Annotated in this window: 111 protein-coding genes and 3 tRNA genes (2 of these 114 running past the window's edge); 73 read left to right on the forward strand and 41 right to left on the reverse strand. The window is 65.9% G+C overall.

Annotation, left to right across the window (positions count from 1 at the left end; all coding sequences use genetic code 11):
* The 3 genes in view from C0V78_RS10440 to C0V78_RS10450 are tightly spaced (each overlapping or abutting the next) and all read left to right on the forward strand, a layout consistent with a single transcriptional unit that may run on beyond the window.
* Positions 1–872 carry the 3' portion of a cysteine desulfurase gene (locus C0V78_RS10440; protein WP_101797657.1) on the forward strand. Its footprint begins 337 nt before the window's first position, so 872 of the gene's 1,209 nt are visible here — the last part of the coding sequence; its start codon lies off the left edge, out of view; it ends in the stop codon at positions 870–872.
* Positions 869–1,345, forward strand: a complete 477-nt coding sequence (locus C0V78_RS10445) for an SUF system Fe-S cluster assembly protein (protein WP_101797658.1) — start codon at positions 869–871, stop codon at positions 1,343–1,345. The genes C0V78_RS10440 and C0V78_RS10445 overlap by 4 nt, the downstream gene beginning before the upstream one ends.
* Complete coding sequence (locus tag C0V78_RS10450; RefSeq protein ID WP_101797659.1) at positions 1,342–1,701, forward strand: iron-sulfur cluster assembly accessory protein; 360 nt, start codon at positions 1,342–1,344, stop codon at positions 1,699–1,701. The genes C0V78_RS10445 and C0V78_RS10450 overlap by 4 nt, the downstream gene beginning before the upstream one ends.
* A 66-nt stretch (positions 1,702–1,767) precedes the next feature.
* Here C0V78_RS10450 and C0V78_RS10455 read toward each other — a convergent pair whose 3' ends face one another.
* Complete coding sequence (locus tag C0V78_RS10455) at positions 1,768–2,709, reverse strand: hypothetical protein (protein WP_101797660.1); 942 nt, start codon at positions 2,707–2,709, stop codon at positions 1,768–1,770.
* Between the two features lie 49 nt (positions 2,710–2,758).
* Positions 2,759–3,172, reverse strand: a complete 414-nt coding sequence (locus tag C0V78_RS10460) for a hypothetical protein (protein ID WP_101797661.1) — start codon at positions 3,170–3,172, stop codon at positions 2,759–2,761.
* 116 nt (positions 3,173–3,288) lie between these two features.
* Here C0V78_RS10460 and C0V78_RS10465 point away from each other — a divergent pair, with 116 nt between their 5' ends.
* On the forward strand, positions 3,289–4,284 hold the full coding sequence (locus C0V78_RS10465) for an adenosine kinase (RefSeq protein WP_101797662.1): 996 nt from the start codon (positions 3,289–3,291) through the stop codon (positions 4,282–4,284).
* Between the two features lie 13 nt (positions 4,285–4,297).
* On the opposite strand, the gene purD is transcribed toward C0V78_RS10465, so the two are convergent.
* A complete protein-coding gene (gene purD / locus C0V78_RS10470) occupies positions 4,298–5,569 on the reverse strand; it encodes a phosphoribosylamine--glycine ligase (protein WP_101797663.1) in 1,272 nt (423 codons plus the stop codon).
* On the opposite strand from purD, the gene xseA reads away from it, so the two are divergent.
* From xseA to C0V78_RS10495, 5 genes are all read left to right on the forward strand, one after another.
* Complete coding sequence (gene xseA, locus C0V78_RS10475) at positions 5,568–7,043, forward strand: exodeoxyribonuclease VII large subunit (RefSeq protein WP_101797664.1); 1,476 nt, start codon at positions 5,568–5,570, stop codon at positions 7,041–7,043. The genes purD and xseA overlap by 2 nt on opposite strands.
* Before the next feature lie 27 nt (positions 7,044–7,070).
* Positions 7,071–7,274 (forward strand): DUF2093 domain-containing protein, encoded by a 204-nt coding sequence (locus C0V78_RS10480; protein WP_101797665.1) that lies wholly within the window; start codon positions 7,071–7,073, stop codon positions 7,272–7,274.
* Position 7,275: 1 nt separating this feature from the next.
* Positions 7,276–8,175 carry a M23 family metallopeptidase gene (locus C0V78_RS10485; protein ID WP_101797666.1) on the forward strand — a complete coding sequence of 300 codons (900 nt, stop codon included), beginning with the start codon at positions 7,276–7,278 and terminating at the stop codon, positions 8,173–8,175.
* A gap of 388 nt (positions 8,176–8,563) precedes the next feature.
* Complete coding sequence (locus tag C0V78_RS10490) at positions 8,564–11,815, forward strand: TonB-dependent receptor domain-containing protein (RefSeq protein WP_254049889.1); 3,252 nt, start codon at positions 8,564–8,566, stop codon at positions 11,813–11,815.
* A gap of 96 nt (positions 11,816–11,911) precedes the next feature.
* On the forward strand, positions 11,912–13,495 hold the full coding sequence (locus C0V78_RS10495; protein ID WP_101797668.1) for a sulfotransferase: 1,584 nt from the start codon (positions 11,912–11,914) through the stop codon (positions 13,493–13,495).
* Here the strand turns inward: C0V78_RS10495 and C0V78_RS10500 are convergent.
* Positions 13,486–14,499, reverse strand: a complete 1,014-nt coding sequence (locus C0V78_RS10500) for a hypothetical protein (RefSeq protein WP_101797669.1) — start codon at positions 14,497–14,499, stop codon at positions 13,486–13,488. The two genes, C0V78_RS10495 and C0V78_RS10500, sit on opposite strands and share 10 nt — an antisense overlap.
* Before the next feature lie 91 nt (positions 14,500–14,590).
* Between C0V78_RS10500 and C0V78_RS10505 the strand changes: the two genes are divergently transcribed.
* From C0V78_RS10505 to C0V78_RS10515, 3 genes are all read left to right on the forward strand, one after another.
* Positions 14,591–15,772, forward strand: coding sequence for an aspartyl/asparaginyl beta-hydroxylase domain-containing protein (locus C0V78_RS10505; protein WP_101797670.1), 1,182 nt, complete (start codon positions 14,591–14,593; stop codon positions 15,770–15,772).
* A 61-nt stretch (positions 15,773–15,833) separates the two neighbouring features.
* Positions 15,834–16,136 (forward strand): hypothetical protein, encoded by a 303-nt coding sequence (locus C0V78_RS10510; RefSeq protein WP_101797671.1) that lies wholly within the window; start codon positions 15,834–15,836, stop codon positions 16,134–16,136.
* 17 nt (positions 16,137–16,153) lie between these two features.
* A complete protein-coding gene (locus tag C0V78_RS10515) occupies positions 16,154–16,462 on the forward strand; it encodes a hypothetical protein (RefSeq protein ID WP_101797672.1) in 309 nt (102 codons plus the stop codon).
* A gap of 15 nt (positions 16,463–16,477) precedes the next feature.
* Here C0V78_RS10515 and C0V78_RS10520 read toward each other — a convergent pair whose 3' ends face one another.
* Complete coding sequence (locus tag C0V78_RS10520; RefSeq protein ID WP_101797673.1) at positions 16,478–17,011, reverse strand: hypothetical protein; 534 nt, start codon at positions 17,009–17,011, stop codon at positions 16,478–16,480.
* 143 nt (positions 17,012–17,154) lie between these two features.
* Positions 17,155–17,439, reverse strand: coding sequence for a 50S ribosomal protein L28 (rpmB, locus tag C0V78_RS10525; RefSeq protein ID WP_101797674.1), 285 nt, complete (start codon positions 17,437–17,439; stop codon positions 17,155–17,157).
* A gap of 99 nt (positions 17,440–17,538) precedes the next feature.
* On the opposite strand from rpmB, the gene C0V78_RS10530 reads away from it, so the two are divergent.
* On the forward strand, positions 17,539–17,994 hold the full coding sequence (locus C0V78_RS10530) for a nucleoside deaminase (protein WP_101797675.1): 456 nt from the start codon (positions 17,539–17,541) through the stop codon (positions 17,992–17,994).
* A gap of 13 nt (positions 17,995–18,007) precedes the next feature.
* Here the strand turns inward: C0V78_RS10530 and C0V78_RS10535 are convergent, their stop codons facing one another.
* From C0V78_RS10535 to C0V78_RS10565, 7 genes are all read right to left on the reverse strand, one after another.
* Positions 18,008–18,706 (reverse strand): ribonuclease T, encoded by a 699-nt coding sequence (locus tag C0V78_RS10535; protein WP_254049890.1) that lies wholly within the window; start codon positions 18,704–18,706, stop codon positions 18,008–18,010.
* Positions 18,693–19,157: a hypothetical protein gene (locus C0V78_RS10540; protein ID WP_101797677.1), complete on the reverse strand. Its 465-nt coding sequence runs from the start codon at positions 19,155–19,157 to the stop codon at positions 18,693–18,695. Before C0V78_RS10540 ends, C0V78_RS10535 begins: the two co-directional genes overlap by 14 nt.
* A gap of 9 nt (positions 19,158–19,166) precedes the next feature.
* The gene (locus C0V78_RS10545; RefSeq protein ID WP_144039878.1) at positions 19,167–19,574 is read right to left on the reverse strand and encodes a hypothetical protein; all 408 of its coding nucleotides are present in this window, start codon (positions 19,572–19,574) and stop codon (positions 19,167–19,169) included.
* A 59-nt stretch (positions 19,575–19,633) separates the two neighbouring features.
* Entirely contained in the window at positions 19,634–20,497 is an 864-nt protein-coding gene (nadC, locus tag C0V78_RS10550; protein WP_173843380.1) for a carboxylating nicotinate-nucleotide diphosphorylase, read from the reverse strand.
* A gap of 8 nt (positions 20,498–20,505) precedes the next feature.
* The gene (locus C0V78_RS10555) at positions 20,506–21,315 is read right to left on the reverse strand and encodes a LytTR family DNA-binding domain-containing protein (protein ID WP_101797679.1); all 810 of its coding nucleotides are present in this window, start codon (positions 21,313–21,315) and stop codon (positions 20,506–20,508) included.
* 53 nt (positions 21,316–21,368) lie between these two features.
* A complete protein-coding gene (locus tag C0V78_RS10560; RefSeq protein WP_101797680.1) occupies positions 21,369–22,535 on the reverse strand; it encodes a sensor histidine kinase in 1,167 nt (388 codons plus the stop codon).
* Between the two features lie 65 nt (positions 22,536–22,600).
* Positions 22,601–23,362, reverse strand: coding sequence for a class II aldolase/adducin family protein (locus C0V78_RS10565; RefSeq protein ID WP_101797681.1), 762 nt, complete (start codon positions 23,360–23,362; stop codon positions 22,601–22,603).
* A 156-nt stretch (positions 23,363–23,518) separates the two neighbouring features.
* On the opposite strand from C0V78_RS10565, the gene C0V78_RS10570 reads away from it, so the two are divergent.
* A tRNA-Gly gene (locus C0V78_RS10570) sits at positions 23,519–23,592 on the forward strand.
* A gap of 81 nt (positions 23,593–23,673) precedes the next feature.
* Here C0V78_RS10570 and C0V78_RS10575 read toward each other — a convergent pair.
* Positions 23,674–23,747, reverse strand: a tRNA-Cys gene (locus C0V78_RS10575).
* Positions 23,748–23,818: 71 nt separating this feature from the next.
* On the reverse strand, positions 23,819–25,204 hold the full coding sequence (locus C0V78_RS10580; RefSeq protein WP_101797682.1) for an RNB domain-containing ribonuclease: 1,386 nt from the start codon (positions 25,202–25,204) through the stop codon (positions 23,819–23,821).
* A 130-nt stretch (positions 25,205–25,334) separates the two neighbouring features.
* Between C0V78_RS10580 and C0V78_RS10585 the strand changes: the two genes are divergently transcribed.
* Positions 25,335–26,519: an aromatic ring-hydroxylating dioxygenase subunit alpha gene (locus C0V78_RS10585; RefSeq protein ID WP_101797683.1), complete on the forward strand. Its 1,185-nt coding sequence runs from the start codon at positions 25,335–25,337 to the stop codon at positions 26,517–26,519.
* Here the strand turns inward: C0V78_RS10585 and C0V78_RS10590 are convergent.
* The 3 genes from C0V78_RS10590 to C0V78_RS10600 form a co-directional block, all read right to left on the reverse strand.
* Positions 26,516–27,322, reverse strand: coding sequence for a crotonase/enoyl-CoA hydratase family protein (locus C0V78_RS10590; protein ID WP_101797684.1), 807 nt, complete (start codon positions 27,320–27,322; stop codon positions 26,516–26,518). The genes C0V78_RS10585 and C0V78_RS10590 overlap by 4 nt on opposite strands.
* Positions 27,312–28,025: a winged helix-turn-helix domain-containing protein gene (locus C0V78_RS10595; RefSeq protein WP_144039879.1), complete on the reverse strand. Its 714-nt coding sequence runs from the start codon at positions 28,023–28,025 to the stop codon at positions 27,312–27,314. Before C0V78_RS10595 ends, C0V78_RS10590 begins: the two co-directional genes overlap by 11 nt.
* Positions 28,026–28,161: 136 nt before the next feature.
* Positions 28,162–29,361 (reverse strand): LL-diaminopimelate aminotransferase, encoded by a 1,200-nt coding sequence (locus tag C0V78_RS10600; protein ID WP_101797686.1) that lies wholly within the window; start codon positions 29,359–29,361, stop codon positions 28,162–28,164.
* Between the two features lie 125 nt (positions 29,362–29,486).
* On the opposite strand from C0V78_RS10600, the gene C0V78_RS10605 reads away from it, so the two are divergent.
* From C0V78_RS10605 to lptG, 5 genes are all read left to right on the forward strand, one after another.
* Positions 29,487–31,394, forward strand: a complete 1,908-nt coding sequence (locus C0V78_RS10605; protein WP_101798316.1) for an alpha/beta hydrolase — start codon at positions 29,487–29,489, stop codon at positions 31,392–31,394.
* Between the two features lie 122 nt (positions 31,395–31,516).
* A complete protein-coding gene (locus C0V78_RS10610; RefSeq protein WP_101797687.1) occupies positions 31,517–32,173 on the forward strand; it encodes a phasin family protein in 657 nt (218 codons plus the stop codon).
* A 175-nt stretch (positions 32,174–32,348) separates the two neighbouring features.
* The gene (gene clpS / locus C0V78_RS10615; RefSeq protein WP_144039914.1) at positions 32,349–32,699 is read left to right on the forward strand and encodes an ATP-dependent Clp protease adapter ClpS; all 351 of its coding nucleotides are present in this window, start codon (positions 32,349–32,351) and stop codon (positions 32,697–32,699) included.
* Between the two features lie 83 nt (positions 32,700–32,782).
* Positions 32,783–34,024: an LptF/LptG family permease gene (locus C0V78_RS10620; protein ID WP_256385670.1), complete on the forward strand. Its 1,242-nt coding sequence runs from the start codon at positions 32,783–32,785 to the stop codon at positions 34,022–34,024.
* Positions 34,014–35,111 carry an LPS export ABC transporter permease LptG gene (gene lptG / locus C0V78_RS10625; protein WP_101797689.1) on the forward strand — a complete coding sequence of 366 codons (1,098 nt, stop codon included), beginning with the start codon at positions 34,014–34,016 and terminating at the stop codon, positions 35,109–35,111. The genes C0V78_RS10620 and lptG overlap by 11 nt, the downstream gene beginning before the upstream one ends.
* Positions 35,112–35,115: 4 nt before the next feature.
* Here lptG and C0V78_RS10630 read toward each other — a convergent pair whose 3' ends face one another.
* Positions 35,116–36,168, reverse strand: coding sequence for a fatty acid desaturase (locus C0V78_RS10630; RefSeq protein WP_101798318.1), 1,053 nt, complete (start codon positions 36,166–36,168; stop codon positions 35,116–35,118).
* Between the two features lie 140 nt (positions 36,169–36,308).
* Here C0V78_RS10630 and C0V78_RS10635 point away from each other — a divergent pair, with 140 nt between their 5' ends.
* The gene (locus C0V78_RS10635; protein WP_101797690.1) at positions 36,309–37,490 is read left to right on the forward strand and encodes an N-acetyltransferase; all 1,182 of its coding nucleotides are present in this window, start codon (positions 36,309–36,311) and stop codon (positions 37,488–37,490) included.
* A gap of 224 nt (positions 37,491–37,714) precedes the next feature.
* Here the strand turns inward: C0V78_RS10635 and C0V78_RS10640 are convergent, their stop codons facing one another.
* Positions 37,715–38,971: a dicarboxylate/amino acid:cation symporter gene (locus C0V78_RS10640; protein ID WP_101797691.1), complete on the reverse strand. Its 1,257-nt coding sequence runs from the start codon at positions 38,969–38,971 to the stop codon at positions 37,715–37,717.
* A gap of 93 nt (positions 38,972–39,064) precedes the next feature.
* Here C0V78_RS10640 and glmM point away from each other — a divergent pair, with 93 nt between their 5' ends.
* The 3 genes from glmM to thiD are packed head-to-tail and all read left to right on the forward strand — an operon-like array spanning position 39,065 to position 41,375.
* The gene (gene glmM, locus C0V78_RS10645) at positions 39,065–40,405 is read left to right on the forward strand and encodes a phosphoglucosamine mutase (RefSeq protein WP_101797692.1); all 1,341 of its coding nucleotides are present in this window, start codon (positions 39,065–39,067) and stop codon (positions 40,403–40,405) included.
* The gene (locus C0V78_RS10650) at positions 40,405–40,629 is read left to right on the forward strand and encodes a DUF1272 domain-containing protein (RefSeq protein ID WP_101797693.1); all 225 of its coding nucleotides are present in this window, start codon (positions 40,405–40,407) and stop codon (positions 40,627–40,629) included. The genes glmM and C0V78_RS10650 overlap by 1 nt, the downstream gene beginning before the upstream one ends.
* The gene (gene thiD, locus C0V78_RS10655) at positions 40,626–41,375 is read left to right on the forward strand and encodes a bifunctional hydroxymethylpyrimidine kinase/phosphomethylpyrimidine kinase (protein ID WP_101797694.1); all 750 of its coding nucleotides are present in this window, start codon (positions 40,626–40,628) and stop codon (positions 41,373–41,375) included. Before C0V78_RS10650 ends, thiD begins: the two co-directional genes overlap by 4 nt.
* A gap of 13 nt (positions 41,376–41,388) precedes the next feature.
* On the opposite strand, the gene C0V78_RS10660 is transcribed toward thiD, so the two are convergent.
* The 3 genes from C0V78_RS10660 to C0V78_RS10665 form a co-directional block, all read right to left on the reverse strand.
* On the reverse strand, positions 41,389–42,258 hold the full coding sequence (locus C0V78_RS10660; RefSeq protein WP_101797695.1) for a TIGR00730 family Rossman fold protein: 870 nt from the start codon (positions 42,256–42,258) through the stop codon (positions 41,389–41,391).
* A gap of 47 nt (positions 42,259–42,305) precedes the next feature.
* The gene (locus C0V78_RS14945; RefSeq protein WP_158241535.1) at positions 42,306–42,470 is read right to left on the reverse strand and encodes a hypothetical protein; all 165 of its coding nucleotides are present in this window, start codon (positions 42,468–42,470) and stop codon (positions 42,306–42,308) included.
* Positions 42,471–42,516: 46 nt separating this feature from the next.
* Positions 42,517–42,590: transfer RNA gene (locus C0V78_RS10665), tRNA-Gln, on the reverse strand.
* A gap of 142 nt (positions 42,591–42,732) precedes the next feature.
* Between C0V78_RS10665 and C0V78_RS10670 the strand changes: the two genes are divergently transcribed.
* Both C0V78_RS10670 and C0V78_RS10675 read left to right on the forward strand, forming a co-directional pair.
* On the forward strand, positions 42,733–43,929 hold the full coding sequence (locus C0V78_RS10670; protein WP_101797696.1) for a Ppx/GppA phosphatase family protein: 1,197 nt from the start codon (positions 42,733–42,735) through the stop codon (positions 43,927–43,929).
* Positions 43,926–44,597 (forward strand): RlmE family RNA methyltransferase, encoded by a 672-nt coding sequence (locus tag C0V78_RS10675; protein ID WP_101797697.1) that lies wholly within the window; start codon positions 43,926–43,928, stop codon positions 44,595–44,597. The genes C0V78_RS10670 and C0V78_RS10675 overlap by 4 nt, the downstream gene beginning before the upstream one ends.
* 351 nt (positions 44,598–44,948) lie before the next feature.
* Here C0V78_RS10675 and C0V78_RS10680 read toward each other — a convergent pair whose 3' ends face one another.
* Positions 44,949–45,578 carry a cytochrome c family protein gene (locus C0V78_RS10680; RefSeq protein ID WP_101797698.1) on the reverse strand — a complete coding sequence of 210 codons (630 nt, stop codon included), beginning with the start codon at positions 45,576–45,578 and terminating at the stop codon, positions 44,949–44,951.
* Positions 45,579–45,689: 111 nt separating this feature from the next.
* Between C0V78_RS10680 and C0V78_RS10685 the strand changes: the two genes are divergently transcribed.
* The 15 genes from C0V78_RS10685 to C0V78_RS10755 all read left to right on the forward strand — a co-directional run bounded on the left by C0V78_RS10685 (position 45,690) and on the right by C0V78_RS10755 (position 58,455).
* Positions 45,690–46,598, forward strand: coding sequence for a prephenate dehydratase (locus C0V78_RS10685; protein ID WP_101797699.1), 909 nt, complete (start codon positions 45,690–45,692; stop codon positions 46,596–46,598).
* 47 nt (positions 46,599–46,645) lie between these two features.
* Positions 46,646–47,308, forward strand: a complete 663-nt coding sequence (locus C0V78_RS10690) for a hypothetical protein (RefSeq protein WP_254049891.1) — start codon at positions 46,646–46,648, stop codon at positions 47,306–47,308.
* Positions 47,305–48,609, forward strand: coding sequence for a hypothetical protein (locus C0V78_RS10695; protein ID WP_101797701.1), 1,305 nt, complete (start codon positions 47,305–47,307; stop codon positions 48,607–48,609). The genes C0V78_RS10690 and C0V78_RS10695 overlap by 4 nt, the downstream gene beginning before the upstream one ends.
* Before the next feature lie 14 nt (positions 48,610–48,623).
* Positions 48,624–49,580 carry a MoxR family ATPase gene (locus C0V78_RS10700; RefSeq protein WP_173843432.1) on the forward strand — a complete coding sequence of 319 codons (957 nt, stop codon included), beginning with the start codon at positions 48,624–48,626 and terminating at the stop codon, positions 49,578–49,580.
* A gap of 53 nt (positions 49,581–49,633) precedes the next feature.
* Positions 49,634–50,923 carry a DUF58 domain-containing protein gene (locus C0V78_RS10705; protein ID WP_101798319.1) on the forward strand — a complete coding sequence of 430 codons (1,290 nt, stop codon included), beginning with the start codon at positions 49,634–49,636 and terminating at the stop codon, positions 50,921–50,923.
* On the forward strand, positions 50,923–51,963 hold the full coding sequence (locus tag C0V78_RS10710; protein WP_101797703.1) for a stage II sporulation protein M: 1,041 nt from the start codon (positions 50,923–50,925) through the stop codon (positions 51,961–51,963). Before C0V78_RS10705 ends, C0V78_RS10710 begins: the two co-directional genes overlap by 1 nt.
* Positions 51,960–52,877, forward strand: coding sequence for an RDD family protein (locus C0V78_RS10715; protein ID WP_101797704.1), 918 nt, complete (start codon positions 51,960–51,962; stop codon positions 52,875–52,877). Before C0V78_RS10710 ends, C0V78_RS10715 begins: the two co-directional genes overlap by 4 nt.
* The gene (locus C0V78_RS10720; RefSeq protein WP_101797705.1) at positions 52,874–53,341 is read left to right on the forward strand and encodes a GNAT family N-acetyltransferase; all 468 of its coding nucleotides are present in this window, start codon (positions 52,874–52,876) and stop codon (positions 53,339–53,341) included. Before C0V78_RS10715 ends, C0V78_RS10720 begins: the two co-directional genes overlap by 4 nt.
* 5 nt (positions 53,342–53,346) lie before the next feature.
* Positions 53,347–53,859: a GNAT family N-acetyltransferase gene (locus C0V78_RS10725; protein WP_101798320.1), complete on the forward strand. Its 513-nt coding sequence runs from the start codon at positions 53,347–53,349 to the stop codon at positions 53,857–53,859.
* 42 nt (positions 53,860–53,901) lie between these two features.
* Complete coding sequence (locus tag C0V78_RS10730) at positions 53,902–54,297, forward strand: hypothetical protein (protein WP_144039880.1); 396 nt, start codon at positions 53,902–53,904, stop codon at positions 54,295–54,297.
* Between the two features lie 37 nt (positions 54,298–54,334).
* Positions 54,335–55,402 (forward strand): hypothetical protein, encoded by a 1,068-nt coding sequence (locus C0V78_RS10735; RefSeq protein WP_101797707.1) that lies wholly within the window; start codon positions 54,335–54,337, stop codon positions 55,400–55,402.
* 67 nt (positions 55,403–55,469) lie between these two features.
* Positions 55,470–56,594 (forward strand): flavodoxin-dependent (E)-4-hydroxy-3-methylbut-2-enyl-diphosphate synthase, encoded by a 1,125-nt coding sequence (ispG, locus tag C0V78_RS10740; protein ID WP_101797708.1) that lies wholly within the window; start codon positions 55,470–55,472, stop codon positions 56,592–56,594.
* 43 nt (positions 56,595–56,637) lie between these two features.
* Positions 56,638–57,162 (forward strand): TIGR02281 family clan AA aspartic protease, encoded by a 525-nt coding sequence (locus C0V78_RS10745; RefSeq protein ID WP_101797709.1) that lies wholly within the window; start codon positions 56,638–56,640, stop codon positions 57,160–57,162.
* A gap of 31 nt (positions 57,163–57,193) precedes the next feature.
* Complete coding sequence (locus tag C0V78_RS10750) at positions 57,194–57,691, forward strand: GNAT family N-acetyltransferase (RefSeq protein ID WP_101797710.1); 498 nt, start codon at positions 57,194–57,196, stop codon at positions 57,689–57,691.
* Between the two features lie 98 nt (positions 57,692–57,789).
* Positions 57,790–58,455, forward strand: coding sequence for a murein L,D-transpeptidase catalytic domain family protein (locus tag C0V78_RS10755; RefSeq protein WP_101797711.1), 666 nt, complete (start codon positions 57,790–57,792; stop codon positions 58,453–58,455).
* Between the two features lie 57 nt (positions 58,456–58,512).
* Here C0V78_RS10755 and C0V78_RS10760 read toward each other — a convergent pair whose 3' ends face one another.
* Positions 58,513–59,961 carry a L,D-transpeptidase family protein gene (locus C0V78_RS10760; protein WP_254049892.1) on the reverse strand — a complete coding sequence of 483 codons (1,449 nt, stop codon included), beginning with the start codon at positions 59,959–59,961 and terminating at the stop codon, positions 58,513–58,515.
* Positions 59,962–60,066: 105 nt separating this feature from the next.
* Here C0V78_RS10760 and C0V78_RS10765 point away from each other — a divergent pair, with 105 nt between their 5' ends.
* The 6 genes from C0V78_RS10765 (at position 60,067) to C0V78_RS14955 (ending at position 65,881) form a co-directional block, all read left to right on the forward strand.
* The gene (locus tag C0V78_RS10765; RefSeq protein WP_101797712.1) at positions 60,067–60,960 is read left to right on the forward strand and encodes a DMT family transporter; all 894 of its coding nucleotides are present in this window, start codon (positions 60,067–60,069) and stop codon (positions 60,958–60,960) included.
* A gap of 169 nt (positions 60,961–61,129) precedes the next feature.
* Positions 61,130–63,802, forward strand: coding sequence for an aconitate hydratase AcnA (gene acnA / locus C0V78_RS10770; protein ID WP_101797713.1), 2,673 nt, complete (start codon positions 61,130–61,132; stop codon positions 63,800–63,802).
* Positions 63,803–63,950: 148 nt separating this feature from the next.
* On the forward strand, positions 63,951–64,208 hold the full coding sequence (locus tag C0V78_RS10775) for a hypothetical protein (RefSeq protein ID WP_101797714.1): 258 nt from the start codon (positions 63,951–63,953) through the stop codon (positions 64,206–64,208).
* A gap of 55 nt (positions 64,209–64,263) precedes the next feature.
* A complete protein-coding gene (locus tag C0V78_RS10780; RefSeq protein ID WP_101797715.1) occupies positions 64,264–64,779 on the forward strand; it encodes a rhodanese-like domain-containing protein in 516 nt (171 codons plus the stop codon).
* 175 nt (positions 64,780–64,954) lie between these two features.
* Positions 64,955–65,278, forward strand: a complete 324-nt coding sequence (locus tag C0V78_RS14950) for a hypothetical protein (RefSeq protein ID WP_158241536.1) — start codon at positions 64,955–64,957, stop codon at positions 65,276–65,278.
* A gap of 42 nt (positions 65,279–65,320) precedes the next feature.
* The gene (locus tag C0V78_RS14955; RefSeq protein WP_158241537.1) at positions 65,321–65,881 is read left to right on the forward strand and encodes a hypothetical protein; all 561 of its coding nucleotides are present in this window, start codon (positions 65,321–65,323) and stop codon (positions 65,879–65,881) included.
* A gap of 505 nt (positions 65,882–66,386) precedes the next feature.
* Here C0V78_RS14955 and ruvB read toward each other — a convergent pair.
* From ruvB to C0V78_RS10810, 5 genes are read right to left on the reverse strand one after another with little or no spacing between them, the layout of a single operon-like run.
* Entirely contained in the window at positions 66,387–67,415 is a 1,029-nt protein-coding gene (gene ruvB, locus C0V78_RS10790) for a Holliday junction branch migration DNA helicase RuvB (protein WP_101797716.1), read from the reverse strand.
* Positions 67,412–68,011 (reverse strand): Holliday junction branch migration protein RuvA, encoded by a 600-nt coding sequence (ruvA, locus tag C0V78_RS10795; protein ID WP_101797717.1) that lies wholly within the window; start codon positions 68,009–68,011, stop codon positions 67,412–67,414. Before ruvA ends, ruvB begins: the two co-directional genes overlap by 4 nt.
* 52 nt (positions 68,012–68,063) lie before the next feature.
* A complete protein-coding gene (gene ruvC, locus C0V78_RS10800; protein ID WP_101797718.1) occupies positions 68,064–68,534 on the reverse strand; it encodes a crossover junction endodeoxyribonuclease RuvC in 471 nt (156 codons plus the stop codon).
* A gap of 43 nt (positions 68,535–68,577) precedes the next feature.
* A complete protein-coding gene (locus tag C0V78_RS10805; protein WP_101797719.1) occupies positions 68,578–69,321 on the reverse strand; it encodes a YebC/PmpR family DNA-binding transcriptional regulator in 744 nt (247 codons plus the stop codon).
* A gap of 58 nt (positions 69,322–69,379) precedes the next feature.
* Positions 69,380–69,697 carry a heavy metal-binding domain-containing protein gene (locus tag C0V78_RS10810; protein WP_101797720.1) on the reverse strand — a complete coding sequence of 106 codons (318 nt, stop codon included), beginning with the start codon at positions 69,695–69,697 and terminating at the stop codon, positions 69,380–69,382.
* 109 nt (positions 69,698–69,806) lie between these two features.
* On the opposite strand from C0V78_RS10810, the gene C0V78_RS10815 reads away from it, so the two are divergent.
* Positions 69,807–70,517, forward strand: a complete 711-nt coding sequence (locus tag C0V78_RS10815) for a CPBP family intramembrane glutamic endopeptidase (RefSeq protein ID WP_101797721.1) — start codon at positions 69,807–69,809, stop codon at positions 70,515–70,517.
* A 2-nt stretch (positions 70,518–70,519) separates the two neighbouring features.
* On the opposite strand, the gene C0V78_RS10820 is transcribed toward C0V78_RS10815, so the two are convergent.
* A complete protein-coding gene (locus C0V78_RS10820; RefSeq protein ID WP_101797722.1) occupies positions 70,520–70,756 on the reverse strand; it encodes a DUF2312 domain-containing protein in 237 nt (78 codons plus the stop codon).
* A gap of 85 nt (positions 70,757–70,841) precedes the next feature.
* Positions 70,842–71,177 carry a DUF1244 domain-containing protein gene (locus C0V78_RS10825; RefSeq protein WP_101797723.1) on the reverse strand — a complete coding sequence of 112 codons (336 nt, stop codon included), beginning with the start codon at positions 71,175–71,177 and terminating at the stop codon, positions 70,842–70,844.
* 67 nt (positions 71,178–71,244) lie between these two features.
* Here C0V78_RS10825 and pyk point away from each other — a divergent pair, with 67 nt between their 5' ends.
* Both pyk and C0V78_RS10835 read left to right on the forward strand, forming a co-directional pair.
* Complete coding sequence (gene pyk / locus C0V78_RS10830; protein WP_173843382.1) at positions 71,245–72,711, forward strand: pyruvate kinase; 1,467 nt, start codon at positions 71,245–71,247, stop codon at positions 72,709–72,711.
* A 122-nt stretch (positions 72,712–72,833) separates the two neighbouring features.
* A complete protein-coding gene (locus C0V78_RS10835; RefSeq protein ID WP_101797725.1) occupies positions 72,834–75,098 on the forward strand; it encodes a TonB-dependent receptor in 2,265 nt (754 codons plus the stop codon).
* A gap of 10 nt (positions 75,099–75,108) precedes the next feature.
* On the opposite strand, the gene C0V78_RS10840 is transcribed toward C0V78_RS10835, so the two are convergent.
* Positions 75,109–75,771, reverse strand: coding sequence for a YggS family pyridoxal phosphate-dependent enzyme (locus tag C0V78_RS10840; protein WP_101797726.1), 663 nt, complete (start codon positions 75,769–75,771; stop codon positions 75,109–75,111).
* On the opposite strand from C0V78_RS10840, the gene C0V78_RS10845 reads away from it, so the two are divergent.
* The 5 genes from C0V78_RS10845 (at position 75,770) to ald (ending at position 81,760) form a co-directional block, all read left to right on the forward strand.
* A complete protein-coding gene (locus C0V78_RS10845) occupies positions 75,770–76,327 on the forward strand; it encodes a thiamine phosphate synthase (RefSeq protein WP_173843383.1) in 558 nt (185 codons plus the stop codon). The two genes, C0V78_RS10840 and C0V78_RS10845, sit on opposite strands and share 2 nt — an antisense overlap.
* Positions 76,328–76,421: 94 nt before the next feature.
* A complete protein-coding gene (locus C0V78_RS10850) occupies positions 76,422–78,779 on the forward strand; it encodes a DNA translocase FtsK 4TM domain-containing protein (RefSeq protein WP_101797727.1) in 2,358 nt (785 codons plus the stop codon).
* A 27-nt stretch (positions 78,780–78,806) separates the two neighbouring features.
* On the forward strand, positions 78,807–79,988 hold the full coding sequence (locus C0V78_RS10855) for an NAD(P)/FAD-dependent oxidoreductase (protein ID WP_101797728.1): 1,182 nt from the start codon (positions 78,807–78,809) through the stop codon (positions 79,986–79,988).
* 9 nt (positions 79,989–79,997) lie between these two features.
* The gene (locus C0V78_RS10860) at positions 79,998–80,588 is read left to right on the forward strand and encodes a hypothetical protein (protein ID WP_216822176.1); all 591 of its coding nucleotides are present in this window, start codon (positions 79,998–80,000) and stop codon (positions 80,586–80,588) included.
* 56 nt (positions 80,589–80,644) lie between these two features.
* Positions 80,645–81,760: an alanine dehydrogenase gene (gene ald, locus C0V78_RS10865; protein WP_101797729.1), complete on the forward strand. Its 1,116-nt coding sequence runs from the start codon at positions 80,645–80,647 to the stop codon at positions 81,758–81,760.
* Here ald and C0V78_RS10870 read toward each other — a convergent pair.
* Complete coding sequence (locus C0V78_RS10870) at positions 81,757–82,161, reverse strand: thioesterase family protein (protein ID WP_101797730.1); 405 nt, start codon at positions 82,159–82,161, stop codon at positions 81,757–81,759. The two genes, ald and C0V78_RS10870, sit on opposite strands and share 4 nt — an antisense overlap.
* The gene (locus tag C0V78_RS10875; RefSeq protein WP_101797731.1) at positions 82,158–84,233 is read right to left on the reverse strand and encodes a S9 family peptidase; all 2,076 of its coding nucleotides are present in this window, start codon (positions 84,231–84,233) and stop codon (positions 82,158–82,160) included. Before C0V78_RS10875 ends, C0V78_RS10870 begins: the two co-directional genes overlap by 4 nt.
* A gap of 43 nt (positions 84,234–84,276) precedes the next feature.
* Here C0V78_RS10875 and C0V78_RS10880 point away from each other — a divergent pair, with 43 nt between their 5' ends.
* The 6 genes from C0V78_RS10880 to C0V78_RS10905 all read left to right on the forward strand — a co-directional run bounded on the left by C0V78_RS10880 (position 84,277) and on the right by C0V78_RS10905 (position 89,911).
* Entirely contained in the window at positions 84,277–86,091 is a 1,815-nt protein-coding gene (locus tag C0V78_RS10880; protein WP_101797732.1) for an aminopeptidase P family protein, read from the forward strand.
* A gap of 12 nt (positions 86,092–86,103) precedes the next feature.
* Positions 86,104–86,472: a VOC family protein gene (locus C0V78_RS10885; RefSeq protein ID WP_101797733.1), complete on the forward strand. Its 369-nt coding sequence runs from the start codon at positions 86,104–86,106 to the stop codon at positions 86,470–86,472.
* A gap of 65 nt (positions 86,473–86,537) precedes the next feature.
* Positions 86,538–86,915, forward strand: a complete 378-nt coding sequence (locus C0V78_RS10890; RefSeq protein ID WP_101797734.1) for a VOC family protein — start codon at positions 86,538–86,540, stop codon at positions 86,913–86,915.
* A gap of 210 nt (positions 86,916–87,125) precedes the next feature.
* The gene (locus tag C0V78_RS10895) at positions 87,126–87,728 is read left to right on the forward strand and encodes an EF-hand domain-containing protein (RefSeq protein WP_101797735.1); all 603 of its coding nucleotides are present in this window, start codon (positions 87,126–87,128) and stop codon (positions 87,726–87,728) included.
* Between the two features lie 7 nt (positions 87,729–87,735).
* Positions 87,736–88,485, forward strand: coding sequence for a response regulator (locus C0V78_RS10900; protein WP_101797736.1), 750 nt, complete (start codon positions 87,736–87,738; stop codon positions 88,483–88,485).
* Between the two features lie 19 nt (positions 88,486–88,504).
* The gene (locus C0V78_RS10905; RefSeq protein WP_101797737.1) at positions 88,505–89,911 is read left to right on the forward strand and encodes a HAMP domain-containing sensor histidine kinase; all 1,407 of its coding nucleotides are present in this window, start codon (positions 88,505–88,507) and stop codon (positions 89,909–89,911) included.
* Positions 89,912–89,914: 3 nt separating this feature from the next.
* Here C0V78_RS10905 and C0V78_RS10910 read toward each other — a convergent pair whose 3' ends face one another.
* Together C0V78_RS10910 and C0V78_RS10915 are read right to left on the reverse strand one after the other, a co-directional pair.
* Positions 89,915–92,566, reverse strand: a complete 2,652-nt coding sequence (locus C0V78_RS10910; RefSeq protein WP_101797738.1) for a M1 family metallopeptidase — start codon at positions 92,564–92,566, stop codon at positions 89,915–89,917.
* 100 nt (positions 92,567–92,666) lie between these two features.
* Positions 92,667–94,241 (reverse strand): helicase HerA-like domain-containing protein, encoded by a 1,575-nt coding sequence (locus C0V78_RS10915; RefSeq protein ID WP_101797739.1) that lies wholly within the window; start codon positions 94,239–94,241, stop codon positions 92,667–92,669.
* Between the two features lie 114 nt (positions 94,242–94,355).
* On the opposite strand from C0V78_RS10915, the gene pabB reads away from it, so the two are divergent.
* Genes pabB through arfB form a run of 4 tightly spaced genes read left to right on the forward strand, consistent with a single transcriptional unit; the run spans position 94,356 to position 98,374 of the window.
* Positions 94,356–96,143 carry an aminodeoxychorismate synthase component I gene (gene pabB, locus C0V78_RS10920; protein ID WP_101797740.1) on the forward strand — a complete coding sequence of 596 codons (1,788 nt, stop codon included), beginning with the start codon at positions 94,356–94,358 and terminating at the stop codon, positions 96,141–96,143.
* A gap of 11 nt (positions 96,144–96,154) precedes the next feature.
* Positions 96,155–97,321 carry a pyridoxal phosphate-dependent aminotransferase gene (locus C0V78_RS10925; protein ID WP_101798323.1) on the forward strand — a complete coding sequence of 389 codons (1,167 nt, stop codon included), beginning with the start codon at positions 96,155–96,157 and terminating at the stop codon, positions 97,319–97,321.
* The gene (locus C0V78_RS10930; protein ID WP_101797741.1) at positions 97,318–97,974 is read left to right on the forward strand and encodes an RluA family pseudouridine synthase; all 657 of its coding nucleotides are present in this window, start codon (positions 97,318–97,320) and stop codon (positions 97,972–97,974) included. Before C0V78_RS10925 ends, C0V78_RS10930 begins: the two co-directional genes overlap by 4 nt.
* A complete protein-coding gene (arfB, locus tag C0V78_RS10935) occupies positions 97,967–98,374 on the forward strand; it encodes an alternative ribosome rescue aminoacyl-tRNA hydrolase ArfB (protein ID WP_101797742.1) in 408 nt (135 codons plus the stop codon). Before C0V78_RS10930 ends, arfB begins: the two co-directional genes overlap by 8 nt.
* Here arfB and C0V78_RS10940 read toward each other — a convergent pair.
* Together C0V78_RS10940 and C0V78_RS10945 are read right to left on the reverse strand one after the other, a co-directional pair.
* Positions 98,371–98,577: a hypothetical protein gene (locus C0V78_RS10940; protein WP_101798324.1), complete on the reverse strand. Its 207-nt coding sequence runs from the start codon at positions 98,575–98,577 to the stop codon at positions 98,371–98,373. The two genes, arfB and C0V78_RS10940, sit on opposite strands and share 4 nt — an antisense overlap.
* Before the next feature lie 68 nt (positions 98,578–98,645).
* On the reverse strand, positions 98,646–98,930 hold the full coding sequence (locus C0V78_RS10945; protein WP_101797743.1) for a hypothetical protein: 285 nt from the start codon (positions 98,928–98,930) through the stop codon (positions 98,646–98,648).
* A 196-nt stretch (positions 98,931–99,126) separates the two neighbouring features.
* Between C0V78_RS10945 and C0V78_RS10950 the strand changes: the two genes are divergently transcribed.
* From C0V78_RS10950 to metH, 4 genes are read left to right on the forward strand one after another with little or no spacing between them, the layout of a single operon-like run.
* Entirely contained in the window at positions 99,127–100,104 is a 978-nt protein-coding gene (locus C0V78_RS10950; RefSeq protein ID WP_101797744.1) for a metalloregulator ArsR/SmtB family transcription factor, read from the forward strand.
* Positions 100,101–100,988 carry a methylenetetrahydrofolate reductase [NAD(P)H] gene (gene metF, locus C0V78_RS10955; protein WP_101797745.1) on the forward strand — a complete coding sequence of 296 codons (888 nt, stop codon included), beginning with the start codon at positions 100,101–100,103 and terminating at the stop codon, positions 100,986–100,988. Before C0V78_RS10950 ends, metF begins: the two co-directional genes overlap by 4 nt.
* Positions 100,985–102,031 carry a homocysteine S-methyltransferase family protein gene (locus C0V78_RS10960; RefSeq protein ID WP_101797746.1) on the forward strand — a complete coding sequence of 349 codons (1,047 nt, stop codon included), beginning with the start codon at positions 100,985–100,987 and terminating at the stop codon, positions 102,029–102,031. The genes metF and C0V78_RS10960 overlap by 4 nt, the downstream gene beginning before the upstream one ends.
* A 4-nt stretch (positions 102,032–102,035) precedes the next feature.
* Positions 102,036–104,651, forward strand: a complete 2,616-nt coding sequence (gene metH / locus C0V78_RS10965; protein WP_101797747.1) for a methionine synthase — start codon at positions 102,036–102,038, stop codon at positions 104,649–104,651.
* Positions 104,652–104,658: 7 nt separating this feature from the next.
* Here metH and C0V78_RS10970 read toward each other — a convergent pair whose 3' ends face one another.
* Positions 104,659–104,931: a hypothetical protein gene (locus C0V78_RS10970; RefSeq protein ID WP_101798325.1), complete on the reverse strand. Its 273-nt coding sequence runs from the start codon at positions 104,929–104,931 to the stop codon at positions 104,659–104,661.
* A gap of 86 nt (positions 104,932–105,017) precedes the next feature.
* On the opposite strand from C0V78_RS10970, the gene C0V78_RS10975 reads away from it, so the two are divergent.
* From C0V78_RS10975 to C0V78_RS10990, 4 genes are all read left to right on the forward strand, one after another.
* Complete coding sequence (locus C0V78_RS10975) at positions 105,018–106,202, forward strand: serine hydrolase (protein WP_101798326.1); 1,185 nt, start codon at positions 105,018–105,020, stop codon at positions 106,200–106,202.
* A gap of 76 nt (positions 106,203–106,278) precedes the next feature.
* Positions 106,279–108,051, forward strand: coding sequence for a DNA helicase RecQ (gene recQ, locus C0V78_RS10980; RefSeq protein WP_101797748.1), 1,773 nt, complete (start codon positions 106,279–106,281; stop codon positions 108,049–108,051).
* 96 nt (positions 108,052–108,147) lie between these two features.
* On the forward strand, positions 108,148–109,125 hold the full coding sequence (locus tag C0V78_RS10985) for a sodium-dependent bicarbonate transport family permease (RefSeq protein WP_101797749.1): 978 nt from the start codon (positions 108,148–108,150) through the stop codon (positions 109,123–109,125).
* Complete coding sequence (locus C0V78_RS10990; RefSeq protein ID WP_101797750.1) at positions 109,122–109,433, forward strand: P-II family nitrogen regulator; 312 nt, start codon at positions 109,122–109,124, stop codon at positions 109,431–109,433. Before C0V78_RS10985 ends, C0V78_RS10990 begins: the two co-directional genes overlap by 4 nt.
* Before the next feature lie 71 nt (positions 109,434–109,504).
* Here the strand turns inward: C0V78_RS10990 and C0V78_RS10995 are convergent, their stop codons facing one another.
* Positions 109,505–109,867: the final stretch of a TerC family protein gene (locus tag C0V78_RS10995; protein ID WP_101797751.1), read on the reverse strand. It continues 639 nt past the right edge of the window; only the last 363 of its 1,002 coding nucleotides appear in the window; the start codon falls outside the window, past its right edge; it ends in the stop codon at positions 109,505–109,507.

Raw genomic sequence — 109,867 nt, forward strand, 5'->3', positions numbered from 1 at the left:
TGCTCCTGTCCATGCTGGAGCACCATTCGAACATCGTGCCCTGGCAACTGCTGCGCGACCGGACCGGGGTGGAAATCGACGTCTGTCCGTTGACGCCGGACGGACAGATCGATCTTGCGGCGGCGGAACGGATTCTCACCCCCGCGCACAAGCTGGTGGCGCTTGCCCACGTCTCCAACGTACTCGGCTCGATGCTCCACGTGGAACAGGCTGTGGCGCTGGCCCGCAGCGTCGGGGCCAGGATCCTGCTCGACGGATGCCAGGCCGTGCCGCGGCTCGCCGTCGATGTCGCGGCGCTTGATTGCGACTTCTACGTGTTCTCGGCGCACAAGCTCTATGGCCCCACCGGCATCGGCGCGCTCTGGGCGCGGGCGGAACTGCTTGATGCGATGCCGCCCTGGCACGGTGGCGGCGCGATGATCGACCGGGTTACTTTCGAGAAGACCACCTTCGCGCCGCCGCCCGCCCGGTTCGAGGCGGGGACCCCGGCGATTGTCGAAGCCATCGCTCTGGGTGCGGCGGTGGACTATGTTTCGGCCATAGGTCTCGATGCGATCCACGCGCATGAGGCGGCGCTGGTTGCCCGGTGCCGTGATGAACTGCGGCGGATGAATTCGGTAAGGCTGTTCGGGCCGGAAGAATCGGCAGGCATTGTCTCGTTTGCGCTCGATGGCGTGCATCCACATGACCTCGGCACCATATTGGACGAGGAAGGCGTGGCGATCCGCGCCGGGCACCATTGCGCCCAGCCGCTGATGGATCATCTTGGCGTACCGGCAACCGCGCGCGCCAGCTTTGGCATTTACAACGATGAGGCAGATGTGGCGGCGCTGGTCCGCGGCATCGAACGGACGAAAAGGATTTTCGGATGAGCGGGGAAGAGCCCAGGTTCACCGTCGAAGAGGTTGAAAGCGTGGCGCCGCCGCCCAAGGCGCGGGTCGACGATGCAGAGGCACCGACCGAGAAGCTGGAGCGCAAGCGCGACTATCTTGAAGGCTTCCTTGCCGAAAAGCCGCAGGGCCTTGCCGCGGGCGAGCCGGGTGGCGACATCTACGAATCGGTCATCGGCGCGCTGAAGGAAATCTTCGATCCGGAAATTCCGGTGAACATCTATGACCTTGGCCTGATCTACGGGGTGGAAGTGGATGGCGATGGCGGCGTTACCGTGACCATGACGCTGACCACGCCGCATTGCCCCGTCGCCGAATCGATGCCGGGTGAAGTGGAGCTGCGCGTCGGTGCCGTTCCCGGTGTGCGCGACTGCGAAGTGAACCTCGTCTGGGATCCGCCATGGGACCCGGCCAAGATGAGCGACGAGGCCCGGCTGGAGCTTGGCATGCTATGACGACCACCACGACAACCCGCGCCCGTCCCGCAGCCGTCCTGCTTACCCCGGCAGCCGAAGCCCGCATTGCCCACCTGATGAGCGAGGCGCCCGAAGGCGCGATCGGCGTGAAGCTTTCCACCCCGCGCAGGGGCTGTTCGGGCCTGGCCTATTCGGTGGACTACGTGACCGAGGCCAATCCTATCGACGAGCGCATCGAGACGCCGGGTGGACTGTTCTTCATCGATGGCGGTTCGGTGCTCTACCTGATCGGATCGACGATGGACTGGGTGGAAGACGATTTCCAGGCGGGCTTCGTGTTCAACAATCCCAATGCCAAGGGCACCTGCGGCTGCGGCGAAAGCTTCACCGTCTGATAAAATAGCGGCCCGCCCCCCGGAAGGAGAGGGCGGGACGCCGTTTGGTCCGGGGCGACTCGGTTATCAGCGCCCGGTTTCCTGTTCGAGGAAGGCCAGCAAGGCCTCATCGTATTCGTCGATGCGGCTGTTGCCGTCGATCTGGCCCTGCAACCAGGTATTCTCTTCGGTGGTCACGACCGCGGCAGCGGCCTGTTCCGCGGCGGTATCGCGCTGCTTGCGACCGAACAGCGCCCTGAAGGTATCGACCATTCCGGTCTCTACATCGGACTTCGCCATGCGGCCGGCAAAGCGCAGCAGGCTGGGGGTGCTGGCGTTCATGAACTGCTCCAGCTCGGCCGCCCGCCCTGAGTCGAGCGGATTGTAGCTGGTATAGCCGGACAGATAGCTGCCGACGCCCTGGACAAACAGCTGCTTCCACTCGGCCGCGTTCGGCGCATCGAGCGTGGCGTCCTTGAGCCGGAACAGCATCTCTGCCTCGCTGCGGCTGGCAGCGGCGGGGCGGTCGCCTGCCTGGGCGAAGATCACCCGGCGCAGCAGGCCGACCTCGGTGGAGTTCACATTGCCTTTTTCAAGCGGGCCGCGGCGCGTGGGGCCCTCGCCAGTCAACACCGCCTGCTCGATCTGGGCCAGGACATAGTCCTTCAGGTTCTGCGGCACGTTGAGCGCCTTTTCGACGATCCTCACCAGCAGTTCCAGCTCGGTCAGGCCGTGCAGGTGGCCGTTATGGTCGATCCGGGCGATCAGCCAGTCGGCCTGAGACTGCGAGACATAGCCGCGCGGCTCCAGCCCGTTGACAAGGAATTCGCCCAGGGCCTCGACGAAGAAGTCGGACCATTCGGTGCTGTGCTCCGCCAGCCGGTCGTTGATCGCGAAGATTGCCTCGGCTTCTACCGGGCTGATCGTGCCGTCGCCCCAGCCTGCCCGGCGCAGGTCCAGGATTTCCTGCGCGGAAATCGAGCCGTCGGCAGCCGCCTGTTCGGCCAGCGTGCGGAAATGCATGGTCATTGCGGCAATGCCCTTTCGTGGATCCGGGGCAATACCTAGAAAAAACTGGCTAACGTTTCCTTAGCGCGGCAACGCAGCTCGCCCTGTCGACATCGCGACCGTCGCTGGCGCGGCGGGCTTCGACGTAGGTGGCATGGGGCTCCTGTCCGGCCTCCTGCGGGTAGAGGAACACGTCGAGCACACAGGCGTTGCCGGAAAACTGCAGCTTGCGCGCATCGCCTTCGAGCACGTCAAGGCGGGCGGTGCCGAACTGGCGCTCAAGGTCTCCGCCGCTTGCGCCGATCACCCCTTCGAGTCCCGGCGCGGCCAGGATTCGCGGGCGGGCCGGCGGCTTTGCCGGGGTCGGCTTGACCACGGTGGGCGGCGGCGGCAGCGGGCGGGTGGCGCTCTTGACCGTTGCTGTGCCGCCACCACAGGCGGCCAGCAGCAGGATCGGGGCGAGGGCGGGAAGAGTGGTGCGCATTGGCTTCACGGCGCCTCGCATCACCCCAAAGCGGCTTGCTGTCAACGCTATCGGTCTTGCCCCCGGCACGGGTGAACGCTAGTCGCGCGGACTGGTTCCACCCAGGAAGGCTATCAATGTCCCAACCCACTCGCGACGTTATCGCAATCGGCAATGCCATCGTCGATGTCATGGCTCCCTGCGAGGACGCGCTGATCGAACGGCTGGGCATGACGCGCGGCGGGATGACCCTGATCGACACCGCCCGCGCTCACGAGCTTTACGAGGCCATGGGGCCCGCGCGTGAGATTTCGGGCGGTTCGGCGGCGAACACGCTGGCGGGCCTTGCCGCGCTGGGCGCGAACTGCGCCTTCATCGGCCAGGTTGCGCAGGACCAGCTGGGCGAGGTTTTCGCGCACGACATCCGCGCCGGCGGCATCGCTTTCGAAACCCCAGCCCGTGCCGGCGATCCGCCGACGGCGCGGTGCCTGATCTTCGTGACGCCCGATGGCCAGCGGACGATGAACACCTTCCTCGGCGCATCGCAGTTCCTGCCGCCCGCCGCGCTTGACGAGGCCGCGATCGCCGATGCCGCGGTGCTTTATCTCGAGGGCTACCTGTGGGATCCGGAAGAGCCGCGCGCAGCCATGCGCCGCGCCATCGGCGCGGCACGCAATGCCGGGCGCAAGGTGGCCTTCACCCTGTCCGATGCTTTCGTGATCGAGCGGCACGGCGCCGATTTCCGCGCCATGATCGAAACCGGCGATATCGACATTCTTTTCGCCAACCACGTCGAGCTTGCAGCGCTGACCGGCGAGGACGATTTCGATGCCGGCCTTGCGGCGCTGGCGCCCAAGGTTCCGCTGCTGGTGGTTACCTGCAGCGAAAAGGGCGCGGTTGCGGTGGCGCAGGGCAGCCGTTTCTCGGTCCCGGCCGAACCGGTCGAGCGTGTGGTCGATACCACTGGCGCGGGTGACCTGTTCGCCGCCGGCTTCCTCTTCGGCCATGTCCGCGGCCGCCCGGTCGACGAATGCCTGCGCCTGGGCGCGATCTGCGCCAGCGAGATCATCTCGCACTACGGCGCCCGGCCCGAGGCGGACCTCAAGGCGCTGGTCGCCGAGCGCGTCGGCTAGGCCAGGGGGCCGCTCACGCGCTTTCGCGCGCGACCTCTCGCCAGCCGATGTCGCGGCGGCAGAACCCGCTCGGGAAGTCGATGGCATCGACAGCCGCATAGGCCAGGGCCTGCGCTTCGCGAGCATTGGCGCCCAGCGCCGTCACGTTGAGCACACGCCCGCCATTGGCAACCAGTTGTCCGTCGACAGTGGCCGTGCCCGCATGGAAGACGCGGCCGTTATGGGGTGCGCGCATGTCTATGGTGCCGCCCTTTTCCGGCGTGCCGGGATAGCCCCTGGCGGCCATGACCACCGTCAGCGCGGTGGCATCGCGCATGCGGACCGGGGGTGCATCCTTCAGGCCATCCACCTGCGAGGCGCGATGGAGCAGGTCAACCAGGTCGCCCTCGAAGCGCATCATCAGTACCTGGCATTCGGGATCGCCGAAGCGGCAGTTGTATTCGATCAGCTTCGGCCCCTCGGCCGTGAGCATCAGCCCGGCAAAGAGCACGCCCTGATAGGGCATGTTGTCGCGAGCCAGCGCGCTGACGGTGGGGCGCACGATCCGCTCCATCACCTCGGCCTCGATCTCGGGGGTAAAGACGCCGGTCGGCGAATAGGCACCCATGCCGCCGGTATTCGGTCCGGTATCGCCATCACCCACGCGCTTGTGATCCTGCGCAGAGCCGAAGGGCAGCACATTGGTGCCGTCCGAGATGGCAAAGAAGCTGGCCTCCTCGCCGGTCATGAATTCCTCGATCACGACTTCGGCACCGGCTTCGCCAAAGCCGCCGGAGAACATGAACTCCACTGCCTCGCGCGCCTCTGCCTCGGTTTCGGCGATGATCACGCCCTTGCCGGCGGCAAGGCCATCGGCCTTGATGACAACCGGCAGGCCGAACCGCGCGAGGTCCGCCAGCGCCGCGTCCTTGCCGGAATGGCGCGCATAGGCGGCAGTAGGGATTCCTTCGCGGGCGCAGAGATCCTTGACGAAGCCCTTGGAGCCTTCGAGCTGGGCCGCCGCCTTCGACGGGCCGAATACGGCGATCCCGGCGGCGCGCAGGCTGTCTGCCAGTCCATCGACCAGCGGCGCTTCCGGGCCGATGACGACGAAGCTCACCGCCTTCTCCTGGCAGAACGCGATCACTGCGCCATGATCGGCCGGATCGACCGTCACCAGTTTTGCGTGTTCCAGCATTCCCGGATTGCCCGGTGCAGCGTAAAGCGTTTCGCACAATGGCGATTGCGCCAGCTTCCATGCCAGCGCATGTTCGCGCCCGCCGCTTCCGATCAGCAGGATATTCATGTCGCCGCCTACGCCTTTCGATGACCTTGATGATGCTGGCGGGCTCGTAGCGAAGGAGTCGCGCTCCAGCAACGCCGAGCCTCTGTCCGTCAGCGAGATTTCTGCCTCGCTCAAGCGCACGGTGGAGGAACGCTTTTCCTATGTGCGGGTGCGTGGCGAGCTGTCGGGGGTCAAGATGGCCGCCTCGGGTCACCTCTACCTCTGCCTCAAGGACGAGAGCGCGCGGCTTGACGGCGTGATGTGGCGCGGCACGGTGCAGCGCCTGTCCTTCCGCCCGGAAGACGGGGTTGAGGTGATCGCTACCGGCAAGCTGACAACCTATCCGGGCCGGTCGAACTACCAGATCGTCATCGAACGCATGGAAATCGCCGGGGAAGGCGCGCTGCTGGCGCTGCTGGCGAGAAACAAGGCCCGCTTCGAGGCCGAAGGGCTGTTCGCCCCCGGACGCAAGCGCCGCCTGCCCTTCCTGCCGCAGGTGATCGGCGTGGTCACCTCGCCCACCGGAGCGGTGATCCGCGACATTCTCCACCGTCTTGCCGACCGGATGCCCAGCCGCGTGATCGTCTGGCCGGTGCTGGTCCAGGGGCAGGGGGCTGCAGAACAGGTCGCCGCCGCGGTGCGCGGTTTCGGCGCCATTGCCGCGGGAGGGCCGGTGCCACGGCCGGACGTGCTCATCGTCGCGCGCGGCGGCGGCTCGATCGAGGATCTCTGGGCCTTCAATGAGGAGGCGGTGGTGCGGGCCATTGCCGAATCGCCGATCCCCGTGATCTCGGCCGTCGGGCACGAGACCGACACGACCCTTGCCGATTTCGCCGCCGACCTGCGCGCACCGACGCCAACCGCTGCGGCGGAGCTGGCCGTCCCGGTGCGTTCGGACCTGCTTAACCAGCTGGCCGAACTGGCCCTGCGCAAGCGCAAGGCGGTTATGCGCCCGGTCCAGCTTGGCCGCGAACGGCTGGAGGCGCGCGGCCAGCGACTGCCACAACCCCAGGCGCTGCTGGCGCTGCCGTCGCAGCAGCTTGACGAGGCAGGCGAGAAGCTGCGCCGTGGCCTGGGCGACCGTATCGTTCTTGCCCGTCAGCGCCTCTCCGAGAGCGCGGGGCGGCTTTCCACGCCCCTGCTCATGGCCCGGCGCGACCGCGCGGCGGAACGGCTGGCGGCCCTGCGCCTGAGCCCGGCGCTGGTCGAACGGGGGGTGGCGCTGGCAAGGGACCGGCTCACCGCGATGGTGCGGGTCATGACCTCGCTCAATCCCGACAATGTCCTCGCGCGCGGCTATGCGCGGGTGACAGGGGCCGATGGCCGGACGCTGACGGCCGCCGCCGCCGCGCGCAAGGAAGCGCGGCTGGCCCTCCATTTCCACGATGGCGTGGTCGCGGTTGCGCCCGGAGGTGCCGAATCGCCAGTGCCGCGTCCAGCGAATCCCAAACCGGCGCAGCCGAAGGCGAATCCCGACCAGCCGAAATTGCTTTGAGGCAACGGGCGCGCTAGGCTTGCGGGCATGCTGATGTCTTCATCCGAACGTCTTGCCGTCCTGCGATACGAAGCCAATGGCTTCCGCGTCATAGCCCCTGGCACTCATGTTAAGTGCGCGGTCACGGGCGAGCCTATCCAGCTGGAAGTGCTGCGCTACTGGAGCGTCGAGCACCAGGAAGCCTATGCCACCTGCACCGTGGCCACCAAGCGGCTTGCGGAAGTGGACTGACATGATCCGCAGCCTGGGCTCCGGCCCGGTGGCGGCAGCGGTGGTGCTGGCAGCCGGTTCGTGCAACGTCAGTGTCGCCATGGCGCAGCCGGTGCAGGCTCCGGCACCGGCCGCCGCTCCCTCGCTGCCTGTTCGCCTGGCCAATGACTTCACGCTGATCGGCCAGCAGGTCCAGGGCGGCTGGCTGCGTGGCTTGGCGCCCTTCGGCGCGCGATCGGTGGCTCTCGGTGGCAAGCCGGTAGAGCTTGAGCCCGACGGCAGCTTCTTCATCGCTTTCGATCGCGATTCCGGCCCCATGGCGGAACTTGTGGCGCGCCGGGGCGATCTGCCCGTCATCCGCCGCACGCTCTCCATCGCGCCGCGCGCCTGGCGGATCGAACATGTCAACGCCCCTTTCCGACCGCCCGGCCTGCCCGACGCCAGCTTCGCTGAAATTCGCGGGCGCGAACTGGCCATGATCGGTGCAGCGCGGGCCAGGTCCACCGATGCTGCCGGATGGCGGCAAGCAATGGCCTGGCCCCTGAAGGGCGCATTGCGCGGCCGTTTCGGGTCTCAGCGGGTCTACCAGGGCAAGCCCGGCTCCTATCACGGCGGCCTGGACATCGCCGGCGCAAGCGGCACGCCATTCATGGCGCCGGCCGACGGGGTTGTCGTGCTTGCCACGGCGTCGCCCTTCACGCTTGAGGGCAACCTGCTGATCCTCGATCACGGTGCGGGCCTCAGCAGCGCTTTCCTGCATTGCGCGCGCCTCGCCGTGCGCGAAGGCGACCGGGTGAAGCAAGGGCAGCTTGTCGGCTGGGTGGGGATGACCGGGCGCGCCACCGGCCCGCACCTGCACTGGGCGCTCAAGTGGCGCGACGCGAAGCTCGATCCGCTGCTTTTCCTTCCGCCACAAGGGTAATTACTCAGTCCTGGCGGCTGCAAAACTGGTCAAGCCGAACAAGACTTCGTTAGACTGGCGACCGGAAGTGAAATTTTCGTGCGGGATGTAGCGGTGAATGGACATAAAGTTCCACCCTCGCCGGGTTCCCCGCTCCGCGGTAGTGTCAGCAACGTGACGCAGCTTGTTGTAGTTTGGCAACAGTTGCCGGGAATATGCTTTCGCCAGCAACCAAAATCTTTGCTGCAACCAAGGCTTTCCGCCAATAAGTTCTATCTTTCCCGGTTGGGAGTCCTGCGCCTGTGCCACTTTCAGGTGCCTGCGCAGGGGGCCCGATCCACTCACCGGGATTGCACAGGGGGCCTGATGGATGAGCCATCAGGAGCCCGTGAAACAAAGGGACTGGACTGTGAAAAAAACCACTCTTTCCGCGCTGAAAGCGGGTTCGGCACCGCTGGTGCTCGGCCTCGCGCTGATCAGCACCCAGGCTGCGGCGCAAGACGCTGCTGACGAAGCCGAAGACGACAACGTGATCGTTGTTACCGGCTCGCTCATCAAGAATCCGAACCTCGTTCAGGCGAACCCGGTCAACGTGACCACGTCGGAAACGATCGAACTCAAGCAGTCCAACCTCGCTGAAGAAGTTCTGCGCGAGATCCCGGGCTTCGTTCCGAACATCGGTTCGGCCGTCAACAACGGTAACGGCGGTTCGTCCTACGTCGACCTTCGCGGTCTCGGCTCGACCCGCAACGTCGTCCTGCTCGACGGCAACCGCATCGTGCCGGTTGACCTCAGCGGCCGCGCTGACCTCAACAACATCCCGCTGGCCCTGATCAGCCGCGTTGACTCGCAGACCGGCGCTGCCGTGACCACCTACGGTGCGGACGCCATCACCGGCGTCGTCAACTTCGTCACCAAGAAGGACTTCGCCGGCGTTGACCTGTCGCTCAGCGACCAGATCACCGAAAAGGGCGACGGCAACTTCTTCCGTGCCGACCTCACCGTTGGTGCGAACTTCGAAGACGGCCGCGGCAACGCCGTGCTGTCGATCGGTTACCAGAAGTCCGACCCGGTCTACCAGGGCGACCGTGACTTCTCGATCGACCAGATCAGTTCCTACACCGGCGGCGCCGGCGGTTCGGGTACCTCGGTCCCCAGCCGTTTCGCTGGCACGCGTCCGCTGATCTCGGGCACCACCACGCCGAACACCACTCCGGAATCGCTGTGGGGCGGCCTGCGTAACCCCGATGGTACGCCGATCTACACGACCAACACGGGCGGCGCCTCCAACGGCGGCCTGCGCCAGGTCAACGCAGCGGGCGCCGGCGTCGGCACCTTCGCGTTCTTCAACTTCAATCCGTACAATATCTTCCAGACGCCGTTCAAGCGTTACAACATCTTCGCCCAGGCGAACTACGAGATCTCGGATTCGGTTGAAGTCTACACCCGCGGCCTGTTCTCGAAGAACACCGTTTCGACCATCATCGCGCCTTCGGGCTCGTTCGGCGGTTCGGTGAACATCAACCTGAACAACCCGTTCCTGCCGGCGACCCTGCGCAACCAGTTCTGCGCATTCGACGTCAACCCGCGTCCGGACATCTACACCCCGCGCTTCGACACCGCGACCTGCGCCGCTGCGGCGCTGGCCACCGGTCCGAGCGATCCGCGCTATCGCGTGATCGGCGCCGGCGGCACCACCGTCGCGTTCGACGTGAACAACGATGGCGTGATCTCGGCTGGCGAAGGCTACAACCCGAACCCGGCAATCACCTTCAACCGTCGTTCGGTCGAAGTCGGTCCGCGCGTCAGCGATTACTCGACCACCACCTTCGACTACCGCGTCGGCCTGCGTGGCCGCCTGACCGACTCGATCGATTGGGACGTCAACGCTTCGTACGGTGAATCGGAAAAGGTCCAGACGATCAAGGGTTACACCCTGCAGTCGCGCTGGCGCCAGGGCGCCCTGGTTGACGGCACGGCCGCCAACCCGGTCTGCACCAACACGGCCAATGGCTGCGTTCCGATCAACCTGTTCGGCGATGCCGGTTCGATCACCCCGGCCATGGCGCAGTTCCTGACCGCGAACAGCACCACCCAGGTCAAGACCGCACTCACCCAGGTTCGCGGCCTCGTCAGCGGCGACCTGCCGCTGAACCTCGCCACCAACCCGGTAAGCTTCGCTCTTGGTGCCGAATACCGCGACTACACCGCCCAGCAGGCTTCGGACACGCTGGCCAAGACCCCGGGTGAACTCGGTGGTGCGGGCGGCGCTGCTCCGGACATCAACGGTGGCTACAACGTCTGGGAAGCCTACGCCGAGCTCGTCGCTCCGCTGGTCGAAGACGCTGCTTTCGCCAAGAGCATCACGCTCGACGGCGGCGTGCGCTATTCGAAGTACAAGATCGATGGCGCTGGCAGCACCGAAACCTGGACCTACAAGGCCGGTCTCGCCTGGGAAATCAACGACGACCTGAAGCTGCGCGGCAACTACGCTCACGCTGTTCGTGCACCGAACATCTTCGAGCTGTTCAACCCGCTCACCGTCGGCCTGACCAACCTGGGTATCGACCCCTGCGCCGGCACCGCGCCGGTCAGCAACGCCAACCTGCGCGCAATCTGTCTTGCACAGGGCGCTCCGCTTGGCACCATCGGTTCGATCACCAACCCGACTGCGGCTCAGGCCAACATCGCCACCGGCGGTAACCTGAACCTCACGCCGGAAACCGCCAACACCTGGACGGTCGGTGCGGTCTTCCAGCCGTCGTTCCTGCCGCGCTTCTCGATGTCTGTGGACTACTACAACATCAAGGTGACGGACGTGATCGGCGCGCCGCTTCCGGGCGACCTGATCTCGGCCTGCTTCGGCAGCATCAGCGCCTCCAGCGCGACGAACCCGGCTTGTACGGTTATCCGTCGTAACCCGATCACCGGCGGACTCGACGGCGACCCGGCCATCACGCAGGGCCTCTTCGCCCCGCTTGACAACCTGGGCAAGCTCTCGACCGACGGTATCGACCTGGTCATGAACTACAACCACGAGTTCGGCGACGTGAAGTGGTCTTCCAGCTTCACCGGCAACTGGACGAACAGCTCGAAGTTCCAGGCTACCCCGACCGGCCTGAACCGCGAGTGCGTTGGCTTCTACTCGGTGAACTGCTCGTTCACCGGTTCGATCCAGCCGAAGTGGCAGTTCTCCTGGCGCAACACGCTGAGCTACGGCAAGTTCGACTTCTCGCTCCTGTGGCGTTGGGTTGACTCGGTTCAGTTCGAACCCCAGCAGCTGGCAGATGACGCTGCGGCGGCCGATGCGGCCAACCGCAACTCGGCTGGCGTGCTGCTGCCCGTCAGCCTGGCGTCCTCGGCAATCGGCAACGCTGCCTTCCAGCAGTGCCCGAACTATGCCACCAGCGACGACTTCGGCTGTATGGTTGAGCCCGAGTTCCGCAAGATCAAGGCTCACAGCTACTTCGACATCACCATGCGTTGGAACGTGAACGACAACTTCACCTTCACCTTCGGTGTGCAGAACCTGCTGAACAAGAAGCCGCCGATCGTCGGCAACACGATCGGTTCGACCTCGTACAACAGCGGCAACACCTACCCGTCGACCTACGACGCTCTGGGCCGTCGCTTCGCCGTATCGGGCAAGGTCAAGTTCTGATCGCTTAGGCGAGACGAAAAGAATGGGGGCGGGCAGCAATGCCCGCCCCTTTTTCATGCGCTTGACACCGGGGCGGACCCGCTTCCTAGTGCGCGGGTGATCTCTCCCGAACTTGCCGCTGCCGCCGCTCAGTCAAAAGCCGCGTATGATGCCGGTCGCGCGGACGGCTACGATCACATGATCCTTGCCCTGGCGCAGCAAGCGCAAGGCAACCTCGATTCCGCCGAAGAGCTTTTCCGCAAGGCCATGGCCTTCGGACCGGACGACCCTTCCGTACTGGCAGGGCGTGCAAAATTCCTGCGGGAAACCGGTCGGCTCAGCGAAGCCGTCGCCACGTGCGACCGCGCCATCACGCTTGCCCCCCAATATGCCGACGCATGGATCGAACGCGGCGCGATCCTGAGTGCCGGGGGCTCAAACCGGGAAGCCCGAGCCAGCTATGCCCGCGCCATCGCCTTGGCGCCCGACGCGGTGCCGGCCCACGCCGGGATTGCCTCGCTTGCCGCGCGAGAGGGAGATGGCGAAACCGCCCGGACACACGCCGGGATCGCGCTGTCGATCGATCCCGGCAACGCCGTCGCCGCCGCCGCGCTCGCCACGGTCGAACTGGAAAGCGGCGAACCTGCAAGGGCCGCCGCCCTGCTGGAGCCTATCGTTGCCGCGCGCCTGCAGCCGGATTTCGAGCGCTCGCTTGCGGCCGGCCTGCTTGGCGATGCCCGTCACCGTCTGGGCGACCATGCCGGCGCATACGAAGCCTACCGGCTCAGCAAGGCGGACTTTGCGGCGATCCACGCACCTGCTGCAAAAGGCCGCATGCGGCACTTCGAATTCATCGAGGCCATCCACACCGGACTTTCCGCGATGGATCTCGCGCAGGAGAAGGCGATTCGACCAGCGCCGGTGCCGGGGGAAGCCGAACGGCATATTTTCCTGATCGGCTACCCGCGCTCAGGCACGACACTGATGGAAAACGTCCTGGCTTCGCTGCCGGGGGTCGAGGCTCTCGAAGAGCGGCCGACCCTTTCGGAAGCGGACCGAGCCCTGCTCTCGGGCGATGCCGGTGAAATCGCCGCCACCCTGGCGCGATTCGCTACTGTCGGCGAGGAACAGCTGAATGTCTGGCGGACCGCCTATTGGGCCAAGGTCGTCCAGTCGGGCATTACCCCCGGCACGCGCGCCTTTGTCGATATGGACCCGCTCAAGGGCACGCGCCTGCCGCTTATCGCGCGGCTGTTCCCGGAGGCCCGGATCGTCATCATGCGTCGCGATCCCCGCGATGTCGTGTGGTCCTGCTTCCGCACTCAGTTCGCGATGACCAGCGGCACCCTCGACTTCACGACGCTTCAGGATACCGCGCGCCATTATGATGCCTTAATGCGGCTTACCGAGCACTCATTGCAGCGCCTGCCGTTGACCACGTTCGAGGTTCACTATCACCGGCTTGTCCGGGATTTCGAACCGACCACACGGGCGTTGTGCCAATTCCTCGGGCTCGAATGGGATGACGCAGTCCTGCAATTCGACCGGACGGCACGCCAGCGCGGCGTGGCGACGGCAAGCGTCGGTCAGGTCCGGCGAGGGCTCTATGACGGGACGCGGCAGTGGGAGCCCTATGCCCAATGGCTCGAACCGGTGATGCCCGTGCTGCAGCCGTGGGTGGAAAAGTTCGGTTACGCCTGAACAAGCGAATTGGGGGCCGCCAGCCCTATACCCGCCGCCTTGGCGACTGCTTCTGCCCAGCTGGCAACCATGCCGATTTCTTCACCGTGGGCGGCACGGACGCGGGCGTAGTCTTCTGCGCGTCGTTCTGCCGAATAGGAGTCGCCTGATTTGGAATGCCGGGAGAAGTTCGCTTTGGCCGCGACCGCCGCCGGGTCCAGCGAAAGTCCGTAATGCGCGGCCACGGCAGCGATGGCCGTTTGCGGGTCGGCAATCATGCGGTCAGCGTCAAGGCTGGCAAGGCGCGGCCCGACCCGCTCAGCCAGGGCCGCAAACAGGCGGTGCTGTGCCAGCCAGCCGATGGCCGCAACCTGCAGGTCGCTGTGCAGGAAATGGTCCTCCGCGGTAAAGCCCATGCCCTCTGCCACGCCTTCGCGGAGATAGCCGGCCAGCAGTTCGCGGACCCAGATCCGGCAATGCAGGCCCTTGTTCGCCACCGAGACAAGAAAGGTCTCCAGCGGAGCGTGGAGGAACACGGCCTGCGCCTTCGGCCGCAAGGCCATCAGCAGGGGGGCGAGCGGATTGACCACGTTCGACGGCTTGACGATCACCGCCTCACCCTGGCCGAAGGGCCGTCCAATCAGCCTCGTCGCGATGTCTGCCATGCGGGCCACGGCCCGTGGATCGGCCCCGCGCCGGCGAAAGCCTACCACGTCATTGAGCACCTGCGGTTCGCTCAGCCCCATGGAGACCCCGGCAACGTCGAGTGCGCGGACCAGCAGGGTGGAGCCGCAGAAGGCCGAATGAAACAGGAAGTGCAGCGGCACATCCCCGGTCAATCCCAGGCATTGCTCTGCCGCAACGTCGCCGCCCTGTGCGCAGGATCCAAGGTAGTCGTCGGTCAGGAAGGGCGCTGCCTCGTGCGCTTTGCGTTCAAGGCGCAGGAAACGAAAAGCGTCGTCGCTTTCGACGTAGCGGTGCGCCAGCCATTCAGGATCGCGGAGCAGGTCGGCCGCCATGGTCATCGGCCAGACCCTAGGCAGGCTTTCCCGCCGCTGCAACCCGCTTGCCTCGGGGTGATGCGTGGCATATCCATAGGGCCAAGGGGGCAGATATATGAGCGATCCAGCGCTTGCGCAGGAGGCGAACGCGCAGGGCATGGCTGCAATGCGTGCCGGCGACCCGGTTGGGGCGGCGCAGGCATTCGCCCGTGCGGCAGAGGCCGATCCAGCCGCCCTCCCCTTGTGGACCAATCTGGCGCACGCTTGGCGTCTTGCCGGTAATGCGGCAGCGGAAAAGGCGGCATTGGAACGCGCCCTTGCCCTCGACCGCACCGATTTCGGCGCCCAGCTGCGCATGGCGCAGGTGCTTCAGCGAATGGGCGAGGAAACCCAGGCGCTGATTGCGTGGAGCGGTGTGCAGCAACTTGCTGCGCAGATGCCCGGTCTGGCGCCGCAGGTCGTCGAGGAACTCGATCACGGACGCGCCTACTGCCGGCAATTGCAGGAGCGGCTCTATCAGGGGATTGATGCGGCCCTGCAGGGGCAGGCTGCCGACTGGGACGAAACCGAGAGCCGGCGCATCCGCGCCTTTGTGGATACGGCCCTGGGCAAACGCCAGGTTTTCCATAACCAGTGCGCCGGCGCCTATTATCCTTTCATCCCCGAAGACGAATTCTTTGACCGGCGGCATTTCCCCTGGCTCGATGAGCTCGAGGCCCACCATGCGGTGATCAAGGCGGAGCTGGAAGCCCTGCTTGCCGATCCGGGCGATGTGATCCGCCCTTACGTCCAGATGGATGAAGGCACCCCGCAAAGCCAGTGGAGCAAGCTTGATGGCTCGCTCGATTGGGCGGCCTGCTTCCTGTGGGAGTACGGTCGCAAGAACCTGCCGGTAACCGATCGCTGCCCGCAGACTGCGGCCCTGCTTGAACGGCTTCCGCTGGCGCGGATTCCGGGGCGTGCGCCGAATGCCTTCTTCTCGATGCTCAAGCCGCACAGCCACATCCCGCCGCATACCGGCGTGACGAACACGCGCGCGATCATCCACCTGGCGCTCGATATCCCTCCCGGCTGCACCTTCCGCGTCGGCAACGAGACGCGTGCCTGGGAAGAGGGCAAGGCCTTTGCCTTCGACGACACCATCGATCACGAGGCGGTGAATCCCTCCGACCGAAGGCGGGCGGTGCTGATCCTCGATACCTGGAACCCGCACCTGACCGAGCGGGAGCGCGGGGCACTGGTCGACTATTTCGTCGCGGCGGACGGCGCGCTGGCAGGCACCTCGCCACTGGCCTGAGCTCTTGCCCGTGCCCGATTGCGGGTCTAATCTGCTGGTTTGAACCGACAGGAGGTGCTCGATGCGCTTTTCCGCCTTTGCCGTGCTGCTGGCTGTTTCGACCGCCGCCGGTGCCGCACCTGAACTGACAACCGGCCCGATCAAGATGAAGCCGTCAGAGATCAAGGCCTACAACGCCAGCCTGACCAAGGAGCACCCCAATTATATCCGCTGCCGCCGCGAGCGGGAAACCGGATCGCTGGTCAAGGGCAAGATGACCTGCCGCACGAACCAGGAATGGGCGCGCATCGAGGGCATCGGGAACGACAGTGCTCGCGAGGCGGTTGAAGGCCTGCAAAAGGGCTGGTCGAACGGCCAGAACTGATAATCCGGGAGATGCCCATGTCTTTCCTGCTGTCCATGCTCCTCGGCGCTGCTGAAGCGGCCACCCCGGCAACTCCGGTGGTGCTCGTCGAACCCGACCCCAAGGTGATGTCGCAAAAACAGATCCGCGCCTTCAACGCCAATCTCGACAAGAAGCACCCGTTCTATATCCGCTGCGTCAGCTCGCCCGAGATCGGGTCGCTGGTGAAGCGGCTCTATTCCTGCCGGACGAACCGGCAGTGGGAAGCGTCTGACGAGACCGGCAACCGCAATGCTCGCGAAACCTACGAAGCGATGCAGGGCAAGTTCTGGAACACGTCCGAATAGGCGCAGCGGCCTGTCCTAGTCGGGCAGGCGAATCACGCGCACGCCGGGCTGGTCGTTCACATTGGCCATGAAGCTGCCAAGCGCGGCGCGTTTCACCACGATCTTCTGTCCGGGCTTGGGATAGGTGTAGCGTCCGTCGGTCTGCTTCCAGCGTGATCCGTCAGCCAGCACGAAAACCGACATGCCGTCCTTGGCCGAACTGGTGCCGGAGATCGTGCTTTCGATCTGGTTCACTTCGACATCGTCGTTGCCGCCGAACAGCTTGATGCGGGGCAGGCTGATGCCGAACAGGCCGCGCTTGGTTTCCCGGATTGTCGCGCGGTCGATAACCACCACGTCCTTCTTCTGCGTGGCATCGGCCATGGCCGTTACGGACCGGTCAAAGCAGGCCAGCCGGGCAGCGGCATCCGTGATCTTCTGGCAGTCCAGCACGGCCTGGTACGTGGCTGGCGGGGCCGTGCCCGGTTCTTCCTTGTCCTTGGCCAGCGCCGGCGCGGCAAGAGCGACGAGGGCGGCGGCGCAAAGCGGCAGGCGAACGGGAATGGGCATGGACGGCTCCCCTGAAGCGGTTGGAATGCCATGGCTGGCAGAACCGCGCTGGGCCGTCAACGTGCCTGAGATGGCTTGCCGGGCACCATGCAAAAAGGCGCCCGGAAACCCGGACGCCCCATGCGTTCTTCAGGCGGGAAGAATCAGGCGGCGGCCTTCTTCTTCAGCTCGCGCTTCACCTTCTGCGCGCTCGTCGAGAGCTTTTCGTCAGAGGTCTTGAGCAGCCAGTTGTCGAGGCCGCCAACGTGTTCGACCGAGCGCAGGCCCTGGGTCGAAACGCGGAACTTGAAGCTGCGGTCAAGCGCTTCGGACATCAGCGTCACGTTCTGTAGGTTGGGCAGGAACAGGCGCTTGGTCTTGTTGTTGGCGTGGCTGACGTTGTGGCCAGTCATGCGGCCCTTGCCGGTCAGTTCGCAAATGCGGGACATGTCAGTTTCTCGCTTGAATCGTTGTGCCGTTTCCGGATGAAGGCGCGCCCTTAGCGATTCACCCTTGAACGGTCAAGGTATACCGGCCAATCCGAGGCAATGAACCGCTGGCCGCTTCCCGAACCCATGGCGCTTGCGCTGGCAGAAGCCGGGAAAGCCGTTGCTGCGGGCGAGGTGCCGATCGGTGCGGTCATCGTCAAGGACGGAAATGTAATCGCCGCCGCCCACAATGCTCCGCGCGGGCTTTGCGACCCCACGGCCCATGCCGAAGTGCTGGCGATTCGCGCTGCTGCCAAGGCGCTCGGGAACGAGCGGCTCGAAGGTTGCGAGCTGTGGGTCACGCTGGAACCCTGCGCCATGTGCGCCGGCGCCATCGCCCATTCGCGGATCGCGCGGCTCTACTACGCTGCGCCGGATCCCAAGGGTGGTGCGGTTGAGCATGGCGCGCGCGTGTTCGAGCAGGACCAGTGCCTGCACCGGCCCGAGGTCTATTCCGGCATGGGCGAGGCAGAGGCCGGGCAGGTCCTGCGGGATTTCTTCGCCGCCAGACGTTGAAGCAGGCAGCCAGCTAGAGCCCGCGCCAGATTTTCATCGCCTGTCCGTCCCGCGCACCGGGGCGCGAACAGCGCGCAGGCTTGCGCCGCGAATCGAGGCACAGATGCACCTCGCGAAGCCAGCCGGACTGGGAAAGCCGAATCGCGATGCTGCCCGGTGTCCAACCCGGATTGGCGGCGATGAAGGCCTGCCGCAGGTCTCCCGCGGTAAGCGCCGGCTTGCGCGAAAGCCGGTCGGCATCGGGCCAGGCGATCCGGTTCCACATCCCGCGCGCGGTGGCGAAATAGGATTCGGGGGTCTTTGCCATGCAGGATCCGTGCTTGGCCCACTCATGCTCGAGCAATTCGGGCGAGGGGGTCATGCACAGGTTGCGGCGAAGCTCCTCGACAGAGGGGCGGATTCCGCTGGAACACCACTGCGGCGGTGCTCCCTGCGGCGCTTCGGGCCACAGGCCGTGAAGGATGAAGCCGAATCGGCCAGCCGAGCCGGAACATTGCATCGATCCGCCCGCGCGGCGGTTGGTGTTGCAGTATTCGGGCGACCAGCTTGCCGCCAGCACATAGCCGCCCAGCGCGGTGCGGCGCTCAGGACCGTCCTGCCGGGGGGCCGCGGGCGGTTCGATCCGCTGGGGCACGCGACACTGGTATGCCTGTGCGAAGGCAGGCGTTGCCGATGCCAGCAGCACCATGGCGGCAATCCTAGCTGAAATCATTGCGCAGCCTCTCAATGGCAGGACGCCCCCGCCTGAGCACGGCATGGGCGAGGCAGGCAAGCGCGAGGACGAGGCCGAAGCTCGCGCCCAGCAATCGCCGCGAATGGGGCAGGTCGATTGCCTGTGCGGGATCGAGGATCGTATCGACGTGGGCAGAGGCGGCCCCGGCCAGCCAGGCGCAACAGGCCAGCATGGCCGCCAGCGCCCGCCGCGAGGGCCTGCCGAACAGCCAGATTGCCAGCACCATCACTGCGGTTGCCACGAGGAGATTCGGTGCCGCCTGTTGCAGCGGCGATGCCGACCAGTCCGCCGTGCTTTGCGCCATGTCGATCCAGGTCTTCACGTCGAGCAGCATGACGACTGCCGAGGCAAAGGCGAAGACGGTGCCGGCATGGAGCGCGGGCGGGCGTGATTGCCAGCCCCTGTCCTGTCGCTGCCCCCTGACGGTCATCGCTGCGAATCAGCCTTGCGAGGTCCGCCCTTGGGCAAACCATGCCTTCGCATCGGAGCGGAACAGGAAGGTGAGCGCAACCAGCCGCAGCGATTCGACCGCAAGGCTGACCATGATCCCCAGGCCCCCGCCGGGGCCCAGCTGGCGCAGTGCCGCGGGAAGGTTGAGCAAGGCCAGGAGAGTAAAAGCAACCAGGATCCAGCGGGCGAGCGAACTGGCGCGATGGGCGACCAGGAACCAGAGCAGCAGCTGGATGGCAAGGCCAAAAGCAATGGCCCCCAGGACCACGCCCGAACCGGCGCCCATTGCCCGGATCGCCGGGCTGGCATTGACCACCGCCTGCAACCGCTCGAGCGACATGAACGAATTGACCAGCCCCAGTGCCGTCGCCACGAGGTAGAGACGGTCAAAATTCACGATCGATGCCGGCCTCATGCGCCCCTCCGTTTCAAGCCATTTGTTCTTTGCGGATCACATTACAGCGGGGTGAAATCCAGCCCGATGTCCGCCGCCGGCGCGCTTTGTGTCAGCCGGCCGACCGAGACGAAGTCCACGCCGGTGGCGGCAATCGCGCCAATCGTGTCGAGCCGCACGCCGCCCGATGCCTCGCAAGGTGCCCGGCCACCGACCAGCGCCACGCAGGCCCGCAGTTCGTCGGTGCTCATGTTGTCGAGCAGCAGGTGATTGGCCCCCGCGACCAGTGCGGCCTCGACCTGGTCGATCGAATCGACTTCGCATATGATCCGTTCGACCCCGGCTGCCTTCGCTCGCCGCACGGCCTCGCCAACGCCCCCGGCGACCAGCACGTGATTGTCCTTGATCATCGCCGCATCCCACAGCCCCAAACGGTGGTTCTGGGCACCGCCGGTGCGGGTGGCGTATTTTTCCAGGTGGCGCAGGCCGGGAATGGTCTTGCGGGTATCGAGCAGCACGGCCCGGGTCTCGCCCATCGCGCGGACATAGTCGCGCGTCATCGTGGCAATGCCGGAAAGGTGCTGCACCGTGTTGAGCGCTGCGCGTTCTGCCGTGAGCATGGCGCGCGCGTTGCCGGAAAGGCGCATCAGGTCGGTGCCGGGCGGAACGGACTGGCCTTCTTCGCACAGCAGCGCGATTTCCATGTCCGGATCGAGCGATCGGAAGAACGCTTCGGCGATCGGCAGGCCGCAGACGACGATCGCATCGCGGCTGTCCATCACCCCGGCAAAGCGCGCCTCTGCCGGGATGACGCTTTCACTGGTCACGTCCCGCCCGCCGCCGGGCCAGCCTTCGCCAAGATCCTCGGCAAGAGTGGCGGCGACAAAGGCCGGCAGGTCGAACCCCTGTACGGAAAATCCCCCCATGTCGGCCCTCAGTGCACGAAGCGGGCGACTACGTCGCGATAGGAACGGCTGACCTTCACCTGCGCGCCCGATTCGAGCACGAGGAAGCATTCGCCATTGGTATGCGGCTTCACCTGGCGCACCTGGTTGAGGTTGACGATGGTTGAACGATGGACGCGCTGGAACACGCGCGGATCGAGCCGGCGTTCAAGGTCCTTCATCGTTTCGCGCAGGATCAGGCTGTTGTCCGCGGTGCGGATGCACATGTAGTCACCCGCCGCCTCGATGTGTTCGATCGAATCGACATCGACGCGGAAGATCTGACCGCGATCCTTGATGTTGATGAGCTTTTCGAAGCGACCCGCACCGTGGCCGGCATTGGGGTCCTCCTCCTCGGGCAGGGCGTCCATCGCGTCGGGCGCGACTTCGGCGAGGACGGTCTTGAGCTTCTCCGCCTCTTCGGCCGAACGCTTTTCGGCCAGGCGGGTGCGCACGCGGTCCAGCGTGTCGGCCAGCTTGTCCTCGTCCACCGGCTTCATCAGGTAGTTGACGGCGTTCGCCTCGAAGGCGCGCACGGCGTGTTCCTGATAGGCGGTGACGAAGACGAACAGCGGCGGTTCGATGTCCATCACGCCCTTGACCACCGAAAAGCCGTCGAATCCGGGCATCTGGATGTCGAGGAAGACAAGGTCGGGCTTTTCGGTCTTGATCTTGCGGATCGCCTCGCGCCCGTTGGAGCAGGTTTCGATCACCTCGACATCGGGAAACTTCTCGAGCCGGAGCATCAGCCCCTGAATCGCCAGTTTCTCGTCATCGACAAGAATGGTGCGGATGGTCATTGCATTCCCTTTTCATCACGCCCCCCCGGGTGGATGTATTTCCCCATGTGGGGTCAGCTGGCCGCAACGGCAAGCTGCGGCGCGCCCGCGCCGGCAATCGGCGGCGGCGCCTCGCGCTTTTCGAACGGGATTTCGATGAGCACGCAAAAGCCGCCCTCGGGCGGATCGACGATCTCGAAGCGATGTTCCTCGCCATAGGCCTGCGCCAGCCGGTCGCGCGTATTGGCGAGGCCGACGCCCGTTGAAACCTGTTCACCGCCATCGAAAGTCACGCCGGCAAGCCTGTTGTCTGCCGCCCCGCTTTGCAATCCCGGACCCGTGTCGGAGACGGTGATCCGAAGGGCTGGTCCGATGAGTTGCGCCGTGACGGTGATTTCGGCCCCTGCCTCCTGCGGGCTGACGGCATATTTGATGGCATTTTCGACAAGCGGTTGCAGCAGCAGCGAGGGCAGCAGCCCCGGCATGGCCGCCTCGTCGATCTCGAAGCGGGTGCGCAACCGCTCCTCGAAGCGCATGCGCTCGATATCGAGGTACAGCTTCAGCGTTTCCACCTCCTGCGCCACGGTCACCCGCCCGGTCGGCTCGTTGGCGAGGGTATAGCGCAGGAACGAGGACAGGCGCGTCAGCATGGCGTTGGCCGGCTCGGTCTGCTTGAGCAGCACCAGCGTGGAGATCGAATTGAGCGTGTTGAACAGGAAGTGCGGGTTCAGCTGATACCGCAGCATGGCAAGCTGGGCCGAGGTCGCCTGGTTCTCGAGCTGCAGCATCTGGTCGTTCTGTTCTTCCACCTGCACGTAGAAGTTGATCATGTAGTAGAGCGCCGACCACGCACCCAGCAGCGTCGCGTTGAGGTAGAAGACGCCGATCAGCAGGCGGGTGAAGCTGGTATCGCCATCGTTCTGCCCCAGGCTGAACACCCAGGCATCGATGAAGGCGTAAAGCATCACCGCCAGCGGCAGGACCAGCGCCGTCACCCCCCATGTCACCAGCGGGCGGCGATTGATCAGCTGGCGGTAGATCACCGCGAGGATCAGCGAGATCGAAAATCCCGTCACTGCCTCGATCGCCACGAAGACCAGGAACGACCATTGCTGGCCGCCGGCGATGGAGGACATGGCGCGCAGCAGCAGCGCCCCGCCCCAGCCAATGGCCTGCAGGCGCCAGAAGGCCTGGTTCTTGTTGCCGAAGAACGGCGCGGGGGTGATCGGCAGCACGGCCATGCGGGGGATTTAGGGCCTCGCGCGGGGAAGGGGAAGTGAAGAAAGCGGTTACCGGCCGGTGCCGCTCAATCGCGCCATGATCGGTCCACCCGGTCCACCCGCCGCACCCAGGCGGCAAAATCGGGGGCTCCGGGGCCGCCGGGCAGCTGCACCTGGCTCAGGTCTCGCTGGTGCACGGCAATCACCTCGTCAGGCACAAGGACCGGCTTGCCCATGGCAAGCGTGGCGCACTGGATCTCGCAGGCGCGCTGCAGGGCCCACATCTGGAAGAACATTTCCGGCAGGGTCTCGCCCATTACCACCGGGCCGTGATTGCGCAGCATCAGGACGCGATGCTGGCCCAGGTTGGCGATCAGGCGCTCTCCCTCTTCGGCGCGCACAGTCACGCCTTCGAAATCATGATAGCCGATCTGGCCGACAAAGGCGCAGGCGTAGAAGTTCGACGGCAGCAGCCCGTGTTCATAGCTCGATACGGCCATCGTCTCGGTGGTGTGGACGTGGCAGATCGCCCGGGCCCAGGGCAGGTGGCGGTGGAAATGGGCGTGCTGGGTGAAGCCGGCCTTGTTCACCGGGAAGGGCGATCCGTCCAGCGTGTTGCCATCGATGTCGATCTTGACCAGGTTCGATGCGCAGACCTCGGAATAGAGCAGCCCGAAGGGGTTGATCAGGAATGCGCCTTCCTCGTCCGGCACTGAAAGCGAGATGTGGTTGTAGATCGATTCGGACCAGCCCAACAGGTCGAAGATGCGGTAGCAGGCGGCCAGTTGCTGGCGCGCTTCCCATTCGGCCGGGCTGCATTCGATGTTGCGGTGAAGCGGGGTGGTCATGCCTCGATAGCCTTTCGCAGGTATTGCCCGGAAGCTAGGACAGGCCCGTGCCCGAGACAACCGTGGACCGATGCGCGGCGCAAACAGGCCTGCAAAGACGATTGACGAATCTGCCCGACTTGTAGAAAGCGCAAAGCCGCACGGTTCGCCGGGCTCGCGGGTATAGCATAGTGGTAATGCACTAGCCTTCCAAGCTAGCTAGAGGGGTTCGATTCCCCTTACCCGCTCCAGCCCGAAGCCGGTTGCGCCATGCCTTCCACGATCTTTGCCTGAAGGATTTTCCGGCCCCGCAACGGCCGGTTTTCTGCGTCTGGAGGCCCGAGCCGGAATCGAACCGGCGTATACGGATTTGCAGTCCGCTGCGTCACCACTCCGCCATCGGGCCTTCCGATTTTGCGACGCTCCCGCTTGGGAAGGCGCGGCCCTACCAACAGAGGCGCGCGGGCGCAACGGGATTTACGCGATCCGTTCGAATGCAATCTCGCGGCGTGCCGGCTCAGCGCGGATCAGGCGCAGGGTCACGGGGTCGCCGGGCAATGCGCCATGCGCGGTCACCCGCGCGACGACCGGCAAATCGCACAACTGGACACGGGCGCCCGCCTCCCCGAGATCGGTGACGACCGCGGAAAAGCGCTCGCCCTCGCGGCCGGCCAGTATGGCGGCTTCGGCCAGGTCAACCACGGCGCGGTCCACCTGCCCGTCGCGCGCTTCGGCGCGGGCCATGATTCGGGGAAGCTCGGCAAAGGCGGCCTGTGATTCATCGGGAACGGGCAGGCCGTTGGCAACGGCAAGTGCTGCGGCGATGACATGCCGATCGGCCAGCCGGCGCAGCGGCGCGGTAACATGGCAATAACTCGCCGCCATGGCCGCGTGCCACGGCCTCTCGCCCGGCATGAAGGGCACATAACTGGCGCCGTTGCCGCCGCGGCGGGCCGCCATCAGGAAGGCCGATTCGCGCGGGCTTGCAGGGTCCAGGCGTTTCTCGAACTCGGCAAGCGGGAGGCTGTCGGGCCAGTCGAGTCCGAAGGCCTTGGCCGTGCCGCGCAGGCGCAGGATCGCCTTGTCGCCCGGTCCCGCCATCACGCGGAACAGGCCCGTCCCCGCCTGCCAAAGCGCTTCCGCCACCGCGAGATTGGTGGCCAGCGAAAGCGTCGCATTGCGGCGTTCTGCCAGCACCTGCGGGCGCAGTTGCAGGGTGAAGTGGCCATCGGCATCGCGCGAGACTTCCTGCTCGGGCGGGTCGACACGGGCCGCGCCGCGCCGCTCTTCCGCCAACGCGATGCGGCGGGCGATCTCGGCAAAGCCGTCGGGCAATTCGTCGTCGCGCGCTGTCTCGTAGGCAAGCTTGGCCCGGCTGCGGATCAGCCAGCGTTCCACCCCTTGCAGGCGGGCATTGCCATCGGGATCGATGCGCACGGTGAAGACAACCGCAGCCCGATCTCCGTCCGGCAGCAGGCTTGCCGCCCTTTCGCTGAGTGCCCTCGGATAGAGCGATGCCTTGCCATCAGGAAGGTAGCAGGTGGTGCCGCGCGTTCTTGCCTCAAGGTCCAGCGGCTCGCCCGGACGGACGAACCAGCCGACATCGGCAATGGCATAGTGCAGCACCATGTCGGCACCGGACCTCTCGATGGTGAAGGCCTGGTCAAGGTCGGTCGAGGTTGCGGGATCAAGCGTGACGAAATTCCTGCCCGTGCAATCACGGTGCGAATCGGGCCTGCGCCGTGCCGCTTCTCCGGCGGCAGCTTCCAGTTCGGGCGAAAAGCCGGGCGGAACCTTGAACTGCGCCCGGATCGCGGCAAGGCCTTCGGTCAAAAGACAATCGGGATCGCGCAAGGTCTTCATGCTGCCGGGCTAACCGGTGGCTTCGCTGTTGCCAAGGGCGGCCTGCAGCAGCGCATGGAGCATGGGCCCGGGACGATTGGCGCTGGCCGCATTTCCGCTGCTGTGGCAGCTTTGCTCATCGAGGAGAGCCATGGCTGATCGTCCGGCGCTTGAAATGCTCTTGCCCGAGGAGGCGGCAAAACGGTTGGGCTCCGGTCCGGTCGACGCTGGGCCATATCACGATCCTGCGTGGTTCGAGGATGAACGCGAGGCCGTGTTCAGGCGATCGTGGATTCACGTCGGCCATGCCTGCGAGGTGCCGGAGCCGGGCTGCTTCATCCGTCGCGAACTGGAATATGCCCGCGCCTCTCTCCTGATTGTCCGGGGCAAGGATGGCGCTATCCGTGCCTTTCACAATGTCTGCACCCATCGCGGCACCCAGCTGACGCAGGAGGCGCAGGGCAAGCGCTCAACCTTTTCCTGCCGCTATCACATGTGGACTTTCGGCGCCGACGGCGCCTTGCTTTCAGCGCCCGACTTCGAACGCTTCGGTCTGGAAAAGTCGGCCTGCGGACTGAAGCAGGTCCATCTCGAAGCCTGCGCCGGCCTGCTGTTCGTCAACTTCGCGAAGCAGCCGGACCAAAGCCTGCGGGAATTCCTGGGCGATATTGCCGACGAGCTGGAGCTTCTGCCGCTTTCGCGGACGGTTGAGTTCGACGAGTACACCTTCGAGATCGACGCCAACTGGAAGATCTACGTCGACAACTTCCAGGAAAACTACCATCTGCGCTTCATCCACCCCAATACCGGGGCGGCGGCTGCGGGGCCGGAAAACCCGCTCGCCTATCCGACGCATTACGGCTTTTCAGGCCCGCATCGTGGCCAGACGCTGTGGCGCAATCCCTCCCCGCCCCAACTGCCGCCTACTCTGCGCATGGCGATGGAACGCGGGCTGAAGGCGGCCGGGCGCGATGGCTTCCCGCCGCGCAAGACCGATTTCAAGCTGTTCCCGGCCATGTTCGTGCTGGGGCTGGCAAGCCACATGTTCACGCACACCGTCTATCCGATCAGCGTCAATCGCACGCGCGGGGTGATCCGATTCTACTGGCCCAATCGCGCGACCGATGCCTCCACCCGCTTTGCCCGCGAATTCTCGGTCGCATCGGTGCGCGATGTCCATGCCGAGGATCGCGGCGTGATCGAGGCGGGACAGGGCGGCCTGGGGGCAGGCGTGCTGGACGTGATCCACTTCCAGGACCACGAGATGCTGTGCCGCCACCTTAACGAGCAGGTGCGGTTGAGGGTCGAAGCGCTGCGGGCAGAGCGAAACGCCTAGGGGTCGGTAAAATCGGCGGTGCGGCCGGCCATTTGGCTGGCCACGGCTTCCATCTGGTTGCGCGAACCGATCAGGCGTTGCTGCTCGATCGCCTCGGCCATCAGGATCTCGTCGGTCGTGGCATCGTCACTGCGCGCAAACAGGGCCTTGGCGGCGCGGATCGCATGGGGGCTGCGGCCGGCAATTTCGCTGGCAATCGCCACGGCTCTCGCCAGCGGATCGGCATCGCAATGGGTGGCAAAGCCGGTTTCCGCCGCTTCGGTGCCCGAGAACTCGCGGTGCGTGTAGGTCAGCTCGCGCAGCAGGTCGGGGCGGACAAGGCCGCGCCACAAGGCGAAATGGCCCATGTCCGGCACGATGCCCCACTTCAATTCCATCACGCAGAAGCGGGCATCGGGTGCGGTCACGCGGATGTCTGCACCCGCCGCGATCTGCAGCCCACCGCCAAGGCATACGCCGTGGATTGCCGCGATCACCGGCACGGGCAGCTTGCGGAATTGCATGGCCATTTGCTGAAAGCGGTTGGCATTGCCGTGGGTGCGCGCAGGAAGGTCCCCCGCCGTGGCAAGGCCCGCCGCCATGGAGGCAAGGTCCAGCCCCGCGCAGAAGCCGCGCCCCTCCCCGGAAACGACCAGGCATCGCAGCCCCGGCATCCCGTGCAGGGCTTCGCCCGCAGCGAGCAGGGCATCGATCATTTCGGGATCGAGTGCATTGAGCTTGTCGGCGCGCGTCAGGCGCAGGTGACCGACGCCCTGCTCAAGGGAAAAACCGATGCGGTCGGTGGCGGGCATTTCATGCTTCATGGCGGGCTTTCCGGGCTGGCAGGTCGCTGCTTGGGTGCCGGGCTTCCTCCTCCATGGCAAGCCTGCGCTGCAACGGGTCTGGCCCGCCGCGGACCGGTGACAGCGCATAGCCGCCATCCGGTGTTGTCGTCACGATCCCGCCCAGCCCGGCCGAGGCCAGTTTGGCGCGCAGGCGGCAGACATGGACGGCAAGGCTGTTCGTTTCCGGCTTGAAGCTCATCCGCCATACTTCTGCCAGCAGGTCGTCGGGCGGCACCCCGCGTCCCGGGGTTTGCGCCAGGCGCCAGAGCAGGGAAAACTCGCGCGGGTGCAGGCCGATGCGCCGCCCGTTAACCGTACCGTCGCGCATGAGCAGGTCGAGCTCGAGCGCGCCGTGGCATCGCCGCCTCGGTTCGTAGTCGAGTGCGTGGTGCAGGCGGCGGGCGCGCAGGTCCAGCTCGTCAAGCGAGAGCTGGCGCGGAAGTGCATCACCAAAGCCCATGGCCAGCCATTGGGCCCGCGCTGCGCTGGATTCGATGCCCAGCAGGATCGTGGCAGCCCGTCGCCCGGCCCGCTCGATTGCGTCGGCAAGGGCCGGTTGCGCCAGCAGGGTCAGGCATGACGCCGGCAGGCTCTCGCCATGCAGGATGAGCTGCCATCCCTTGCGCCGCAGGTCCCAAGCGGCGGGGGGCGGCTCAGCTTCGGGCCAGTGAAACCGGTACACGGCAACGCCCGCCGAAACCGGCGGTTCCCAAAGCTTCGCAATCTGGACAAGCAGGATCCGATCGCATCCGGAATCCCCCTGCAGCTTGATCTGCGACCGGGGGAAATACCTAACGCAATTAACCAAGCCGCGCCATTCAGGCGGCGGTGGTATTCACACCCATTGTGGACAAATACCGCTTGATGTTGCGCGCCGCCTGCCGGAGCCGTTGTTCATTCTCGACCATGGCGATGCGGACGAAGCCCTCGCCCTCCTCACCATAGCCGACGCCCGGAGCGACAGCGACTTCGGCATGGGTGAGCAGCTGCTTGGAGAATTCCAGGCTGCCCATGTGCTTCAGGGCGGGGGGCAACGGCGCCCAGGCGAACATCGAGGCCTTGGGGCTCGGGATTTCCCACCCGGCGCGCCCGAAAGCCTCCACCATCACGTCGCGGCGCTTCTGGTAAAGCGCGCGGTTCATCTCGACGATGTCCTGCGGCCCGTTCAGGGCCGCGCAGGTTGCGGCCTGGATCGGGGTGAAGGCGCCATAATCAAGGTAGCTCTTCACCCGCTTCAGCGCGGCGATGAGGCGCGGGTTGCCCACAGCAAAGCCCACGCGCCAACCGGCCATGGAGAAAGTCTTGGACATGGAGGTGAATTCCACCGCCACGTCCTTGGCGCCCGGCACCTGCAGGATCGAAGGCGTCGGCTGGCCGTCGTAATAGAGTTCGGAATAGGCAAGGTCGGAAAGGATCCAGACCTTGTTCTCCTTGGCCCAGGCCACCAGCCGTTCGTAAAAGGCCAGGTCCACCGTTTCGGCAGTGGGGTTGCCGGGATAGTTGACGATCAGCACCGAGGGGCGCGGAACCGTGAAGGCCATCGCGCGCTCAAGCGATTCCCAATAACGTTCGTCCGGCGTGGTCGGCACGGAACGGATCGTCGCGCCGGCAATGATGAAGCCGAAGGTGTGGATCGGGTAGCTGGGATTGGGTGCCAGCACCACGTCGCCGGGGGCGGTGATCGCCGTGGCAAGCGAGGCCAGGCCTTCCTTCGACCCCATGGTCATGACGACTTCGGTCGCCGGATCGAGCTCGACGCCGAAGCGGCGGGCATAATAGTTGGCCTGAGCCTTGCGCACGCCGGGGATGCCCGAAGAGGCCGAATAGCCATGGGCCGAAGGCTTTTGCGCAACCTCGCACAGCTTGTCGATGATGTGTTGCGGAGGGGGCAGGTCGGGATTGCCCATGCCAAGGTCGATGATGTCGCGGCCTGCCGCACGGGCGGCTGCTCGCATGTCATTCACTTCGGCGATGACATAGGGCGGCAGGCGCTTGATGCGGTAGAACTCTTCTTCCATGACCTCGATTGAATCCGGTTGGCCGCGGCGGGATTGCCGCAAATGCGCTTTGCGGCATTATCGCGCGATTGGCAAATGCGGGATTGCGGTCTGCCGCGGGCTGGCGTAATTTTGTGCAGCGCAGCATGGACCGGGAAAGGGTGCGGACGATGGCGGGCAAGGACGAAAAGACCGGCAGCGCGGATCCCTTCACCGAGATGTTCCGCATCCAGCAGCAGGCAACCCAGGCGATGCTCGACCAGTTCGCCGGCTTTGCCACGCAGGCCGCAGCACCGCTTGCCACCCCCGATCCGTCCGAGTTCGCCCAGTGGGCCGATGCCATGCAGCGGTTGCAGGCGCTTATGCTCGATTTCCAGCCCGATGCCGCGCTTGCCGCCGCGCCGCGACAGCTGACCGATCCCTCCGCCTGGCTTGAGCTTGTCGAGGGCTGGTATCGGCAGATGCCCTTCGCCGACGCCGAAACCCAGGCACGGATGTGGGCGGACGGCGTGAAGCTATGGCAGGGTGTGCTGGGCCAGTTCACCGGCGAGCAGCCCCAGGGCGATGGCGGGCCGGACCTGCCGCGCAAGGACCGCCGCTTTGCCGATCCGCGCTGGCGCGAGCAGCCCGTCTTCGCGCTGGTCCACCAGGCCTACCTGCTGTTTTCGGAACAGCTCGCCCAGCTGGCGGACAAGGCGGAGGGTCTCGATCCCGACCGCAAGGAACAGCTGCGCTTCGCCACCCGCACGCTGACCGAGGCGCTCAGCCCCGCGAACTTCCCGCTGACCAATCCGGTGGTGCTGGAAAAGACCATCGAGACCAAGGGCGAGAACCTGGTCAAGGGGATGGAGCACCTGCTGACCGACCTGAAGAAGGGGCAGCTCACCCATACCGACCCCACGGCTTTCGAACTGGGGCGCAACATTGCCATGACCCCGGGCAAGGTGGTCCACGAAACACCGCTGTTCCAGCTGATCCAGTATTCGCCGACCACCGAAAGCGTGCTGGAAGTGCCGCTGGTGATCTTCCCGCCGTGGATCAACCGGTTCTACATCCTGGACCTCAACCCGGCGAAAAGCTTCGTCCGCTGGGCTGTCGAGCAGGGTATCACCGTGTTCATGGTTTCGTGGAAGTCGGCCGATGCCTCGATGGCTGAGGTGGTCTGGGACGATTACATCCGCGCGCAGATCGAGGCGATCGACCATGTGCGCGAGCGGCTTGGCGTGCCGGCGGTCCATGCCATCGGCTATTGCGTGGCCGGGACAACCCTTGCCGCGACGCTGGCCGTCCTGTGCCGACGCGGCGAGGGCGACAAGGTCAAGAGCGCCACCTTCTTCACCGCGCAGGTCGACTTCGAAGAGGCGGGCGAGCTTCGCAACTTCATCGATGACCAGCAACTTGCCGCGCTCAAGGCGCTGGGCAGCGAAGGGTATCTCGACGGGCGGATCATGGCGGCCACGTTCAACATGCTGCGCAGTTCCGACCTGATCTGGAACTACGTGATCGACAATTACCTGCTGGGCAAGGATTACCCGGCCTTCGACCTGCTCTACTGGAACGGTGACACCACGAACCTGCCGGCAAAGTGGCACAACGCCTACCTGTGCGATCTCTATCGCGACAACAAGCTGGTCGTGCCCGATGCGCTGAGCGGCGATGGCACGCCGATCGACCTGACGCGCATCACCGTGCCCTGCTTCATCCAGGCCGGTCGCGAAGACCATATTGCGCCGCCCGAAAGCGTCTGGAAGATCACCCGCCACCTGCGCGGGCCCTGGACCTTCATGCTGGCCGGATCGGGGCACATCGCCGGGGTCGTCAACCCGCCGGCGGCGGGCAAGTACCAGTACTGGACCAACCCGGAACCGGGCGATTCGCTCGCCGACTTCGTCGCGGGGGCGCAGGAGCATCCCGGCTCGTGGTGGGGCTACTGGCTCGGCTGGATCGAGGCGCAGGACGCCGCCCGCGTGCCGGCCGGGGGCAAGCGGGTGCCGGGCGGCAAGGGCGATTGCGCGATCGAGGATGCACCGGGGCGCTACGTCCGTATGCCTTGAGTTCTTTGCCGCAAGCGCGAATGAGCTCTGCTGCACTGCACAAAATTTCCTTGACTTACACGCGGCAATGCTTATTGTGCAGTGCAGCAATTGGTTTCACCCGCTCCTCCGGAGGCAAGCTCATGGCCGAGGTACAGGACACGCAACCGCTCGATTCCGCTGAAAAGGCCTATGCCGAAGCAGCCTCCGATGCGCCTGTCGTCCTCCCCGCGCTGAAGCCCGCCAAGGACGTTGCGGAGCAGAAAACACTCACCAAGCCGGCCGCCCGCAAGGCGCCGGCCAAGAAGACGGCCGCGAAGAGCGGCAAGCCCACCCTCTCCGCGCTCAAGGAAAAGATCATGGCCAAGACCACCAACACGGACTTCACTGCCGCGTTCTCCACTGCCTTCGCCGACGTCCAGGAAAAGGCCAAGGCGGCTTACGAAAAGGGCACCGCCGCTGCCGGCGAAGCCACCGAATTCGCCAAGGGCAATGTCGAAGCCCTCGTCGAATCGGGCAAGATCTTCGCTGAAGGCGCCAAGGCGCTTGGCGGCGAGCTGGTCGCCGAAGGCAAGGGCGCGTTCGAAACGCTGACCGCCGACGTCAAGGAAATGGCCGCAATCAAGTCGCCCGCCGATTTCTTCAAGTTCCAGTCGGAACTCGCGCGCCGCAATTTCGATGCCGCCGTTGCTGCCAGCTCGAAGAACACCGAAGCGCTGTTCAAGCTTGCCAACGACGCCTTCGCACCGCTTTCCACCCGCGTAAGCCTCGCCGTCGAGAAGTTCTCGAAGGCCGCCTGACAGCGGGTTCAAAGGCCTGGCGCGACCTCTCCTCTCCCCGCGCCGGATGACAGACGGGCCGGACAGCAATCGCGCTGTCCGGCCCGTTCGCCTTTGCGAGCGAGTCTCTATCTTGCCCCCTTACCCCCAGTTACGGTATCCTGAAGCGATGATCCGGTTAGCCTGCCATTCGACCATGCCGCCTGTCCGCGCCGAGGAGGAAGACGATTCGGGCCAGGGCACCGGTGGCGGCGCACAGGTCGGCTTGGCTACGCGCACCAGGGCCAAGCCCAAGAAGCCCAGCCAGTTCAAGGTGCTGATGCTGAACGACGATTACACCCCGATGGAATTCGTGGTGATCGTGCTCAAGCGCTTCTTCCATATGGATATGGATCAGGCGACGCGGGTGATGCTGCACGTCCACCAGAAAGGCGTCGGCGTCTGCGGTATCTTCCCTTACGAGATCGCCGAAACCAAGGTGAACCAGGTGATGGACTTTGCCCGGCAGAACCAGCACCCCTTGCAGTGCACGCTTGAGAAGGCCTGACCGGCTCCCCTCGCGGCTTGCCAGCGCACCCGGCATCACCTAGGCATTCGCTCGCAGTTGCAAACTCAAGCCGGCCCGGGACTTTGTTCAGATCCTTTCCCGCCATTGACCGCTACATCTTCCGCCTCGTGCTGATGCCGATGTGCGGCGTGTTCCTTATCGCCGCCTCGCTGCTGATCCTCGACAAGATGCTGAAGCTGTTCGATTTCGTGGCGCTTCAGGGCGGCCCGGTCAGCGTCGTGTTCAAGATGCTGGCCAACCTGCTGCCCGAATATGCCAGCCTTGCGATTCCGCTGGGGCTGCTGCTCGGCATCCTGCTCGCCTTCCGCAAGCTCGCGATTTCGAGCGAGCTGGATGTCATGCGCGCGGTCGGCCTGTCCTACACGCGCCTGCTGCGTGTTCCCTACATGATCACTTTCGCCCTCGCGCTGGTGAACTTTCTCAACGTTTCGTACCTGCAGCCGCTGGCGCGCTATTATTACGAGCAGATCAACTTCGAGCTGAAGACCGGCGCGCTCGGCGCCTCGATCAAGGTCGGCGAGTTTTCGACGCTGGGCGACAAGATGGCGCTGCGCATTGAGCAGAGCCGCGAGGACGGCCGCCAGCTGATCGGCATCTTCGCGCGACTGGCGGACAACAAGGGGCAGGTTCTCACCGTTTCTGCCCGCGAAGGGCGCTTCCTTTCGCTCAAGGATCATCCCGATACCATCGTATTCCGACTGACCGACGGGCAGATCGTGCAGGATACCCCGGGCAGCAGCCCGCGCGTGCTGACCTTCACCCGGCATGACCTGCCGATATCGCTGCCGGCGTTGCAGCGCTTCCGCGAGCGGGGCGGGGGCGAGCGGGAATATATCCTGCCCGAACTGCTGCGCATCGGCTGGATCGAGGATGCGGGCGAGGTCGATCGCGCCAAGGTGCGCGCAAGCTTCTCTTACCGGATGGTCGAAGTGGTCATGATGCTGCTGATGCCGCTGCTCGCCGTGGCGCTGGCCGTGCCGCCCAAGCGCTCAACCTCGGGGCTTGGGCTGTTCGTCTCGATCGTGATGGTGGTCGCCTATCACAAGGTCAACGAATCGGGCGCCGCCGCCGCCGCGCGCGGCGATGTCGGGCCCTTGCTGGCGCTGTGGGGGCCCTTCGCCTTGTTTGCCGCGCTGATCCTGTGGATGTACTGGCGCATTGCCTATGTTCCGGGTGGCCAGCCGATCGGTGCGCTCGAAAAGTTCGCCCAGGGCCTCGGCAAGCGGGTTACGGCCTTCTTCCAGCGGCATCCGGCGGCCCGCAAGCTGACCGGACTTGGCGAGGGGGCCGGCAATGCTGTCTGATTTCTTCCCCTCCCGCACGCTGACGCTTTATCTGGCCAAGCTGTTCGTCACCCGCATCCTCGCCGTGCTCGTCATGCTGGTGCTGGTGCTGCAGATGCTCGACCTGCTCGGCGAAAGCGGTGCCATCCTTGCCAAGCCGGGCAATGGCGAGGCGCAGCTGTGGACCTATGTCACCCTGCGCGTGCCACAACTCGTCGCGCGGTTCCTGCCCTATTCGGTGCTGCTGGCGACCTTGCTCACCTTCTGGCCGCTCAACCAGAACAGCGAGATCATCTCGATGCGGGCTGCCGGGCTTTCGGCGCACCAGGTGCTCGCGCCGATGCTGCTGACGGCGCTGGTCGTCGCGCTGCTCAGCTTCGCTTTCAATGAACGGGTCGTCACGCGCGCCACGGCGACGCTCAAGGCCTGGCAGGCTGCAGAGTATGGCGCGATTCCCAAGCAGGGCGGTGCCAGGGCCAACGTCTACCTGCGCGATGGCGACAATATCCTGATGGCCGCTTCGCTCTCCGGACGCGGGCCGGCCATGGAGATGACCAACGTCACCTGGTATCGCCGCGATGCCGGATCGATCGTCCAGGGCCAGATCCGCGCACCGCGTGCCACCTATGCGGCCCCCGGCTGGAAGCTGGAGAACGCCGTCGAATTCGACGTGCAGGGCGCACGCAGCAAGTCGCTGGGTACCGTTATCCTCGCCAAGGGCGTGACGCCGGAGCAGATTGCGATCAGCAAGGTCGATCCCGATGCCGAGAACATATTCGAGCTTGGCCGCTCGATCAGCGCGCTGAAGGCCGCCGGGCGCCGCACCAGCGAGCTGGAGGGCAAGTGGTGGCACAAGATTTCCGGTCCGCTTTCGGCCTTGCTCATGCCGCTGCTCGGCTCGGTTGCCGCCTTCGGCCTGGCGCGTTCGGGCCAGTTGCTGATCCGCGGCGTGATCGGCATGGCGCTGGGCTTTCTCTACTTCGTGATCGACAATGCCGCGCTGGCCATCGGCAATTTCGGTGGCTACCCGCCGCTCATCGCCGCCTGGTCGCCCTTCTTCCTCTTCGCGCTACTGGGCGAGACGGTTCTGGTCAGGACCGAGGAATAGCGGCTCAGCGCCTCACCATCGTGCTCGATACCAGCTTGCCGACCAGCGGCAGCAGGCCCGGATAGTTTGCCTTGTCATAGGTCGTCCCGTTGCCGAACTGGCGGGCAAGGCGGCGGTGCGCCTCAGGGTATGAGTGGTAGGGCATCGAAGCCAGCAGGTGATGCAGCGCGTGATAGCGCAGGCCGACCGGGGCCCACAGCTCTGCCAGAAGGCCCGGCGGCGGCACGTTGACCGAATCGAGGTACTGGCCCGTCACCGTCATCGCATCGCCGTCATTGGCCCACAGGTGGGCGACGAGCGTGCGCACCTGGTTCAGCACGGCCGTGAGCGAAATCACGCCCATCGCCACCGCCAGCGGCCGCCAGTCCCACGCCCAGGCGCTCCACAGCAGGAACAGCGCCCACAGGCTGGCGCCAAGCTCCTGCCAGAACACCATGGTGCGGAACGATCCTTCGGGCGCACGGCGGCGGAAGGCGGGGTTGATGGAGAGCGAGGACACCCGTTCCCACACCAGGCGGCGCAGCGGCGGAATGACCGCGCCCAGCGGCACCAGCAGGGCGGAGCGGATCAACAGGCCGATCGGCAGGAGCACGGCAATCGCGGCGAAGAGCGGCAGGGTCCACGGTTTCATCAGGGCCAGCGGCAGGTATTCCGGATCGTCCACCGTGCCATAGCGGGTGCGCGCGTGGTGCAGGGTATGGACGCCCTCGTACATGAAGGAGGGCGTCAGCATGGGCATGCCGACCAGCAGGTTCCAGGCAAAGCGGAAGCCGGGAAGCGCGGTTTCGTGGATATGGGTCAGCTCATGGATGAACAGCAGCGCCCGGTAGAGCGCCAGCGAGGAGACCAGGCCGAAGGCCAGTGCAATCCAGGCGGGTTGCCCGCCCAGCACGGCGGCGATCGCGCCGTAAAGGGCACCATAGCCCACCGCTGCCGAAACCAGCATGTCCGGCCAGTAGATTTCGGGCCGCGCCGTGGAAATGTCGCGCGTCAGCTCTACAGCGGCGCGCAGCATTTCCTTGTCGTCGGGAATTGCGGAAATCTTGGTGATGGTCATCTCCGGCGCATTCATGCCATATTTTCCAGCTTATAGGCCTGCCAGCGCGGGGGGTGGCGTGGTGCGGCTTGACATCGATCGGGTCGAAACGCAGTTCCGGCTTCCGGTTGTTCTCCAATCCTTCGGCAAAGGCAAGATACGTGGCGGCAAGTTCTCGATCATCGGGCGAACTAGAGATTACCCCGGTTTCCGGCAAGGCCGGCATCGCGGACTTTGTCGATTACGGTTATCGGATAAACGCTGCCGATCCCAATTACGTCCCGCAGTTGCGGGGGGAAGAGATCGGCAAGTTCACTCCGGGCGAGAACCCCTTTTTCGAACATGCGCGGGTCCAGCTGTTCCTTGCCCGCCGCGGCGGGAAGATCGTCGGGCGCATATCGGCGCATTACGATGAACTGGCGCTGACGCAGTCGGTGGAGCAGGGCATGGGTCCGGGCACCGGCAACTGGGGTGCGCTGGAAACCGAGGACGCCGATATTGCCAGCGCCCTGATCGCCCGGGCCGAGGCCTGGCTGCGCGAACAGGGCATGACCAAGGTTCTTGCCCCGATGAACCTCTCGGTCTGGGAAGAGCCGGGCCTGCTTGTGCAGGGGCACGATCATCCGCCGATGGTGATGATGGGCCACCAGAATGCCCGCTACCAGCCGTGGATCGAAGGGGCCGGCTATACGCTTGCCAAGAAGCTCTACACCTATGACCTGGACATCGCGAAGGAGTTCCCGCCGCTGATCCAGCGGATCGTTTCTTCGGGCGAGAAGAACGAGCGGATCAAGGTGCGCGAGGTCGATCTCGCCCACTTCCAGCGCGAGGTGAAGATCATCTGCGACATCCTCAACGATGCCTGGTCGGACAACTGGGGCTTCGTGCCCTTCACCGAAAGCGAGATCGCCTATACCGCGAAGAAGCTGAAGCCGATCTGCAAGCCGGACCTGATCCGCATTGCCGAATACGATGGCGAGCCGGTGGCCTTCATGATGACCCTGCCCGATCTCAACCAGGTCCAGAAGCGGGTGGTCCGCCCGAACGGCAAGCCCAGCCTGCTCGGCTGGCTGAAGCTGGCCATGTGGATCTGGAAGCCGACCAATGCCGATATGCGCGTGCCGCTGATGGGCGTGGTCAAGCGGCTGCAAAGCTCGCGCATGGCCAGCCAGCTGGCTTTCATGATGATCGAATACATCCGCCGCGCCTCGGTCACCCGCTACAACGGCAAGCGTGGCGAGATCGGCTGGATCCTCGAGGACAACCAGGGAATGGTCGCCATCGCCGATGCCATCGAGAGTAGGATCAACAAGCAGTACAACATCTACCAGAAGACGCTTTGACCGGGGCTTGAGGTTGACAAGGTTGACACGGTGTCAACCTCGCCCGAACCGCCTTCCGGCCGGGAATTCCGGGAGTTTCCAGCCAGTTCAGCACGCAGGTTGACGCGGAAGAAATAAAGAACCGCCAGCCTTCCGATAGCCGGTGCGCCGCCGTGGTTCACGCTGTCAAGGAACAGCACCCCGATAGCATGGGTGCGCGGCTGTAGGACAGCGCGCAGGACCCTTCAGGAATCCCTTTCCTGCGCCCGGTCGACGGTGGCCGTCGTCGCCACGTCCATCGTCACGTTGCCCAGGGTGCGCATGATATCGGGCAGCATCTCCACCGCCACCAGCAGCGCCAAGGGGGCAATCGGCACGCCCATGGCATTGGCGATCGGCCCCACCGAGATGACGAAGCTGAGCGTGCCCGGCAGCGATACCGAACTGAGCGAGACAAGAAAGGCCACCAGCACGCCCGCGCCCAATGCCCAGGCCGAAAGCGGCGTGCCGGTAAGGTAGGCGGCATAGATCGCCACGCCCATGTTCATTGCCGGGCTGGTGCCGCGAAAGATCGCCACCGCCAGCGGCAGGACGAAATCGGTGGTCGCTTCGCGCACCCCCATGCGGCGGGTGGCGGAAAGCATGGCCGGCAGGCTGGCCAGCGAGGACTGGGTGGAGAGCGCCACGGCATAGACCGGCGTCATGGCGCGGAAGAAGGTTCCCGGCTTCTGCCCGCCCAGCGTCAGCGCCAGGACGATGCCGCCCAGCAGCACCACCAGGCCCGCCGCGCTGACGATCAGGATGTAATGGGCCAGGGCGCCGATGGCATCCGATCCGCTGCTTGCGGCCAGAGGCAGGGCAAGGCCGAAAACGCCGATGGGCGCGAGCCTGAGCACCCAGCCGACGACAACCATCATCGCCGCCGCCAGTCCTTCGAAGAACAGCGCCAGCTGGCGGCGCGGGGATTCGGCAATGCGGGTTGCCGCCACGGCAAAGACCGAAACGAACAGCACGATCGGCAGCATCGCCCCGCTGGCGGCCGAGGCGAAGATGTTTTCCGGCATCATGGCCAGCAGCACTTCGCGGAAGCCGGGCACTTCACCGGCGGCCGCGGCCGTTCCGCGCAGGGCCGCGGCAGCGCGCTCGGGAATCGGGAAAGCCGTGAGCAGGGCCGGCACAAGCAGCGCTGCCATGGTTCCGGCAGCCAGCAGCACGATGAAGAACAGCCCGACCGCGCGCCGCGCCAGCCGTCCGCCATTGGCCGCCGCAAGCGTCTGCGAAATGCCGGTATAGACCAGTCCGACCACCAGCGGCAGGATGGTCAATTGCAGCATCCGCAGCCAGACCGTGCCGGCCAGCCCGCCATATTCCAGCAGCGGTTCCATGGCCGCAGTGCCCTGGAAGGCCAGTCCGCTGACCAGCCCCAGCACCAGCCCGGCAAAGGTCAGGCCCGCCGGAACCTTGATTTCCGGGAAACCCGCAGCTGCCGATTGCACTTTCATCCCTGACCCCTCTGTATCGTGCCGGGGTGACATTAGCGCCCGCTTGCGCCATGGCAATTGACGCAGAAAACATTCGTTCGGGACAGGTCGGGAATGGGACGCAGGTATTTCGGTACGGACGGCATCCGCGGGCGCACCAATGCGGGCGTGATGACCGCGGCGATTGCGATGAAGGTGGGGCAGGCGGCAGGAACGCGCTTCCTGCGCGGCAGCCACAAGCACCGCGTCGTGATCGGCAAGGATACGCGGCTTTCCGGCTACATGCTGGAAAATGCGCTGGTTGCCGGCTTCACCTCGGTAGGCATGGACGTGGTTCTTACCGGCCCGCTGCCGACCCCGGCCATCGCGCTGTTGACGCGCGAGCTGCGGGCCGATGTCGGGGTGATGATCTCGGCCAGCCATAACCCTTACGAAGACAACGGCATCAAGCTGTTCGGGCCGGACGGGTTCAAGCTTTCGGACGAGGATGAGCTGGCGATCGAGGCCATGCTGGGCGAGGACCAGCCGCTTGCCGGTTCCGCGCATATCGGCCGCGCCCGCCGCATCGAGGATGCCCGCGGCCGCTATATCCACGCCGTCAAGCAGTCGGTGCCGGAGAACGTGCGGCTCGATGGCCTCAAGATCGTGGTCGATTGCGCGAACGGCGCGGCTTACCAGGTGGCCCCTTCGGCGATTTGGGAACTGGGCGCGGAAGTGATCGCCGTGGGCGTCAATCCCAATGGCACCAACATCAACGACAAGGTTGGCTCCACCCACCTCGACCTCGTCAAGGAAACCGTGGTCGCCAGCGGTGCGGATATCGGCATTGCGCTGGATGGCGATGCCGACCGGCTGATCGTGGTCGATGAAAAGGGCCAGACGGTCGATGGCGACCAGATCATGGCGCTGATCGGCACGCGGCTGGCCGCCAGCGGGCAGTTGCGCGGCGGCGGCGTGGTCGCAACGGTGATGTCGAACCTCGGGCTGGAGCGCTACCTTGTCGGCCAGGGCCTCACGCTCGAACGGACCAAGGTTGGCGACCGCCACGTGCTCGAAAAGATGAAGGCCGATGGCTACAATGTCGGTGGCGAGCAGTCGGGGCACATGATCCTGCTCGATCATGCGACGACCGGCGATGGCACCGTGGCCGCGCTGCAGGTGCTGGCGGCGCTCGTCCAGTCGGGCAAGCGGGCCAGCGAGCTGCTCCACCTGTTCGATCCCGTGCCGCAGCTGCTGAAGAACGTGCGCTTTGCCGGCGGCAAGCCGCTGGATGATTCCCGGGTGCAGGCGGTGATCGCCGAGGCCGAAGCCCGGCTTGCCGGGCGCGGGCGACTGGTGATACGTCCTTCGGGCACTGAACCGGTGATCCGCGTCATGGCCGAAGGCGACGATGCGGGCGAAGTCGAACAGGTGGTCGATGCCATCTGCGATGCGGTGAAGGAGGCGGCGGCCTGATGCTGGAAATGCGCCCCGATTGCGAACGCTGCGGCGTTGACCTGCCCGCCGAGGGCCCCGGCGCATTCATCTGCAGCTTCGAATGCACCTATTGCGCGGTCTGCGCCGAAAAGTTCGATGACCTTTGCCCCGGCTGCGGCGGCGAACTGATGGACCGCCCTACCCGCGCGCTCGAATGGCATGAAAAGCACCCGCCTTCGAAGGAGCGGAGATTCAAGGGTTGAACCGGCCTGCGCGTATCCTGGCCATTGCCGGTTCCGACAGCTCGGGCGGCGCCGGTATCCAGGCGGATATCAAGACCATCACCATGCTGGGCGGCTATGCGATGACCGCGATCACCGCGATCACCGCCCAGAACACGCAGGGCGTCAGCGCCGTGGAGGTGCTCTCGCCCGACATGGTCGTGGCGCAGATAGAGGCCTGTGCCTGCGACATCGGCATCAATGCGGTGAAGATCGGCATGCTCGGCTCGCCCGCCGTGGCCCATGCCGTTGCCGACCTGCTGGAACAGGCCAACGTGCCGGTGGTCTTCGATCCGGTGATGATCGCCACCAGCGGCGCGGCGCTTGCCGATGGCGATACGATCGCTGCCTTCGAACGGCTGATGGCGCTGGCCACGCTGACCACGCCCAACGTGCCAGAGCTTGCGGCGCTGGGCGGCGATGCGGGCATGGCGGCGCGAGGCATCGCCTACCTTGCCAAGGGCGGCGACGCCGAAGGACCCGAGGTGGAGGACCGGCTCGTCATTCCCGGCGAGGACCAGCGCCTGTGGCGCGGGATGCGCGTCGATACCCGCCACACCCACGGTACCGGCTGCACGCTTGCCAGCGCCATCGCTACCCTGCTGGGGCAGGGGCTCGGCCTGGTCGAGGCGGTGGAAGGGGCGCGCCGCTTTGTCCGCGCAGCCCTGCTCGCCGCGCCGGGCTTCGGCACGGGGCATGGGCCGCTGGGGCATCAGGCAGTGCGCTGATCGCGCCCGGACGTCAGTCCAGGTCGTAGAAGTTGCGAATCACGTCCCAGCCTTCCTCGGCGGTTTCCACCCAGGAGATCAGCTTCAGGTCTTCGTGGTTGATCACGCCCTCTTCGGCCAGGGCCTCGAAGTTGACCACCCGGCTCCAGAATTCCTTGCCGTAAAGCAGGATCGGGATCGGCTTCATCTTGCCGGTCTGGATCAGGCAGAGCAGCTCGAAGAATTCGTCGAAGGTGCCATAGCCGCCCGGGAACACCGCCACGGCGCGGGCGCGCAGCAGGAAGTGCATCTTCCTCAGCGCGAAGTAGTGGAACTGGAAGGCAAGCCGCGGCGTGACGTAAAGGTTGGGTGCCTGTTCGTGCGGCAGGACGATGTTGAGCCCGATGGTCTCCGCCCCGGCCTCTGCTGCGCCGCGATTCGCAGCCTCCATGATCGAGGGGCCGCCGCCCGAGCAGACGACGAACTGGCGCATGCCCTTTTCGACGATGGCCGCCTGGCTGGCGATTCCCGCCAGCTCGCGGGCGATTTCGTAATACTTCGATTTCGCGGCCAGGCTCTCGGCCACGGTGCGCCGCTCCGGCGGGGCATTGGCGATAAGCGCATCGGCCTCTGCCGCCTCGGGAATGCGGGCAGAACCGTAACAGACCAGCGTGGAGCCGATCCGCGCCTCTTCCATCAGCATCTCGGTCTTCAGCAGTTCAAGCTGGAAGCGGACCGGGCGCAGTTCCTCGCGCAGGAGGAAATCGGTATCGGTGAAGGCCAGCTTGTAGCTGGGGCTGAGGGTTTGGGGAGTGCCGGTAACGTGGGATTCGGCGAAGCCAACTTCCTGTTCGGCCTTGTAGAAACGGCGCCTGTGCAGCCGCTTTTCGTCTTCTTCAGTCATTAGCCCCTTTTCGCGCGGCGGGGCGCAACTGTCAAAAGAAGAAGCGCTTACGCCGCCTTGAGCGCGATCCACTCGTCGGGATCATCGGCAACCGGCTCTTGCCGGTCCAAGGTGGAGAGGGGGATGGGGGCGCCCCAGTCCGAGGGAACGCCGGGGATCGTGGCAAGCCATCCGATCCAGTCGAAACGCGAAGCGGTCTGCTCTTGGTCCATGGATGCACCATGGCAGGGCGATGCTTCGGTTTGATGACAGGAGAGTTGGATGCCCCGCGAGGATTCGAACCTCGATAGACGGAATCAGAATCCGTAGTCTTACCATTAGACGACGGGGCAATCGCGAAGCGCGCGCTTAGTCCCGCGCGTCTGGCGGGTCAAGCGCATTTGCAACGATAGCTTGCCCCTTTGGCCCTGCAGGTCTAGCATGAACCCCGATGCTCGCCCTCCCGGCGGGAAAACGATGTTCGAGTAACTGACAATGGCGGACCTATATCCGCCGGCAAGGCGCGAGGAGACAGGCTCAGGCGAGGCGGATAGTCACGGCGGCACACCGGCAGAGCATTCCGGCAGCCCCCGCCCGCAGTCTGGTACGCGCAAGACCGGCGGCCGACCGGAAGACGGCGGCGCTTGGCCAGCCATGCCCTTTCGCAAGGGGCAGGGCGGGTTGCGCCAGGCTTATGCTGCGATCGATCTTGGCACCAACAACTGCCGCTTGCTGATCGCACGTCCTTCAGGTGGCAATTTCGTGGTAATCGATGCCTTCAGCCGTGTCGTGCGGCTGGGCGAAGGCCTTGCCCAGACCGGGCGGCTTTCCGACGAGGCGATGGACCGCGCCGTGGAGGCGCTTAAGATCTGCGCCGAAAAGCTGAAGAAGCGCAATGTCCACCTTGCCCGCTCGGTGGCGACCGAGGCTTGCCGCCGGGCCAGCAACGGCGCCGAATTCATCGAGCGGGTGAAGCGCGAAACGGGCATCCACCTCAATGTCATCACCGCGCAGGAAGAAGCGCGGCTGGCGGTGCTGGGCTGCCACATCCTGCTCGAATCGGGCGAAGGGCCGGCGATGATCTTCGATATCGGCGGCGGTTCCACCGAACTGGTGCTGATCGAAAGCGGGCCAACCGTGCCCAAGATCCTTGACTGGCATTCGGTTCCCTGGGGCGTCGTCTCGCTTTCGGAAACCTGCGGCCCGGAGGCGCAGGGGGCAGAGGCCCGCGCCGCGCGCTATGCCCGGATGCGCCAGCTGGTGGGTGACAGCTTTGCTGAATTCGGCCGGCGCATCGGCTCCATCCGCGGCGAAAAACCGCTGGGCGAAATGCGCCTGCTGGGCACCAGCGGCACGGTCACCACGCTGGCCAGCCTGCACCTTGACCTGCCGCAGTACGATCGCCGCGCGGTCGATGGCCTGATCGTGCCGGCTCAGGACATGCGCGAGATCAGCCTGAAGCTGGCCCACATGTCGCCCGAAGAGCGCCGCGCGCTGCCCTGCATCGGGCGCGAGCGGGCAGACCTGGTTGTTGCCGGCTGCGCGATTCTCGAGACGATCTTCGACCTATGGCCCGCCGACCGGCTGGGTGTTGCCGATCGCGGCATCCGCGAAGGCATCCTGCGCAGCCTGATGGCCGCCGGTGGCCATCCCGGCCATGCCCGTGCCCTTGTCCAGCGGCTCGAACGATGAGCCGGTCGGGCAAGAACCCCAACGAGCGGCTGAAGACCGGCAAAGGGCGTTCCCAAAGCTCGGTGCGGTGGCTGCAGCGCCAGCTGAACGACCCCTATGTGAAGCAGGCGAAGTCCGACGGCTATCGCAGCCGGGCGGCCTACAAGCTGGCGGAGCTGGACGAGCGATTCGGGCTGCTCAAGGGCGTGCGCCGCGTGGTCGATCTTGGCGTTGCGCCGGGCGGCTGGAGCCAGGTGGTGCGCCAGCGCTGCCCCAAGGCGGCGGTGGTCGGGATCGACCTGCTGCCGACCGACCCGATTGAAGGCGTGATCCTGTTCCAGATGGACTTCATGGCGGACGAGGCCCCCGCCGCGCTCGAATCGGCACTGGACGGCCCGCCGGACCTTGTCCTGTCCGACATGGCGGCCAACACCGTGGGCCACAAGGCGACCGACCACCTGCGCACGATGGGGCTGGTGGAAACGGCAGTCGATTTCGCGATCAATACGCTGGCCCCCGGTGGGGCTTTCGTTGCCAAGGTCTTTGCCGGCGGCACCGATGCCGACCTGCTGACGATCCTCAAGCGCAATTTTACCAGCGTGAAGCACGCCAAGCCGCCTGCGAGCCGCAAGGATTCGTCGGAGTGGTACGTGATTGCGCAGGGGTTCAAGGGGCGGGCCGAACAGTAACCCGGTCTTGACCAGCCCGGTGTCTTTACCCCGCAGCGCTGGTGTATTCGGGGTCTGTTGAATTGTTCACGCAGAGGCGCAGAGTAAGAAAAGAGGCGCAGAGATGTTGCGCCTGCGGCGAAGCCGCTCTTTCAATCAGCCCTCAGATTTTGGCGGCAGCATCGGTGAGTAGAGGGAGCCTGCGGCTCAGCGCGCGATCTCTGCGCCTCCACTTTCTTCTCCGCGCCTCTGCGTGAACTATTCCAACCAAGCTTCCAGCGCCGAGCTATCGGGCAGGGCAATCTGCTCGCGTCAAACGAAAAGGGCGGAGCCTTCCGACCCCGCCCTTCGAATTCCGTGTTTTGAAAAAGCTTACTTCTTCGCGGCAGCTTCCGGAGCGGCCGAGGGTGCTGCGCTGGCATCGGCTGCGGCAGCATCGCCTTCCTTGGCTTCGCCTTCGGCGGCCGGAGCCGGAACGGCGGGAAGCGGCAGGTTCGAACCCTTGGTGTTCAGGTAAGCGATGACATTGGCGCGCTCAGCAGCGTCGGACAGGCCGGCGAAGGTCATCTTCGTGCCGGCGGCCATGGCCTTCGGGCTCTTCAGCCAGGCGTCCATCTTGGCCCAGTCCCACGAACCGCCAACCTTCTTGAGATCGTCGGAATAGGCGAACCCGGCGTGGCCGGCGACGGCCTTGCCCATGGTGGCGAACAGGTTCGGGCCGATGCCGTTGGCGCCGCCCTGGTCAATCGTATGGCAGGACTTGCACTTGGCGAAAGCGGCTTCGCCCTTGGCCGGATCGGCAGCGGCAAGGCGCGCTTCGATCGGTTCTTCCTTCGACGCGCCACCTTCGCTGGAGACAACGCCCGCGATCTCGTAGCCCATCTTTTCCGGGCGGTGGGCCTTGTCGCCCTGGAAGTGGCGAGCGCTGATGCTGGTAAGGCCCAGCGCGATGATGCCGGAGAACAGGACCCAGCCGGCGGTGGTGTTGAAACGGTCGTCCATCGAAGATGCCCCGGTATTCGCTTGTGGCAGTTGAGGCGCGCTCTAGTGTCGCTACCGCGCAAGTGCAAGGCCCATTGCGGGATAAAGCGAAGCCGCCTAAGCGCGCCCGCGATGCATAGCTTTCCCCAACCCGCCCTCGCGCTCGTCGCGGAAATGGCCAAGGCGGCCGAAGCCGATCCGGCGCGCGCCATGGCATTTCAGGGCGCGCCAGGCTGCAATGGCCACCGTGCGGCCATGGAATACGATCCCCAATGCCTGCCGTTGCCGTGCTTTTCCTTCGAAGATGCGCTCGATGCGGTAAAGGAAGGCCGTGCCGCGCGTGCGATCATCCCGATCGAGAATTCGCAGCATGGCCGGGTGGCGGATATTCACTTCCTGCTGCCGGAAAGCGGGCTCTATATCACGGGTGAGCATTTCCTGCGGATTTCGCACGCCCTGATGGGCCTGCCGCGCGAGGACGGCTCGGTCGGGCCCTTTGCTGCCGCCTACAGTCACCCGCAGGCGCTTGGCCAGTCGCGCCATTACCTGCGCGAGCGGGGCATCGTGCCGATGGCCTATGCCGATACGGCAGGGGCTGCCGCCTTCGTCAGGGAGCAGGGCGATTACGAAGCCTGCGCCATTGCGCCGGCCATCGCAGCCGAGCTTTACGGCCTCAAGATCGTCGAGACCGAGGTCGAGGACGCGGCAGACAACACCACGCGCTTCGTCGTGCTGGCCAACAAGCCGCTCGATCCGGCGGAGCTGGACGATGGCCCGGCGATGACCACGCTGGTCTTCGAAGTGCGCAACGTGCCCGCCGCGCTCTACAAGGCGATGGGCGGCTTTGCCACCAATGGCGTCAACATGACCAAGCTGGAAAGCTACCAGAAGGGCGCCAGCTTTGCCGCCACGATGTTCTTCACCGACATCATCGGCGCACCCGGCGATCCCGCGGTGGACCTGGCGCTGGAAGAGCTGGCCTTTCACAGCAAGCATTTGCGATTGCTCGGTTCCTACCGGCAGGCACGGCCGCGCGGCTGAACGCCGGACCGCTTGCAAGCCGGCGCGCGCCGTGCCACCAAGCATGGGTGTCTGGCGCGTCATCGGCCATTGAAGGTTCTGCGGCAAGCCATGCCGGGCGTGACTGGGAACAGTTGCGCAAGGCTGCCGACATCCAGTTCTCCCCGATAGAGGCAAAGCCCAAGCCTCCGCCAGAACTGCCCGCCTGGCTTAAGGCGATCGGCGATTTCCTCGAATCACTGCTGCGGCCGCTGGGCGAAGCGCTCGGCCTGTCGTGGCCGGTGCTGCAATGGGTGCTGGTCGGCATTGCCGTGCTCTGCGTGGGCCTGCTGGTCTGGCGGATCATCGCCCCCCTGCTTGAAGGCCGCCTGCCCAGGCCTGCTGCGGCAGAGGTGCCCGAATGGATGCCGGATCGCGGCGCGGTGATGGCCCTGCTGGAAGATGCGGACCGGCTGGCGGCGGAGGGCCGCTTCGACGAGGCAACGCACCTTCTGCTGCAACGATCGATCGGCGAGATTGCCGAGGCCCGGCCCGACTGGCTGCACCCCGCCACCACGGCGCGCGAAATCGCGGGCAATGCTGCCCTGCCAGAGCGGGCGCGGGCGGCCTTCGCCACCATCGCTGCCCGGGTCGAGCGCAGCTTCTTCGCCCTGATCCCGCTGGGGGCCGAGGACTGGCAGGCCGCGCGCGCTGCCTATGCCGATTTTGCGCTTGGCGGCATCCGGACATGAGCGAGCCATTGCCCGAAGTGGGGGCAAGCCCCTTCAATCCCCGGGTGGTGCTGGGAATGGTGCTGTTCGGCGTGGCGGTCTTCCTCGCGCTGCTGTGGATGATCGGCGCGGGCATGACGCAGGGCCCGGCGAACAACGGCGGCGCCCATGTCGGCGGCAAGGGGCTGACGGGTTATGCCGGGCTCTCGCAACTGCTCGAAAAGCAGGGCTACGCCGTCAGCCGCGTCCGCAACGAGGATGGGCTGAAGGGGCCGGGGCTGGTCATCCTGACGCCGCCGCACGAGGCGAACGGCAAGGACGTGCTGCGCATCATCGCCGATCGCCGGTTCGTCGGCCCGACGATCCTTGTCCTGCCCAAGTGGCGCGCCGTCCCGGCCAGCATGCTCAACCTCGACGAGGGTGCCGCCAAGGACGGCTGGGTCGCCATCGACGATGCCGACCTGCCGCACTGGCCCAAGGAGCTGGAAGGTTATGACATCGCGCCGCGGGTGGAAAAGGGCACCGCTGCCGGCACCTGGCGCGGGCTGGGGCGCAGCGGCGCGCTGCCTGATAAGCGCTTCCAGCATATCGGGGGCGAATACCTTGTCCCGCTGGTTGCCGATGCGGGCAATTCGATGCTGGCCGCCTATGTGCAGGACGATGGTTATTATCCCGATCTTGCCGCCGCCGCCGGGATCGAAAGCTATGGCGAGGATGAAGGGCTCTATCCGCTGGTCGTCGTTGCCGAGCCCGACCTGCTCAACAACTGGGGCATGGCCGACAGCCGCCGCGCCATGCTGGCGCTCGACCTGATCGAAAGGGCGAGCGCCGGGCGGCGCGGGCCGGTGGCCTTCGACATGACGCTGAACGGCTTCAAGGCGTCGGCCAACCTGCTGACCCTTGCCTTCCGGCCGCCCTTTGTCGCCGCGACGATCTGCCTGCTGATTGCCGCGCTGATTGCCGGCTGGCGCGCGTTCCGCCGCTATGGCCCGCCGCATGTGCCGGGGCGCGCCATTGCCTTTGGCAAGCGCGCGCTGGTGGCCAATTCGGCAGGGTTGGTGCGGCGTTCGGGCCGTCTGCACCTGCTCGCCGCGCCCTATGCCACCCTGCTGCGCGAGCGGGTGGCAAGAAAGCTCGCCCTGCCGCGCCATGCCGATGCCGAAACCACCGAGGCCGCCATCGACCGGGCGCTTGCCGCGCGCGATCCCGCTGCCATGCCGTTTTCCATAGCCGCCGCGCAGATGCGCGCCGCGCGCCGTCCGGCCGATCTGCTGCGCGCCGGGCGCACTCTCTATTCGCTTGAAAGGACGCTGAAACGATGAGCACCGCCGCAACCATGCCGCTGGCCGATGTAAGCCGGCTTGCCCATGCGATCCGGTCGGAAGTGGCCAAGGCGGTGGTCGGCCAGACCGAAATGGTCGATGCCCTGCTGATCGCGCTGATGGCGCAAGGCCATGTCTTGCTAGAAGGCCCGCCGGGCACGGCCAAGACCTTCCTTGCCCAGTGCTTCGCCGCGACGCTGGGGCTCGATTTCGGCCGCATCCAGTTCACGCCTGACCTGATGCCCGGCGATATCCTGGGTTCGAACCTGTTCAACTTCCAGACCAGCCAGTTCACCCTGACGCGCGGGCCGATCTTTTGCGACCTGCTGCTGGCCGATGAAATCAACCGCACCCCGCCCAAGACGCAGGCCGCCCTGCTGGAGGCGATGCAGGAACGCCGCGTCACCCTGGACGGCGAGGTCCATCCCCTGCCCGCGCACTTCATGGTCGTGGCGACGCAGAACCCGATCGAAAGCCAGGGCGTCTATCCCCTGCCCGAGGCCCAGCTTGACCGCTTCCTGTTCAAGCTGCTGATCCCCTATCCCAGCCCGGAGGAAGAGGCGCGGATCGTCACCCGCTTCGGCGAACGTGCCGGGCCGCTGCGGCTGGCCGATTTCGGCGTCAGCACCGTCACCGATGCGACCACGCTGAATGCGGCCGCGCAGGCGGTGAAGCAGGTGACCCTGGCCGAAAGCGTGGTCGATTACATCGTCCGGCTGGTGCGTGCGACGCGCGACAGCGCCGATCTTGCATCGGGGGCCAGCCCCCGCGCGGCGGTGCTGCTGGCCAATGCAGCGCGGGCCCGCGCCGCGCTCGACGCGCGTGACTATGTGCTGCCCGATGACGTGAAGGCGCTCGCCACGCAGGTGCTGCGCCATCGCCTGCTCTTGTCTCCCGCGGCGGAGATCGAGGGCAAGCAGGTCGAAGCGCTGGTCGAGGACCTTGTCGAGCGGACCGAGGCGCCGCGTTGAACCTTCCCTTCTCCCCCGGCGGATCGGGCATGGTGCCCACCGTGCGCGCGGCCATGCTGGCGGCGCTCGCGGCCCCGGTGGCGCTGGTCGTCGCTGCGGCGGCACCGGCGGCATGGGTGGCCGTGCCGGCGCTGGGGCTGACCCTGCTGGCGCTGGTCCTGCTCGATGCCTGGGCCGCTGGCCCCTGCCACGGGCTGCGCCTGATCGCGCCGGGTGACTGCGAGGTGGGAGAAGAAGCGCGTATCGCCGTGATCGCTGACCTGCCCGGCAGCGTCACCGGCCGGGCCGATGTCGCGCTGTCGCTTGATCCGCGGCTTGCCGATGGCGGAAGGCTCGATATCCGGCTGCGGCGCGACGGGGAAACCGGCACCTGGCAGGGCGGGGCGCTGACCGTTCCCAGCCGGCGCGGCACCGGGCTGATCGACAAGGCGTGGCTGCGCTGGACCGGGCCGCTGGGCATCGGTGCCCGCCAGCGCGAGGTTGACCTGGCCGAGGCGCTGCGCGTCTGGCCCAACCTTTCCACGGTGCGCTCTCCTGCCTTGCAGGCCTACCTTCGCGATTCGCAGTTCGGCCTGATCGCGCGGCGCATGCGCGGCGAAGGCACCCAGTTCGAGGCGCTGGCCGAATACCAGCCAGGAATGGACCGCCGCCGCATCGACTGGAAAGCCTCTGCGCGGCACATGCATCTCTATGCCAAGGAGTTCGAGAACGAGCGCAACAACCAGATCGTCTTCGCCTTCGATTGCGGGCAGTCGATGTGCGAACCCGTAGCTGGCCTGCCGCGCATCGATCGCGCAGTCTCGGCCGCGCTGGCCACGGCCTATGTCGCGTTGAAGGGCGGAGACAGGGTCGCGCTTTACGGATTTGCGGCAAGGCCCGAGATCTTTACCCCCTTCGTCGCTGATGCGCGCGATTTCCATCGCCTGCAACGCGCCGCGGCCGGGCTCGATTACCACGCGCAGGAACCCAATTTCACCCTCGCCCTGGCCTCGCTGGCCGGGCGGCTGGCGCGCCGTTCGCTGATTGTCATCTTTTCCGATTTCACCGACCCGACCAGCGCCGAACTGATGATCGAAAGCGTTTCGCGTCTGGTATCGCGCCATGTCGTGCTGTTCGTCGCCATGTCCGATGCCGAGCTGGAAGAGATCGCCGAAGCCGAGCCTGAAGGGCTGGGCGAACTGGCCATGGCGGTCTCTGCCGATGGCCTGCTGCGCCAGCGCGCCGTGGTGCTGCAGCGGCTGCGCCAGATCGGCGTCGATGTGGTCGAAGCGCCGTGGAACCATATCGGCATGGCGGTGATCGACGCCTATCTGAAGATCAAGCGCGGCGGGAGGATCGGCTGATGGCAGGCACGCTTTCCACGGCATCGGGTGACCGCGCGATCGAGGCTGCAGCGCTGCGTTCCGACCGCTTCCGGCTTGAGCGCGAGGCGGACTGGATGCGGCTCGAAGCGATTGTCCGCCGCATGGAGGCCAACCGACTCGGCAAGATCCCGGACGAAGACCTGCTGGCCCTGCCGGTGCTTTACCGCACGGTCGCCTCCAGCCTTTCGGTTGCGCGCGAAACCTCGCTCGATGCAGCCACTCTGGCCTATCTGGAGGGGCTGGTGCAGCGCGCCTGGTTCCTCGTCTACGGGCCACGCACCGGCTTCGCCGCCTGGCTGCGGCGGTTCCTGGGCGGCGGCCTTCCGGCAGCCGTACGGGCGATCTGGTTCGATATCCTGATTGCGCTGGCGGTGATGGTGGCCGGTGCGGCGGTGGGCTGGCTGCTCGTCGCTTCGGACCCTTCGTGGTACTATTCGCTGGTCCCCTCGCAATTCACCGACGCGCGCGTCCCCGGGGCCAGCCGCGAGGTGCTGCATGACACCCTGTTCGGCAACAAGGATGAAGCGGCGCTGTCGGTCTTTGCCGCTTACCTGTTCAGCAACAACGCGCAGGTTTCGATACTCGCATTCGCGCTGGGCTTTGCCTTCGGCATCCCTTCGCTGATGCTGCTGGTGCAGAACCTTGCCACGCTGGGGGCGATGATGTGGCTCTACCACGGGCAGGGGCTGCTGTGGGATTTCGGCGGCTGGATTTCCGTCCATGGCACGACCGAGCTGTTCGCGATCCTGCTGGCCGGCGCCGCGGGGCTGCACATCGGCCGGGCCATCGCCTTTCCCGGCAGCCGGGCGGTGATGCAGGCTGCGGCGGAAGCCGGGCGGCGGGCGGCAACGGTGATGGCCGGGGTCGTGCAGATGCTGGTGGTGGCGGCCATGCTGGAAGGCTTCGCCCGCCAGCTCGTCGATAACACCGCAGGCCGTTATACCATCGGACTGTCGATGCTGGCGATCTGGTGCGGCTATTTCTTCGGCCTGCGCCGCAGCGATGCGGGGGCGGCATGAGCGCCCTTTATCCGTCTCTGACTGCGGGGCGCGAGCGGGTGCTGGTAACGCCCGAAGGCATTGCCATGAAGCTCGTCGTCGCCAGTCGCGGCGCGCGCTTCGGCGCCCTGGCGCTGGACCTGGCGATCATAGCCATGCTGCAGATCGGCACGACGCTGCTGCTGTTCTACATTGCCGGCGGGGTCTTCGAACTGGGCACCAAGGCCCTGGAGAAGAGCGCGGCAGGCAGTGCCCTGCAGTTCCTCGTGATCCTGTGGTTCGCCGCCATGTTCCTGTTCCGCAATGCCTACTTCATGTTCTTCGAACTTGGACCGCGCGGGGCAACCTGGGGCAAGCGCGCGGCGGGCATCCGCATCGCCAGCCGCGATGGCGGGCGGCTGACGCCGGAAATGGTCCTGGCCCGCAATCTGCTGCGCGACATCGAACTGTTCCTGCCGATCAGCTTCCTGCTTTCCGCTTCGGGAGGAGACATGGGCGCGGCGGGCATTGCCGCTGTCGCCTGGTTCCTCGTCTTCGTGCTGTTTCCCTGTTTCAACAAGGATGCCCTGCGCGCCGGAGACCTGATCGCGGGGACCTGGGTGGTCGAAGCGCCGCGGCGGCGGCTCGAATCGGTGATGTCCACCACCCGCGCCGCGCAGGAGGGCACCAGCGTCACCACCGGCGCGGCCTATCGCTTCGGCGAGAAGGAACTGGCGGTCTATGGTGAATACGAACTCCAGACGCTTGAGCGCGTGCTGCGCGAAAATCGCCATGAAGCCCTGGTTACCGTCCACGAGGCGATTTGCCGCAAGATCGGCTGGGATCCGGGCGCGGGCGATGAATATGCCTTCCTCGAGGCTTATTACGCCCAATTGCGCGCGCGGCTGGAGCGCAACATGCGCATGGGCGTGCGCAAGGCGGACAAGTGGGGATGACTGTCGGCCTGCGCCTTGTCGAGGATGACCTGTCCGGGCCGGAGATCGTCGCCCTGCTCGAGCTTCATCTGCGCGAAATGCACGCCTGGTCGCCGCCCTGTTCGGTCCATGCCATGCCGGTGGAGCGATTGCGCGAGAACGATGTCACCTTCTGGTCGGCCTGGGATGGCGATCGGCTGGCCGGTTGCGGCGCGCTCAAGCAGATCGATGCGCGGCATGGCGAGATCAAGTCCATGCGCGCCCATCCGGATTACCGGGGCAAAGGCGTTGGCCGCGCGATCCTGCTGCACCTGATCGGCGAAGCCCGCGCTCGCGGCTATGACCGGCTCAGCCTGGAAACGGGCGCGCCCGCACCCTTCGAGCCGGCGCGCCGGCTTTACGCGGCGAACGGCTTCGCGCTATGCGGCCCCTTCGCCGACTATGCCGAAGACCCCTTCAGCGTGTTCATGACGAGGGTGATTTGACCGACCTGATCCTGCGGCCTGCGGGCAGCGCCGATGCCCCCGCCCTTGCCCGTCTCGGCCGGGACAGCTTTGTCGCCAAGTTCGGCGACATGTACCGACCGCAGGACCTTTCTACCTTCCTTGAGGAGGCCTACTCCGAGGCAGCGATTGCCGCAGAGCTCGCCAATCCGCAGCGGCTTTACCACCTGGCAGAACGCGATGGCGCGCTGGTTGGCTATTGCAAGCTCGGCCTCGTTTGCGGCTTTCCCGAACATGCGCGCGGAAAGCACGTGCTGGAACTCAAGCAGCTCTACACCGCACCCGGGCAGACCGGTGGCGGCATCGGCAAGGCGCTGATGGACTGGGCCATGGCGGAATTCGCCGCGCGCGGTGCCGATGAGGTGCAGCTTTCGGTGTGGAGCGGCAACGAAGGCGCCCAGCGGTTCTATGCCCGCTACGGCTTTGCCAAGGTGGCGGACGTCACCTTCCGCGTCGGCGAGCAGCTTGACGAGGAATTCCTCTTTGCCCGCTTGATTTAGCGCATTTACCCGGCGGCGCAGCAGGGCTAGGGGCAGCGCATCGTGACCAGCCGGCTTCGCCAGTTTCCCCCTGTATTGCGCCTGCTGGCGGTCATTGCCCTGCTGATCCGCGCCGCGGTGCCTTCGGGCTGGATGCCTGTTGCGCAGGATGGCGGCATTCACATTGCCATCTGTTCCGGCTCCGGCCCGATGGAAATGGTGCTGTCGAAGGATGGCACCTTGCAGCGCGAGGGTGCGCCGCAGGTTCCGCAGGCGCCGCGCGATCCCTGCCCCTATGGCGTTGCTCCGGCCATGGCCTTCGATGTGCCTGCGCCGGTCCTGCTGCCGCCTCCGCCGCTGGTCCAGCCGGAAGCCCATGCCCGAGCGCAGGCCTTTGCCGCCCGCAGTTTCCCCCGCAGCCTCAGGCCGCCATCGAGGGGCCCGCCTGCCCTCGCTTGATCCCACACTGTTTCAACGATCAAGCGAGTATACCAAAATGAATTTCAAGACGTTCGGCAGCGCGCTTGCGCTGCTTCCGGCGCTGTGCGCCATGCCCGCCGCCGCCCAGGATGCCGCCGATGCGGAAATTGCCGTCACCGGCGTGCGCCCCGATGCCCACGGTCCTGCCGGGACCATGGCAGACCATGTCCACAAGCAGGGCGACTGGATGTTCGGCCTGATGTGGATGCATGAAAGCTATGGCGGCACCAACCGCGCCGGCACCACGCCGGTCACTCCGGCGCAGATCGCCGCCGCTGGCTACACGGTGCGCGATTCGGCCATGACGATGGACATGGCCATGCTCCACGTGATGTATGCGCCCAATGACCGGGTGACGCTGATGCTCGTGCCCAGCTGGATGCGCATGGGCATGACGATGGAAGGCCTGCCGGCGACCGGCATGGGCGGGAGCATGGGCAGCCACGGCGCGCATATGCTGATGCCCGGCCAGACCATGTCGCACAGCGTGGAGGGGATCGGCGATACCCAGTTCGGTGCGCTGGTTTCGCTCTCGCGCCGGCCGCAGCTTTCCGCCCATGCCGGCCTGATGGTCTCCGCCCCCACCGGCAGCGTCAGCCGCCGCAATGCTTCGGGAGCCTATGTCCACTACATGATGCAGGGCGGATCGGGCACCTGGGACCTCAATCCCTCGTTCACCCTGCACGGCACGACCTCCCACTTCGGCTGGGGGGCGCAGGTCGCCTACCTGTTCCGGGCAGAGGATGCGAACAAGAGCGGCTTCCGCTTTGGCGACCGCTTCACCGCCACGGCCTGGGCGAGCAAGCCGGTCACCGGCAACCTCTCGCTTTCGGCGCGGCTGGCCTTCAGCGAGGAAGGCACGATCAAAGGCCATTACAACGGCGCCCACGGCCATGCCTCGCCGCCCGACCTTCAGGGCAATTATGGCGGCACCCGGCTGGACGCCGGGATCGGCGCGAACCTGATCGTCGCCAGGCGGGTGCGGCTGGGCGTGGAAGCCGCCGTGCCTATCCATCAGGACCTTAACGGCATCCAGCTGCCGCGCCGGTTCAGCGGCAACGTTTCGGCCAGCCTGATGTTCTGAGCCGAAGCGCCTTTCCGGGAGCGGCGGGGGTTTGCCCTTGCCGCTTCCGGACCCTATATGCGCGGCCATGTCCTCGGTTCGTCCCTGGCGCGATATCGCGCGTCGTCAATGCCGCCAGATCATGGTCGGTTCGGTGCCCATCGGCGGCGATGCGCCGATCGCGGTGCAGACCATGACCAACACCCTGACTTCCGATGCGAAGGCGACGATCGACCAGATCCGCCGGTGCGAGGAAGCCGGGGCCGATATCGTCCGCGTCTCGTGCCCGGACGTGGAAAGCACCGCGGCCTTCGGCAAGATCGTCAAGGCCGCACGGGTGCCGCTCGTTGCCGACATCCATTTCCACTACAAGCGCGCGCTCGAAGCCGCCGATGCCGGCGCTGCCTGCCTGCGGATCAATCCGGGCAACATCGGTTCCAGCGAGCGCGTTGCCGAAGTGGTGCGCGCCGCCAAGGCCAACGGTTGCTCGATCCGCATCGGGGTGAACGCCGGCAGCCTGGAAAAGGACCTGCTGGAAAAATATGGCGAGCCCTGCCCCGAAGCGCTCGTCGAATCGGCGCTCGATCATATCAAGCTGCTGCAGGACCATGACTTCCACGAATACAAGGTGGCGGTGAAGGCCAGCGACGTGTTCCTTGCGGTCGCCGCCTACATGGGCCTGGCCGAAGCGGTCGATTGCCCGCTGCACCTGGGCATTACCGAGGCGGGCGGGCTGATCGGCGGCACGGTGAAAAGCTCGATCGGCATCGGCAACCTGCTGTGGGCCGGGATCGGCGACACGATCCGCGTCTCGCTCTCTGCGGAACCCGAAGAAGAAGTGCGCGTCGGCTTCGAGATCCTCAAGAGCCTCGGCCTGCGTACCCGGGGCGTCCGGGTCGTCTCCTGCCCCAGCTGCGCGCGGCAGGGCTTCGATGTGATCCGCACGGTGGAAGCACTGGAAAACCGCCTGAGCCACATCAAGACGCCGATGAGCCTCTCGGTGCTGGGCTGCGTCGTCAACGGTCCGGGCGAGGCGCGCGAGACCGACATCGGCATCACCGGCGGCGGCAACGGCAAGCACATGGTCTACCTTTCCGGCGTCACCGACCACCATGTGTCAAGCGAGGCCATGCTCGATCACATCGTCGAACTGGTCGAGGCCAAGGCGGCGGAGTTGGAGGCGGCTTCGGCGGCAGCCGCAGTGACCGCCTGAGGACATTTGCAAAATCCTAACCGGGCGCGTGCAAGCTCTCCCGGTGAACCGACTGATGTTCCTCGCGCTTTCGGCTATCGCCTCGATGATGCTCATCGCGCAGTTCGTCGCGCCCGGGCGCGATCCGGCGCCGATGCCGTCCACAGGCGCCATGGCCGTGACGAAAGGCGGCGGTGGTTTTGCCGATGAGCCCGGCGATCCGGGAGAGACCGTGATCGCCCGCGATTCGTCCGGCCAGTTCCACCTCAAGGCGCGCCTCAACGGTACCGAGGAGGCTTTCCTTGTCGATACCGGGGCCGATGTCGTGGCCCTGACGATCGATGCCGCGGAAAGCGCGGGGCTGCCGGTCGATCCCACGAACTTCGAACCGCTGATGCAGACCGCATCCGGCACGGGGCACGGCGCGCGGTTCCGGCTTGATGACTTCGAAGTTGCGGGCAAGCATTTCCGCGATGTCGAAGTGGTGGTGATGGAAGGACTGGAGACGAACCTGCTCGGCCAGTCGGTGCTCCGCAAGTTCGGCAAGGTGGAGCTGCGCGGCGATCGCATGGTAATCTCGCGCGATTGAGCCTGCCGCAGCGATCCCCTATCGGCGGCGAATGACGATCACGCTCCGCCCGGCCCTGCCGCAAGACCTGCCGACCATCGCCGCCTTCATCCGCGAACTGGCTGAATACGAACGCCTGCTCGATGCCGTGCGATTCGATGAGGCGGTGCTTGGCGAAAAGCTGTTCGGCCCGCGGCCTTATGCCGAGGTCCTGATTAGCGAGCTGGACGGGCAGGCGCAGGGCTTTGCCTTGTTCTTCCATAACTTTTCGACCTTCGAGGGGCGGCCGGGCATCTATCTTGAAGACCTGTTCGTCCGGCCGGCTGCACGGGGCCACGGGCTGGGTAAGGCCCTGCTGGCCCGCCTTGCCGAACTGGCGATTGAAAGAGACTGCGCGCGGCTGGAATGGTCGGTGCTCGACTGGAATGCTCCGGCCATAGGATTCTACGAAAAGCTAGGCGCAAGGCCGCTTGATGACTGGAAAATCATGCGCCTCGATGGCTCATATCTCGCTCAACTCGGCGCAGCTGCGCGCTTTTCCGCCGATTGAGTCTGGCGAATCGGTCAAGCGATGCTTAACTTGGCACCTGTATGTCGGGGGTCATGAATCGTCGAAACGTCCTTGCGGGATGTCTGGCTTCGGGAGCGATGCTCGCGCCGGTATCGCGTGCGCTCGCCCAATCGCTCGAAGGGGAGTTCGACAAGGCTTTTGGCATGGGGGCCAATCCTGCGCCGGTGCCGGTCGAACCCGCGCCCGTAGTTCCCTCCCTGCCGATGCAGACGGCCTCGAACCCGGCCTATGACGCACGGCTGCTGGAAATTGCCCGTCGCGAGATCGGCCGTGCCGGCAATCGCCTGTGGCGCACCGATATCGTCGGCATCGCCGATTTCGCCCGCCCATCGACGCTGCCGCGCTTTCACTTCGTGAACCTTGAGGCGGGCCGCATCGATTCCTTCCGCGTCACCCATGGTCGCGGGTCCGATCCGGAGCATTCGGGCTTCCTCCACAGCTTCTCCAACGTGCCGGGATCGGAAGCCACCTCGCGCGGGGCCTACGTCACCTGCGAGTGGTACTACGGCAAGTACGGCACCTCGATTCGCCTGGAAGGCATGGACCGCGACAATTCGAATGCGCGCGAACGCGCCATCGTCATGCATCCGGCTGCCTATGCCGCGCCGGAACATATCGCCAGGTTCGGCAAGCTGGGCCGCAGCGAAGGTTGCTTCGCCATGTCGCCGGGTGATTTCACGCAGGCTCTGGCCCACCTTTCCGGCGGGCGCCTGCTCTATGCAGACCGCATCTCGCTGACCTGACCGGCCCGGCTGCGACTGGCAGGGGAAGGGCCGCAACCCTTCCCGCCGCCATTGTCCTTACAACGGATTGTCGAGCTTGATCACCGCTTCGGTGCTCTTGCGCTGGCCGGTCTTCATCTGACGCGGCGCTGCCAGGCTGGCGAGCACGGGCGCATCGCGGCCATAGATATCCGGAAACGCCTTGAGCGTGCCGTCGATCGAGCGGGCATAGGTGAAGTAGCCGATATAGACCGGCATCTGCCGCTTGGACATCGGCACCTTGGTGTACTTGCCCGAGGCGCTGATCTCCGCCGCTTCGTCACCGGTCTTGCCGCCACCGATGATCGCCATGGCAATGGCCAGTTCGGAAGCGCGCTCGGTGCGGACGCAGCCATGGCTGAGCGCCCGGTTGGCCAGGTTGAACAGGCTGCGGTTGGGCGTATCGTGCAGGAAGATCGCATGCGGGTTGGGCATGTCGAGCTTCATCAACCCCAGCGCGTTCTTCGGCCCCGGCTGCTGGACGACGGTGATCATGCCGTCCGAACCGCGGCTGACGGCATAGCCTTGCGCGCGTGCCGAAGCGGGATTGGCCAGCAGCTGCGCGCCCAGTCCTTCGCCCTTGACGATGGATTGCGGCACGGTCCACGTCGGGTTGAAGACCACGCCCTCGACCAGTTCAGCCAGCTGCGGCGTTGCCGTGCGACCGGGCTTGCCGACGATGGTGCGATAGGTGCGCACGATCGTGTCCTTGCGCACCAGGCGCAGCTGGTATTCGGGTACGTTGGTGATCAGGTAATATTCGCCAAGGTCGCGGCTGAACCAGCGCCAGCGGTCCATGTTGGCCCGGATGGCATTGCGCGTCTTGGCATTGGTCGCCTCTGCCAGCGCCTGCTTGAGCGCGGCATAGTCCGGATAGGTCGGGCTGAGTGCAGCCAGCGTGCCGGCCACGTCCCCGCTTTCCAGGGCGCGCTTCATCACCGCCTCGGTCGGGTTGACGTCCATGTCCTTGTCAAAGGCGAACCACTGCACGCGGGCCTTCATCGGCGTGCGGCCATCGCGCAGGTCTTCGGTCAGCCAGGTGAAGCTCTTGCTCGCCTGTGCGTCCAGCTCTGCCCCCTCGCCCTTGGCGATGGCGGCGCGCAGCGCGGCGGGCTGGTAATCGGCGGGCGTCAGGCCTTCATCGTCGATGGATTCGATGACCGCCGCGAGCGCCTGGGCCTGGGCCAGCGGCCAGCGCATGACCGGATTGGGGTTCGGCACCGGCGGGGTGACGACCGCCGTGGTCGAAGGCGTGGCCGTCGGCGAGACGGCAGGTGCCGGGGCGGCCGGCTGCGGTGCCGGGCTCGTCGCGACAGGCGCGGGCGAGATCACCGGCTGCGCGGTTTGCGCACTGGCGGCGAACGGCAGGGCGGCCAGGGCCAGTCCCGAAACAATGCCGAGGTTCGCCAAGCGAAGAGTCTTCATCGATACCTTCCTGTCAGCCGGGCCGCGCATCGCGGCGGCTATTGCCGTTACGATTGCGCTCATGCCCTTTCCCGTCCGCCGCATCAACACTTCGCGGCTTACAACACGCTGAACGGAGTGGGCGGCAGTGTACTGGCCAGCGGACCCTGGCCTCTCTATGGCGAGCCCATGTCGCGCAGCCACCCGCTCATGCCCTTTATCTCCGTCACGCTGGGTATTGCCCTGTTCAGCCTGATGGACGCGCTGATGAAGGGGGCCTCGATGGCCGTCGGGGCCTATTCGGCCATGCTGGTGCGTTCGGTCTTCGGCGTGGCGATCATGTGGCCGCTGTGGCGCTGGCGCGGGGGCACCATGCCCGATCGCGAGGCCTTGAAGCTGCACGCCCTGCGCGGCGCAATCAGCGCGGGCATGGCGACGACCTTCTTCTGGGGGCTGGTGCGGATGCCGCTGGCCGAAGGCATTGCCATCTCGTTCATCGCCCCGCTCATCGCGCTGTACCTTTCCGCGGCGATGCTGGGCGAAAAGGTGACGGGGCGGGCGGTGCTCGGCTCGCTGCTCGGCCTGTGCGGCGTTGGCGTGATTGCCGCCGGGCAGATCGGCGCGCGCGAGATGGGGCCGGATGCCGCAGCGGGCATTGCGGCGGTGCTGCTTTCAGCCGTGCTCTATGCCTTCAACCTGATCTACCAGCGCAAGCAGGCGCAGCTGGCCAGCCCTTCGGAAGTGGCCCTGTTCCAGATGGCCTTTTCCGGCTTGTTCCTGGCGGTGCTCGCGCCCTTGCTGCTTGTCCTGCCGGGGGCGGAAACGGCGCTGGGCATTGCCGGAAGCGCGGCTTTGGCGGCCGTATCGCTGATGCTGCTGTCGTGGGGCTATGGCCGGGCAGAGGCGCAGGCCCTGCTGCCCATCGAGTATTCCGCGTTCATCTGGGCCGCGCTGTTCGGCTGGCTGATCTTCGATGAAGCGGTAACCGCGGCGACGCTCGGCGGGGTGGTTTTCATCGTCTTCGGCTGCTGGATCGCGGCGCGGCAGCGCCCCGGCGAACACAACGAGCAGACCGCGCTATAACGATATTGCCCCAATCTGCCCGTTCGGTGGCTTTCGGGCCGCTTGTCCCCTTGACGCGCGGCGCTTTCGCGCGCATCGGCCACGCCGAAACAGGGCCTTGCTGCAGCTGCGAAGCGCACGTTCCCCCGGGGCCCGATTGGTATCAAGGCGCATCAGGAGACACGCGGCTATGACCCAGGTCGGACAGGACACGCTCGGCACTCGTTCCACGCTGAACGTGGGCGGCAAGGAATACGCTTACTACTCGCTCGCAAAGGCAGCGGAAAAGGTCGGTGACGTCAGCCGCCTGCCCTTCTCGATGAAGGTGCTGCTCGAAAACCTGCTGCGCTTCGAGGACGGCGGCTTCACGGTCTCGACTGCCGATATCCAGGCCGTGGCCGATTGGCAGAAGAACCCCAAGGAATCGACCAACGAAATCCAGTACCGCCCGGCGCGCGTGCTGCTGCAGGATTTCACCGGCGTGCCCTGCGTGGTCGATCTGGCCGCCATGCGCGATGCCATCGCGACGCTCGGCGGCGATACCAGCAAGATCAACCCGCTGGTTCCCGTCAACCTCGTGATCGACCACTCGGTCATGGTCGACGAATTCGGCCACCCCAAGGCTTTCGAGGAAAACGTCGAGATCGAATACCAGCGCAACATGGAGCGCTATGACTTCCTCAAGTGGGGCTCCAAGTCGCTCAACAACTTCTACGCCGTGCCCCCGGGCACCGGCATCTGCCACCAGGTGAACCTTGAACACATCGCCCAGGCTGTCTGGACCTCCAAGGACCAGTCGGGCGCCACGGTGGCCTATCCCGACACCTGCGTCGGCACCGATTCGCACACCACCATGGTCAATGGCCTTGGCGTGCTGGGCTGGGGCGTCGGCGGCATCGAGGCCGAAGCCGCGATGCTCGGCCAGCCGGTTTCGATGCTCGTCCCCGAAGTGGTCGGCTTCAAGCTGACCGGTACGCTCAAGGAAAGCGTTACCGCCACCGACCTGGTGCTGACCTGCACCAACATGCTGCGCAAGCATGGCGTGGTTGGCCGCTTCGTCGAATACTACGGTCCGGGCCTTGCCGGCCTGACGCTGGCCGACCGTGCGACCCTGGCCAACATGGCCCCGGAATACGGCGCCACCTGCGGTTTCTTCGGCATCGATGAAAAGACGCTGGACTATATGCGCCTCACCGGCCGCGATGAAGACCAGATCGCCCTGGTCGAAGCCTATGCCAAGCAGCAGGGCTTCTGGATCGATCCCTCGGTCGAGCCGGTCTTCTCCAGCACGCTGGAGCTCGACCTCGGCACCGTCGTCCCCTCGCTCGCCGGTCCCAAGCGCCCGCAGGACCGCGTTTCGCTGCCCGACGTCGACGATGTCTTCGCCGCCGACATGGCCGAAACCTACAAGAAGACCAACGCCCGCGTTCCGGTCGAAGGCAAGGACCACGATATCGGTGACGGCGACGTGGTGATCGCCGCCATCACCTCGTGCACCAACACCTCGAACCCGGGCGTGCTGGTTGCCGCCGGCCTTGTCGCCAAGAAGGCTGACGAGCTGGGCCTCAAGCCGAAGCCGTGGGTCAAGACCTCGCTCGCTCCGGGATCGCAGGTCGTCACCGACTATCTCGAAAAGGCGGGCCTCCAGAAGCACCTCGACAATGTCGGCTTCAACCTGGTCGGTTACGGCTGCACCACCTGCATCGGCAATTCCGGCCCGCTGGCCGAGCCGATCTCGAAGGCGATCAACGAAAACGGCCTCGTCGCCGCGGCCGTGATCTCGGGCAACCGCAACTTCGAAGGCCGCGTCTCGCCCGACGTGCGCGCCAACTTCCTGGCTTCGCCGCCGCTGGTTGTCGCCTATGCGCTGAAGGGCACCGTGATCGAAGACTTCGTCACCACCCCGATCGGCAAGGGCTCTGACGGGCAGGACGTGTTCCTCAAGGACATCTGGCCGACCAACGACGAAGTGTTCTCGACCATGGCGAGCTGCATGGACCGCGCCATGTTCCAGGCCCGCTATGCCGACGTCTACAAGGGCGACAAGCACTGGCAGGCGATCAACGTGACGGGTTCGGAAACCTACCAGTGGCGCGCCGGTTCGACCTATGTCGCCAACCCGCCCTACTTCGAAGGCATGACCATGACCCCGGCCCCGGTCACCGACATTGTCGAGGCCAAGCCGCTGCTCATCCTGGGCGATTCGATCACCACCGACCACATCAGCCCCGCCGGCAACATCAAGGCTGACAGCCCCGCCGGCCAGTGGCTGATGGAGCATCAGGTCGCCAAGGCGGACTTCAACTCCTACGGTGCGCGCCGTGGCCACCACGAAGTGATGATGCGCGGCACCTTCGCCAACATCCGCATCAAGAACGAGATGGTCCCCGGCATCGAGGGCGGCATGAGCCGCTTCGGCGACGAGGTGGGCGCGGTCTACGACGTTGCCATGAAGCACAAGGCCAACGGCACGCCGATGGTTGTCGTCGCCGGCAAGGAATACGGCACCGGCTCCAGCCGTGACTGGGCCGCCAAGGGCACCAACCTGCTCGGCGTGCGCGCCGTGATCGTCGAAAGCTTCGAGCGCATCCACCGCTCGAACCTGGTCGGCATGGGCGTGCTGCCGCTGCAGTTCAAGGAAGGCGAAACCCGCCAGACGCTGGGCCTCGATGGCGACTGCTCGTTCACGATCAAGGGCGTTGCCCAGCTCAAGCCGCGCCAGGACGTGGAAGTCGAAGTCACCCGCAAGGATGGCTCGAAGTTCACCTTCACTGCGCTGTGCCGCATCGATACCGCCAACGAGGTCGAGTACTTCATGAACGGCGGCATCCTGCACTACGTGCTGCGCAAGCTGGCCGCCTGATCGCGCCGCATAATGCATCAGCGGGGCGGGAAGTTTCGGCTTCCCGCCCCGTTTGTTTTGGGGCCTGCGGTCAGGCCGTTCGCCCGGTCTTGCGGCGAGGACCAACAGAGGGTTTCAGCTTTCGCTCTCGCTGGTCTAGACGAGCCCCATGCTTGAACTGTTCATCGAAGCTTGCGGCTGGATCGCGGCCCTGCTGATCCTGGGCTCCTACATCCTCGTGTCGATGGGCCGCCTCTCCGGCCAGTCGCGCGCCTACCAGTGGATGAACGTGGTTGGCGCTGCGGGCTTCGTCGTCAATTCCGGCTGGCACGGGGCGATCCCGTCGACTGCGCTGAACGTCGTCTGGCTCGCGGTGGGACTGGTGACCTTGTGGCGCATCGCCAGCGCGCCCGTTCAGCGCGGATAAAGGCCTGCGCGCCCAGCCTTTCCTGCCTCGTTCACGGAAGCAGGAGGGAAAATCCATGAAGCTTGCGCTTGCGGCAACCGCGCTGCTGCTGGCGTCCTCGCTGCCAGCCGTGGCCAAGGTGCCGGCCAACCCGCAGATCGACTACCAGGGCTTTGCCGGCCTGGTCGGCAATCTCGCCAAGGTGCGCGAAAAGCACCGCCTGCCCTGGGCGGAATTCGCCCGCCGCGCCCGCGCCGAAGGGGCCTTGCTGCTCGATGCGCGCTCACCCGCTGCTTTCGCGCGTGGGCACCTTGAAGGGGCGGTGAACCTGCCCTTTTCGGATTTTACCGCCGAGGCGCTGGCCCAGGTCATCGGGCCTGACCGGCAGCGGCCGATCTACATTTATTGCAACAACAACTTCCGCGACAATCGCGCGCCCGTCGTCACCAAGGCCGCGCCGCTGGCGCTGAACATCCCGACCTTCATCAACCTGCACGGCTATGGCTATGCCAACGTGTGGGAACTGGCCGACGTGATCGGCACCGGCGATCCGGGCGTGGCCTGGATTTCGCAAGGCGTGCGCCCGCGATAAGAAAAGGGCGGCCCGCGAAGGCCGCCCAGTTCATCCCAGGAACGGGAATATCGTTCAGTCGGCCTTGGCCTTTGCCTTGGCATAGCGACGGCGACCGGCAAGGGTTGCGGCAGCCGCGCCGAACAGGATCAGCATCGGCGGCGCCGGCACTTCGTGGCCGCCCGAGCTGCTGGAAGTGGAGCCACCCGAGCTGCTCGAGCTCGAGGAGGACGAGCTGCTGGAGCTGCTCGACGAGCCGGACGTCGAACCGGAAGTGGAGCCCGAGGTCGATCCGGAGGTAGAGCCGCTGCTGCTGCCCGAGGACGAACCGCTCGACGATCCCGACGAGGAACCGCTGCTGCTTCCCGAGCTCGATCCCGAGGAGCTGCCCGAGCTGGAACCCGAAGAAGAGCCGGAGCTGCTGCCCGAAGAGCTGCCGCTCGACGAACCCGAACTGGAGCCCGATGAACTGCCGCTTGAGGAACCTGACGAGCCCGAAGATCCGCTGGTTCCGCCGTGATGGCCGCTGGAGCCGCCATGGTGACCGCTCGAAGTGCCGGGCTTGCCGCCGGTCGAACCGCCCGAGCTGGAGCCCGAGGAGCTGGACGACGATGAGGAAGACGAGGAGCTCGACGAGGACGAGCTGGAGGAGCTGGTCACGCCGCCGGTCGAAGTCGAGACATTGCCCGAGGACGTGCTGACGTTACCCGAGGAGGTGCTGACATTGCCCGAGCTGGTCGAGGTCGAGGTGGAAACCCCGCCGGTCGACGTGCTGACGCCGCCGGTGGTCGTCGAGGTGGAGCTCGATCCGCCAGTGGTGGTGGAGCTGAACCCGCCGGTCGAGGTCGACCCGCCCGTGGTCGTCGAAGTGGAGGTGAAGCCGCCGGTGGAGCTGGAGGTCGATCCGCCCGAAGTCGACGTCGAGCTGCCGCCCGAACCGCCTGAGCTGGTCGAGGTGGAGCCGGTGCTGGTCGAGGTGATGACCACCGAACCGCCGCCCGAGCTGCTGCCACCGAAGAACCCGCCAAAGAATCCGCCGCCGAAGCCGAAGCCACCCGAGCCACCGATTACCACCGTGCCGCCCGAACCGCCGGAGGGCAGCGGGGGAAGCGGCGGCATGTAGGGCGCGGCCATCGGCACCATCGCCATCTGCGGCTGTTCGCAGCAAGTGGTGCGCTTGACGATCCGGCGCACGCGCTTGACCTTGCGCGGCTCGCTGCGGACCACGTAATACCGCTTGGCCTTGGGCGCGCCCTTCACCACGCGGGTTGCCGTGCCCTTGGCGTGCTTCACATATTGGGGGTTATTGGTCTTCGGGGCTTCCGCCACGTGCACCGCACCACCGCCAACCAGCGCACCGCCAGCTGCCGCGACAGACAATTTTGCGAGGGCCGTTCGAATCGACATGGTCTTCTCTCTCGTCCTGGTGGCCTGACGCCCGGCGGGAAGGAAAACGCCCTCCGGACCATGCCCCTGTGGATGCAGAAACGCAGAGAGCCCGCCTTACGACAATCGTGTTAACCGTCCTTTGCGTCCCGATTCACGAAAAATTCGGCACTTTACCGGGTCTTGGCGCAGACCTGTCCCGAATTGGAACCGTTTGAGGCGGCAGAGGTTACCGCGCTGCCCTATTTGCCCTGATCGAACAGGCCGGTCTGGCTGCCGGAAGGGGGAATCAGCCCCAGATGCTGCCAGCCCCGGTCATTCAGGCAGCGCCCGCGCGCCGTGCGAGCGATCAGGCCCAGCTGGATCAGGTAGGGTTCGATCACGTCCTCGATCGTATCGCGCGGCTCGGAAAGGCCGGCGGCGAGCGTTTCCACGCCCACCGGCCCGCCCTTGTAGATGTCGGCGATCATGGTGAGGTAGCGCCGGTCCATCGCGTCGAGCCCCAGGGCGTCGACCTCCAGCCGGGTCAGCGCGGCATCGGCCACCTGCCGCGTCACCAGCGCATCGCCGCCGACATGGGCAAAGTCGCGTACCCGGCGCAGAAGCCGTCCGGCAACGCGCGGCGTGCCGCGTGCCCGGCGGGCAATCTCGCGCGCGCCTTCGGCATCCATGGCCATGCCCAGCAGGCTCGCCCCGCGGGCGACGACGTGTTCCAGTTCGGGCACGGTATAGAAATTGAGGCGCACCGGAATGCCGAAGCGGTCGCGCAGCGGCGTCGTCAGCAGCCCCTGCCGGGTTGTCGCGCCAACCAGCGTGAAGGGCGGCAGCGGCACCTGCACCGACCGCGCCGAAGGACCCTCGCCGATGATCAGGTCAAGCGTGCGGTCCTCCATCGCGGGATAGAGCACTTCCTCCACCTGGGGGTTGAGGCGGTGGATCTCGTCGATGAACAGGACATCGCCTTCGTCGAGATTGGTCAGCAGCGCGGCAAGGTCGCCCGCCTTGGCGATCACCGGGCCGGAGGTGGCGCGAAAGCCCACGCCCAGTTCGCGCGCAACGATCTGGGCCAGCGTCGTCTTGCCAAGACCGGGCGGGCCGAAGAACAGCACATGGTCCATCGCCTCGCGCCGCGCCTTCGCGCTCTCGATGAACACCCGCAGGTTATCCTTCGCCGCCGCCTGCCCGACGAACTCGGCGAGCGTTTTCGGACGCAGCGCCGCGTCGGCGTCCTCCGGCTGGCGGAGCGGGGTGAGGTGGGGGTTATCGCTCACCCCGCCGCCCTCTTGAGGCCGATCCGGATCAGGTCATTGAGGCTGGCGCCATCGCCCAGTTCCTCAAGCGCGCGGGCGACGGCTTCGGTTGCGACGTTGGGCTTGAAGCCAAGGTTCTGGAGCGCCGAGACGGCATCGAGGCTGGCCGAGCCTTTCGGCGCCGAGGCAATAGCGCCAGCTGCGGCGGAGGGCAGGCCGCCGGCCTTGTCCTTCAGCTCGTTGACGATGCGGCTGGCAAGCTTCGGCCCTACGCCCTGCGCGCGCGCCACCATGGCCGCGTCGCCGCTGGCGCAGGCGCGCTGCAGTTCGTCGATCGACAGGGCGGAAAGCACGGCGAGCGCCATCTTGCTGCCCACACCCTGCACGCCGGTCAGCAGGCGGAACCATGCCCGTTCCTCGCCGCTGGCGAAGCCGATCAGGCGCATGTCGTTTTCCGAGACCTGCAGTTCGGTATGGACCGTCACCCGATCTCCCCGCACACCCAGCGAATCCAGCGTCTTGGCGCTGCAATGGACGAGGTAGCCGACGCCGGAAACGTCGATGACCGCCCAGTCGGGACCGAAATCGTCGAGTGTGCCGGCAAGCTTGGCGATCATGGTTTGTTCCTATGGCAGGGAACGAATGGCGGCGCCAGAGGGCTTTTGCGCCCTATCCCCGGACGAGGTGCGCGTGGGCAATCGCCACGGCCAGCGCGTCTGCCGCGTCCGCCCCGGCAAGTTTTACCCCGGGCAGCAGCACGCCGAGCATGGCCTGGACCTGCGCCTTTTCCGCCCCGCCGGTGCCGACAATCGCCTTCTTGACCAGCCGCGTGGCATATTCGGCCACCGGCAGCCCGGCGCGCGCCGCAACCAGCAGGCAGACGCCGCGCGCCTGGCCGAGCTTGAGCGTGGATTGCGGGTTCTTGTTGACGAAGACTTCCTCCACCGCCGCCGCATCGGGCCGGTGGGCAAGGATCACGTCGGCCAGTTCTTGGTCCAGCGTGACCAGCCGTTCGGGCAGGCTGGCCCGCGGATCGGTTTTTACCTGGCCATTGGCGATGTGGGTCAGCCGGTTGCCGACTTTCGAGACGATGCCCCAGCCCGTGCAGGACAGCGAGGGATCGATGCCGAGGATCAGCATGGCAGCCCTTGAGGGCCGACCGCAAAGGGCCAGCCCCGGCTGGTCACCCCAGCTTCGCCATCACGTCGTCGGAGATCTCGTAATTGCCCCAGACGGTCTGCACGTCGTCATCGTCGTCAAGCACGTCGATCAGCTTGAGCAGGGTCCGCGCGGTGTCCTCGTCAACCTCGACCTTCAGGCCGGGCTTCCATGCCAGCTTCACGCCTTCCGCCTCGCCCAGCGACTTTTCCAGTTCGCGCGCGACGGGGTGGAGGTTTTCGACCGCAACCCAGATGGCGTGGCTTTCGGCATCGCTTTCGACATCGTCGGCGCCAGCCTCGATCGCGGCTTCCAGGACCTTGTCCTCGTCGCCCACGGAGCCGGGGTATTCGATCAGGCCCAGCCGGTCGAACCCGTGGCTCACCGCGCCGCTTGCGCCCAGGTTGCCGCCATTCTTGGAAAAGGCGGTGCGGACGTTGGTGGCGGTGCGGTTGCGGTTGTCGGTCAGCGCTTCGACGATCAGGGCCACGCCGCCCGGGCCATAGCCCTCGTAGCGCACTTCCTCGTAGTTCTCGCCGTCGCCCTTGCTGGCCTTTTCGATGGCGCGCTGGATATTGTCCTTGGGCATGGACTGCGCCTTGGCTGCGTTGACCGCGGCGCGCAGGCGGGGGTTCATGTCCGGATCGGGCATGCCCATCTTGGCGGCCACGGTAATTTCGCGGCTGAGCTTGGAGAACTGGGCAGAGCGCTTCTTATCCTGCGCGCCCTTGCGGTGCATGATGTTCTTGAATTTGGAATGGCCTGCCATGGGAACTGCCGTCAGCTAGGGTTTGGAATTGGACCGCCCCCTAGCCGAGACAGACAATTCAGACAACCACGGCCGTTCCCGAGCAGCTGACCATCAGCATCGTGCCGTTGGAGCCGAGCACTTCGTAATCGATGTCCACGCCGATCACGGCATTGCCGCCCAGCCGCTGGGCTTCGGCTTCCATCTCGGCAATCGCCTCGCGCCGGGCGCGTCCGAGCACTTCCTCGTAAGAGCCGGAGCGGCCACCGACGATGTCGCGGATGCCGGCAAACAGGTCGCGGAACAGGTTGGCGCCGACGATCACCTCGCCCGTGACGATGCCCTTGTATTCGCGAACCGGCTTGCCTTCGAGCACGGCAGTGGTGGTGACGATCATGGTCTCGTGTCCTTTCAAGGGCCTATCCCGCAGAACGAGATAGTTCGCCGCGGGCCTTGCACAAGGGCGGTTTGCCTGCGTTAACCTGTTCGCGATTAAGGACATCGCCATGAATCATGCGAGTGCCAAGCCCATCGTGTCCCGCCTGCCGGCGGCCTGGACGGAATTCGCCGCCTTCCTGCACGCGCCGCGGCATGGCGAACCGTCCGGCCTGCGCGCACCGGGAGCCTGGCGCACCATCGGTGCCATGTGGGCGCTCGACGTTGCAGGGCTGCTGGTCCTGCTGCTGCTGGTCAGCGGCTGGCTGAAATGGACCGGCCTGCCCGGCCCGGATGCCTTCGACAAGGTGCCCCGGCAATGGCTGCTGCCGCTGGTCGTGATCGTCGCACCGGTGCTTGAGGAATTGCTGTTCCGCGGCTGGCTGAGCGGCAGGCCGCGCACGGTCTGGCTGCTGGGTTGCGTGCTTGCCGTGGCCCTGGTGGCCACCCTGCCGATGGAGCCGGCATCGCGCGGTGCCGTGGCGCTCCTGTTCCTGCTGGCCATGCCGGTGGGCTGGGCCCTGCTGCGGCGATGGGCCACCCCGCGCTGGTTTGCGCGGGGGTTTCCGGCGATCTTCTGGATCACCGCGCTGCTGTTCGGCGCGGTGCACCTGTCCAACTATCCGCAGCCCGGCCTGCTGGCCCTGCCGCTGGTGTTGCCGCAGGTCTGGGCGGGGCTGGTATTCGGATTCGTGCGGATGCGGGTGGGGCTGGCAGGATCGATGCTCGTCCACGCCGGGGCGAACGCGCTGGCGATCCTGCCGACCGTGCTGGCGGGCTGAGGTCAGCCGAGGCCCAGCGCTGCCTTGTAGGTATCGAGCACCATTTCCATCTCGCGACGGTCATCGGGCTTCATCTTCCGCAGCCGGACGATCTGGCGCATGATCTTGGCATCGTAACCCACCGCCTTCGCCTCGGCATAAACGTCGCGGATGTCGTCGGAGATGCCCTTCTTTTCTTCCTCGAGGCGCTCCACGCGTTCGATCAGCAGGCGCAGGCGGTCGTCGGTGGTTTCGGCCATGGGGCAAGTCTCCGGCAAGATGTGAATCGGTTGCCGCGCCCGATAGCCGGGGCGGGAGATTCGGGCAAAGGCGAGGCTGTGGAAATCAGTGGCCGGGCGCGTTCTTCTTCATGCTTTCGGCCATGCGCTCCAGCTGTTCGGGCGTCGCCTCGACATGGAAGCGGGCCTTCCATTCGGCGCTGGTCATGCCGTGGATCACTGCGCGGGCGCCTTCCTTGTCCAGCCCTGCACCGGCATCGTTGATCCAGTCGGCCAGGCAATTGCGGCAAAATCCGGCCAGGCCCATCAGGTCGATGTTCTGGGCGTCATGGCGGTGTCGCAAATGGCGCACAAGGCGGCGGAAGGCGGCAGCGGCAACGGCATCGTCCAGCGAATCGAGCGGGTCGCCGGCGGTGGAGGTGGATGGTTCGGAACAACTCATGGGCATTCATCCTTGGGTTTTCCTGCCGTCTTTGCCATAGGCAAAAGCTCAACTGGAAGGGTTATTCGTGGCTAAGCAGGAAACGCACGATCATCGCGGACGCAAGGTGAAGATTCTGGCGACGCTGGGTCCGGCAAGCCGCAGCCCCGAGATGATTGCGAAGCTGCTGCGGGCGGGGGTCGATGCCTTCCGCGTGAACATGAGCCACGGCGATCACGCCACCCATGCCGAAACCATCGCCAATGTCCGGGCGGCGGAAAAGGATTTCGGCCGCCCCATCGCCATCCTGTGCGACCTGCAAGGGCCGAAGCTGCGCGTTGGCCAGTTCAAGGAAGGCCGCGCCGTGCTTCGTCACGGCAGCCATTTCACGCTCGATCGCAATCCCGAACCGGGCGACGAGAACCGCGTCTGCCTGCCGCATCCCGAACTGTTCGGCGTTCTCCAGAAGGGCCAGCGCCTGCTGGTCGACGATGGCAAGATCCGCCTTCGCGTCACCCGCGCCGGCGATGACGAAATCCTCTGCACCGCCGAAGTCGGCGGGGTGATTTCCGACCGCAAGGGCGTCAACGTGCCCGATGCCGTCGTGCCGATCCCGGCGCTGACCGAAAAGGACCGGCGCGACCTTTCCTTCGCGGTCGAACACGGCGCGGACTGGATCGCGCTGTCCTTCGTGCAGCGGCCCGAGGACGTGGCCGAGGCGCGGCGGCTGATCGGCGGCAACGGCGCGCTGATGGCCAAGATCGAAAAGCCTGCCGCAGTGGAGCGGATCGAGGAGATCATCGAGCTTTCCGACGGCATCATGGTGGCGCGCGGGGACCTGGGCGTCGAGCTCAACCCGGAGGAAGTGCCGCCGATCCAGAAGGCCGTTGTCGGCGCCACGCGCCGCTCGGGCAAGCCGGTGGTCGTGGCCACGCAGATGCTCGAATCGATGATCGAAAGCCCTGCGCCGACCCGCGCCGAAGTGTCCGACGTGGCCAACGCGGTTTACGACGGGGCGGATGCCGTGATGCTTTCGGCAGAGACCGCATCGGGGGCCTGGCCGGTAGAGGCGGTGACGATCATGGACCGCATCGCCTATCAGGTGGAACGCGATCCCGGCTACCGCCGCCAGGTCAACTATGCCGAAGTGCTGCCCGATAACACCACCGCCGATGCGCTTGCCCGCGCTTCGGCCCAGATCGCCGAAACGCTGGCGATCGCGGGCATCATCGTGTTCACCGGTTCGGGCAGCACGGCCCGGCGCGTCGCGCGCGAGCGGCCCGGTGCGCCGATGCTGGTGCTCACGCCCTCGCCCAAGATCGCCCGCAAGATGGCCCTGCTGTGGGGTGCCCATGCCGTGCACACCAAGGACATCGGCTCGTTCGAGGAAATGATCGCCAAGGGCAAGCGCATGGCGCTGCGCCATGGATTCGGCTCGGCGGGGTCGAAGCTGATCGCGCTGGCAGGGGTCCCGTTCGGCACGCCGGGGTCTACCAACCTGCTCCACGTGGTGACGCTGTCCGGCGACGAATTGAAGCGCCACAGCGCCGATTGACGCTACGGAACGCTGGATTTCCGGTTTCATGTTGCAAATGCGAAATGCGCCGCTAATGGCGCTTGGTGAGGATTTAATCGATCGATTAAATTTCGCCACAAGACTGTCGCAGGGAGCAACCAATGAACCTCACCCCCAAGTTCGCGCTCATCACGAGCTGTGCCGTCATGGCCCTGGCCTGCCCGGCCTTCGCCGAGGAAGCAGGCGAGGCCGCCGCAACGGATGACACCGTGATTGTCGTCAAGGGACAGGGCGAGGGGGAATCGCTTTGGACCTATGCGGGCAGCGCGACAGTGATCGACGGGCTCGATCTCGAGGCGCGCCGCTTCACCAATCTTGCATCGCTGTCCTATGTCGCGCCGAACGTCTCGCTGGACGAGATCGGCACCTTCAAGGGCGTGTCCAACTTTGCCATCCGCGGGCTGGGCGTGAACAGCTCGATCCCCTCGATCGACCCTTCGGTCGGGCTCTATGTCGATGGTGTCTACCTAGGCATCAATGCCGGCACGGTATTCGATGCGCTCGACGTGGCGCGGGTCGAGGTGCTGCGCGGGCCGCAGGGCGTGGTTTTCGGCCGCAATACCACCGGCGGCGCGGTGCAGGTGCAGACCGCCGACCCGGACTTCGAGGAGTGGAGCGGGCAGGCCCGGCTCGGCATGGAAGGCCCGGTCGATGACGGGCGCGGATCGCCGATGGGCACGGCGCGGCTGGTCGTCTCCGGTCCGCTGGGCGACAGCCTGGCGCTGCGCCTTGGCGCGCTGCACGCCAGCGACGGCGGCTATTTCCGCAACGCCCTGACCGGCGCACCGGTGGGCGGCTATGACAACACCGTCTTGCGCGCAGGACTCGCCTGGGCGCCTTCTGCAACCTTCAAGCTGACGCTGAAAGGCGAATGGAACCGCAGCGACGGCGATGGCGCGCCGACGCACAACAACGGCCAGAACCCGCGCGACAGCTTCTCCCTCTCGATCAACGAGCCGGGCTATCACCACTCGCGCTCGCGCTTTGTCACGGCACGGGCGGAATACGACGTGGGAGAAGGCGCGCTGACCAGCGTTTTCGGCTGGCGCAAATATGATCTCTCCACCCGTAACGACATCGATTCCTCGCCCGCCACGGTGTTCCATTCGGATACCCGCACCCGGCAGGAACAGGTTTCCAACGACCTGTACTACACCCGCAGCCTTGCCGGACTCGACCTGACGCTGGGCGCTTACCTGTTCCACCAGTCCATGGGTTACGAGGAGGTCCGCTACCTGGCCGCCACGCAATACGGCGGCGGGCGGATGACGCATGACCAGGCAGAGCTTTACGGGCAGGCCGTGGCCGAACTGGCAGCCGGCCTCAAGCTCACCGCCGGCCTGCGCTGGTCGCACGAGGCGAAGCAGGCCTTCGTCACCTATGTCCGCCCGCGCAATGCCTGCTCGGCGGTGGACGGAACCTGCCCGACCAGCGGGGTGAACGCGCTGAACACGTCGGAAAACAACGGCTTTACCGACAAGGCCAGCTGGAATTCGCTGAGCCCGCGAATTGCGCTTGGCTGGCAGGCGGCTGACAATGCCTATCTGTGGGGCGGCTGGTCGCGCGGGCGGCGTTCGGGCGGCTACAACCTGCGCATCACCCAGCCGGCAGCCTTCGAGCAGGTGGCCATCGCGCTCGGCTCGCCAGCCTACCAGCCCGAGCGGGTGGACAGCTTCGAGGCGGGGGTGAAGTGGCAGGGTGCCGGCGGCCGGATCGGGGTGCAGGCAACCGCCTTCCACAACGACGTGGCGAACCTCCAGCGCGAGATCAACGTGCCCTCGGCCTCGTCCGGGCTCGCTCAGTCGGTCTACAACACCGCCGATGCGCGCATTCGCGGCTTCGAGGTGGAACTGTCGGCCCAGCCGGTGGAAGGGCTGAGCCTTTCGGCCAGCCTTGGCCATATCGATGCGCGCTACACCCGCGTGATGTTCGATATCAATTCGGATGGCACCATCAATGCCGCCGATCTCGCGCTCGATCTGCCGCGTGCGCCGCGCTGGACCTGGGGCCTTGGTGCCCAGTATCGCATGTGGATCAGCAGCAAGGCGGAAATCACCGCCCGCGCTGATTTCCAGCACCGTTCGCGCTTTGCCTATACCGACAACAACTGGGGCTTCAATTCAGCCGCGAACCGGCTCGATGCCAGCCTCACGCTGAACCTTGGCGATCCGGCGATCCGGTTTTCGCTGTTCGGCCGCAACCTGATGGATGACGTGCAGTTCGGCGGCGATACCCAGCTGCCTTTCGCGGGCGGCAGCTATTCCGACGGCAACAACCGGCCTTACGATCCCAGCCCGGCGGCAGGCACCTTCTCCCCGCTGGCCAAGGGGCGGACCGTGGGCCTGGAAGTGGCGATGGACTTCTGAGACGTACCCGTCAGGCGCGCGGGCCGAACAGGGCGCTGCCCACGCGCACGTGGGTGGCGCCCAGCATGATCGCGGTTTCGAAGTCCTCGCTCATCCCCATCGACAGGCCGGAGAGGCCATTGTCTGCGGCGATCTTGTCAAGCAGGGCGAAGTAGGGTGCCGGCTCCGTATCCAGCGGCGGCACGCACATCAGCCCGGCGACCGGAATGCCGGCGGCGCGGGCTTCGGCCAGCAGGGCGGGGGTATCGCCGATGGCGCAACCGCCCTTCTGCTCCTCCGCGCCGATATTGACCTGGACGAAGCAGGGAACCTGCCGGCCTGCCTTGTCCATCGCCCTGGCAAGCGCTGCGACCAGCGAAGGCCGGTCAAGCGAATGCATGCAGTCGAACAGCGCAACGGCTTCCTCGGCCTTGTTCGATTGCAGCTGGCCGACAAGGTGCAGCGCAATTCCGGGGTGTGCTTCGCGCAGGGCGGGCCATTTCGCCGCCGCTTCCTGCACGCGGTTTTCGCCGAAAACGGTCTGGCCGGCAAGGATCAGCGGCTCGATCGCTTCGGCAGCATGCGTCTTGCTGACGGCGACAAGGGTGATCTCGGCGGCTTTGCGCTGCGCCACTTTTGCGGCTGCTTCGATGCGGGCACGGATATCGGCGAGACGGGTGGCTGGATCGCTCATGGCGCGCTGCTATAGCGATGCCATGCCTGTGCGCCAGACCCAGATTCCCCGCCTCTGGCTGATTTCCGATGCGCGCAACGATGCCGTGCTGGATCGCGCGCTGAAACGGCTGCCGCGCGGCAGCGGGCTCGTGTTCCGTCACTATCACTTGCCCGATGGTGAGCGCCGCGCGCGTTTCAGCCAGCTGGCACGCGCGGCAAGGGCGCGCGGACTGGCCGTGTTCCTCGCCGGCGATGCCCGGCAGGCGCGGCGATGGCGGGCCGATGGCGCCTATGGATCGTCGCAGCTGCTGGCAGGCGGGCCCGCCTGCGCGCGGCTGGTCACGGTCCACGGGCTGCGCGAACTGGCCCGGGCTGGGCGGGCAGATGCCGTGCTGCTTTCCCCCGTGTTTCCCACCCGCACACACCCCGGCGCGCCCTCGCTCGGGGCAATCCGCTTCCTGCTGATGGCGCAGAAGGCAGGAATTCCAGTGCTTGCGCTGGGCGGAATGACCGCCCGCCGGGCGGCGCGACTGCCGGTGCACGGCTGGGCCGCCATCGACGGGCTGAGTCCCTGAGGCGACGAACCGAGTCCGCCCCTGCAAGCTTCAATTGACGCGGACTCGCCCGCAGGCGCATTATGCGCGGCCAGACAAGCGGGGGTGATCACGAATGGCAAGCCAGCCGATCGGAACGGTGCGCAGGCCTGCGGGCGGCAACTGGCGCGCGGTGATGCGCCGGTCGCTTCGGCGCGCCAGCGAGATGGGCGGCGCGCTGCTGCTCTGGGCCGCCATGGCATTCCTTGCCCTTGCGCTGCTCTCGTATCACCAGACCGACGCCTCTTCTTCCACCGCTGCCGGCGGGGTCACGCTCAACTGGATGGGCGAGGCCGGAGCCTGGGCGGCGGACATTGTCCTCATGCTGTTCGGCCCGGTCAGCGTGCTGGTCCTGCCACTGCTCTACGTCGGCGGGCGCAAGCTGTGGCGGCTGGCCGGAGACATCGAGGACGAAGCCCCGGCGCACCCCTGGTGGAATTCGCTGATCGTCCTGTTCTTCGCCGCACTGTTCCTGGCGACGACGCTTTCGCTCGTCTGGCCAGATACCGGCGATTCACTGCCTGCCTCGGTCGGCGGGCTGGCAGGCATCATGGGCGAAAAGGCGATCCGGGCCATCGCGGGCCTCCTGCCGGAAGGCGGGCAGGGCTGGGCCATCTTCTTCATGGGCCTGCTGTCGCTGGTTGCCGGGGCGGTGCTGGCGGGTCGGGTCTTCGCCATTGACTGGGCGGGCCTCTTCGCCCTGCCCAAGGGCATGCCGCAGATGCCGCGCATTTCCGCCAATGAGGGTGAGGCACTGGTCCGCCCGCGCAAGGAGAAGCAGGAACGAGCCGCTGCCGCCGCCGCCGCTGCCGAGGCAGCCGCATCCCAGCCAGCCCGGCGCGCGCCCGAAATCAGCGACCCCACCCGTCCGATCAAGCCGGCCCAGCTTAACGCCCGGAGCCGCCAGGGCGACCTGTTCGACAATTACGAACTGCCCGGGCTCGAACTGCTGGCCGATCCGGCGCCCTCTACCGCGCCGAAGATCGACAAGCTGGCGCTGGAAAAGAACGCCCGCCTGCTCGAAACCGTGCTTGAGGATTTCAACGTCAAGGGCACGATCGATGCCGTGCGCATGGGCCCTGTGGTGACCATGTACGAGCTTGAGCCCGCCCCCGGCATCAAGGCCAGCCGGGTTGTCGGCCTCGCCGATGACATTGCCCGCAACATGAGCGCGATTTCCGCCCGCGTCTCGCCGATCCCCGGCCGCACGGTCATGGGCATCGAGCTGCCCAATGCCGATCGCCAGATGGTCAGCTTCAAGGAGCTGATCGCCTGCGAAAAGTTTGCCAGCTCCAAGGCGTTGCTGCCGATCATCCTGGGCAAGGACATCGCCGGCGAACCGATCGTCGCCGATCTTGCCGCCATGCCGCACCTTCTGGTGGCCGGTACGACCGGTTCGGGCAAGTCGGTCGGGCTCAACGCCATCCTGCTCTCGCTGCTCTACCGCCTGACCCCGGCGCAGTGCCGCATGATCCTGATCGATCCCAAGGTGCTCGAACTGTCGGTCTACGACAATATCCCGCACCTGCTCTCGCCCGTGGTCACCGAACCGGCCAAGGCGGTGCGCGCGCTGAAATGGGCAGTCGAGGAAATGGAGCGCCGCTATCGCCAGATGAGCGAGATCGGCGTGCGCAACCTGTCCGGCTTCAACGAGAAGGTCTCCGCCGCGATCGCCAAGGGCAAGCCGCTGGGCAAGCGCATTGCCATCGGCTTCGATCCCGAAACCGGGGAGGAGGTCTACGAAGACCAGCAGTACGATTACAAGGTGCTGCCGCAGATCGTCATCATCGTCGACGAGCTGGCCGACCTCATGGTCACGGTCGGCAAGGAAATCGAAGTGCTGATCCAGCGGCTCAGCCAGAAGAGCCGCGCTGCCGGCATTCACCTGATCATGGCCACCCAGCGCCCGTCGGTGGACGTCATCACCGGCGTGATCAAGGCCAACCTGCCGACCCGAATCTCCTTCGCCGTCACCAGCCGCATCGACAGCCGCACCATCCTGGGCGAGCAGGGCGCCGAGCAGCTGCTGGGCAAGGGCGACATGCTCTACAAGCCGGCTACCGATCCGCTCAAGCGCGTCCACGGTCCCTTCGTCTCGGATGACGAGGTGTTCCAGGTGGCCGAGTTCTGGCGCGGGCAGGGCGAGCCTGAATACGTCGATTCGGTTACCGAGGAACCGGAGGACGCACCCTTCGGTTTCGATGACCTCGACGGGGCGAACGACAACCCGGAAGACCGCAAGTACCGCCAGGTCTGCCAGCTCGTCTTCGAAAGCCAGAAGGCGTCCGCCAGCTGGATCCAGCGGCAGATGGGCGTTGGCTATAACACCGCCTCGAAATGGATCGAGCGGATGGAGAAGGACGGCCTTGTCGGTCCCGCCAACCATGTCGGCCGGCGGGACATCTACCGCGACCGCGACGGCAACCCCCTCTGAGGCGCGGGTCGCGCCGGTCCGGATCGCATGGCAGAATATGACGCCATCATTCTCGGCGCAGGAGCCGCGGGCCTGTTCTGCGCGGCGCTGGCCGGGCAAAGGGGCGCGCGGGTGCTGCTGCTCGATCACGCCGATGCGCCGGGCAAGAAGATCCTGATCTCCGGCGGGGGGCGGTGCAACTTCACCAACCTGCACACCGCGCCCGACCGCTTCCTTTCGGCCAATCCGCACTACGCCAAGTCCGCGCTCAGCCGGTTTATGCCGCACGATTTCCTCGGCCTGGTCGAGGCGCACGGCATTGCCTGGCACGAAAAGACGCTGGGCCAATTGTTCTGCGATCAGTCGGCACGACAGATCGTCGCGATGCTGCTGGCCGAATGCGAAAAGGGCGGGGTGGACTTGCGCTGTGGCACGGCGCTGGGCGAAGTGCGCCACGCCGACGGGCGCTTCCATGTTGCGGGAGCAAGCGCCGCGCGGCTGGTGATTGCCACGGGCGGCCCTTCGATCCCCAAATTGGGTGCCACCGGCCTTGCCTATGACCTCGCCCGCCAGTTCGGTCTCAAGGTCGTGCAGCCACGCCCGGCGCTGGTGCCACTCACCCTGGCGGGTGAGGATGCGCTGTTCACCGAGTTGTCGGGTGTTTCGGCCGAAGTGGTGGCGCGCTGCAACAAGGCCCGCTTCCGCGAGGCGGCGCTGTTCACCCATCGCGGCCTGTCCGGCCCGGCCATCCTGCAGGTCTCCTCGTACTGGCAGCGCGGCGATGAGATCGGCATCGATTTCCTGCCCGATGCCGCGGGCGAATGGCTGCTCGATGCCAAGCGTGCCCGTCCGCGCAGCAGTCTCGCCAAGGTGCTTGGCGAAACCCTGTCCGAGCGGCTGGCCGTGCGGCTGACGGAACGGATCGGACTGATCGGCGAACTCGGAAACATGTCGGACAAGGCCCTGCGCAGCGCACAGGCGCGGCTGGCGGACTGGCGCTTCATGCCCAACGGCAGCGAAGGCTTCGCCAAAGCCGAAGTGACCGCAGGCGGGATATCCACCGCCGACCTTTCATCGCAGACCATGGAAGCGCGTCGCGTGACGGGGCTTTATGCCATTGGCGAGGCGGTCGACGTGACCGGCTGGCTGGGCGGCTACAATTTACAGTGGGCCTGGGCGAGCGCCCATGCCGCCGCGCTGGCGATTGCCGAAGCGGTGCAGGCGGGTTAGCCAGAAGGCATGAGCGAGAGCCGCGAACCTCCCAAACCCGTAGTGCCGGGCCGGGCCTGTGGTTCGTGCACGCTGTGCTGCAAGGTCATGGCCATTGGCGAGCTGGACAAGCCGGCGGGCCAGTGGTGCCCTCACGTGCTCACTGGCAAGGGCTGCTCGATCTATGCCGAAAGGCCGCATTCCTGCGCCGCGTTCGGTTGTGGCTGGCTGCATTGGCAGGAGGCGGGCAGCCACTGGCTCCCGGCTCGCGCGAAAATGGTGATCGCCGCACAGGATGGCGCGCGCCTTGCCGTCCATGTCGATCCGGCGACACCCAACGTCTGGAAAACCGCCCCCTACTATGCCGATCTCAAGCGCTGGGCCCGCAACCCTGCGCGATACGGCTTCCGGCAGGTGCTGGTGGCCGTGGGACGGCGCATGACGGCCATCCTTCCAGACCGGGACGTGGAACTGGGCGAGGTGCCCGACGAGGCGATCGTTGTCAGCGGGCCGACGGGTGGAGGACGGCACGCGGCCTTCGTCGTCCGTCCGGACGATCCGCAATTTGCCCGCGTGCGTGCCGGTGGAAGCTATGTGGCAGGCGGAAAGGGAACGTCCTGAGGCCGGTTGCCAGTAAATCGTTTCACCTGTAACGATATCGCCAAAGGAGAGAGGCCATGCGTGTCGGCACCGTTCGCGAGATCAAGAACCACGAATACCGGGTGGGGCTGACCCCGGAATCGGTCCGCGAACTCGTGGCGCACGGGCATGAGGTCTGGGTGGAAAGCGGCGCGGGCCTGGGTATCGGCGCCAGCGATGCGGACTATTCGGCCAGCGGTGCGGCAATCATGGGCGAAGCCGCCGCCGTGTTCGAAGGCTGCGAAATGATCGTCAAGGTCAAGGAACCGCAGGCAGGCGAACGCGCCATGCTGCGCCAGGGCCAGGTCCTCTACACCTATCTCCACCTCGCCCCCGATCCGGAGCAGACCGCCGATCTCGTCAAGTCGGGCGTCACCGCCATTGCCTATGAAACGGTGACCGGCCCAGGCAATTCACTGCCGCTGCTCAAGCCCATGAGCCAGGTCGCGGGCCGCATGTCGATCCAGGCCGGTGCGACCGCGCTGCAGAAGGCAACCGGCGGGCGCGGTGTGCTGCTTGGCGGGGTTCCGGGCGTGCTGCCGGGCAAGGTGCTGATCATCGGCGGCGGCGTTGTCGGCTTCAATGCAGCGCAGATGGCGGTTGGCATGGGCGCCGATGTGACCATCCTCGACCGCGATCCCGAAGTGCTCGAACGGCTCGACAACCACTTCGAAGGCCGCGCCAAGACGCGATTCTCCAACCGCGCGGTAGTGCAGCAGATGGTCTGCGAAAGCGAACTGGTGATCGGAGCGGTGCTGGTACCGGGAGCCGCCGCGCCCAAGCTGGTGAGCCGCGAGATGCTCGGCTGCATGAAGCCGGGTTCGGTGCTGGTCGATGTCGCCATCGATCAGGGCGGCTGCTTCGAAACGAGCCGCCCGACCACCCATGCCGAGCCGATCTACGTGGTCGATGGCATCGTCCACTACTGCGTCGCCAACATGCCGGGCGCGGTGGCGCGCACCTCAACCTACGCGCTCAACAACGTGACCCTGCCGCACGCGCTGCGCATCGCCGACCTCGGCTGGAAGGGTGCGCTGAAGGCCAATCCGCACCTCGCGGCGGGGCTTAATGTGCACGAAGGCAAGGTGACTTACGAGGCGGTCGCGCGCGACCTTGGCTATGATTACACGCCGGTCAGCGAGGTACTTGCCTAGCCATCGAACGGCCCGAAGGGTTCGGCAACCTCTGCCGGAACGCGGGCAAGGCGGCCGCTGGCCCTGTCGATCATGGCCCAGGTGGAGCGTGCCGCCACGATCACCTTTCCGGCGGAATTGCGGAACTCCACGCAGCGATCGAAGCGCGCGCCGCTCGGCCCTTCGGGGATGAAGGTTTCGGCGGTGACGCTCTCGCCCTCGGCAATGTTGCCGCGATAGTCGATCTCATGCCGGGTCACGACCCAGACGTACTTCGCCTGATGTTCGGGCAAGGCGGCAGCCTCCCAGTGGGCCGTGGCGAGCGCCTCCATCCACTGTACCCAGACGGCATTGTTTACGTGGCCCATGACATCGATGTGCTCGGGCGCGGCGGTGAAGGTCAGGGTGTGGCGGTTGCTCACGGTTCGATGCCCAGCTGCCACAGGATGAAGGCGAACTCCTCGGCTGTTTCCTTCAGGCTTTCGAACCGGCCGGACTTGCCGCCGTGGCCCGCGCCCATGTTGGTCTTGAGGATCAGTTCGTTGTCGTCGGTCTTCATCTCGCGCAGCCGTGCCACCCACTTGGCCGGCTCCCAGTAGGTCACGCGCGGATCATTGAGACCGGCGGTGACCATGATCGGCGGGTAGGCCTGGGGCCGCACCTGGTCGTAGGGGGAATAGGAGCGGATCAGCTCGAAAGCCTCGCGGTCTTCGATCGGATTGCCCCATTCCGGCCACTCGCCCGGGGTGAGGGGCAGGCTTTCATCGAGCATGGTCGCCAGCACGTCGACGAAGGGCACGTGCGCCACGACCGCGCCCCACAGATCGGGGTCGGAATTGGCCACCGCGCCCATCAGTTCGCCACCGGCCGATCCGCCGGATATGCTGATCCTGCCGGCCTCAGTGTAGCCGCGCTCGATCAGGCCGCGGGCAACGTCGACGAAATCGTTGAAGGTGTTGGTGCGCCGTTCCAGCTTGCCCGCCTTGTACCACGCGCGGCCCATGTCGTCGCCGCCGCGGATATGGGCGATGGCATAGGCAAAGCCGCGGTCGACGAGGCTGAGGCGGCTGGTCGAGAAGCCCGGATCGATGCTGATGCCATAGGCACCATAACCATAGAGGTGCAGCGGGCCGCCGGGGGTGCGGTCCTTGCGGCAGAGCACGGAAACGGGGATCGCGGTGCCGTCGCGGGCCGGGATCTCCAGTCTCTCGGTCACGTAAAGCGAGGCATCGTAACCGCTGGGGATTTCCTGCACCTTCAGCGTGGTGAGGCTGCGCGCCGCGACATCATAGTCGTAGACGGTCGATGGGCTGACCATCGATTCGTAACTTACGCGCAGCACATCCATCGCCCATTCGGGGTTGTCGCCGAGGCCTGCGGAATAGCTCGCCTCGGGGAACGAGATCGCCTCGATGCGCGCAGGATCGTCGTAATACCGCACCTCGATGCGGTCGAGCCCGCGCACCCGGCCTTCGGTGACGTAGAAATCGCGGAACAGGTCGACGCCGGTGAGATAGAACTCGTCCGACCCCTCGATCAGGGTGGTCCACTCCCCCGGCGCGGAGAGCGGCGCGGTGGCGAGGCGGAAGTTCTCGTGGCTGTCGTTGGTATGGACGAACAGGGTCTCGCCGTGGAGGTCCACGTCGTATTCCACGCCCTTCTGGCGCGGCTTCACCAGGATCGGCTCGGCCAGCGGATCGGCGGCGGGGATCAGGTGCACTTCGCTCGTCTCGTGGTCGCTGGCCGAGATGATCAGCCACTGTTCATTGGCCGACAGCGATGAGCCGACGCGGAAACCCTCATCGTCCTCGTGGTAAAGCTCGACGTCGCTTTCGAGTGGCTGGCCAAGCCAGTGCAGGCGGGCGTTGTCCGTGCGCCATTGCTCGTTGACGAGAGAATAGACCAGCCCCTTGTCCCCCGCGACCCAGACGAGTGCGGAGAGCGTGCCCGGGATCTCGTCCGCCAGCAGTTCGCCGGTCGCAAGGTCCTTGATCCGCGCGGTGAAGCGTTCGGAGCCGTTGTCGTCCACGGCATAGGCGAGCAGCCGTCCACCCTGCGACACTGACAGCGCGCCGAGGCGGAAGTATTCATGGCCCTCGGCCAGTGCCACTTCATCAAGGATGAGCTGGTCCTCGCCACCTGCGACCGGCCTGCGCCACCACTTCTTGTATTCGGCGCCCTCCTCGAACTCGATCCAGTAGAGGTAATCGCCGTCCTTCTGCGGAACCGACTTGTCGGCTTCCTTGATGCGGCCACGCATCTCGGTGAACAGGGTGTCGATCAGCGGCTTCTGCGCCGCCATGCGGCTTTCGAACCAGGCATTCTCGGCCTCGAGATGGGCCAGGACTTCCTTGTCGGTCACCTCCGGATAGCCGGGATCGCGCAGCCAGGCGTAGGGGTCTTCAACCGTGATGCCGTGATGGGTGAAGCTGTGCGGCTTGCGGGCGGCGGCGGGGGCGGTGACAGGGGGTGTGGTAAGTGCCATCCACTGCATCTATGTTTGCACCGGAAACCAATCAACCCGGACTCGCCTTTCCATGCTGATGAACACTCACGAAGCCCGCCTCGAAGCCCTGCGCAAGGAGCTGGTCGCGCGCGATCTCGCCGGCTTTGTCGTCCCCATCTCGGACGAGCACATGAGCGAATATGTCGGTGCCTATGCGCAGCGCCTCGCCTGGCTGACCGGCTTTGGCGGGTCGGCCGGGACGGCCGTTGTCCTGCAGGACAAGGCGGCGATCTTCGTTGACGGGCGCTATACCCTGCAGGTGCGCGAACAGGTTGACGGGCGGTTCTGGTCCTATGAATCGGTCCCGGCAACCAGCGTCGCCAAGTGGCTGGGCGAACATGCGCCCGAAGGGTCGCGGATCGGGTACGATGCCTGGCTGCACGGCAAGCCCTGGGTCACCGCCGTCAGCAAGGCGCTCGAGGCGCGCAAGGCCCGGCTGGAGCCGGTGTCGGCCAATCCGGTCGATTCGATCTGGGCAGACCAGCCCGCACCGTCGGATGCGCCCGCCGAAGTCCATCCCACCGAATTTGCCGGCCAGTCGAGCGAGGCCAAGCGCGCCGCCGTTGCCGAATGGCTGACCGCGAACAAGCTCGATGCCGCCGCGATCACCGCGCTCGATTCGATTGCCTGGCTGCTCAACCTGCGCGGGACCGACGTGGATCGCACGCCGGTGGCGCTGTCCTTCGTCATCGCCCATGCCGATGGCACGGCGGAATTGTTCATTGCCGAGGACAAGGTCACGCCGCAGCTTCGCCAGCACCTCGGCAATGCCGTGACCGTGCGCCCGCGCGAGGCTTTCGTGCCGCAACTGCAGGCCCTGTCGGGCAAGCGTGTCGCCGTCGATCCCGAGCGCAGCGTGCAGGCCGTGTTCGAAGTGCTGGGCACTGCCGGGGCCGACGTGGTCGAACAGCGCGATCCAACCGTGCTGCCCCGCGCCTGCAAGAACCCGGTCGAACAGGCCGGCCACCGTGCGGCACAGGCGCGCGATGCCGCGGCGATGTGCCGTTTCCTTCACTGGCTTTCGGTGGCAGCGCCCAAGGGCGGGGAGAGCGAGCTCTCCGCCGCGGAAAAGCTGCGCTCGCTACGCGCGGAAAGCCCGATGCTGCGCGACCTTTCGTTCGACACCATCTCTGCTGCCGGCCCCAATGCCGCCAGCCCGCATTACCGGGTGGATGAGGAATCGAACCTGCCGATCCTGCCTGGCTCGATCTACCTGGTCGATTCGGGAGGACAGTATCCCGATGGCACGACCGACATCACCCGTACCGTCTGGATCGGCCCCAAAGAGCCGAGCGCCGAGCACAAGGATCGCTATACCCGCGTGCTGAAGGGCCACATCGCCATCAGCCGTGCGGTCTTCCCCAAGGGCACGGCGGGCAGCCAGCTCGATACGCTCGCGCGCCAGCACCTGTGGCAGGCCGGGCTCGACTATGCTCACGGCACCGGCCATGGGGTCGGCTCCTACCTGTCGGTCCACGAAGGGCCGCAGCGCATTGCCAAGTCGGCAGGCGGCCAGGCCGGCACGGACCAGGAACTGCTGCCCGGCATGATCCTGTCGAACGAGCCGGGCTACTACAAGACCGGCCACTACGGCATCCGCATCGAGAATCTCGAGCTGGTGGAGCCCCGCCCGATCGAAGGCGCGGAAGGGGAATATTTCGGCTTCGAAACGCTGACCCATGTTCCCATCGACCGCACGCTGGTCGATACCGCTCTGCTCAGCCGGGATGAGCTGCGCTGGTGGGACGAATACCACGCGCGGGTGCTGGAGATTGTCGGCCCGCAGCTCGATGGCGAGGCGCTGGCCTGGCTGAAGCAACAGTGCGCTCCGCTTGGTCGGGGCTGAAAAGGAAGACACATGATCGTCAATATCTGTTTCGGCACCCGCGACCTTGCCCGCGCCGGTGCCTTCTATGACAAGCTGTTCGCCGAAGCCGGCGCCGCGCGGACCGGCGAGACCGAACGGTCGATCTACTACGGCAGCGCCGGCCAGGGCGCAGGCTTTGCCGTGACCCTGCCATTCGATGGCAATCCGGCGACTAACGGCAACGGCACAATGGCGACGCTGGGCGTGGCCGATCGCCCGACGGTCGATCGCATGCACGCCGCCGCCCTGGCCAACGGCGGCACCTGCGAAGGCGCGCCGGGTGAACGGGCCAATGGCTTCTACGTCGCTTACTGGCGCGATCCCGATGGCAACAAGATGAACGCCGTCGCCATGGGTTAGGCGTTGCCGGCTGGAAAGTGTTCCTGTAATGTTCCAGTCGACTCGAACGGAGAGGAGCGCAGACCATGATCGGCTATGTCACCCTGGGAACCAATGACCGCGAAAGGGGCGCACGGTTCTACGACGCGGTCTGCGCCGAACTTGGCGTTGGCCGGATGATGGAGGATGACCAGTTCATCGCCTGGGGCTTGCCGGGCGGTGGCGCGGGCATCGGCCTGACGCGCCCGTTCAATGGCGAGCCAGCCAGTGTCGGCAATGGCGTGATGGTGGCGCTTGAGGCGCGGGACGAGGCGCAGGTGCAGCGGATCTACGATATTGCGCTTGCCAATGGCGGCACCTGCGAAGGCCCGCCCGGACCGCGCGGCGAGGGCTTCTACGCTGCCTATTTCCGCGATCCGGATGGCAACAAGCTCAATGCTTTCATCATGGCCATGCCGGAATAGGTTTCCGTTTTGCTGCACCGGCTTGCGCCGCGATGAACAGGGTTCCATTCCTGCGACAATTGGCGACAATAAAGCCGTTTTGCGGCATATACCTGCGACAAGCAGGGTCTAGACCCAAGGGCAAGGAGGTCGCGTGGACCGCTATCCCCCTCCCCCTTCCCAAGCGGTCCCGCGGCCTTCCACTTTCTTGAAGGATAGGGAAACGAACATATGCGCAAGCACCTGCTGATCATTTCGGCGGCTACGCTCGGCCTCGCCGGTACGGCGGTCATCGCCCAGAATCCGGCAGCGACGGCGGGCAAGACCGTCACCCGCGCCGAAGCGCAGGCCAAGGCCGGCGAACAGTTCACGCGAAAGGACGTCAACAAGGACGGCAAGCTCGACAAGGCCGACCGCGAGGCGCGCCATCTTGAGCATTTCAAGGCCATGGACAGCGATGGCAATGGCGTGATCTCCCAGGCGGAGTTCATGGCCGGGCATCAGCGCAAGGGCGGTGAACGCGGCCCGATGGGCGGTGGCGCAGGCATGAAGCACCAGGGCCCGGGTCACGAAGGCATGGCCCACGGCGGGATGCATGGCGGCAAGGAAGGCAAGCGCGGCATGGGCCGGATGGGCGGCATGATGGCCGGCATGGCCGATGCCAACAAGGACGGTGCCGTCAGCCGCGACGAATTCCTCGCCGCGCATGCCAAGCACTTCGAGATGGTCGATGCCAACAAGGACGGCTCGGTTTCTCCCGAAGAGCGCAAGGCCGCGCGCCAGAAGATGCGCGAGCACATGAAGCAGATGCGCGGCAAGGCCGCGGCTGGATGAGGACAGCATGACCGCAAGCGCGGCCCCCGATTCCGGACCGATCAGGCTGCTTATCGTCGATGACGAGGCAAGCCTACGCGAGCCCCTGGCCGAGTATCTCTCGCGCCAGGGGTTCGTCGTAAGCCAGGCCGGCAGCGCGGCAGAGGCGCGCAGCCACCTGCGTGACGAAGTGCCGGACCTTGTCCTGCTGGACATCATGATGCCCGGCGAGGACGGCCTTTCGCTTTGCCGCCATCTCGTCGAAGCGCGGCAGGTGCCAACGATTTTCCTCACCGCCCGGGGCGAGGCGACCGATCGCATCGTCGGGCTGGAAATCGGTGCCGACGATTACGTGGTCAAGCCCTTCGAGCCACGCGAGCTTGTCGCCCGGATCCGCACGGTCCTGCGGCGTGTTGCCCGCGGCGGCACGGCCCAGGCGGATAACCAGCTGCTCGAATTCGAGGGCTGGGTACTCGATCCGCTCAAGCGTCGGCTCACCGATCCGGAAGGGGCGGGCGTTGCCATTTCCTCGGCCGAATTCCGCCTGCTCATGGCGTTTCTCGAACACCCCCGCCAGGTGCTGGACCGTGACCGCCTGCTCGACATGGTCCAGGGCCGCGAAGCCCACCTGTTTGATCGGGCCGTGGACAACCAGGTCAGCCGCCTGCGCCGCAAGATCGAGGTCGACAGCCGCAACCCGCAACTGATCCAGACCGTCTGGGGCGGCGGCTACATGCTCGCCGCAGAGGTCCGCCGACGCGCCTCCGAGGACACCTGATGGACATCGCGGGGGCGCCATGTTGAAGCGGCTCTGGCCATCCAGCCTGTTGGGACAGGTCCTGCTGTCGATCGCGCTGTCGCTGATGCTGGCGCAGGCGGTCTCGGCCGTGCTGATCTATCGCGCGCAGCACGAAAGGCGCGAATCGGCGCTGCTCCATTCCGCTGCCTTCCGCATGATCATCGCCATGCGCCAGGACGCCCGGCTGGCAGCCAGGAATGGCGAGGACCGCGAAGAATCGGGTCGTGAACGCGAGCGCGAGGGCAGGGGCTTCCAGATCGAACGGACGCAGGACGCGCCGCTCAAGCCCGGCGAAGCGCGCTGGCCGAAGGATGAAAAGGAACTGCGCGCAATCCTCGAAGGGCAGGACATGCAGGTGGATGAGGTGTTGGTCGTCCGCCGCCCCATCGCCGAGGATCCCCGCTCACTCGTGCGGCTCGAACGCCGCAAGCAGCGCCAGGATATCACCCCGGAGGAGGTCCTTGTCGCCGGAGCCCGGGTCAAGGGCAGCGAGCAATGGATTGTCGCGCGCGTGTTCATCACGGCAACCGAACAGGTGATCCTGGGATCGCTGCTGGTGCAGACGCTGTTCATCTACCTGGTCGTTCTGGGCGCGATGATCCTGATCATGCGACGGATCACTCGGCCATTGGCCAAGCTGACACGGCGGGTGGAGCTGTTCGCCGAAACGCGAAGCGCCCAGGACCAGATCGAGCCGCAGGGGCCCAACGACGTTCGCCGCCTGATCGAGGCGCACAACGGCATGGAAGGGCGTATCCTTGCCCTGCTCGATGAGAAGGACGTGATGCTGGGTGCGATCGGGCACGATCTCAAGACCCCCCTCGCCGCCCTGCGCGTACGCATCGAATCGGTGGAGGACGAAACCGAACGCCGGCGGATGGCAGGTTCGATCGAGGACATTACCCGGACGCTGGACGATATCCTCAGCCTTGCCCGGGTGGGCCGACCGAGCGACATGGCCGAGCAGACGGAGCTCTATTCGCTCGTTTCTTCGGTGGTCGAGGAATACGAGGACATGGGCGAGCCGGTGACGCTGGGCGATGCCAGCCGCCATGTGATGTCGCTGCGCCCCACCTGGCTCCGGCGCGCGCTGCGCAACCTGATCGGCAATGCCCTGCGCTACGGCAAGAGCGCGCATGTCTCGCTCGAGCGGGACGGTGGCACCGCCGTGATCCGCATTCTCGACGAAGGTCCGGGCATTCCGGACGGTCAGATCGCGCGCATGCTCGAACCCTTCACGCGCGGCGATCCTTCCCGCAACACCGAGACGGGCGGGACAGGCCTTGGCCTTACCCTTGCACGGGCGATTGCCGAACAGCACGGCGGATCGCTGCGGCTGGCGAACCGCCGCGCGCCCGATGGCCGCGTGCTGGGACTGGAAGCGACGCTGCGCCTGCCGGGCTGAGGCCTAGCGCAGCTTTTTCGCCTCGGCGCTCGCCTCTGCCTGCCGCGCGGTTTTCAGCACGCCGCAGTTGCGCACGCGTTCGATGGTGCGTTCCAGTTCGAGCTCTGCGGTCTTGCCGGCAAGGCGCGGACGCAGCGATTTGGCCAGCTCGTCTGCCTGTTCGGCCGAGCAGAAGCCGTTGAGCATCTGCGGCAGGCGCGAGGCAAAGAAGATTCCGCCATTGCCGTTCAGCAGCTGGTCCAGGTTCGCCTTCATCCATTCGTAGCCCATGTCGCGCGTGGCGGGATGGGCGACCGCGCCGCGGATCATGTTCAGCCGCTCGCTGGAGCGCAGGCGGTTGTCCTTCGCATCGTCCAGCACCCAGCGGGCGATGTCCTTGTCGCCACTGCCGGCGATCACGCCAAGCCATGTTGGCCGCAGGGCCGGATCTTCGGACGCAAGCGCCCTGCCGAACAGGTCCTTCGCCGCGGTCAGCCCGCCCTGGCCCAGCCAAGCGGCAAAGGCCCCGCCAAACCACGTGGCGTCGAGTGCGGCCTTGTCTCCCGCCAGGTATTTGCCCGCTGCATCGGCCAGGGCCTTGCGCACCGCCGGATCGCGGGCCGTCCCGCCAACCGCATCCAGTGCAGCCTCACGCCGCTGGAGCCGCTCCGCCTCTTCATGGGCATAGGCCCCGGCGCGCAGGTCCATTCCCAGCCTGTCGAGCTGCGGGCGATAGAGCCGGGCAACAAAGCGGGAATAGGCCTTCTGTGCGGCATCGTCGAACAGACCGCCGGCGCGCAGCGATTCGAGCCCGTTGAGCGCTGCACCATAGGCGCGGCTGTCAGGGTTCTTCGTCAGCTTCACGGCAAGCGTCGCCAACTGCTTCACCGATGCCCGACCGGCCTGGTAGCTGGCCCGCAGGCTGTCGGCGATGGCGATGGCCTCATTACCGGAAACCTTGTCGGCCGTTGCGATCAGGCGATCCCATTCCTTTGCCGGCAGTTCGAAGCGGAAATACCCGGTGCCGCCGGCATTGGGCATCAGCGGTCCCTTGCCCGAAAGGCCCAGCCTTGCACTTTCGCCGTCGAACAGCTGGCACTGGCGCGCATCGCCGATCCGCGCACAAAGCGGGATGCCCCACCGGGTTGCAGGCGGCGTGGTGCCGAGCCGGGCATAGCGGCTCTGGCGCATGGACCAGCCGTCCTTGTCGCGCGAGAAGGTGACAAGGGGCACGCCTTGCTGGCGAATGAAGCTCTGCATCGCGGGCAGGATGCGGGCATCGCCCGAAACTTCGGCCATGGCGCCGAAGAAGTCGGCGCTGGTGGCGTTGCCGTTGTGGTGCCGCTTCATGTAGGTGCGCACGCCGTCGCGGAACTTGGTATCGCCCATGAAGGCGGCAATCATCGATACGACATGGCCGCCCTTGCCATAGGTGATCGTGTCGAAGGCGGCATCGATCTGGGCATCAGTGCGGATCGGCTGCTGGATCGGCCTGCCGGCGACCAAGGCATCGGTGTTCATCGCGGCGAAGCCTTCGGCATTGGCGCCGGCGCCGATGTTCAGGTCGGGCCGCCATTCGCCGCCGATGCGATAGCCCATCCAGTTGGCGAAGCTTTCGTTCAGCCAGATATCGTCCCACCAGGCTGGCGTCACCAGATCGCCATACCACTGGTGCGCCAGTTCATGGCTGACGACCATGCCGAAGGCGCGCTTGTCCGAAACCGGAGACTTGTCGTCAAGGATCAGCAGGCCATCGGCATAAAGGTCCGCCCCGGCGTTCTCCATGGCGCCGGGCATGATCGGCGAGGTGATCTGGTCAAGCTTGGGATAGGGGAAGCCCTGGCCAAAGTAATCCTCGAGCAGGCGGACAATGGGCTTGCTGTTCTCAAGCGCGAAGGTCAGCTGCCCGGCATTCGGCTTGGGCGAAAGGATGCGCAGCGGCAGCGGCTCCTTGCGCCACTGGCTGGGCGGAACGGTGCCTTCGGCCACGGCAAAGGGCCCGACCATCATGGCGACAAGGTAAGTCGGCAGAGGCAGGGTGGGGGCATAGCGATGCACGTCCAGCCCGCCTTCTTCCTGCCGGGAAACCTGGGGCGCGTTGCTTACCGCTGTCAGCCCCTTGGGCGTGCGCAGGGTAACGGTGAAGGGCACCTTGAAGCCGGGTTCGTCGAACGAGGGGAAGGCGGCGCGGGCGTCGATCGACTGGAACTGGCTCCACGAATACCATTCGTCCGCCACCTTGACGCGAAACAGGCCTGCCGGCCCGCTGTTGAAGGGGGCGTCATACTCGAACGAAAGCACCAGCTTTCCTGCGGGCAGCACCTCGGGGAAGGTCAGCCGCGCCAGTCCGCTGTCGGTGCGCTGGCTCCAGGTGCCGGTGATGGTGCGCCCGCCGATCGTGGCGACCGCCTTCGAAACCGCAAGATTGCGGCCATGCAGGTCGATAAAGCTGGAAGCAGCCTTCAGTTCGGCGTCGATCTCGACCCGGCCCGAAAACCGTTCCTTCGACGGGTCGATAGTCAGGTCCAGCCGATAGGACAGCGGCTTTGCCGCCTCGCTCAGCTTGCCCTGCGGGACGGGTGCCGTGGCAGCATTGCCGCCCGGAACCTCGATCGCGAGGGCGGGAGCGGCGAGGGCGAGGCTCAGCGTGGAAGCGGCGGCAAGAAGAAGGCGCATGGGATCTCCGGAGGTCGCAGAACGGCAGACTGCGCCCTTGCATGGCAAAACCGATTGCAAATGCAACCGTCGATAAAGTGCTGTTCCCAGCCGACGAACGTCAGCGCAGCAGGCTGCCCAGGATCGAGCGGGCAAAGCGGCCGAAGATTGCCCCGCCCAGCTGGGTGGCGATGGTTCCCGCAGCGGCGCTGGCGGCCGACGCCACCGGCGATCCCGCTGATTTGCGGCCCGTCATCTTGCGCGCGACCATTGTCCCTGCCGAAGCGGCGGCGGCACCCAGCGCGGCCTTGCCGGCCTTTTCCCAAAGCGAGGGCGAGCGGCGTTCTTGCGCGTGCTGCGCCTCGGCGCCTTCCTCTTCCACCTGCCGTGCGGCCGCGGCAGCATCGGCGGCCTTGGCCTGAAGCACCTCCTCGGCGCTCTCGCGGTCAACCGGGTTGTCGTACTTGCCATCGAAGGGGCTGATCGACTGGATGATCGCCCGTTCCTTTTCGCTCACCGGACCAAGCCGCGAGCGCGGCGGGGCGACGAGCGTGCGCTGGACCACGGTGGGCGCGCCCTGTTCGTCCAATACCGAAACCAGCGCCTCACCGACCTTGAGTTCGGTGATCGCGGTTTCGACATCGAGATCGGGGTTGATGCGGAAGGTTTCCGCCGCCGCCTTGATCGCCTTCTGGTCGCGCGGGGTGAAGGCGCGCAGGGCGTGCTGCACCCGGTTGCCGAGCTGGCCGGCGATCTTGTCGGGGATGTCGATCGGGTTCTGGGTGATGAAATAGACGCCCACGCCCTTGGAGCGGATCAGGCGGACAACCTGCTCGATCTTTTCGAACAGCGCCTGCGGTGCATCTTCGAACAGCAGGTGCGCTTCGTCGAAGAAGAACACCAGCACCGGCTTTTCCGGGTCGCCCACCTCGGGCAGCGCCTCGAACAGTTCGGAAAGCAGATAGAGCAGGAAGGTGGCGTAGAGCTTGGGGCTCTGCATCAGCTTGTCCGCCGCCAGCACGTTGATCACGCCCTTGCCGTTCTCGTCGGTGCGGATGAAGTCGTGAATTTCGAACGCGGGTTCGCCGAAGAACTTGTCGGCGCCCTGGCTTTCGAAGGCGAGCAGCTGGCGCTGGATAGTGCCGACCGAGGCCTTGGAGATGTTGCCATAGGTGGTTGCCAGCTCGCTGGCATTTTCGGCGCAGGTCATCAGCACCTGCTGAAGGTCGTCGAAATCGAGCAGCAGCAGGCCGTTGTCGTCCGCCCACCTGGCGGCCACGGTCAGCACGCCTTCCTGCGCTTCGTTAAGGCCCATCAGCCGGCTGAGCAGCAGCGGCCCCATCTCCGAGATCGTCGTGCGGATCGGATGGCCTTTTTCGCCGTAGAGGTCCCAGAAAATCGCGGGATTGTCATGGTAGGTATAGGGATCGATGCCGATCTCCTTCGCCCGCGCCTCAAGCGTGGCGGCGTGCTTGAAATCGGCGCTTCCGGCCATCGAAACGCCGGCAAGATCGCCCTTTACGTCTGCCATGAACACCGGAACCCCGGCGGCGGAGAACTGTTCGGCGATGGTCTGCAAGGTCACGGTCTTGCCGGTGCCGGTGGCCCCCGCGATCAGCCCGTGCCGGTTGGCGCGGCTGAGGCGCAGTTCCTGCCGTTCGCCGTTCGATCCCATTCCGATATATATGTTTTCCATGCCGCAACCGCTCCAGTTTTCCCACTCTCCGGCATAGTGCGCTGCGGCACCGGTTGCGAGAGGAAATTCTAGCCGCTGGCATCGGCCCGCGTTCCCCTCTAGAAGCCGGCGCCCATGCCAGCCCCCTTCATCCTGCTTGACGATGCGCGCGCCCATGGCGCCAGCCCCGCGCGGCTCTATCGCGATCCGGTGGAGATCGTCGTCGCGCGTCGTGCCAGCGAAGTGGCCGGGGCGCTTGGGCGCATGGCGGAACTGAGCGAAGAGGGCCACCACCTGGCCGGCTGGATCGCCTATGAGGCGGGCCTTGCCCTTGAAAGCCGGCTCATGCCGCTGGCCGATGCCCGCACCGGTGCTGCCGGGCCGCTCGTGTGGTTTGCCGCCTTTGCCGGATACGAAAGCCTGGCCGCCGGTGAAGTTCCCGCCTGGCTTGCGGCCCATGGCGATGGTGGGGCGAGCATCGGGCCGCTGGACCCGGCGCTGTCGCCCGGGGGCTTTGCCCGTGCTTTCGCGGCGGTTCAGGCAGCAATCACCGATGGCGACATTTACCAGGCCAACCTGACCTTCCCGCTGGCCGGCGCCTTCCATGGCGATCCGGTGGCGCTTTACGCCGCGATCCGGGAAGCTGCCGGGGCGGGCTATGGCGGCCTGATCCATGATGGCGCCCACTGGCTGGCGAGCTTTTCGCCCGAGCTGCTCGTCGCGCTCAAGGACCGGGCGGCGATGGTCAAGCCGATGAAGGGCACCCGTCCGCGCGGCAGGGCTGCGGCAGAAGACGCGGCACTTGCGCAAGAGCTTGCCGGATCGGTGAAGGACCGGGCCGAAAACCTGATGATCGTCGATCTGCTGCGCAACGATCTCAGCCGCGTGGCCGTGCCCGGCAGCGTGCGCGTGGAGCGGCCATTTGCCGTGGAAAGCTATCCGACCGTCCACCAGATGACGACCACCGTGCGCGCCACCCTGAACGATCAGGCGGGCGTGTTCGACCTGGTCCGCGCGCTGTTTCCTTGCGGTTCGATCACCGGTGCGCCCAAGATCCGGGCCATGGAGCTGATCGACAGTTTCGAACGCGATGCGCGCGGCCCCTATTGCGGGGCGATCGGGCGGATCGACCCCTCTGGCGAGTCCGCCTTCAATGTGGCAATCCGCACCCTGCGGCTGACCCCGGGAGAGAACGGCAGGGGCACGGCGGTTTTGGGTGTCGGTTCGGCGGTGGTCGCCGATTCGGAATGGCTCGCCGAATGGCGCGAAGGTCTGGTCAAGGGAGGGTTCGTAAGGGGCATGGCAGGCGGATTCGATCTGATCGAGACCATGGCCTTTGCGCCCGATGAGGGCATTGCCCTGCTTGAACTGCACCTTGAACGGATCAAGGCCAGCGCGGCCGAGCTGGGTTTCGCCTTCGATCGCCACGCTGTGCGCAATGCCATCCAGGCGCTGTGCTTCGATATCGAAGGTGCGGCGAAGGTGCGGCTCGTCGTTGCTCGCAGCGGTGCCCATGCGCTGGAAATCGCGCCCTTGCCGGAACCGTTTGTCGCGCCGGCGACCTGCGCTGTGCTGCGCCTGCCGGTGGACAGCGGGGACTGGCGCCTGCGCCACAAGACCAGCGACCGCCAGTTCTATACTGCCGCGCTTGATGCCGCGAAGGGTGCAGGCGCGCAGGAGGCGCTGCTGCTGCGCGATGATGGCCTTGTTACCGAGGGCAGTTTCACCAACCTGTTCGTCGAGCGTGACGGCAAGCTGCTGACACCGCCCGCGCAGCTTGGCCTGCTACCGGGCGTGCTGCGTCGCTCGCTGATCGAGGCCGGCCGTGCGGAGGAGGCGGAACTGACGCTTGCCGACCTTGAGGGCGGCTTCCTGATCGGCAATGCCCTGCGCGGGCTGATGCCGGCGCGGCTGCTTTCATGAGCGCGCAAGGCATGAAGATTTCGCAGGCGCTTTCGCGCATCGCTCCGTCGCAGACAACAGCGATGACAGACCGCGCCATGGCCCTGCGCGCCGAGGGACGCGACATCATCTCGCTTTCGGTCGGAGAGCCGGACTTCGCCACGCCGGATCATGTCGTGGAAGCCGCCAAGGCGGCGCTCGATGCCGGCGAGACGAAATATACGGCCGTGGGCGGCACGGCGCGGCTCAAAGCAGCGGCGGCCCTGCATTTCTCCCGCGACCTGGGGCTGGAAACCCAGCCTTCGCGGGTGATCGTCAGCGCCGGGGGCAAGCAGGCGATCTATCACGCGCTGCTCGCGACAATCGATCCGGGCGACGAGGTGCTGATCCCCGCGCCCTGGTGGGTCTCCTATCCCGAGATCGTGCGCTTTGCGGGCGGCACGGTGGTGCCGATGGAAACGTTCGCTGCCGGCGGTTTCCGGATCAGCGCCGCGCAGCTGGATGCCGCGATCACGCCGCAGACCCGCTGGTTGCTGCTCAACAGCCCGGGCAACCCCACGGGTGCAACCTATCCGGCAGAGGAACTGCGGGCCATTGGCGAAGTGCTGCGCCGTCACCCGCAGGTGCTGGTGATGAGCGACGATATCTATGCGCCGCTGCGCTATGTGCCGGGCCGTCACGCGACGCTCGCGGTGGAATGCCCCGATCTGGCAGACCGGGTGCTGACGGTGTCCGGCGTATCGAAAAGCCATGCCATGACCGGCTTCCGCATCGGCGTGTCGACAGGCCCGGCGTGGCTGATCTCTGCGATGGAGACGCTGCAATCGCATTCCTCGGGCAATCCCGCTTCTATCAGCCAGGCCGCCGCGGTTGCCGCTTTCGAAGGGCCGCAGGGCTTCCTGGCCGATTGGTGCGAGCGCTTCCGCCAACGACGCGATCTGGTGGTATCGGCCATCAATGCCATCGCGGGCCTGCATACCCCTGTGCCCGATGGCGCGTTCTATTGCATGATCGATGCCGCCCCGCTGATGGCGCGGTTCGGCGATGACAGGGCGCTGGTCATGCACCTGCTCGATCATGGCGTGGCGGTTGTCCAGGCATCGGCATTCGGCGGGCGCGACGGCTTCCGCATTTCTTTCGCTGCCGACGAGGCAACACTTGGAGAGGCGATGCGGCGCATTGCCGGAGCACTGGCATGAGCAGCATCCCCATCCTGTATGAAGACGGCGAAGCGCTGGTCATCGACAAGCCCGCGGGTCTGCCGCTTGACCGGCCCCGCGCCGGCGGCAGGAGCCTTGAAGACCGGCTGGAGGAGCTCAAGCTCGGTTTCCAGCGTGCGCCGGTTCCGGTGCACCGGCTTGATCAGGACACCTCCGGCTGCCTGTTGCTGGCGCGCAACCCCAAGGCGCTGAAGCGCTTTGCCGCCGCCTTCGAGAACCGGCAGGTCGAAAAGCGCTACCTCGGCGTGGTTGCCGGGCGCATCGAGGGCGAAGAGGGCACCATTGCTCTCTCGCTCAGCAAGATTTCCAGCGCTGAAAAGGGCTGGCGGATGATCCCTGCAAAAAAGGGCAAGCCGGCCGTTACCCACTGGCGCAAGCTGGCGGAGCGCGGCGGACTGACCCTCGTCGAATTCCGGCCCGAGACCGGGCGTACCCACCAGATTCGCGTTCATGCCCTTGCCGGGCTGGGGGCGTCCCTGCTTGGCGATCCGGTCTATGGCAGCGGCAAGGGTGCCCCGCGCACCATGCTGCACGCCGCCGGACTGGTCGTACACCGCGAGGGCAAGACGCCGATCGAGGCCGTGGCTCCCCTGCCGGCCGACTTTGCCGCACTTGGCTTCACCGATGGATGAGGTGATCGACCGGGCCATGGCGCTGTTGAGCGAAAGCTTCATCGCCGCTGCCGGTCCGGGCGGTCAGAATGTCAACAAGGTGGCAACCGCGGTGCAGCTGCGGCTCGACGTGTTTGCCCTGCGCCTTGAGCCGCAGGTGTTTCACCGGCTCAAGCAGATCGCCGGCAGCAAGATGACCGCGAAGGGCGAACTGGTGCTGACCGCTCGGCGCTTTCGCACGCAGGAAGCCAACCGGGCCGATGCGCGCGAGCGGCTGGCCGAATTGCTTCGCGACGCGCATGACCTGCCGCAGAAGCGGGCGAAAAGCCGGCTCAACCGCGTGGGCAAGGAAAAGCGATTGCAGGGAAAGAAGCTGCGCGGCGCGGTCAAGGCCGGGCGCGGCAAGGTCTCGTACGACTAGCTCGCGCTGGCGGCCGGCGCGGGAGCGGCCTGCTGTCCCTGTGGGCGCGCGGGCATGGCGCTGGGGCTCAGCTGGCGCTGGTCAAGCATTTCCGCCGCTTCGTCGAGCGCCTTGTTTTCTCCTGCAGTAACGCCACCCGGCGTGTCGTTGCCCGATCCGCAGGCCGTCAGCAGCAGGAGGGGCAGGAGGGCGGAGAGTCTCACGTCGCGTGTTCTCCGGATTGCGGGGGCGGGCCCGGCAAGGTCCGCGCCCCGATCCATTACCGGCAGGATTACTGCTTGGGCGCGTCGGCCTTTTCCAGATCCTCGAAGTCCTGCGCCGTCTTCTCGGCAGCGGCCTTGACCTCATCCGGGGTCTTGGCGGCCGGGGCAGCGGCTTCGGTGGCGGCGCTGTCGGCAACCGGGGTGGCATTGGCTTCGGCCGAATTCACCGCTTCTTCCGCGGGCATCTCGACATTGTCGGCGCTCGCTTCGGCGTTCGGGTCGTCGGACTTGCCGCAGGCGGAAAGCGCCAGCACGGCAAGCGGGGCGAAAGCGGCAAAGGCAATCTTCTTCATGGCATGTCCCTATGGCACGAGTCGCAAGGACCGGCGCACGGCCGGTCCACGGGGCAGGATTCTAGCGGCGACAAGGGCTCAAGACAAACGCCATTTTGCCGTTTTCCCGTATCCATCGCCGTGTTGCGGACCGCTGGGACGATAGCCGGAATGCGGCCTTGATAGGATATAAAGATTTCTTTATATGACCCGCCAAATGAAGATCGATCCCACCCTGCGCGCTTTGGCGGATTCCACCCGCCTGCGCATCATGCGGCTGCTGGCGCACATGGAGCTGGCAGTGGGTGAACTGGCACAGGTGCTCGGCCAAAGCCAGCCGCGTGTTTCGCGCCATGTCCGCATCCTGTGCGATGCCGGGCTGGCGGAACGTCGGCGCGAAGGTTCGTGGGTGTTCCTGCACATCGCCGTCGCCGCCGATCGCGCGCCCCCGATCGGGGCCGCCGTTGCCCGCCTGCTTGACGCGGCAGAGGCTGACGATGCCCAGTTCGCGGCCCGCTGTGCCGAGGATCGCCGCCACCTTGCCGCGATCCGCGCCGCGCGGGAAAACCAGGCCGCCGCCTATTTTGCCCGCCACGCCGGGGAGTGGGACCAGCTGCGCTCGCTCCACAGCAGTGACGAAGTGGTCGAAGCCGCGCTGCTCGAAACCCTTGGCCTGGGCATTGGTGCGCTGCTCGATGTCGGCACGGGCACGGGGCGCATCGCCCAGTTGCTCAGCCCGAACGCCGCCCATGTCACCGCGCTCGACAAGAGCCCGGAAATGCTGCGCATCGCCCGCGCCCGCCTGCAGCACCTTCCCGCCGGTGAGGTGGATCTGGTGCAGGGCGATTTTTCCGAGCTGCCGTTTGCCGCCGGCACCTTCGATACGGTCACCTTCCATCAGGTCCTGCACTATGCGCAGGACCCGGGCGGCGCCTTGGCCGAGGCAGCGCGGGTAACGCGGCCGGGCGGACGCATCGCGGTGGTCGATTTCGCCGCGCATGACCGCGAGGAACTGCGCAGCGTCCATGCCCATGCGCGCCTTGGCTTCTCTGACGAGGCCATGCTCGCCATGCTCAGCGATGCCGGCTTCGCAGCCGTACCCGCCTGCGCGCTCCCCGGGCGCGAACTCACCGTCAAGATCTGGACCGGCACGCGCGTGGCGGTAAAGCAAGCACGAAAGACCCAACCGGCATGACCCTGCAGCCGCCCCTCTTTGCCGACCTTGCCGGAGACGTTTCGGTCTCGTTCGAATTCTTCCCGCCCAAGAGCGAGAAGATGGAAGAGCAGCTGTGGGATGCGATCACGCAGCTCGCCCCGCTCGATCCCTCCTTCGTTTCGGTTACCTATGGCGCCGGCGGTTCGACGCGCGAGCGGACCCACGCAACCGTGGCCCGGATCGTCAGGGAAACCAGCCTGGTTCCGGCCGCGCACCTCACCTGCGTTGCGGCAAGCAAGGGCGAGATTGCCGAAATTGCCGATCAGTACTGGGAAGCCGGGGTGCGCCACATCGTTGCCCTGCGCGGTGATCCGCCCGGAACGGATCAGCGCTTTGCCCCGCACCCCGATGGCTATGCCTCGGCCGCGGAACTGGTCGGCGGGCTGGCATCGCGTCATGCCTTCGATATTTCGGTCGCCGCCTATCCCGAGGTTCATCCCGAGGCCGTCGATGCCAATGCCGATCTCGACAACCTGAAGCGCAAGCTCGATGCCGGGGCCAGCCGGGCGATCACGCAGTTCTTCTTTTCGCCCGAGGCCTATTTCCGCTTCCTCGACAAGGTCCTGGCCGCGGGCATTTCCGCACCGATCCTGCCCGGCATCATGCCGGTGACCAACTTTGCCGCCATCCGGCGCATGTCTGCCAACACCGAGATTCCCGGCTGGATGGAAGCCATGTTCGAAGGGCTGGACGATCGTCCCGGCCCGCGCGCGCTGGTTGCCGCCGTGGTCGCGGCCGACATGTGCCGCCGCCTTTACGAAGGCGGGGTACGCGATTTCCATTTCTATACGCTCAACCGGGCGGAGCAGGCCTATGCCGTCTGCCACCTGCTGGGCCTGCGTCCCAAGGAGACCGAGGCATGAGTGCCCGCGAAAAACTGCTCGCCGAAGCCGCGAAGCGCATCCTCATCACCGATGGCGCTTTCGGTACCGAGATCCAGAACTGCAAGCTGACCGAGGCGGACTATGCCGGGTCGCTGGGGCTGGCAAAGGACCAGAAGGGCAACAACGATATCCTGGCGCTGACCAGGCCCGAAGTGCCCGAAGCCATTCACCGCGCCTATTTCGAGGCCGGTGCGGACATCGCCGAGACCAACACCTTCAGCGCCAACCGGATCAGCCAGGCGGACTATGCCGCCGAGCACCTGGTGCGCGAAATCAACGTCGAAAGCGCCCGGCTTGCCCGCCGCGTTGCAGACGAGTTCGAGGCGAAGGATGGCCGGCCGCGCTTCGTCGCCGGCGCCATCGGGCCGACCAACAAGACGCTGTCGCTTTCGCCCGACGTCAACGACCCCGGCTATCGCGAGATCGACTGGGACACGCTGGTGGATGTCTATCGCGAACAGGCAGCCGCGCTGGTCGAAGGCGGGGCAGACTTCATCCTGATCGAAACCGTATTCGATACGCTCAATGCCAAGGCAGGCATCATGGCCTGCAAGCAGCTCGAGAAGGAGCTCGGCCGCGAGGTTCCGATCATGCTGTCGATGACGCTGACCGACCTTTCCGGTCGCAACCTTTCCGGCCACACGGTCGAGGCCTTCTGGCACGCGGTGCGCCATGCCCGGCCGGTTACCGTCGGGCTCAACTGCTCGTTCGGAGCAACCCAGCTTCGTCCGCACGTGAAGGCGCTGGCCGAGATCGCCGATACGCTGATCATGGTCTATCCCAATGCCGGCCTGCCCAACGAACTGGGCCAGTATGACGAGATGCCCGGCACCACCGCGGCGCTGGTCAGGGAATGGGCCGAACATGGCCAGGTGAACATCCTGGGCGGATGCTGCGGATCGACCCCCGCGCACATCGCGGCCATGGCGCAGGCGGTGAAGAACGTGCCGCCGCGACAGCTTCCGGTGCTTGAACCCATTACCCGCCTTGCCGGGCTCGAACCCTTTACCATGGCTGCCTGATCCGATGACCACACCCAGTTCCGCGCGCTTCGTCAATGTCGGCGAACGCACCAATGTCACCGGCTCGGCGGCGTTCAAGAAGCTCATCCTCGCGGGCGATTACGCCAAGGCGGTCGAGGTCGCGCGCCAGCAGGTAGAGAATGGCGCGCAGGTGATCGACGTCAACATGGACGAAGGCCTGCTCGATGCGGTCCACGCCATGACCACCTTCCTCAAGCTGATCGCGGCCGAGCCCGACATCGCCCGCGTTCCGGTGATGATCGACAGCTCGAAGTGGGAAGTGATCGAGGCCGGGCTGAAGTGCGTTTCCGGCAAGCCGATCGTCAATTCGATCTCGATGAAGGAAGGCGAAGAGCCGTTCCTCGACTACGCGCGAAAGTGCATGGACTATGGCGCGGCCGTGGTCGTCATGGCCTTCGACGAAAAGGGCCAGGCCGATACCAAGGAGCGCAAGGTCGAGATCTGCGAACGGGCCTACAAGCTGCTGCTGTCGATCGGCTTCCCGCCGGAAGACATCATCTTCGATCCCAACGTCTTCGCGGTCGCCACCGGCATCGAGGAGCACAACAATTACGGCGTTGATTTCATCGAGGCCGTGCGGGAAATCCGCAAGCGCTGCCCGCATGTCCATTTCTCGGGCGGGCTTTCCAACCTCTCGTTCTCGTTCCGCGGCAACGAGACGGTACGCCGCGCGATGCATTCGGTGTTCCTCTATCACGCGATCCCCGCCGGGCTCGACATGGCCATCGTCAACGCCGGCCAGCTCGACGTCTACGACCAGATCGACCCCGTGCTGCGCGAGGCCTGCGAGGACGTGATCCTCAACCGCGATGAAGGCGCGACCGAGCGCCTGATCACGCTCGCCGAAAGCTACAAGGGCAAGGACAAGGCCGAGGAGAAGGCCGCCGAGGAGTGGCGCGGCTGGGATGTCGTGCTGCGGATCGAGCATGCCCTGGTAAAGGGCATCGACGCCCATATCGTCGAGGATACCGAGGAAGCCCGCCAGCAGATCGCCGATCGCGGCGGCCGCCCGATCGAGGTGATCGAAGGCCCGCTGATGCAGGGCATGAACACGGTGGGCGACCTGTTCGGCTCGGGCAAGATGTTCCTGCCGCAGGTGGTGAAATCGGCCCGCGTGATGAAAAAGGCGGTCGCGCACCTGATCCCCTTCATCGAGGCGGAAAAGACGGCGGCGAGCAAGCCCAAGGGCAAGATCGTGATGGCCACGGTGAAGGGCGACGTCCACGATATCGGCAAGAACATCGTCGGCGTCGTGCTCCAGTGCAACGGCTACGAAGTGATCGACCTTGGCGTGATGGTGCCGTGGACGACGATCATCGAAACCGCGCAGAAGGAGCAGGCGGACATCATCGGCCTGTCCGGCCTGATCACGCCCAGCCTCGACGAGATGGTCACTGTGGCCGAGGAAATGCAGCGCGCGGGGCTAACGATTCCGCTGCTGATCGGCGGCGCCACCACCAGCAAGCTGCATACCGCGCTGCGGATCGATCCCGCCTATGAAGGCCCGGTCGTCCACGTGCTGGACGCGAGCCGCGCAGTCGGCGTTGCCTCGCAGCTGCTCTCGGACACCCAGGCCGAAGGCTTCATCAAGGCGACGGCCGACGAATACCAGCACATGCGCGACGTGCGCGAAGGCAAGGAGGCGAGTGTGCTCCTTTCCATCGAGGACGCGCGCGCCAATGGCTTCAAGGCGGACATGAGCGAAAAGGCGCCGCCGCCGGAGCAGCCGGGGCTGCATGTGTTCGCCGACTGGGACCTGGCAGACCTGGTCGACTGCTTCGACTGGACGCCCTTCTTCCGCGCCTGGGAACTGGCCGGCACCTTCCCCGCTATCCTGCAGGATGAGGTCGTCGGCGAAAGCGCCAGCGCGCTCTACAAGGATGCGCGCGCCATGCTGGAGCGGATCGTCAGCGAGAAATGGCTGACTGCGAAGGGGGTCTGCGGCTTCTGGCCCTGCGCCCGCGATGGCGACGATGTGGTGCTGCACCTTGAGGGCAACGTACCGCCGTTGCACCTGCCGTTCCTGCGCCAGCAGATCCGCAAGAGCCGCGACCGGGCCAACTATTGCCTCGCCGATTTCATCGATCCCGATGGCGACTGGATCGGCGGCTTCGCCGTGGGCATCCATGGCATCGAACCCCACCTCGAGCGCTTCCGCGCAGGCCACGACGATTACAACGACATCCTGCTGAAGGCACTGGCCGACCGCTTTGCCGAGGCTTTCGCCGAGCGGCTCCACCAGCATGTGCGCACCACCCTGTGGGCCTATGCGCCCGGCGAACAGCTGACCAACGAGGCGCTGATCAAGGAGGAATACCGCGGCATCCGTCCGGCTCCCGGCTATCCCGCCTGTCCGGATCACACGCTGAAGCCGGTGCTGTTCGACCTGCTGGATGCCGGCAATACCGCCGGCCTTACGCTGACCGAAAGCATGGCCATGCTGCCGACCTCGGCCGTCTCGGGCTTCTACTTCGCTCACCCGCAAAGCGAGTACTTCGGCGTTGCCCGCATCGGGCGCGACCAGCTGGCGGACTATGCCGCGCGCAAGGGTGTCAGCGAGGCCGAGGCAGAGCGGTGGCTGCGCCCCAACCTGGATTGATCGGCTGCTATTTCCCGTCGAAGCGGGCGGGGCGCGAAAGCTTGTAAGGCAGTTCGCTGGAGGCGACGCTGGATTCGCGGCCGTTCTCGTGGATCAGCGTCACCCGGCCGAGGCCGGCGTTGACCACCACGCCCGCAACCGTATCGACCCATTTGTGCAATTCGGCGCGAATGAAGGCGAGCCCTTCGCCCGAAGTGCTGGCCTCACCGGCGCTTTCCACTTCGGCGGCCAGTTCGACCGCGCGCTCGACGGCGGCATCGATATTCGCAGACTTGTCCATCGGCATTCCCTTCGTGCCTATCATGGCACAGTGCGACGCGCGCAAACAGGCTCGACGTGGCGCGGCGGGCCATTATCATCGCGCCGATGCTTCGCCTGATCCCGCTTCTCATGGCCGCGCAACCGGCACCACCGGCAGATCCCGTTCCGGCGAGTGTGACGGTCAGCTTCGACCGGCAGGGAATGCAGGTCGAAGTGGCGGAAGGCGCGGCGGATCGCCGCACGGGCCGCAAGGTCACGGCGGACGATCCGGTCCGCGTGGCCAGCATTTCCAAACTGGTGACGGCAATGGGGGTGATGCGACTGGTTGACCAGGGCAAGCTGGACCTTGATCGCGACGTTTCCGATTACCTGGGCTGGCCGCTGCGCAACCCGGCCTTCCCAGACCGGCCGATCACGATGGAGATGCTGCTGTCGCATCGCTCCAGCCTGCTCGACGGGCCGGACCTCTACATCATCCCGCTGGGCACCACGCTTCGCGAACGGCTGGCCGATCCGCGCGTGTGGGACAAGGCCCATGCACCGGGAACGGACTGGTTCCACTACACCAACCTGAACTTCCCAGTCGTCGCCAGCGTGATGGAAAGGGTAACCGGCGAACGGTTCGACCGGCTGATGGCCCGGCTGGTGCTGAAGCCGCTGAAACTGGATGCCTGCTTCAACTGGGGCGAAGGCTGCTCGCCTGCAACGGTGAGGCGCGCGGTGGTTCTCTACCGTGCGAGTGGCGAGGTGGCGAAGGATGATCTTCAGGGGCGCCTGCCCGATTGCCCCGTGGCGGTTGAAGCAGGGGCGCCGTGCGATCTTTCCGCATACCGGCCGGGAGACAATGGCTCGCTGTTCTCGCCGCAGGGCGGCTTGCGGATTTCGATGAAGGGGCTGGCGCGCATCGGGCAGGTTGCCGCCGGCAGTACGGCGCGGGGCTTCCTGTCGCAGCCCAGCTATTCCCGCCTGTTCAAGCCGGTATGGAGCTTCGATGGCAGCAATGGCCTGGGAGAGGACGGCTTGCCCGGGTTCTTCTGCGCCTATGGCCTTGCCGCTCAGCGCATCGCCAATGACCAGCCGGGCTGCCGCGATGACCTGTTCGGCGACGGCGTGATGCGCCTGGGCCATTCGGGCGATGCCTATGGCCTGAAGTCCGGCCTGTGGTTCGATCCCTGGACCGGTCGGGGCCTCGCCTATTTCACCACTGCCGTGCCCGACGGCGATGCGGGCAGGCGCAGCGCTTTCACGGCGCGGGAAGAAGCATTGGCAGATCGCGCGAAACACCGCTGAACAGGATCAATTCCGGGGGTAATCCGCAGGATTGGCGCTCCCCACCCGAGCCCTGATCTGCCATAGCCGCCGGGCGATGCTCGATACGGCCGACCTGATCCCAGCCCTGCACACCACCTTCGGCTTCTCCGCCTTTCGCGGGGTGCAGGAACAGGTGGTGCGCCGGGTCCTGGGCGGCCAATCCACCCTGGCGGTCATGCCGACAGGCGCGGGCAAGTCTCTGACCTACCAGCTTCCCGCGACGCTCTTGCCGGGGACCTGCGTGGTCATTTCCCCGCTGATCGCGCTGATGCATGATCAGCTGCGCTCGGCAGAGGCCAACGGCATCCGTGCAGCCAGCCTAACCAGCGCCGATGCCAACCGCGAGGAAACGATCGACCGCTTCCGCGCAGGCGGGCTGGACCTGCTTTATGTCGCGCCCGAACGCGCCAGCCAGCCGCACTTTCGCGAACTCCTCGGGGCCGGGCAGATCAGCTTTTTCGCCATAGACGAGGCGCACTGCGTTTCCGAATGGGGCCACGATTTCCGGCCGGACTATCGCGCGCTGCGTCCGCTGATGGACAGTTTCGGTAGCGTGCCCCGCCTTGCCCTGACGGCGACGGCTGACGCGCACACCCGCGCGGACGTGCTTGCCCAGCTTGGCATTCCCGGCGACGGGCTGGTGATCGCAGGGTTCGATCGCCCGAATATCCGCTATGTCATCTCGCACCGCGATAGCGGCTTCCAGCAATTGCGCGACCTGCTGAAGCAGCAGCCGGGGCCCGGGATCGTCTATGCGCCGACGCGCCGACAGGTCGAAGACCTCGCCGCACGACTTGCCGAGGCGACGGGCAGGCGGGTGCTGCCTTATCACGCAGGCCTTCCGGTTGAGGAGCGCGCCGCGAACCAGGCGGCCTTCGTGGCCAGCGAAGACATGGTGATGGCGGCCACGGTCGCCTTCGGCATGGGTATCGACAAGCCCGACGTGCGCTTTGTCGCTCACGCCGGCATGCCCAAGTCGATCGAATCCTATTACCAGGAAACCGGGCGCGCCGGGCGCGATGGCGACGATGCGCTGGCAGTGATGTTCTGGGCGGCGAAGGACTTTGCCCTTGCGCGGGAGCGGTTGTCCGAACTCGACGAAAGCCGCCGGGCCAGTGAGCGGGCGCGGCTCGATGCCCTGGCCATGCTGGTGGAAAGCCCCACCTGCCGCCGCGCCATGCTGCTGCGCCACTTCGGCGAGGATCCGCCGCAAGCCTGCGGCAATTGCGACAACTGCCTGGAAGCGCCGGGTGTTGCCGATGGGTCGGTGGTGGCGCAGAAGCTGCTTTCCGCTGCCTACCGAACCGGCCAGAGCTTTGGCATCGGCCACCTGGAGAAAGTCCTTGTCGGGGCGAGCGACGATCGCGTGGTCCAGCGCGGGCATGACCGGCTTTCCGTTTTCGGCATCGCCAGCGCCGAAGAAGCGCGGCTGATCAAGCCTGTCGCCCGTGCCCTGCAGGCGCGCGGGGCGCTAGTGGCCAACGAACATGGCGGCCTGATGCTGTCCGGCGATGCGCGTGCCATCCTGAAGGGCGAGCTCCCGCTCGCAGTGGTCCTGCCCCCGGCAAAGGGCCGCCGCCGATCGCGCGGTGAGGCTGTGGCGAACCCCGTTGGCAACCCGCTGTTCGAAGCGCTGCGCGCCCTGCGGCGCGAGCTGGCGACCGAGGCGGGCATTCCGCCCTATGTCATCTTCCACGATGCAACGCTGCGCGAAATGGCGACCAGGCGGCCCGCCAGCCTTGCCGAACTCGGTGCCATCGGCGGTGTCGGCGCGCGCAAGCTGGAAGCCTATGGCGATGCCTTTCTCTCCGTGATCCGCCAGCATTGAAGAGCGAATTTAACTGATCGATTAAAATCCGGTTGACCTGCGAATCGTTCGCAGTAAAGGGATGTCTTCGGCCGTAACAGCAACGGGCGAAATGCTTTGGACATTCTTCTTTCACCGGTAATCCTGTTCTTCCTGCTCGGCGTTCTCGCCGCGGCAGCGCGATCCGACCTTTCCGTTCCCGAGCCCTTGGCGAAGAGCCTTTCGCTTTACCTCATGGCCGCGATCGGCCTGAAGGGCGGGGTGCAGGTTTCGCAGGCCGGTTTCAGCGCGGAGATGGGCTGGGTCTCGCTCGCCGGCATGGGCCTGAGCTTCGCCGTGCCGTTCATGGCCTTTGCCCTGCTGCGCTCACTCGGCGGGCTCGACCGGCTGAATGCGGCGGCGGTCTCGGCCCATTACGGATCGGTGAGCCTGGTCACCTTCGTCACGGCGTCGGATTCTCTCACCCGCGCCGGCATGGCTCCGGCAGGCTATCTTGTCGCGGTGATGGCCCTGATGGAAACGCCCGCAATCGTCAGCGGCCTGTTGCTTGCCCGTACCGCCGGCACTGCGCGCGATCGCGACGAACCGGCCGGTGGCGGGCACTTGTGGCGCGAGGTGCTGCTGAACGGTTCGGTCGTGCTGCTGCTGGGCGCGTTCCTGATCGGCCTGGCGATCGGCAAGGACAAGTTCCAGACCATTTCTCCGGTATTCGTCGCCGGATTCACCGGGCTGCTTTGCCTGTTCATGCTCGACATGGGCCTGATCGCCATGCGCCGTTTCCGCGAAAGCCGGCGGCTGAGCTGGCGGCTGGTCGCGATTGCCCTGGCGCTGCCGCTGGTAAACGGAGCGATCGGGCTTGCCCTTGCCGCGGCGCTCGGCCTTGATCCCGGCACCGGGGCGGCCTTTGCCCTGCTTGCTGCCAGCGCTTCCTATATCGCGGTTCCCGCCGCCATCCGACTTGCCTTGCCCGATGCCGATCCCGGCATCTACCTGTCGATGTCGCTGGCAGTGACCTTTCCCTTCAACATCCTCGCCGGGATTCCGCTGTTCAGCAGCCTGGCGGTCAGCCTGCTGGGCTGGGAGACCGGTTCATGATCCAGACCTTTACCCGCAAGCGCATCGATATCCTGGTCGATGCTCCCCTCACCGACTGGCTGGTCGAGAAGGCGAGACAAGCCGGGATCCCGCACCACAGCCTGCTGCCGGTTCATTCGGGCGAGGGGCGATCCGGCACCTGGCGCGATGACGATGGCTTCGGCTCGGTGGCAAAGCGGATGTTCGTTGCCGTCTCCAACGAGGAGAAGGTCGGCCACCTGCTTGAACTGCTGGCGCCCCGCATAGAAACGCACGGGCTGGTCATCACCGTCTACGATGTCGAAGTGATCCGCGGCGAGCGGTTCTGAAGAAAGGGAAAGGGCGCCCGCACCGTGATGCGGACGCCCTCCCTGGAGACCTCGTTATGGCCTGAAGCAGGTCAGGCCTTTTCCGGCGCCGCGGCGGGCTCATGCTCCTCGCCGCGGGTCTTCCACAGCGAGTAGAGCACGCCGGCGGCAATCAGGCCGAAGGTTACGCCAAGGCTCCACACCGGCGGGAACTTGGCACCGCCCAGCACGAAGTCGGCGATCAGGATCTTCGATCCGATGAACACCAGCACCGCTGCCAGCGCGTACTTCAGGTAGTGGAAGCGGTGAACCATCGCCGCCAGCGCGAAATAGAGCGCGCGCAGGCCCAGGATGGCCATGATGTTGCTGGTATAGACGATGAAGGTGTCGGTGGTGATCGCGAAGATCGCCGGCACCGAATCGACCGCGAAGACCAGGTCGGCCAGGTTGATCAC

The organism is Novosphingobium sp. TH158 (assembly GCF_002855555.1).
Lineage (GTDB): Bacteria > Pseudomonadota > Alphaproteobacteria > Sphingomonadales > Sphingomonadaceae > Novosphingobium.

Excerpts from the sequence above, each read along its gene's own strand:
- C0V78_RS10715 (WP_101797704.1), top strand. The coding sequence starts at position 51,960 with ATGAGCGCCCTTTATCCGTCTCTGACTGCGGGGCGCGAGCGGGTGCTG.
- C0V78_RS10820 (WP_101797722.1), bottom strand. The coding sequence starts at position 70,756 with ATGGCCGAAACCACCGACGACCGCCTGCGCCTGCTGATCGAACGCGTG.
- C0V78_RS10580 (WP_101797682.1), bottom strand. The coding sequence starts at position 25,204 with ATGAAGACCTTGCGCGATCCCGATTGTCTTTTGACCGAAGGCCTTGCC.
- C0V78_RS10485 (WP_101797666.1), top strand. The coding sequence starts at position 7,276 with ATGATCCGCAGCCTGGGCTCCGGCCCGGTGGCGGCAGCGGTGGTGCTG.
- C0V78_RS10930 (WP_101797741.1), top strand. The coding sequence starts at position 97,318 with ATGAGCAGCATCCCCATCCTGTATGAAGACGGCGAAGCGCTGGTCATC.
- glmM (WP_101797692.1), top strand. The coding sequence starts at position 39,065 with ATGGGACGCAGGTATTTCGGTACGGACGGCATCCGCGGGCGCACCAAT.
- C0V78_RS10905 (WP_101797737.1), top strand. The coding sequence starts at position 88,505 with ATGTTGAAGCGGCTCTGGCCATCCAGCCTGTTGGGACAGGTCCTGCTG.
- C0V78_RS10660 (WP_101797695.1), bottom strand. The coding sequence starts at position 42,258 with ATGACTGAAGAAGACGAAAAGCGGCTGCACAGGCGCCGTTTCTACAAG.
- arfB (WP_101797742.1), top strand. The coding sequence starts at position 97,967 with ATGGATGAGGTGATCGACCGGGCCATGGCGCTGTTGAGCGAAAGCTTC.
- C0V78_RS10710 (WP_101797703.1), top strand. The coding sequence starts at position 50,923 with ATGGCAGGCACGCTTTCCACGGCATCGGGTGACCGCGCGATCGAGGCT.
- ruvC (WP_101797718.1), bottom strand. The coding sequence starts at position 68,534 with ATGCTGATCCTCGGCATCGATCCCTCGCTGTCCTGCACGGGCTGGGGC.
- C0V78_RS10670 (WP_101797696.1), top strand. The coding sequence starts at position 42,733 with ATGGCGGACCTATATCCGCCGGCAAGGCGCGAGGAGACAGGCTCAGGC.
- C0V78_RS10950 (WP_101797744.1), top strand. The coding sequence starts at position 99,127 with ATGAAGATCGATCCCACCCTGCGCGCTTTGGCGGATTCCACCCGCCTG.
- C0V78_RS10915 (WP_101797739.1), bottom strand. The coding sequence starts at position 94,241 with ATGGAAAACATATATATCGGAATGGGATCGAACGGCGAACGGCAGGAA.
- C0V78_RS10875 (WP_101797731.1), bottom strand. The coding sequence starts at position 84,233 with ATGCAGTGGATGGCACTTACCACACCCCCTGTCACCGCCCCCGCCGCC.
- C0V78_RS10810 (WP_101797720.1), bottom strand. The coding sequence starts at position 69,697 with ATGATCGTCACCACCACTGCCGTGCTCGAAGGCAAGCCGGTTCGCGAA.
- C0V78_RS10565 (WP_101797681.1), bottom strand. The coding sequence starts at position 23,362 with ATGACCACCCCGCTTCACCGCAACATCGAATGCAGCCCGGCCGAATGG.
- C0V78_RS10650 (WP_101797693.1), top strand. The coding sequence starts at position 40,405 with ATGCTGGAAATGCGCCCCGATTGCGAACGCTGCGGCGTTGACCTGCCC.
- lptG (WP_101797689.1), top strand. The coding sequence starts at position 34,014 with ATGCTGTCTGATTTCTTCCCCTCCCGCACGCTGACGCTTTATCTGGCC.
- ruvA (WP_101797717.1), bottom strand. The coding sequence starts at position 68,011 with ATGATCGCCAAGCTTGCCGGCACACTCGACGATTTCGGTCCCGACTGG.
- C0V78_RS10760 (WP_254049892.1), bottom strand. The coding sequence starts at position 59,961 with ATGAGCGCAATCGTAACGGCAATAGCCGCCGCGATGCGCGGCCCGGCT.
- C0V78_RS10945 (WP_101797743.1), bottom strand. The coding sequence starts at position 98,930 with ATGAAGAAGATTGCCTTTGCCGCTTTCGCCCCGCTTGCCGTGCTGGCG.
- C0V78_RS10970 (WP_101798325.1), bottom strand. The coding sequence starts at position 104,931 with ATGGACAAGTCTGCGAATATCGATGCCGCCGTCGAGCGCGCGGTCGAA.
- C0V78_RS10975 (WP_101798326.1), top strand. The coding sequence starts at position 105,018 with ATGCTTCGCCTGATCCCGCTTCTCATGGCCGCGCAACCGGCACCACCG.
- ald (WP_101797729.1), top strand. The coding sequence starts at position 80,645 with ATGCGTGTCGGCACCGTTCGCGAGATCAAGAACCACGAATACCGGGTG.
- C0V78_RS10505 (WP_101797670.1), top strand. The coding sequence starts at position 14,591 with ATGAGCGATCCAGCGCTTGCGCAGGAGGCGAACGCGCAGGGCATGGCT.
- C0V78_RS10780 (WP_101797715.1), top strand. The coding sequence starts at position 64,264 with ATGAAGCTTGCGCTTGCGGCAACCGCGCTGCTGCTGGCGTCCTCGCTG.
- C0V78_RS10450 (WP_101797659.1), top strand. The coding sequence starts at position 1,342 with ATGACGACCACCACGACAACCCGCGCCCGTCCCGCAGCCGTCCTGCTT.
- clpS (WP_144039914.1), top strand. The coding sequence starts at position 32,349 with ATGCCGCCTGTCCGCGCCGAGGAGGAAGACGATTCGGGCCAGGGCACC.
- metF (WP_101797745.1), top strand. The coding sequence starts at position 100,101 with ATGACCCTGCAGCCGCCCCTCTTTGCCGACCTTGCCGGAGACGTTTCG.
- C0V78_RS10910 (WP_101797738.1), bottom strand. The coding sequence starts at position 92,566 with ATGCGCCTTCTTCTTGCCGCCGCTTCCACGCTGAGCCTCGCCCTCGCC.
- C0V78_RS10685 (WP_101797699.1), top strand. The coding sequence starts at position 45,690 with ATGCATAGCTTTCCCCAACCCGCCCTCGCGCTCGTCGCGGAAATGGCC.
- xseA (WP_101797664.1), top strand. The coding sequence starts at position 5,568 with ATGTCGCCGCCTACGCCTTTCGATGACCTTGATGATGCTGGCGGGCTC.
- C0V78_RS10750 (WP_101797710.1), top strand. The coding sequence starts at position 57,194 with ATGACGATCACGCTCCGCCCGGCCCTGCCGCAAGACCTGCCGACCATC.
- rpmB (WP_101797674.1), bottom strand. The coding sequence starts at position 17,439 with ATGTCCCGCATTTGCGAACTGACCGGCAAGGGCCGCATGACTGGCCAC.
- pabB (WP_101797740.1), top strand. The coding sequence starts at position 94,356 with ATGCCAGCCCCCTTCATCCTGCTTGACGATGCGCGCGCCCATGGCGCC.
- C0V78_RS10695 (WP_101797701.1), top strand. The coding sequence starts at position 47,305 with ATGAGCGAGCCATTGCCCGAAGTGGGGGCAAGCCCCTTCAATCCCCGG.
- C0V78_RS10590 (WP_101797684.1), bottom strand. The coding sequence starts at position 27,322 with ATGAAGCATGAAATGCCCGCCACCGACCGCATCGGTTTTTCCCTTGAG.
- C0V78_RS10990 (WP_101797750.1), top strand. The coding sequence starts at position 109,122 with ATGATCCAGACCTTTACCCGCAAGCGCATCGATATCCTGGTCGATGCT.
- C0V78_RS10895 (WP_101797735.1), top strand. The coding sequence starts at position 87,126 with ATGCGCAAGCACCTGCTGATCATTTCGGCGGCTACGCTCGGCCTCGCC.
- acnA (WP_101797713.1), top strand. The coding sequence starts at position 61,130 with ATGACCCAGGTCGGACAGGACACGCTCGGCACTCGTTCCACGCTGAAC.
- C0V78_RS10610 (WP_101797687.1), top strand. The coding sequence starts at position 31,517 with ATGGCCGAGGTACAGGACACGCAACCGCTCGATTCCGCTGAAAAGGCC.
- C0V78_RS10755 (WP_101797711.1), top strand. The coding sequence starts at position 57,790 with ATGCTCGCGCCGGTATCGCGTGCGCTCGCCCAATCGCTCGAAGGGGAG.
- C0V78_RS10860 (WP_216822176.1), top strand. The coding sequence starts at position 79,998 with ATGAGCGAGAGCCGCGAACCTCCCAAACCCGTAGTGCCGGGCCGGGCC.
- C0V78_RS10445 (WP_101797658.1), top strand. The coding sequence starts at position 869 with ATGAGCGGGGAAGAGCCCAGGTTCACCGTCGAAGAGGTTGAAAGCGTG.
- C0V78_RS10640 (WP_101797691.1), bottom strand. The coding sequence starts at position 38,971 with ATGAAAGTGCAATCGGCAGCTGCGGGTTTCCCGGAAATCAAGGTTCCG.
- C0V78_RS10720 (WP_101797705.1), top strand. The coding sequence starts at position 52,874 with ATGACTGTCGGCCTGCGCCTTGTCGAGGATGACCTGTCCGGGCCGGAG.
- C0V78_RS10885 (WP_101797733.1), top strand. The coding sequence starts at position 86,104 with ATGATCGTCAATATCTGTTTCGGCACCCGCGACCTTGCCCGCGCCGGT.
- C0V78_RS10700 (WP_173843432.1), top strand. The coding sequence starts at position 48,624 with ATGCCGCTGGCCGATGTAAGCCGGCTTGCCCATGCGATCCGGTCGGAA.
- C0V78_RS10460 (WP_101797661.1), bottom strand. The coding sequence starts at position 3,172 with ATGCGCACCACTCTTCCCGCCCTCGCCCCGATCCTGCTGCTGGCCGCC.
- C0V78_RS10520 (WP_101797673.1), bottom strand. The coding sequence starts at position 17,011 with ATGCCCATTCCCGTTCGCCTGCCGCTTTGCGCCGCCGCCCTCGTCGCT.
- recQ (WP_101797748.1), top strand. The coding sequence starts at position 106,279 with ATGCTCGATACGGCCGACCTGATCCCAGCCCTGCACACCACCTTCGGC.
- C0V78_RS10540 (WP_101797677.1), bottom strand. The coding sequence starts at position 19,157 with ATGACCGTCAGGGGGCAGCGACAGGACAGGGGCTGGCAATCACGCCCG.
- metH (WP_101797747.1), top strand. The coding sequence starts at position 102,036 with ATGACCACACCCAGTTCCGCGCGCTTCGTCAATGTCGGCGAACGCACC.
- C0V78_RS10845 (WP_173843383.1), top strand. The coding sequence starts at position 75,770 with ATGGCGCGCTGCTATAGCGATGCCATGCCTGTGCGCCAGACCCAGATT.
- purD (WP_101797663.1), bottom strand. The coding sequence starts at position 5,569 with ATGAATATCCTGCTGATCGGAAGCGGCGGGCGCGAACATGCGCTGGCA.
- ispG (WP_101797708.1), top strand. The coding sequence starts at position 55,470 with ATGTCCTCGGTTCGTCCCTGGCGCGATATCGCGCGTCGTCAATGCCGC.
- C0V78_RS10480 (WP_101797665.1), top strand. The coding sequence starts at position 7,071 with ATGCTGATGTCTTCATCCGAACGTCTTGCCGTCCTGCGATACGAAGCC.
- C0V78_RS10605 (WP_101798316.1), top strand. The coding sequence starts at position 29,487 with ATGGACCGGGAAAGGGTGCGGACGATGGCGGGCAAGGACGAAAAGACC.
- C0V78_RS10515 (WP_101797672.1), top strand. The coding sequence starts at position 16,154 with ATGTCTTTCCTGCTGTCCATGCTCCTCGGCGCTGCTGAAGCGGCCACC.
- C0V78_RS10465 (WP_101797662.1), top strand. The coding sequence starts at position 3,289 with ATGTCCCAACCCACTCGCGACGTTATCGCAATCGGCAATGCCATCGTC.
- C0V78_RS10530 (WP_101797675.1), top strand. The coding sequence starts at position 17,539 with ATGAACCGCTGGCCGCTTCCCGAACCCATGGCGCTTGCGCTGGCAGAA.
- C0V78_RS10825 (WP_101797723.1), bottom strand. The coding sequence starts at position 71,177 with ATGAGTTGTTCCGAACCATCCACCTCCACCGCCGGCGACCCGCTCGAT.
- C0V78_RS10705 (WP_101798319.1), top strand. The coding sequence starts at position 49,634 with ATGCTGGCGGCGCTCGCGGCCCCGGTGGCGCTGGTCGTCGCTGCGGCG.
- C0V78_RS10890 (WP_101797734.1), top strand. The coding sequence starts at position 86,538 with ATGATCGGCTATGTCACCCTGGGAACCAATGACCGCGAAAGGGGCGCA.
- C0V78_RS14945 (WP_158241535.1), bottom strand. The coding sequence starts at position 42,470 with ATGGACCAAGAGCAGACCGCTTCGCGTTTCGACTGGATCGGATGGCTT.
- C0V78_RS10455 (WP_101797660.1), bottom strand. The coding sequence starts at position 2,709 with ATGACCATGCATTTCCGCACGCTGGCCGAACAGGCGGCTGCCGACGGC.
- C0V78_RS10560 (WP_101797680.1), bottom strand. The coding sequence starts at position 22,535 with ATGGCCGTGCTGCCGATCACCCCCGCGCCGTTCTTCGGCAACAAGAAC.
- C0V78_RS10585 (WP_101797683.1), top strand. The coding sequence starts at position 25,335 with ATGGCTGATCGTCCGGCGCTTGAAATGCTCTTGCCCGAGGAGGCGGCA.
- C0V78_RS10555 (WP_101797679.1), bottom strand. The coding sequence starts at position 21,315 with ATGACCATCCGCACCATTCTTGTCGATGACGAGAAACTGGCGATTCAG.
- C0V78_RS10815 (WP_101797721.1), top strand. The coding sequence starts at position 69,807 with ATGAATCATGCGAGTGCCAAGCCCATCGTGTCCCGCCTGCCGGCGGCC.
- C0V78_RS10735 (WP_101797707.1), top strand. The coding sequence starts at position 54,335 with ATGAATTTCAAGACGTTCGGCAGCGCGCTTGCGCTGCTTCCGGCGCTG.
- C0V78_RS10900 (WP_101797736.1), top strand. The coding sequence starts at position 87,736 with ATGACCGCAAGCGCGGCCCCCGATTCCGGACCGATCAGGCTGCTTATC.
- C0V78_RS10680 (WP_101797698.1), bottom strand. The coding sequence starts at position 45,578 with ATGGACGACCGTTTCAACACCACCGCCGGCTGGGTCCTGTTCTCCGGC.
- C0V78_RS10675 (WP_101797697.1), top strand. The coding sequence starts at position 43,926 with ATGAGCCGGTCGGGCAAGAACCCCAACGAGCGGCTGAAGACCGGCAAA.
- C0V78_RS10775 (WP_101797714.1), top strand. The coding sequence starts at position 63,951 with ATGCTTGAACTGTTCATCGAAGCTTGCGGCTGGATCGCGGCCCTGCTG.
- C0V78_RS10630 (WP_101798318.1), bottom strand. The coding sequence starts at position 36,168 with ATGACCATCACCAAGATTTCCGCAATTCCCGACGACAAGGAAATGCTG.
- C0V78_RS10600 (WP_101797686.1), bottom strand. The coding sequence starts at position 29,361 with ATGGAAGAAGAGTTCTACCGCATCAAGCGCCTGCCGCCCTATGTCATC.
- C0V78_RS10535 (WP_254049890.1), bottom strand. The coding sequence starts at position 18,706 with ATGATTTCAGCTAGGATTGCCGCCATGGTGCTGCTGGCATCGGCAACG.
- C0V78_RS10960 (WP_101797746.1), top strand. The coding sequence starts at position 100,985 with ATGAGTGCCCGCGAAAAACTGCTCGCCGAAGCCGCGAAGCGCATCCTC.
- C0V78_RS10880 (WP_101797732.1), top strand. The coding sequence starts at position 84,277 with ATGCTGATGAACACTCACGAAGCCCGCCTCGAAGCCCTGCGCAAGGAG.
- C0V78_RS10500 (WP_101797669.1), bottom strand. The coding sequence starts at position 14,499 with ATGACCATGGCGGCCGACCTGCTCCGCGATCCTGAATGGCTGGCGCAC.
- C0V78_RS10925 (WP_101798323.1), top strand. The coding sequence starts at position 96,155 with ATGAAGATTTCGCAGGCGCTTTCGCGCATCGCTCCGTCGCAGACAACA.
- C0V78_RS10835 (WP_101797725.1), top strand. The coding sequence starts at position 72,834 with ATGAACCTCACCCCCAAGTTCGCGCTCATCACGAGCTGTGCCGTCATG.
- C0V78_RS10850 (WP_101797727.1), top strand. The coding sequence starts at position 76,422 with ATGGCAAGCCAGCCGATCGGAACGGTGCGCAGGCCTGCGGGCGGCAAC.
- C0V78_RS10765 (WP_101797712.1), top strand. The coding sequence starts at position 60,067 with ATGTCGCGCAGCCACCCGCTCATGCCCTTTATCTCCGTCACGCTGGGT.
- C0V78_RS10840 (WP_101797726.1), bottom strand. The coding sequence starts at position 75,771 with ATGAGCGATCCAGCCACCCGTCTCGCCGATATCCGTGCCCGCATCGAA.
- nadC (WP_173843380.1), bottom strand. The coding sequence starts at position 20,497 with ATGGGGGGATTTTCCGTACAGGGGTTCGACCTGCCGGCCTTTGTCGCC.
- C0V78_RS10855 (WP_101797728.1), top strand. The coding sequence starts at position 78,807 with ATGGCAGAATATGACGCCATCATTCTCGGCGCAGGAGCCGCGGGCCTG.
- C0V78_RS10510 (WP_101797671.1), top strand. The coding sequence starts at position 15,834 with ATGCGCTTTTCCGCCTTTGCCGTGCTGCTGGCTGTTTCGACCGCCGCC.
- C0V78_RS10805 (WP_101797719.1), bottom strand. The coding sequence starts at position 69,321 with ATGGCAGGCCATTCCAAATTCAAGAACATCATGCACCGCAAGGGCGCG.